Annotated in this window: 109 protein-coding genes, 1 tRNA gene and 1 riboswitch (1 of these 111 only partly in view); of the genes, 40 read left to right on the top strand and 70 right to left on the bottom strand. The window is 66.8% G+C overall.

Features of this window, described 5'->3' with window-relative positions:
- Window positions 1–16 carry the final stretch of a glutamyl-tRNA reductase gene (locus tag NFU08_RS04840; RefSeq protein WP_251421100.1) on the top strand. 1,301 nt of this gene lie to the left of the window's left edge, so 16 of the gene's 1,317 nt are visible here — the last part of the coding sequence; its start codon lies beyond the left edge, outside the window; it ends in the stop codon at window positions 14–16.
- 184 nt (window positions 17–200) lie between these two features.
- Here NFU08_RS04840 and moeB read toward each other — a convergent pair whose 3' ends face one another.
- Entirely contained in the window at window positions 201–1,400 is a 1,200-nt protein-coding gene (moeB, locus tag NFU08_RS04835) for a molybdopterin-synthase adenylyltransferase MoeB (protein ID WP_251421098.1), read from the bottom strand.
- Between the two features lie 83 nt (window positions 1,401–1,483).
- Between moeB and NFU08_RS04830 the strand changes: the two genes are divergently transcribed.
- From NFU08_RS04830 to NFU08_RS04820, 3 genes are read left to right on the top strand one after another with little or no spacing between them, the layout of a single operon-like run.
- Window positions 1,484–2,149: a TetR/AcrR family transcriptional regulator gene (locus NFU08_RS04830; RefSeq protein WP_174176438.1), complete on the top strand. Its 666-nt coding sequence runs from the start codon at window positions 1,484–1,486 to the stop codon at window positions 2,147–2,149.
- Between the two features lie 48 nt (window positions 2,150–2,197).
- Complete coding sequence (locus tag NFU08_RS04825) at window positions 2,198–2,422, top strand: DUF3107 domain-containing protein (protein ID WP_174176440.1); 225 nt, start codon at window positions 2,198–2,200, stop codon at window positions 2,420–2,422.
- Between the two features lie 37 nt (window positions 2,423–2,459).
- On the top strand, window positions 2,460–2,762 hold the full coding sequence (locus NFU08_RS04820) for a hypothetical protein (RefSeq protein WP_104185045.1): 303 nt from the start codon (window positions 2,460–2,462) through the stop codon (window positions 2,760–2,762).
- Window positions 2,763–2,924: 162 nt separating this feature from the next.
- Here the strand turns inward: NFU08_RS04820 and NFU08_RS04815 are convergent, their stop codons facing one another.
- From NFU08_RS04815 to NFU08_RS04800, 4 genes are all read right to left on the bottom strand, one after another.
- Complete coding sequence (locus NFU08_RS04815) at window positions 2,925–3,263, bottom strand: 4a-hydroxytetrahydrobiopterin dehydratase (protein ID WP_174176444.1); 339 nt, start codon at window positions 3,261–3,263, stop codon at window positions 2,925–2,927.
- 42 nt (window positions 3,264–3,305) lie between these two features.
- On the bottom strand, window positions 3,306–4,118 hold the full coding sequence (locus tag NFU08_RS04810) for a thiazole synthase (protein WP_174176446.1): 813 nt from the start codon (window positions 4,116–4,118) through the stop codon (window positions 3,306–3,308).
- A 5-nt stretch (window positions 4,119–4,123) separates the two neighbouring features.
- Window positions 4,124–4,360, bottom strand: a complete 237-nt coding sequence (gene thiS / locus NFU08_RS04805) for a sulfur carrier protein ThiS (RefSeq protein WP_174176448.1) — start codon at window positions 4,358–4,360, stop codon at window positions 4,124–4,126.
- Window positions 4,357–5,736, bottom strand: a complete 1,380-nt coding sequence (locus NFU08_RS04800; RefSeq protein WP_251421096.1) for an FAD-dependent oxidoreductase — start codon at window positions 5,734–5,736, stop codon at window positions 4,357–4,359. Before NFU08_RS04800 ends, thiS begins: the two co-directional genes overlap by 4 nt.
- Window positions 5,732–5,849, bottom strand: a riboswitch (TPP riboswitch). (Overlaps the previous gene by 5 nt.)
- A 27-nt stretch (window positions 5,850–5,876) precedes the next feature.
- Here NFU08_RS04800 and thiE point away from each other — a divergent pair.
- The 4 genes from thiE (at window position 5,877) to NFU08_RS04780 (ending at window position 11,087) form a co-directional block, all read left to right on the top strand.
- Window positions 5,877–6,626 carry a thiamine phosphate synthase gene (gene thiE, locus NFU08_RS04795; RefSeq protein ID WP_251421094.1) on the top strand — a complete coding sequence of 250 codons (750 nt, stop codon included), beginning with the start codon at window positions 5,877–5,879 and terminating at the stop codon, window positions 6,624–6,626.
- Between the two features lie 76 nt (window positions 6,627–6,702).
- Window positions 6,703–8,214 (top strand): RNB domain-containing ribonuclease, encoded by a 1,512-nt coding sequence (locus NFU08_RS04790; RefSeq protein ID WP_251421092.1) that lies wholly within the window; start codon window positions 6,703–6,705, stop codon window positions 8,212–8,214.
- 303 nt (window positions 8,215–8,517) lie between these two features.
- Entirely contained in the window at window positions 8,518–10,206 is a 1,689-nt protein-coding gene (locus tag NFU08_RS04785) for a DEAD/DEAH box helicase (protein WP_251421090.1), read from the top strand.
- 8 nt (window positions 10,207–10,214) lie between these two features.
- Window positions 10,215–11,087, top strand: a complete 873-nt coding sequence (locus tag NFU08_RS04780; RefSeq protein WP_174176456.1) for a site-specific DNA-methyltransferase — start codon at window positions 10,215–10,217, stop codon at window positions 11,085–11,087.
- A 61-nt stretch (window positions 11,088–11,148) separates the two neighbouring features.
- Here NFU08_RS04780 and NFU08_RS04775 read toward each other — a convergent pair whose 3' ends face one another.
- Complete coding sequence (locus NFU08_RS04775; RefSeq protein ID WP_251421088.1) at window positions 11,149–11,997, bottom strand: PHP domain-containing protein; 849 nt, start codon at window positions 11,995–11,997, stop codon at window positions 11,149–11,151.
- 124 nt (window positions 11,998–12,121) lie between these two features.
- On the opposite strand from NFU08_RS04775, the gene NFU08_RS04770 reads away from it, so the two are divergent.
- Window positions 12,122–13,708, top strand: a complete 1,587-nt coding sequence (locus tag NFU08_RS04770; RefSeq protein ID WP_174176460.1) for an aminopeptidase P family protein — start codon at window positions 12,122–12,124, stop codon at window positions 13,706–13,708.
- 133 nt (window positions 13,709–13,841) lie between these two features.
- Here NFU08_RS04770 and NFU08_RS04765 read toward each other — a convergent pair whose 3' ends face one another.
- Window positions 13,842–14,753 carry a general stress protein gene (locus NFU08_RS04765; RefSeq protein WP_174176462.1) on the bottom strand — a complete coding sequence of 304 codons (912 nt, stop codon included), beginning with the start codon at window positions 14,751–14,753 and terminating at the stop codon, window positions 13,842–13,844.
- Between the two features lie 77 nt (window positions 14,754–14,830).
- Here NFU08_RS04765 and NFU08_RS04760 point away from each other — a divergent pair, with 77 nt between their 5' ends.
- The 3 genes from NFU08_RS04760 to NFU08_RS04750 are packed head-to-tail and all read left to right on the top strand — an operon-like array spanning window position 14,831 to window position 17,941.
- On the top strand, window positions 14,831–16,114 hold the full coding sequence (locus NFU08_RS04760) for a magnesium transporter MgtE N-terminal domain-containing protein (RefSeq protein WP_251421086.1): 1,284 nt from the start codon (window positions 14,831–14,833) through the stop codon (window positions 16,112–16,114).
- On the top strand, window positions 16,098–16,799 hold the full coding sequence (locus NFU08_RS04755; RefSeq protein ID WP_174176464.1) for a DUF1003 domain-containing protein: 702 nt from the start codon (window positions 16,098–16,100) through the stop codon (window positions 16,797–16,799). Before NFU08_RS04760 ends, NFU08_RS04755 begins: the two co-directional genes overlap by 17 nt.
- Complete coding sequence (locus tag NFU08_RS04750) at window positions 16,799–17,941, top strand: Mrp/NBP35 family ATP-binding protein (protein WP_251421078.1); 1,143 nt, start codon at window positions 16,799–16,801, stop codon at window positions 17,939–17,941. The genes NFU08_RS04755 and NFU08_RS04750 overlap by 1 nt, the downstream gene beginning before the upstream one ends.
- Window positions 17,942–18,004: 63 nt before the next feature.
- On the opposite strand, the gene NFU08_RS04745 is transcribed toward NFU08_RS04750, so the two are convergent.
- From NFU08_RS04745 to sigE, 3 genes are all read right to left on the bottom strand, one after another.
- The gene (locus tag NFU08_RS04745) at window positions 18,005–18,412 is read right to left on the bottom strand and encodes a Sec-independent protein translocase TatB (RefSeq protein WP_251421076.1); all 408 of its coding nucleotides are present in this window, start codon (window positions 18,410–18,412) and stop codon (window positions 18,005–18,007) included.
- A gap of 69 nt (window positions 18,413–18,481) precedes the next feature.
- Window positions 18,482–19,378, bottom strand: a complete 897-nt coding sequence (locus NFU08_RS04740) for an anti-sigma factor (protein ID WP_251421074.1) — start codon at window positions 19,376–19,378, stop codon at window positions 18,482–18,484.
- Window positions 19,379–19,385: 7 nt separating this feature from the next.
- Window positions 19,386–20,000, bottom strand: a complete 615-nt coding sequence (gene sigE, locus NFU08_RS04735) for an RNA polymerase sigma factor SigE (protein ID WP_066277510.1) — start codon at window positions 19,998–20,000, stop codon at window positions 19,386–19,388.
- Window positions 20,001–20,225: 225 nt separating this feature from the next.
- On the opposite strand from sigE, the gene NFU08_RS04730 reads away from it, so the two are divergent.
- A complete protein-coding gene (locus NFU08_RS04730; protein WP_251421072.1) occupies window positions 20,226–20,858 on the top strand; it encodes an O-methyltransferase in 633 nt (210 codons plus the stop codon).
- A 55-nt stretch (window positions 20,859–20,913) separates the two neighbouring features.
- Here NFU08_RS04730 and NFU08_RS04725 read toward each other — a convergent pair whose 3' ends face one another.
- From NFU08_RS04725 to NFU08_RS04710, 4 genes are all read right to left on the bottom strand, one after another.
- Window positions 20,914–21,081, bottom strand: a complete 168-nt coding sequence (locus NFU08_RS04725; RefSeq protein ID WP_009357720.1) for a DUF3117 domain-containing protein — start codon at window positions 21,079–21,081, stop codon at window positions 20,914–20,916.
- A gap of 233 nt (window positions 21,082–21,314) precedes the next feature.
- The gene (locus tag NFU08_RS04720; RefSeq protein WP_397425192.1) at window positions 21,315–22,580 is read right to left on the bottom strand and encodes a hypothetical protein; all 1,266 of its coding nucleotides are present in this window, start codon (window positions 22,578–22,580) and stop codon (window positions 21,315–21,317) included.
- The gene (locus NFU08_RS04715; RefSeq protein ID WP_251421070.1) at window positions 22,577–22,957 is read right to left on the bottom strand and encodes a DivIVA domain-containing protein; all 381 of its coding nucleotides are present in this window, start codon (window positions 22,955–22,957) and stop codon (window positions 22,577–22,579) included. The genes NFU08_RS04720 and NFU08_RS04715 overlap by 4 nt, the downstream gene beginning before the upstream one ends.
- Window positions 22,958–23,016: 59 nt before the next feature.
- Window positions 23,017–23,799 carry a TIGR00730 family Rossman fold protein gene (locus tag NFU08_RS04710; RefSeq protein ID WP_104185063.1) on the bottom strand — a complete coding sequence of 261 codons (783 nt, stop codon included), beginning with the start codon at window positions 23,797–23,799 and terminating at the stop codon, window positions 23,017–23,019.
- Between the two features lie 104 nt (window positions 23,800–23,903).
- On the opposite strand from NFU08_RS04710, the gene NFU08_RS04705 reads away from it, so the two are divergent.
- From NFU08_RS04705 to NFU08_RS04690, 4 genes are all read left to right on the top strand, one after another.
- The gene (locus NFU08_RS04705) at window positions 23,904–24,659 is read left to right on the top strand and encodes an amino acid ABC transporter ATP-binding protein (RefSeq protein ID WP_174176472.1); all 756 of its coding nucleotides are present in this window, start codon (window positions 23,904–23,906) and stop codon (window positions 24,657–24,659) included.
- Window positions 24,660–24,726: 67 nt separating this feature from the next.
- Complete coding sequence (locus tag NFU08_RS04700) at window positions 24,727–25,614, top strand: glutamate ABC transporter substrate-binding protein (RefSeq protein ID WP_174176474.1); 888 nt, start codon at window positions 24,727–24,729, stop codon at window positions 25,612–25,614.
- An 85-nt stretch (window positions 25,615–25,699) separates the two neighbouring features.
- Window positions 25,700–26,350, top strand: coding sequence for an amino acid ABC transporter permease (locus NFU08_RS04695; RefSeq protein WP_066277535.1), 651 nt, complete (start codon window positions 25,700–25,702; stop codon window positions 26,348–26,350).
- Window positions 26,347–27,186: an amino acid ABC transporter permease gene (locus NFU08_RS04690; RefSeq protein WP_174176475.1), complete on the top strand. Its 840-nt coding sequence runs from the start codon at window positions 26,347–26,349 to the stop codon at window positions 27,184–27,186. The genes NFU08_RS04695 and NFU08_RS04690 overlap by 4 nt, the downstream gene beginning before the upstream one ends.
- Before the next feature lie 59 nt (window positions 27,187–27,245).
- Here NFU08_RS04690 and dapE read toward each other — a convergent pair whose 3' ends face one another.
- A complete protein-coding gene (gene dapE, locus NFU08_RS04685; RefSeq protein WP_251421068.1) occupies window positions 27,246–28,382 on the bottom strand; it encodes a succinyl-diaminopimelate desuccinylase in 1,137 nt (378 codons plus the stop codon).
- Between the two features lie 50 nt (window positions 28,383–28,432).
- Between dapE and dapD the strand changes: the two genes are divergently transcribed.
- Window positions 28,433–29,455: a 2,3,4,5-tetrahydropyridine-2,6-dicarboxylate N-succinyltransferase gene (gene dapD / locus NFU08_RS04680; protein WP_251421066.1), complete on the top strand. Its 1,023-nt coding sequence runs from the start codon at window positions 28,433–28,435 to the stop codon at window positions 29,453–29,455.
- A 7-nt stretch (window positions 29,456–29,462) separates the two neighbouring features.
- Window positions 29,463–30,320, top strand: coding sequence for a hypothetical protein (locus NFU08_RS04675; protein ID WP_251421064.1), 858 nt, complete (start codon window positions 29,463–29,465; stop codon window positions 30,318–30,320).
- Between the two features lie 28 nt (window positions 30,321–30,348).
- Here NFU08_RS04675 and NFU08_RS04670 read toward each other — a convergent pair whose 3' ends face one another.
- Together NFU08_RS04670 and NFU08_RS04665 are read right to left on the bottom strand one after the other, a co-directional pair.
- Window positions 30,349–30,960: a hypothetical protein gene (locus NFU08_RS04670; protein ID WP_174176483.1), complete on the bottom strand. Its 612-nt coding sequence runs from the start codon at window positions 30,958–30,960 to the stop codon at window positions 30,349–30,351.
- Between the two features lie 98 nt (window positions 30,961–31,058).
- Window positions 31,059–31,661, bottom strand: coding sequence for a TetR/AcrR family transcriptional regulator (locus NFU08_RS04665; RefSeq protein WP_251421062.1), 603 nt, complete (start codon window positions 31,659–31,661; stop codon window positions 31,059–31,061).
- A gap of 155 nt (window positions 31,662–31,816) precedes the next feature.
- Here NFU08_RS04665 and galE point away from each other — a divergent pair, with 155 nt between their 5' ends.
- Window positions 31,817–32,830 carry a UDP-glucose 4-epimerase GalE gene (gene galE, locus NFU08_RS04660; protein WP_251421060.1) on the top strand — a complete coding sequence of 338 codons (1,014 nt, stop codon included), beginning with the start codon at window positions 31,817–31,819 and terminating at the stop codon, window positions 32,828–32,830.
- An 81-nt stretch (window positions 32,831–32,911) separates the two neighbouring features.
- On the opposite strand, the gene NFU08_RS04655 is transcribed toward galE, so the two are convergent.
- From NFU08_RS04655 to fdxA, 3 genes are all read right to left on the bottom strand, one after another.
- Window positions 32,912–34,198 carry a citrate synthase gene (locus NFU08_RS04655; RefSeq protein ID WP_174176489.1) on the bottom strand — a complete coding sequence of 429 codons (1,287 nt, stop codon included), beginning with the start codon at window positions 34,196–34,198 and terminating at the stop codon, window positions 32,912–32,914.
- A 227-nt stretch (window positions 34,199–34,425) separates the two neighbouring features.
- The gene (gene dapC, locus NFU08_RS04650) at window positions 34,426–35,574 is read right to left on the bottom strand and encodes a succinyldiaminopimelate transaminase (protein WP_285835572.1); all 1,149 of its coding nucleotides are present in this window, start codon (window positions 35,572–35,574) and stop codon (window positions 34,426–34,428) included.
- Window positions 35,575–35,588: 14 nt separating this feature from the next.
- Window positions 35,589–35,915 carry a ferredoxin gene (gene fdxA, locus NFU08_RS04645; RefSeq protein ID WP_026265673.1) on the bottom strand — a complete coding sequence of 109 codons (327 nt, stop codon included), beginning with the start codon at window positions 35,913–35,915 and terminating at the stop codon, window positions 35,589–35,591.
- A 136-nt stretch (window positions 35,916–36,051) separates the two neighbouring features.
- Between fdxA and NFU08_RS04640 the strand changes: the two genes are divergently transcribed.
- Window positions 36,052–36,291: a hypothetical protein gene (locus NFU08_RS04640; RefSeq protein ID WP_251421058.1), complete on the top strand. Its 240-nt coding sequence runs from the start codon at window positions 36,052–36,054 to the stop codon at window positions 36,289–36,291.
- A gap of 121 nt (window positions 36,292–36,412) precedes the next feature.
- On the opposite strand, the gene typA is transcribed toward NFU08_RS04640, so the two are convergent.
- On the bottom strand, window positions 36,413–38,341 hold the full coding sequence (typA, locus tag NFU08_RS04635; protein ID WP_174176492.1) for a translational GTPase TypA: 1,929 nt from the start codon (window positions 38,339–38,341) through the stop codon (window positions 36,413–36,415).
- A gap of 270 nt (window positions 38,342–38,611) precedes the next feature.
- On the opposite strand from typA, the gene NFU08_RS04630 reads away from it, so the two are divergent.
- Entirely contained in the window at window positions 38,612–39,505 is an 894-nt protein-coding gene (locus NFU08_RS04630) for an SGNH/GDSL hydrolase family protein (protein WP_251421057.1), read from the top strand.
- 69 nt (window positions 39,506–39,574) lie between these two features.
- On the opposite strand, the gene NFU08_RS04625 is transcribed toward NFU08_RS04630, so the two are convergent.
- The 8 genes from NFU08_RS04625 to ychF all read right to left on the bottom strand — a co-directional run bounded on the left by NFU08_RS04625 (window position 39,575) and on the right by ychF (window position 50,496).
- Window positions 39,575–41,281, bottom strand: coding sequence for an ABC transporter ATP-binding protein (locus tag NFU08_RS04625; protein WP_251421055.1), 1,707 nt, complete (start codon window positions 41,279–41,281; stop codon window positions 39,575–39,577).
- An 11-nt stretch (window positions 41,282–41,292) separates the two neighbouring features.
- Window positions 41,293–42,243: an ABC transporter permease gene (locus tag NFU08_RS04620; RefSeq protein ID WP_174176495.1), complete on the bottom strand. Its 951-nt coding sequence runs from the start codon at window positions 42,241–42,243 to the stop codon at window positions 41,293–41,295.
- Window positions 42,233–43,162, bottom strand: a complete 930-nt coding sequence (locus tag NFU08_RS04615) for an ABC transporter permease (RefSeq protein ID WP_066277571.1) — start codon at window positions 43,160–43,162, stop codon at window positions 42,233–42,235. The genes NFU08_RS04620 and NFU08_RS04615 overlap by 11 nt, the downstream gene beginning before the upstream one ends.
- A 129-nt stretch (window positions 43,163–43,291) precedes the next feature.
- Window positions 43,292–44,962 carry an ABC transporter substrate-binding protein gene (locus NFU08_RS04610; protein ID WP_174176496.1) on the bottom strand — a complete coding sequence of 557 codons (1,671 nt, stop codon included), beginning with the start codon at window positions 44,960–44,962 and terminating at the stop codon, window positions 43,292–43,294.
- Window positions 44,963–45,223: 261 nt separating this feature from the next.
- Window positions 45,224–47,002: an ABC transporter family substrate-binding protein gene (locus NFU08_RS04605; protein WP_251421053.1), complete on the bottom strand. Its 1,779-nt coding sequence runs from the start codon at window positions 47,000–47,002 to the stop codon at window positions 45,224–45,226.
- Between the two features lie 63 nt (window positions 47,003–47,065).
- Window positions 47,066–48,688, bottom strand: coding sequence for a cryptochrome/photolyase family protein (locus tag NFU08_RS04600; protein ID WP_251421051.1), 1,623 nt, complete (start codon window positions 48,686–48,688; stop codon window positions 47,066–47,068).
- A gap of 11 nt (window positions 48,689–48,699) precedes the next feature.
- Window positions 48,700–49,371 carry an SDR family oxidoreductase gene (locus NFU08_RS04595; RefSeq protein ID WP_251421049.1) on the bottom strand — a complete coding sequence of 224 codons (672 nt, stop codon included), beginning with the start codon at window positions 49,369–49,371 and terminating at the stop codon, window positions 48,700–48,702.
- Window positions 49,372–49,410: 39 nt separating this feature from the next.
- Window positions 49,411–50,496: a redox-regulated ATPase YchF gene (gene ychF, locus NFU08_RS04590; protein WP_174176500.1), complete on the bottom strand. Its 1,086-nt coding sequence runs from the start codon at window positions 50,494–50,496 to the stop codon at window positions 49,411–49,413.
- A gap of 99 nt (window positions 50,497–50,595) precedes the next feature.
- On the opposite strand from ychF, the gene NFU08_RS04585 reads away from it, so the two are divergent.
- A complete protein-coding gene (locus NFU08_RS04585) occupies window positions 50,596–51,837 on the top strand; it encodes a DNA recombination protein RmuC (protein WP_174176501.1) in 1,242 nt (413 codons plus the stop codon).
- A 97-nt stretch (window positions 51,838–51,934) separates the two neighbouring features.
- Here NFU08_RS04585 and NFU08_RS04580 read toward each other — a convergent pair whose 3' ends face one another.
- Both NFU08_RS04580 and NFU08_RS04575 read right to left on the bottom strand, forming a co-directional pair.
- A complete protein-coding gene (locus tag NFU08_RS04580) occupies window positions 51,935–53,014 on the bottom strand; it encodes a 4-hydroxy-3-methylbut-2-enyl diphosphate reductase (protein ID WP_251421047.1) in 1,080 nt (359 codons plus the stop codon).
- 9 nt (window positions 53,015–53,023) lie between these two features.
- Window positions 53,024–53,875: a hypothetical protein gene (locus tag NFU08_RS04575; RefSeq protein WP_174176503.1), complete on the bottom strand. Its 852-nt coding sequence runs from the start codon at window positions 53,873–53,875 to the stop codon at window positions 53,024–53,026.
- 177 nt (window positions 53,876–54,052) lie between these two features.
- Between NFU08_RS04575 and xseA the strand changes: the two genes are divergently transcribed.
- Together xseA and NFU08_RS04565 are read left to right on the top strand one after the other, a co-directional pair.
- Window positions 54,053–55,387 carry an exodeoxyribonuclease VII large subunit gene (gene xseA, locus NFU08_RS04570; RefSeq protein ID WP_251421045.1) on the top strand — a complete coding sequence of 445 codons (1,335 nt, stop codon included), beginning with the start codon at window positions 54,053–54,055 and terminating at the stop codon, window positions 55,385–55,387.
- Window positions 55,384–55,602 carry an exodeoxyribonuclease VII small subunit gene (locus NFU08_RS04565; RefSeq protein WP_066277590.1) on the top strand — a complete coding sequence of 73 codons (219 nt, stop codon included), beginning with the start codon at window positions 55,384–55,386 and terminating at the stop codon, window positions 55,600–55,602. Before xseA ends, NFU08_RS04565 begins: the two co-directional genes overlap by 4 nt.
- A gap of 28 nt (window positions 55,603–55,630) precedes the next feature.
- Here NFU08_RS04565 and NFU08_RS04560 read toward each other — a convergent pair whose 3' ends face one another.
- The 6 genes from NFU08_RS04560 to NFU08_RS04535 form a co-directional block, all read right to left on the bottom strand.
- Entirely contained in the window at window positions 55,631–56,485 is an 855-nt protein-coding gene (locus NFU08_RS04560; RefSeq protein WP_251421043.1) for a polyphosphate kinase 2 family protein, read from the bottom strand.
- A 51-nt stretch (window positions 56,486–56,536) separates the two neighbouring features.
- Window positions 56,537–57,757, bottom strand: coding sequence for a pyridoxal phosphate-dependent aminotransferase (locus NFU08_RS04555; protein WP_174176508.1), 1,221 nt, complete (start codon window positions 57,755–57,757; stop codon window positions 56,537–56,539).
- A 99-nt stretch (window positions 57,758–57,856) separates the two neighbouring features.
- Window positions 57,857–58,819 (bottom strand): ABC transporter substrate-binding protein, encoded by a 963-nt coding sequence (locus NFU08_RS04550; RefSeq protein WP_174176510.1) that lies wholly within the window; start codon window positions 58,817–58,819, stop codon window positions 57,857–57,859.
- On the bottom strand, window positions 58,816–59,562 hold the full coding sequence (locus NFU08_RS04545; RefSeq protein ID WP_251421040.1) for an ABC transporter permease: 747 nt from the start codon (window positions 59,560–59,562) through the stop codon (window positions 58,816–58,818). Before NFU08_RS04545 ends, NFU08_RS04550 begins: the two co-directional genes overlap by 4 nt.
- Window positions 59,559–60,239 carry an ABC transporter permease gene (locus tag NFU08_RS04540; protein ID WP_251421038.1) on the bottom strand — a complete coding sequence of 227 codons (681 nt, stop codon included), beginning with the start codon at window positions 60,237–60,239 and terminating at the stop codon, window positions 59,559–59,561. The genes NFU08_RS04545 and NFU08_RS04540 overlap by 4 nt, the downstream gene beginning before the upstream one ends.
- On the bottom strand, window positions 60,239–61,339 hold the full coding sequence (locus NFU08_RS04535; protein ID WP_285835571.1) for an ABC transporter ATP-binding protein: 1,101 nt from the start codon (window positions 61,337–61,339) through the stop codon (window positions 60,239–60,241). The genes NFU08_RS04540 and NFU08_RS04535 overlap by 1 nt, the downstream gene beginning before the upstream one ends.
- A gap of 250 nt (window positions 61,340–61,589) precedes the next feature.
- Here NFU08_RS04535 and NFU08_RS04530 point away from each other — a divergent pair, with 250 nt between their 5' ends.
- Complete coding sequence (locus NFU08_RS04530; protein WP_251421034.1) at window positions 61,590–62,603, top strand: pirin family protein; 1,014 nt, start codon at window positions 61,590–61,592, stop codon at window positions 62,601–62,603.
- A 14-nt stretch (window positions 62,604–62,617) separates the two neighbouring features.
- Here the strand turns inward: NFU08_RS04530 and NFU08_RS04525 are convergent, their stop codons facing one another.
- Window positions 62,618–63,565: an N-acetylglucosamine kinase gene (locus NFU08_RS04525; protein WP_251421032.1), complete on the bottom strand. Its 948-nt coding sequence runs from the start codon at window positions 63,563–63,565 to the stop codon at window positions 62,618–62,620.
- Between the two features lie 60 nt (window positions 63,566–63,625).
- A complete protein-coding gene (locus NFU08_RS04520; RefSeq protein WP_174176521.1) occupies window positions 63,626–64,600 on the bottom strand; it encodes a LysR family transcriptional regulator in 975 nt (324 codons plus the stop codon).
- Window positions 64,601–64,705: 105 nt separating this feature from the next.
- Here NFU08_RS04520 and NFU08_RS04515 point away from each other — a divergent pair, with 105 nt between their 5' ends.
- Both NFU08_RS04515 and NFU08_RS04510 read left to right on the top strand, forming a co-directional pair.
- The gene (locus NFU08_RS04515; RefSeq protein WP_251421030.1) at window positions 64,706–65,944 is read left to right on the top strand and encodes an MFS transporter; all 1,239 of its coding nucleotides are present in this window, start codon (window positions 64,706–64,708) and stop codon (window positions 65,942–65,944) included.
- A gap of 164 nt (window positions 65,945–66,108) precedes the next feature.
- Window positions 66,109–66,612: an Lrp/AsnC family transcriptional regulator gene (locus NFU08_RS04510; RefSeq protein ID WP_066277621.1), complete on the top strand. Its 504-nt coding sequence runs from the start codon at window positions 66,109–66,111 to the stop codon at window positions 66,610–66,612.
- Window positions 66,613–66,653: 41 nt separating this feature from the next.
- Here the strand turns inward: NFU08_RS04510 and NFU08_RS04505 are convergent, their stop codons facing one another.
- Window positions 66,654–67,901, bottom strand: a complete 1,248-nt coding sequence (locus NFU08_RS04505) for an MFS transporter (protein ID WP_174176525.1) — start codon at window positions 67,899–67,901, stop codon at window positions 66,654–66,656.
- 172 nt (window positions 67,902–68,073) lie between these two features.
- Here NFU08_RS04505 and NFU08_RS04500 point away from each other — a divergent pair, with 172 nt between their 5' ends.
- The 4 genes from NFU08_RS04500 to NFU08_RS04485 are packed head-to-tail and all read left to right on the top strand — an operon-like array spanning window position 68,074 to window position 70,567.
- On the top strand, window positions 68,074–68,553 hold the full coding sequence (locus tag NFU08_RS04500; RefSeq protein ID WP_174176527.1) for an Lrp/AsnC family transcriptional regulator: 480 nt from the start codon (window positions 68,074–68,076) through the stop codon (window positions 68,551–68,553).
- A 30-nt stretch (window positions 68,554–68,583) separates the two neighbouring features.
- Window positions 68,584–69,009 (top strand): DUF1761 domain-containing protein, encoded by a 426-nt coding sequence (locus NFU08_RS04495; RefSeq protein ID WP_174176529.1) that lies wholly within the window; start codon window positions 68,584–68,586, stop codon window positions 69,007–69,009.
- Between the two features lie 34 nt (window positions 69,010–69,043).
- Window positions 69,044–70,039 (top strand): magnesium/cobalt transporter CorA, encoded by a 996-nt coding sequence (gene corA, locus NFU08_RS04490; protein WP_174176531.1) that lies wholly within the window; start codon window positions 69,044–69,046, stop codon window positions 70,037–70,039.
- A gap of 3 nt (window positions 70,040–70,042) precedes the next feature.
- Window positions 70,043–70,567 carry a cell division protein ZapE gene (locus NFU08_RS04485; protein WP_251421029.1) on the top strand — a complete coding sequence of 175 codons (525 nt, stop codon included), beginning with the start codon at window positions 70,043–70,045 and terminating at the stop codon, window positions 70,565–70,567.
- On the opposite strand, the gene NFU08_RS04480 is transcribed toward NFU08_RS04485, so the two are convergent.
- The 5 genes from NFU08_RS04480 to galU all read right to left on the bottom strand — a co-directional run bounded on the left by NFU08_RS04480 (window position 70,564) and on the right by galU (window position 74,072).
- Window positions 70,564–71,196 carry a CPBP family intramembrane glutamic endopeptidase gene (locus tag NFU08_RS04480; RefSeq protein ID WP_251421027.1) on the bottom strand — a complete coding sequence of 211 codons (633 nt, stop codon included), beginning with the start codon at window positions 71,194–71,196 and terminating at the stop codon, window positions 70,564–70,566. The two genes, NFU08_RS04485 and NFU08_RS04480, sit on opposite strands and share 4 nt — an antisense overlap.
- A gap of 114 nt (window positions 71,197–71,310) precedes the next feature.
- Window positions 71,311–71,383: transfer RNA gene (locus tag NFU08_RS04475), tRNA-Ala, on the bottom strand.
- Between the two features lie 138 nt (window positions 71,384–71,521).
- Window positions 71,522–72,460, bottom strand: a complete 939-nt coding sequence (locus NFU08_RS04470; RefSeq protein ID WP_397425174.1) for a hypothetical protein — start codon at window positions 72,458–72,460, stop codon at window positions 71,522–71,524.
- Window positions 72,461–72,541: 81 nt separating this feature from the next.
- Window positions 72,542–73,162, bottom strand: coding sequence for a GNAT family N-acetyltransferase (locus NFU08_RS04465; protein WP_251421025.1), 621 nt, complete (start codon window positions 73,160–73,162; stop codon window positions 72,542–72,544).
- Between the two features lie 4 nt (window positions 73,163–73,166).
- Complete coding sequence (gene galU / locus NFU08_RS04460; protein ID WP_174176539.1) at window positions 73,167–74,072, bottom strand: UTP--glucose-1-phosphate uridylyltransferase GalU; 906 nt, start codon at window positions 74,070–74,072, stop codon at window positions 73,167–73,169.
- Window positions 74,073–74,189: 117 nt separating this feature from the next.
- Between galU and NFU08_RS04455 the strand changes: the two genes are divergently transcribed.
- The 3 genes from NFU08_RS04455 (at window position 74,190) to NFU08_RS04445 (ending at window position 76,069) form a co-directional block, all read left to right on the top strand.
- The gene (locus NFU08_RS04455) at window positions 74,190–74,813 is read left to right on the top strand and encodes a 5-formyltetrahydrofolate cyclo-ligase (protein WP_251421023.1); all 624 of its coding nucleotides are present in this window, start codon (window positions 74,190–74,192) and stop codon (window positions 74,811–74,813) included.
- Between the two features lie 127 nt (window positions 74,814–74,940).
- Window positions 74,941–75,201: an FmdB family zinc ribbon protein gene (locus tag NFU08_RS04450; protein ID WP_251421021.1), complete on the top strand. Its 261-nt coding sequence runs from the start codon at window positions 74,941–74,943 to the stop codon at window positions 75,199–75,201.
- 103 nt (window positions 75,202–75,304) lie between these two features.
- Window positions 75,305–76,069: a Flp pilus assembly protein CpaB gene (locus NFU08_RS04445; RefSeq protein ID WP_251421019.1), complete on the top strand. Its 765-nt coding sequence runs from the start codon at window positions 75,305–75,307 to the stop codon at window positions 76,067–76,069.
- 4 nt (window positions 76,070–76,073) lie between these two features.
- Here the strand turns inward: NFU08_RS04445 and NFU08_RS04440 are convergent, their stop codons facing one another.
- The 7 genes from NFU08_RS04440 to NFU08_RS04410 form a co-directional block, all read right to left on the bottom strand.
- Window positions 76,074–80,282, bottom strand: coding sequence for a DUF4011 domain-containing protein (locus tag NFU08_RS04440; RefSeq protein ID WP_251421017.1), 4,209 nt, complete (start codon window positions 80,280–80,282; stop codon window positions 76,074–76,076).
- 129 nt (window positions 80,283–80,411) lie between these two features.
- Window positions 80,412–82,001: a glutamine-hydrolyzing GMP synthase gene (gene guaA / locus NFU08_RS04435; RefSeq protein ID WP_251421014.1), complete on the bottom strand. Its 1,590-nt coding sequence runs from the start codon at window positions 81,999–82,001 to the stop codon at window positions 80,412–80,414.
- 98 nt (window positions 82,002–82,099) lie between these two features.
- The gene (locus NFU08_RS04430) at window positions 82,100–82,600 is read right to left on the bottom strand and encodes a DUF3817 domain-containing protein (RefSeq protein WP_174176589.1); all 501 of its coding nucleotides are present in this window, start codon (window positions 82,598–82,600) and stop codon (window positions 82,100–82,102) included.
- Between the two features lie 38 nt (window positions 82,601–82,638).
- Window positions 82,639–83,475, bottom strand: a complete 837-nt coding sequence (locus tag NFU08_RS04425; protein WP_174176546.1) for an SURF1 family protein — start codon at window positions 83,473–83,475, stop codon at window positions 82,639–82,641.
- A gap of 92 nt (window positions 83,476–83,567) precedes the next feature.
- The gene (locus NFU08_RS04420; protein ID WP_251421011.1) at window positions 83,568–84,056 is read right to left on the bottom strand and encodes a PTS sugar transporter subunit IIA; all 489 of its coding nucleotides are present in this window, start codon (window positions 84,054–84,056) and stop codon (window positions 83,568–83,570) included.
- Window positions 84,057–84,096: 40 nt separating this feature from the next.
- Entirely contained in the window at window positions 84,097–85,836 is a 1,740-nt protein-coding gene (locus NFU08_RS04415) for a glycerol-3-phosphate dehydrogenase/oxidase (protein WP_174176547.1), read from the bottom strand.
- A gap of 118 nt (window positions 85,837–85,954) precedes the next feature.
- On the bottom strand, window positions 85,955–87,091 hold the full coding sequence (locus NFU08_RS04410; protein ID WP_251421009.1) for a GuaB3 family IMP dehydrogenase-related protein: 1,137 nt from the start codon (window positions 87,089–87,091) through the stop codon (window positions 85,955–85,957).
- A gap of 110 nt (window positions 87,092–87,201) precedes the next feature.
- On the opposite strand from NFU08_RS04410, the gene NFU08_RS04405 reads away from it, so the two are divergent.
- Window positions 87,202–87,807, top strand: a complete 606-nt coding sequence (locus tag NFU08_RS04405) for a hypothetical protein (protein WP_174176548.1) — start codon at window positions 87,202–87,204, stop codon at window positions 87,805–87,807.
- Here the strand turns inward: NFU08_RS04405 and NFU08_RS04400 are convergent.
- From NFU08_RS04400 to NFU08_RS04370, 7 genes are all read right to left on the bottom strand, one after another.
- On the bottom strand, window positions 87,804–89,651 hold the full coding sequence (locus tag NFU08_RS04400; RefSeq protein WP_251421006.1) for an ABC transporter ATP-binding protein: 1,848 nt from the start codon (window positions 89,649–89,651) through the stop codon (window positions 87,804–87,806). The genes NFU08_RS04405 and NFU08_RS04400 overlap by 4 nt on opposite strands.
- A 17-nt stretch (window positions 89,652–89,668) precedes the next feature.
- Window positions 89,669–91,180 (bottom strand): IMP dehydrogenase, encoded by a 1,512-nt coding sequence (guaB, locus tag NFU08_RS04395; protein ID WP_251421005.1) that lies wholly within the window; start codon window positions 91,178–91,180, stop codon window positions 89,669–89,671.
- Window positions 91,181–91,419: 239 nt separating this feature from the next.
- Complete coding sequence (locus tag NFU08_RS04390) at window positions 91,420–93,498, bottom strand: acyltransferase family protein (RefSeq protein WP_397425167.1); 2,079 nt, start codon at window positions 93,496–93,498, stop codon at window positions 91,420–91,422.
- A gap of 110 nt (window positions 93,499–93,608) precedes the next feature.
- A complete protein-coding gene (locus NFU08_RS04385; protein WP_251421003.1) occupies window positions 93,609–94,715 on the bottom strand; it encodes an NAD(P)/FAD-dependent oxidoreductase in 1,107 nt (368 codons plus the stop codon).
- Window positions 94,712–95,092, bottom strand: a complete 381-nt coding sequence (locus NFU08_RS04380) for a hypothetical protein (protein ID WP_251421001.1) — start codon at window positions 95,090–95,092, stop codon at window positions 94,712–94,714. The genes NFU08_RS04385 and NFU08_RS04380 overlap by 4 nt, the downstream gene beginning before the upstream one ends.
- A gap of 92 nt (window positions 95,093–95,184) precedes the next feature.
- Window positions 95,185–96,828 carry a response regulator transcription factor gene (locus NFU08_RS04375; protein ID WP_251420999.1) on the bottom strand — a complete coding sequence of 548 codons (1,644 nt, stop codon included), beginning with the start codon at window positions 96,826–96,828 and terminating at the stop codon, window positions 95,185–95,187.
- 106 nt (window positions 96,829–96,934) lie between these two features.
- Window positions 96,935–98,455, bottom strand: a complete 1,521-nt coding sequence (locus tag NFU08_RS04370; protein WP_251420997.1) for an ATP-dependent DNA ligase — start codon at window positions 98,453–98,455, stop codon at window positions 96,935–96,937.
- A gap of 80 nt (window positions 98,456–98,535) precedes the next feature.
- On the opposite strand from NFU08_RS04370, the gene NFU08_RS04365 reads away from it, so the two are divergent.
- On the top strand, window positions 98,536–99,138 hold the full coding sequence (locus NFU08_RS04365) for a dihydrofolate reductase family protein (RefSeq protein WP_174176555.1): 603 nt from the start codon (window positions 98,536–98,538) through the stop codon (window positions 99,136–99,138).
- Between the two features lie 85 nt (window positions 99,139–99,223).
- Here NFU08_RS04365 and groL read toward each other — a convergent pair whose 3' ends face one another.
- Both groL and groES read right to left on the bottom strand, forming a co-directional pair.
- Entirely contained in the window at window positions 99,224–100,834 is a 1,611-nt protein-coding gene (groL, locus tag NFU08_RS04360) for a chaperonin GroEL (RefSeq protein WP_251420995.1), read from the bottom strand.
- Window positions 100,835–100,911: 77 nt separating this feature from the next.
- Window positions 100,912–101,205: a co-chaperone GroES gene (gene groES, locus NFU08_RS04355; RefSeq protein WP_003805290.1), complete on the bottom strand. Its 294-nt coding sequence runs from the start codon at window positions 101,203–101,205 to the stop codon at window positions 100,912–100,914.
- 228 nt (window positions 101,206–101,433) lie between these two features.
- Between groES and NFU08_RS04350 the strand changes: the two genes are divergently transcribed.
- Window positions 101,434–102,366 carry a DMT family transporter gene (locus NFU08_RS04350; RefSeq protein ID WP_251420992.1) on the top strand — a complete coding sequence of 311 codons (933 nt, stop codon included), beginning with the start codon at window positions 101,434–101,436 and terminating at the stop codon, window positions 102,364–102,366.
- On the opposite strand, the gene NFU08_RS04345 is transcribed toward NFU08_RS04350, so the two are convergent.
- On the bottom strand, window positions 102,294–102,665 hold the full coding sequence (locus NFU08_RS04345; RefSeq protein ID WP_251420990.1) for a hypothetical protein: 372 nt from the start codon (window positions 102,663–102,665) through the stop codon (window positions 102,294–102,296). The genes NFU08_RS04350 and NFU08_RS04345 overlap by 73 nt on opposite strands.
- A gap of 54 nt (window positions 102,666–102,719) precedes the next feature.
- On the opposite strand from NFU08_RS04345, the gene NFU08_RS04340 reads away from it, so the two are divergent.
- The gene (locus NFU08_RS04340; protein ID WP_251420989.1) at window positions 102,720–103,970 is read left to right on the top strand and encodes a class I SAM-dependent methyltransferase; all 1,251 of its coding nucleotides are present in this window, start codon (window positions 102,720–102,722) and stop codon (window positions 103,968–103,970) included.
- Window positions 103,971–103,973: 3 nt separating this feature from the next.
- On the opposite strand, the gene NFU08_RS04335 is transcribed toward NFU08_RS04340, so the two are convergent.
- The gene (locus NFU08_RS04335) at window positions 103,974–104,792 is read right to left on the bottom strand and encodes a shikimate 5-dehydrogenase (protein ID WP_285835570.1); all 819 of its coding nucleotides are present in this window, start codon (window positions 104,790–104,792) and stop codon (window positions 103,974–103,976) included.
- 85 nt (window positions 104,793–104,877) lie between these two features.
- On the bottom strand, window positions 104,878–106,305 hold the full coding sequence (locus NFU08_RS04330) for a glycoside hydrolase family 3 N-terminal domain-containing protein (protein ID WP_251421221.1): 1,428 nt from the start codon (window positions 106,303–106,305) through the stop codon (window positions 104,878–104,880).
- A gap of 377 nt (window positions 106,306–106,682) precedes the next feature.
- Between NFU08_RS04330 and NFU08_RS04325 the strand changes: the two genes are divergently transcribed.
- Window positions 106,683–107,834, top strand: coding sequence for a glutamate--cysteine ligase (locus NFU08_RS04325; protein WP_104185129.1), 1,152 nt, complete (start codon window positions 106,683–106,685; stop codon window positions 107,832–107,834).
- Window positions 107,835–107,945: 111 nt separating this feature from the next.
- Here the strand turns inward: NFU08_RS04325 and tsaD are convergent, their stop codons facing one another.
- The 6 genes from tsaD to NFU08_RS04295 all read right to left on the bottom strand — a co-directional run.
- Window positions 107,946–109,049 (bottom strand): tRNA (adenosine(37)-N6)-threonylcarbamoyltransferase complex transferase subunit TsaD, encoded by a 1,104-nt coding sequence (gene tsaD / locus NFU08_RS04320; protein WP_251420987.1) that lies wholly within the window; start codon window positions 109,047–109,049, stop codon window positions 107,946–107,948.
- The gene (rimI, locus tag NFU08_RS04315) at window positions 109,046–109,552 is read right to left on the bottom strand and encodes a ribosomal protein S18-alanine N-acetyltransferase (RefSeq protein WP_246256048.1); all 507 of its coding nucleotides are present in this window, start codon (window positions 109,550–109,552) and stop codon (window positions 109,046–109,048) included. The genes tsaD and rimI overlap by 4 nt, the downstream gene beginning before the upstream one ends.
- A gap of 44 nt (window positions 109,553–109,596) precedes the next feature.
- Entirely contained in the window at window positions 109,597–110,268 is a 672-nt protein-coding gene (gene tsaB / locus NFU08_RS04310; RefSeq protein ID WP_174176567.1) for a tRNA (adenosine(37)-N6)-threonylcarbamoyltransferase complex dimerization subunit type 1 TsaB, read from the bottom strand.
- Window positions 110,268–110,810 (bottom strand): tRNA (adenosine(37)-N6)-threonylcarbamoyltransferase complex ATPase subunit type 1 TsaE, encoded by a 543-nt coding sequence (gene tsaE / locus NFU08_RS04305; protein WP_251421219.1) that lies wholly within the window; start codon window positions 110,808–110,810, stop codon window positions 110,268–110,270. The genes tsaB and tsaE overlap by 1 nt, the downstream gene beginning before the upstream one ends.
- A 35-nt stretch (window positions 110,811–110,845) precedes the next feature.
- A complete protein-coding gene (gene alr, locus NFU08_RS04300; protein ID WP_174176569.1) occupies window positions 110,846–112,066 on the bottom strand; it encodes an alanine racemase in 1,221 nt (406 codons plus the stop codon).
- Between the two features lie 40 nt (window positions 112,067–112,106).
- Window positions 112,107–113,178, bottom strand: a 1,072-nt coding sequence (locus NFU08_RS04295) for a carbohydrate kinase family protein (protein WP_251420984.1), incomplete at its 5' end; no start/stop codon positions are given.

Raw genomic sequence — 113,178 nt, 5'->3', positions numbered from 1 at the left:
CCTCGAAACCGCCTGACCGGCCGTTCCCGCAGCAACGCCCCCTCACATTCTGAGCCCTTTTTAAAGGCCTTCTCTCACTTGACGCGCTTTTCCCGGCAACCCTCCCTCACCCCCTGCTGGGAGGTGAAGGAGGGTTTCAGGTTTTCCTGCAGTAAGAGATAGAGCGTTTCTGTTTAACCGACATCAAGTGGGAGAGCGTCCTAGTAGACGGGTTTGTTGGGTTCCACCTCACGCACCCAGGCGAGGATGCCGCCGTCGAGATGGCTGACCCGCTGGTAGCCCGCTTTCCTGGCCGCGGCCAGGACGTTGGCCGACCGTGTGCCTGCCTTGCAGTGGAACACGATGTCGCGGTCCTGCGGGAGTTCCGCCCAGGCCTCCCCCGCGAGGATCCTGCCCTGCGGGATCAGCACGGCACCGTCGATGCGGACAATGTCGTGCTCGCCCGGTTCCCGCACGTCCACTAGGTCAAAGTCCTTGAGGCCCGCCTTCCGGGAGGCCAGCATGGTGGCGAGCTGCGCGGCCGTGACGGAATGCTCGGTGTCCGCCGGTCCTGCCGGCGCAATCCCGCAGAAGGCCTCATAATCCGTCAGCTCCGTGATCGGTTCCGCCGCCGGGTCCTTGGAAACGCGGATCTCCCGCCAGCTTCCGCCCAGCGCATCAAACAGCGCCACCCGCCCCAGCAGGGAACGGCCGACGCCGGTAATCAGTTTGACCGCTTCGGTCACCATCAGCGACCCCACGGCCGCGCACAGCATGCCGAACACGCCGCCCTCGCCGCAGGAGGGCACAGAGCCAGCAGGCGGAGCCTCAGGGTAGAGGTCCCGGTAGGTGGGCCCGTGCTTTTCCCAGAACACGCTGACTTGTCCGTCAAAGCGGAAAATGGAGCCCCAGACGTAGGGTTTTCCCAGGATGGCGGCAGCATCATTAACCAGGTAGCGGGTGGCGAAATTGTCCGCGCCGTCGAGGATCAGGTCGTAGCCGGCGAACAGTTCCAGGGCGTTGGAGGCATCCAGGCGGACATTGTGCAGCCGGACGTCCACCAGCGGGTTCAGCGCGGCGATGGCATCGCGTGCCGACTCGATCTTGGGGCGGCCAACGTCCGCCACCCCGTGGATGACCTGGCGCTGGAGGTTGCTGAGGTCAACGTCGTCGTCGTCGATGATTCCCAGCGTGCCCACGCCGGCGGCCGCAAGGTACAGGAGGGCAGGGGATCCGAGTCCCCCGGCGCCGATCACCAGCACCTTTGCGTTCTTGAGCCGCCGCTGCCCGAGGGCGCCGATCTCGGGAATGATGAGATGCCTCGAGTAGCGTTCCACCTCTGCGGCGGTGAGGTCGGCTGCCGGTTCCACCAGCGGATCCAGGGACACAGGTGAAACATTTGCGCTGATTGTCGAAGCCATACTTCAATGTATGCCCCGGGATACCGCCCGGTCATATTACCCCGCAGTAAAGTGGAGTTAACTGCAACGAAAGAAGGACAACCGTGGTCCATGAAGCACGGGCTAGCCGCCCGCCGGCCGCCGAACCGCAAACGCCCTCGCGTCCTGCAGGCCAACGGTCAGCCAGGCTTCCCCGGGACGAGCGGCGCGCCCAGCTCCTCATGGCAGCCCAGGAAGTCTTTGTGGCCAACGGTTACCACGGTGCAGCCATGGATGAAATCGCGGAGACGGCCCATGTCAGCAAGCCGGTGCTCTACCAGCACTTTCCCTCAAAACGGGAGCTGTACCTGGCCCTGCTGGAAAGCCACCTTGCGTCCCTGACGGACCTCATGCTGGGGGCCCTGAACTCCACCACGGACAATGACGAGCGCGTCCAGGCCGTCATGCGGGCCTACTTCCAGTTCATCGCCAACGATGACCAGGCCCACCGGCTGGTTTTTGAGTCGGACCTGATCAATGACCCGGACGTCAGCGCACGGCTGGAAACCTTCAACAGGACGTTTGCCGACGCCATCGCGCGCGTCATCGCCGAGGACACCAAGCTCCCCCATCTGGAGGCGCAACTCCTGGGCCGGGGACTCGCTGGAATGGCGCAGGTCAGTGCCCGCTACTGGCTTGAAACGGACGGCAACCTGGACCTCGACGTTGCCAGCGACCTCATCTACCGTTTAGCTTGGCGCGGAATCTCTCGCTTCCCCAAAGAGTCCTAGACTACAAATAAGACATAACCAACGAATGTGAATGGCTGGGAGGCCCCTGTGGAAATTAAGATCGGCGTTCAGAATATCGGCCGCGAAATTGTCCTGGAATCAAATGAGGACGCGGATTCGGTAGCCAAGATCGTGGAGGCCGCCATCACCAAGGGCAGCGAACTCCGCCTGAAGGATGACAAGGGACGCCTGATCATTGTTCCCGGAAACGCCCTGGGCTACGTGGAAATCGGGGCCGAAGAAGCACGGCGCGTAGGTTTCGGCCAGTTCTAGGGCCTGCTGACGAACCACCCATAGCCCAAGGAGGACCATGCTTTCGCTGACCATCGTTGTGCTGGCCGCCGCCGCCGCAGGCTTTATTGTCTGGGCAAACGACAAGCGGCATGCCAAGTACGGGGCCGGCGTGCCCGCCGGGGTTTCCGTGGCCGTGGCAGCCCTGGCATGGATCATCCTGATGGCCGCCGGATTCGGATACCTGCCGGGACGCACCTGGATTCCATGGGTCCTGCCGATCGTGCTCGGAGCCGCGTCCGCAACGGCGGCCGCCATCTACCTGGGCCGTTCACGTGCGCGCCAGGATACCGAACGGCTCACGGCAATCCTTCGGGCCTGAGGCCTGCGCAGCACCTTGTGCTGCACGCACTAATCAACCGGCAGTGGCCGCCACCCCTGAGGGGATGGCGCCCCCTGCCGGTTAAGAGCACAGGGCTTGGAGACGTGGGCGCTCAGCGGCCCTTTTGTTCTGCCGGGCGGGCAATGAGCGGCCCGCAGCCGGCTACTGCCCCTGCACGTACTTTGCCGGCTCTGCCTTGGCGCCCGCCGCTGCCGCAGCTTCACTTGCTGCCGCGGCTGCCGCGAGGTCCCGGCCGGTCACCTGTCCCCCGGCGTCGTGTGACGTGTAGCGGATAAAGACGCGGTTGTAACGCCAGTCAAGGTCAGGATGGTGGTTCTGTTCCTCGGCCAGGCGTCCGACGGCCGCAATCAGCTCGAGTGCGGCAGCCGCCGTCGGCATTTTGAAGACGGTGACCAACCCGCCGTTGCCGGCCCGCCAATCAGGCAGTTCCGCCAGGGCTTCGTCGATCCGTTCCGGGGAAAGTGCATCTTTGCCGGCCACTGCTGCTCCTGGGATCCGGGCGCCGGCCGGCAGAAGGTGGGCCTACAGGAACTCGGCCCGGCCCTCCATTGCCGACGACGCCAGCGCATGTTCACGGCGGGGTATGCGACCAGCCGCTTTCGCCAGCCTACCGGCGATGACGGCGTGCTTGAAGGCCTTCCCCATCAAGGCGGGGTTCTGCGCCCGGGTCACTGCCGTGGCCAGGAGCACGGCGTCGCAGCCCAGTTCCATGGCGAGGGCGGCGTCGGAGGCCGTACCGATGCCCGCGTCCAGCACTACCGGCACCGAGGCCCGGGACACGATGAGCTCAATGTTGTGCGGATTGAGGATGCCCAGGCCCGTCCCGATGGGCGAGCCGAGCGGCATCACAGCAGTGGCTCCGAGGTTCTCCAGCCGCAGGGCCAGCACGGGGTCGTCATTGGTGTACGCAAACACCTTGAATCCCCTGTTGACCAGCTGCTCGGTGGCGTCCACGAGCTCAACGGCATCCGGCAGGAGGGTGTGTTCGTCGGCGATGACCTCGAGCTTCACCCAGTCGGTTTCCAGGGCCTCCCGTGCCAGTTCAGCAGTGAGCACAGCGTCACGCGCCGTGAAACACCCCGCCGTGTTGGGCAGGACCCGGATGCCGTGGTCCACCAGCAGCTGGAACAGCGAACCCGCCTCGTCCGGCGAATAGCGGCGCATGGCAACGGTGGTCAGCGAGGTGCCGGAGGCCAGGAGCGCGGCGCCCAGGCCGTCCAGGCTGGGGGCGCCGCCGGTGCCCATGATGAGCCGGGATGCCAGGGGGACGCCGTCGATCACCAGGGGGTCCTGGAGCCCGGACAGCTGGCTGTTGGTGACGGTGGTTCCGGTCATGGTGGTCAGCCTCCCTGTACTGCCGTGACAAGTTCGACGTCGTCGCCCTCGGCGAGCGCCGTGGCGGACCACAGGCTCCGGGGCACCACCTGGGCGTTGCGTGCTACGGCCACTCCCAGCTTCCGCCCGTCCGTGGCCCGGCCGTCCGCGGCCAGCGGACGGCCGGTGACCTCGCTGACGAGCGCGGTGAGGGAAGCGTCGTCGGCCACGGTGTGGCCGGTTCCGTTCAGGGTGATGTTCATGCTGTCTCCTGGGTGTTGGATGGCGTGGCAGCCGCTTCAGCCATGCGAAAGGGAGCCGGGGAAAACCGACCGGGGTTGAACGGGGCCCAGCGGGGGTCTTCCGTGCCGTCCATGAGTTCCCGGCAGATTGCGGCCGCAGCCGGGGTGAGCAGGATGCCGTGGCGGAAGAATCCGGTGGCAATGATGAGCCCCTGCACGTGGCGGGACCCTTGGAGGCCGGACCTTCCAGGCGCGGGCTGCCGGCCCACGGGGCCTCCGGGCAGCGATACCCTTCCGAGCAGCGGGGCGTTGTCCGGCGTGCCGGGCCGGGCGCGGGCCGTGCACTCAAGCAGCTCAAGCTCAGCGACGGCGGGCACCAGCACCTGGGCATCGCGGAGAAGCTGGTACACACCCCCTGCCGACACCGCACCGGCACTGGAGCCCGCGCCCCCGCCACTGCCACTGCCACTGCCACTGCCCAGTGCGTCCTCACGCTGGGTTGCCCCGATCACCACGGTTCCGTCCCGCCGCGGAACGATATAGACGGGGACCCCGCGCACCAGTCCGCGGACTGTTGAGGTCACCAGCGGCCTGAGGTGCGCCGGTACCGCGAGCCGCAGGATGTCCCCCTGGACCGGCCGCAGCGGCAGGTGCAGGTCGATCGGCAGTCCCGTGAGTTCCGGGGCGTGCAGTCCGTTGGCCACCACGGTCTCCCCGGCCAGTACGGTCCCTCCACCTTCCAGGGCTACTCCGGCTACGGCCCCGTCCTGCCAGAGCAGGCCGGCTGCCTTGTCCGGCACGGCGAATCCGTCAGCGGCGCCGGCCACGCCGCTTCCGGTGGAGCGGGCATCCCCGGCCAGGACCCGGCGGAGGCAGGCCACCAGCAGCCGGGGGTCCACCTGGTGGTCCGCCGGCGTATCCAGCGCACAGGCAATGCCCGGGCTTAACAAGGGCTCGCGGCGCCGGGCTTCGCGGATGGTGAGCGGTTCAACCGTGAGGCCGTTGGCCCGCTGGACGGCACGCAGGTCCAGCAAGGCCTGCCGGTCTGCGGCGTCGGCACCCACGGCGAGGGTCGGCGTCGTAAGATATCCGGGATCCGAGCCCGCGGCCGCAGCGAGGTCCGCAGCGAAACCGGGCCAGCGGGCGGAGGCCTCGAGCATGAGTTCCAGGAGGTCCTCCTCCTGGTAGTGCAGTTCGCTCACCGGCGCCAGCATCCCCGCGGCAGCCCAGCTGGCTCCGGAGCCGGGGGCGTCATCGATCACCACCACGGAACGGCCCGAACGCCTCGCCTCCCAGGCGATCCCGTGGCCGATGGCTCCTCCGCCGATCACCGCCACGTCGGCCGTGATGGTGGAGCCGGAAGGACAGGGGCCGGTTGCGGCGTGCACGTCAGGCATCGGTTGTCTCCTTCCCTACGCCGGTATTAACCGGATCAGGTCAAGCGGTCGGCTCTGACGCCCTCTCAGCCCGGCGCTTTGTGACAGCTGCCGCGGCTCCCGCAGTACGAGCCCAGTGTAGAGGAACTAGGCTGGCTCCCATGAATGTGTCCCACCCCCCTGCCGCCGCTGCCCGTCCGTCCGGTTCCGACGCCTTTATCAACGCGGAGGGCACCGCCGGGCTGCACGATGCGCGCCTCTACCTCTGCACGGATGCGCGCCGCAGCCAGGGCGACTTTGAACAGTTCGTGGATGCCGCGTTCGCCGGCGGCGTGGACATCATCCAGCTCCGGGACAAGTCCATCGAAGCCGCCGAGGAGCTGGAACTCCTCGCCGTCCTGAAGGAGGCAGCGGTCCGGCACGGCAGGCTGTGGGCAGTGAACGACCGCGCCGACATTGCTGTGCTGTCCGGAGCGCCGGTCTTCCACATCGGGCAGAAGGACCTTCCCCTCCAGGCAGCCCGGACGCTGCTGAACGGGAACGCCGCCATCGGCCTGTCCAGCCACAGCCCTGGACAGGTGGATGCCGCCCTGGCAGCGGCCGCCGGCCCGGCGGCGCTCGACTACTTCTGCGTGGGCCCGCTGTGGGCAACACCCACCAAGCCCGGCCGCGCCGCCGTCGGGCTGGACCTGGTGACGTATGCGGCGGCGGCCTCAGCGGCGCAAGGGCAGGGACAGTCCGACGGCGGTGTGCCCTGGTTCGCGATCGGCGGGATTGACCACGGCAACGTGGAACAGGTGGTGGAGGCCGGGGCCAGCAGGATCGTTGTGGTCCGGGCCATTACGGAGGCCGACGATCCGTCAGCCGCGGCCGCATCGCTGCTCGACGCGCTGGACGCCGCCCGCCCGTGACGCGGCGCCGGATCCGCACCGCATCCCGCGGGCGGCTCCCTGCACTATTCGCGGAATTCGGGCTACGCTGATTTTCGTGTCACATCATCGGCTGGCCCCCAGTGTCCACGAGCACACCAACGCCCTCGAGGCTGCACTCAGCGCCCTGCGGACGGAGCTCGAGCTGCCTGGTGAGTACCCGGCCGAAGCCGTGAAGGACGCCGAGGCCGCCGTGTCGGCACTGAAGCTGCCGTCCCATGACCTGACGGGCATAGACTTCATCACCATCGACCCGGCGTCGTCCACGGACCTTGACCAGGCGCTCTTTATTGAACGGGACGGCAGCAGCTACCGCGTGCTCTACGCCATTGCCGACGTTCCCGCCTTCGTGGCTCCCGGCGGCCCGCTGGATGCCGAGACCAGGCGCCGCGGCCAGACTTTCTACACCCCGGACGGCCGCATTCCGCTGCACCCTGAAGTCATCAGCGAGGGCGCCGGAAGCCTCCTGCCGGGACAGGACTGTTCCGCGTTCGTCTGGGACTTCCGCCTCGATGTCCGCGCCGAAGTCACCGCGGTGACGGTGGGACGGGCCCGGATGCGCAGCCGCGCCAAGCTCAGCTACAAGGGCGCCCAGGCGGAACTGGACGGCGGCAGCCCTTCAGAAGTCCTGGTCCTCCTCAAGGAGGTGGGGCTCAAGCGCGTGGAGCTGGAGCGCGCCCGTGAGGGTGCCAGCCTGAACATGCCGGACCAGGAAATTGTCCAGCTTCCCGACGGCGGCTACCGGATTGCCGCGGCCCCGCAGCTGCCCGTGGAGGACTGGAACGCCCAGATCTCGCTCATGACGGGAATGGCCGCTGCGCAGCTCATGCTGGCCGGCAAAGTGGGCATCCTCCGCACCATGCCCTCACCGGATGAGCGGTCCCTGCACCACTTCCGGCTCCAGACAGAGGCCCTCGGGAAGCCCTGGGACGGTGAGGTCAGCTACGGCGAGTACCTGCGCAGCCTGGACCCCACGGATCCCCGCCAGCTGGCCATTATGCACTCAGCCGGCATGCTCTTCCGCGGTGCGGCGTATACGGCGTTTGACGGCGCGGTCCCCGAGGACGCCGTGCAGTCCGCCATCGGCGCCGCCTACGCCCACACCACCGCGCCGCTGCGCCGCCTGGTGGACCGCTTTGTCCTGGTGACCTGCGAAGCACTGTGCAACGGCGGCGACGTGCCCGGCTGGGTCCGTGAGGCGCTGCCGTCGCTTCCCGAGATCATGGCCGGCTCGGACCAGCTGGCGTCCCGGATGGAGCGCATGGCCCTGGACACCGTGGAGGCGGCGCTCCTGGTCAACCATATCGGGCAGGAGTTCGACGCGATCGTGATCTCCGGATCCAAGCCCCAGAAGGACAACGGCAACGGCGGCAACGGAAAGAACGGCAACGGCCGCAACGGCAACGGCAACGGCAACGGCGGCTCAGGCATCATCCAGATTGCCGAGCCTGCCGTCACGGCCCGCTGCGCCGGTGAGCTGGAGGCCGGAACCAAGGTCCGGGTGCGCCTCGTGTCCTCCGACATTGCCACCCGGGAAGTACATTTCGAGCTGGTCCCGCCCCTGTCCTGAGCGGGGCCGTTTTTCCTGCCGGCGTGCAGGCACACCGGGCCAAAGCCGGGTTTCCGTGCCCGTGCGGCTAGACTGAAGAGGTAGAAATGGATGCCCGGTCGTTGATTTCCTTGATTTGAAACCAACAAGCCCGCCCCTACGCGATCTTGAGATACACCCGCTGGTCACCAGTGCCAGCATTTTAGATAGCCCGCGATCGGCTTCCACTGGAATTGCTTGCGCGCCCGAGCGTGCTCCGGAACGGCCTTGGGCCGGCCCGTTGAGCAGGCAGCGCCATTGCCCAAATGAATAAGGAAACTCCACGTGAGTGAATTGCATACCCACCAGCTTCTGACGGACGACTCCGGCACCGAAACGATCGAGCCGGAAGAAACCATCATCTCCGACGAGAAGCCGCACGAGATTGAGGAGAAGTCCTTCGCGGACTTCAACGTCCGCGCCGACATTGTGGAATCCCTGGCGGACGCCGGGATCACCCACCCCTTCCCCATCCAGGCGATGACCCTGCCGGTGGCCCTCTCCGGCCACGACATCATCGGCCAGGCCAAGACCGGCACCGGCAAGACCCTGGGCTTCGGCATCCCCGCCCTGCAGCGCGTGGTGGGCCGTGACGACGCCGGCTACGAGAAACTCGCAGTACCCGGCGCACCGCAGGCCCTGGTCATCGTCCCCACCCGTGAACTCGCGGTGCAGGTGGCCAACGACCTGCAGACGGCCTCCCGCAAGAGGAACGCACGCATCGCCACCATCTATGGCGGCCGGGCCTACGAGCCCCAGGTGGAAGCCCTGAAGAACGGCGTGGAGGTTGTGGTGGGAACCCCCGGGCGCCTCATCGACCTCTACAAGCAGAAGCACCTGAGCCTGAAGAACGTCAAGGTCGTCATCCTGGACGAGGCCGACGAAATGCTTGACCTCGGCTTCCTGCCGGACGTCGAGACCCTGATCGCGGCCACGCCGGCGGTCCGCCAGACCCTGCTGTTCTCCGCCACCATGCCCGGCCCCGTCATTGCCATGGCCCGCCGCTACATGACCCAGCCCACCCACATCCGTGCTGCTGATCCGGATGACGAAGGCCTCACCAAGCGGGACATCCGCCAGCTGATCTACCGCGCGCACAGCATGGACAAGATCGAGGTGGTGGCCCGCATCCTCCAGGCCAAGGGCCGCGGCCGGACCATCATCTTCACCAAGACCAAGCGCACCGCAGCCAAGGTTGCCGAGGAACTGGTGGACCGCGGGTTCGCGGCCGCCGCGATCCACGGCGACCTCGGGCAGGGCGCACGCGAGCAGGCGCTCCGGGCCTTCCGCAACAACAAGGTGGATGTCCTGGTGGCAACCGATGTGGCCGCCCGCGGCATCGACGTGGACGACGTCACCCATGTCATCAACTACCAGTGCGTGGAAGACGAAAAGATCTACCTGCACCGGGTGGGCCGCACCGGCCGCGCCGGCAACAAAGGCACCGCCGTGACCTTCGTGGACTGGGACGACATGCCGCGCTGGGGACTGATCAACAAGGCACTGGGCCTGAGCGTTCCGGAGCCCATCGAGACCTACTCGTCCTCCCCGCACCTTTATGAGGACCTGGACATCCCCGAAGGCACCAAGGGCAGGCTGCCGCGCGACAAGCGCACCCTGGCCGGTGTTGACGCCGAGGTGCTGGAGGACCTGGGCGAAACGGGCAAGAAGAACGCCCGCGGTGGCCGCGACGCCGGCAGTTCCCGCGACCGCGACGGCCGTGGCCGGGACAGCCGTGACCGCGGCGCCAAGCGCGAAGGCGGCCGCAGCGGCGACTCCGCTGCCCGCTCCGGCGAGCGCCGCCGTCGTACTCCCGATGCCGCCGCAGCCCCCGCTGGCGCCGGTGACGCTCCGGCAGCGACCGAGGCCGAGCAGCCCTCACGCACCCGGCGCCCCCGCACCCGCACCCGGCGCCGCAACGGTGAAGTGGTGGGCGGCGGAAACGCCGCACAGTCCGGCAGCACCGAGGCCTAACCCCCTTCATGACTGACACTGTCTGGGCGCCGGACGGCAGCAGCCTGGTGGTCCACGCGGACAACGCGGACTTCCTCCCCTCGCTGCCGGACGGCGCCTTCACACTTATCTACGTGGACCCCCCGTTCAACACGGGCCGGGCCCAGCGGCGCCAGCAGACCACCATGGTGGTCAACGCGGACGGCACCGGCGACCGCGTCGGCTTCAAGGGGCGCTCCTACGACACCATCAAGGGCGCGCTTCACCGCTACGACGACGCCTTCAGCGACTACTGGTCCTTCCTGGAGCCGCGGCTCGTGGAGGCGTGGCGGCTGCTGGCGGAGGACGGCACCCTGTACCTGCACCTCGACTACCGCGAGGTGCACTACGCCAAGGTGATGCTGGATGCGATCTTCGGCCGTGAATGCTTCCTGAACGAGATCATCTGGGCCTATGACTACGGCGCCCGGGCCAAGAACCGCTGGCCCACCAAGCACGACAACATCCTGGTGTACGTGAAGAATCCCTCGAAGTACCACTTCGACAGCGCCGAGGTGGACCGCGAACCCTACATGGCACCGGGCCTTGTCACGCCAGCCAAACGCGAATTGGGCAAACTGCCCACCGACGTCTGGTGGCACACCATCGTCTCGCCCACCGGCAAGGAAAAGACCGGGTATCCCACCCAAAAGCCGGAGGGCCTCATCCGCCGCGTGGTGGCGGCGTCCAGCCGGCCCGGTGACTGGTGCCTGGACTTCTTCGCCGGTTCCGGAACCCTGGGTGCGGTGGCCGCGAAGATGGACCGCAGGTTTGTGTGTGTGGACCAGAACCAGCCGGCCATCGACATCATGGCCCGACGCCTGGGTGCCCACGCGGAGTTCACCGCGTTCCCGCCCAACTAGGTAGCAGCACATGTCGGTTTGGGACTCCAAAACGACATGTGCTGCTACCTGGTTGCCGTGATCAGGGACGGACGACAGCGGTCCCTGTCCCCATTTCCTCGATCCGCGCCAGGACGTCCGGCTCGGTGAGGTTCTCCCCCAGCAGGTTCGGTTTGCCGGTGCCGTGGTAGTCCGATGATCCGGTAATCAGGAGGTCGTGCCTGCCGGCGAGCCGCCGCAGGAACCGGCGTCCCTCCTCCGGATTGTCACGGTGGTTGATTTCCAGGCCCGCCAGGCCGGCGTCGATCATCTCCTGGTACACCCGCTCGCCTACGATCCTGCCGCGGGAGGACGCCACGGGGTGGGCGAAGACGGGGACCCCGCCGGCGGCACGGACCAGTTCGACGGCGATGGCCGGCGCGGGTGCGTAGTGCTGGATGAAGTAGCGCGAGCGTGAGGTGAGGATGGAGGCAAAGGCCTCGGAGCGGTCCTCCACCACCCCGGCCGCCACGAGGGCGTCCGCGATGTGGGGGCGGCCGAGGGTTGCGCCGGGGGCGACATGGTGGATGACGTCGTCCCAGGTGAGGGGGTAGTCCTCAGCAAGCAGGGTGACCATCCGCTCGGCACGGGTATGCCGCGCGTCCTTGGCTTTGGTGATTTCTTCCAGCAGTCCCGGATGCTTCGGGTCGTGCAGATAGCTCAGGAGGTGGACGCTGATGCCCTCCTCTGTCCGGCAGGAAACCTCCATCCCGGGGACCAGGGCCACTCCGTGTTCAACGGCTGCAGCAGAAGCCTCGTCCCAGCCGGCCGTGGAATCGTGGTCCGTCAGCGCTATGACGTCCAGGCCGGCGCGGGCCGCGGAAGCCATGACGTCTGCGGGATTCTCGGTGCCGTCCGAGACATTGGAGTGGGCATGCAGGTCGATCCTCACCTGTCCAGACTAGTTGACCCGGCGTTCACCCTGTGTATGGCCGGCCGCAACTCCCGCGTTCCCGTCCCGCCGGCACCGGCTCCGCCTGTTCGCGCAGCCGGGGAGCTGGTGAGACGATGGTGCGGTGAAAGATGCCGAAAACACCCCTACCTCTGCTTCCCAGCCGTTGGAGGAGCGCGTCAACAACCGCTCGCAGCGGCCCAGTTCCGACGCGTTCAAGGCCTTCATGGCCGGCAACTGGGCGCCCGCCAGCCAGGAGCTCCCGGCACGTGACGCCGTAGCCGGCTACGCCTCGGCCCGGCGCAAGGCAATCTCCGGACAGTTCAAGGGCGAACGCCTGGTGATCCCCGCCGGCCCGCTGAAAGTCCGCTCCAACGACTGCGACTACCGCTTCCGCCCCCACTCCGGATTCGCGCACCTCACCGGGCTCGGCCTCGACCACGAGCCTGACGCCGTCCTGATCCTTGAACCCGTCGGGGAAGGAAAGGGCGACGACGGCGGCCACCACCGGGCAACGCTCTACTTCCGGCCGCTGGCCGGGCGGGACACGGAGCAGTTCTACGCAGACTCCCGGGCCGGCGAGTTCTGGATCGGCGCCCGTCCCACCCTCGCGGAGTTCGAGTCACGCCTTGGCCTGGCAACGGCACATATCGACCAGCTGGAGACAGCCATCACCAAGGACGTGGGCGCCCCCGAAATCGGCGGCATCTCCATCCGCCTGGTCCGCAAGGTGGACGAGAACATCGACGCGCTGGTGGACACCGCCCGCTACAACACGGCGAAGGACCCGGACAACCTGGACCTCGCCGTCCTCGATGCCCTGGACGAAAAGCTGAGCGAAGCCCTCTCCGAACTGCGCCTCCTCAAGGACGACTGGGAGATCGGGCAAATGAAGCTCGCGGTGGCTGCCACCGTTGAAGGGTTCGAGGAAGTCGTAAAAGTCCTGCCTCGCGCCCTCACGCACGCCCGCGGTGAGCGCGTGGTGGAAGGAGCCTTCTTCGCCCGGGCACGCGAGGTGGGCAACGAACTGGGATACGACACCATCGCGGCCTCCGGCAACAACGCCACAGTGCTGCACTGGACCCGCAATACGGGGAAGATCCACGCCGGAGAACTCCTCCTGCTGGACGCCGGCGTGGAAGCCGATTCCCTGTACACGGCGGACATCACCCGCACCCTCCCCGCCAGCGGCGTGTTCACCGACATCCAGCGCAAAGTGTACGAAGCCGTGCTCGATGCGGCCGACGCCGGGTTTGCCGCAGCACAGCCCGGGGCGAAGTTCCGCGACATCCACACCGCGGCCACCACAGTGCTTGCCGAGCGGCTTGCGGAGTGGGGGCTCCTGCCGGTGACGGTGGAGGAGGCCATCAGTCCCGAGGGCCAGCAGCACCGCCGGTGGATGCCGCACGGCACCAGCCACCACCTGGGGCTGGACGTCCATGACTGCGCCCAGGCCAAACGGGAACTCTACCTGGACGGCATCCTCACCGAAGGGATGGTCTTCACCATCGAACCCGGCCTGTACTTCAAGGCCGAGGACCTGGCGATCCCGGAGGAGTACCGGGGAATCGGCGTCAGGATTGAGGATGACGTCCTGATGACCGCCGACGGCCCGGTCAACCTGAGCGCCGCCCTGCCGCGCAAGGCCGAGGACGTGCAGGACTGGATGGCGGGCATTTACCGTGAAGCGGACGGGGCCCAGGAAGCCTAGCCAGCAGCCCGCGGTTGTGGGGGCTGTTATTGACGCCGCCGCCTGCCAACCTGCTGAATAAACAAAAAAGCGGGGCTGCCGGAACAAGTGTTCCGGCAGCCCCGCTGTTGTTTGCCTGCCAGGCCGCTGCGGGCTATTGCCGCGGCTCGCCCGGGTGCTGCTCAGGAGCGTGCCCGGGCGCGTCCTGCTGGCCGTCAACCCGCTCCCCCTGCGTGGGCTGCTGCTGGCCGCCCTCGGGGTGCCCGGTGCCGGCGGCGGGGGCCTGCGGCAGCCGGACGCCATACTGCGGCCGGCCATCCGGCAGGTCCGGGTACCGTACGGTCCGGGCCGGGGCTGGCTGCTCTTGCGGCGCGGCAGCAGGCTGGCCCTGGTCCTCCTGGACAGGATGTGCCTGGGCCGACGACCCGGACGACTGCTGCCCGTAAGGATCGCTCCAGCCTGAGGGACGGACCGGACCCTGGCCGGGCTGGTTCTGCTGGTAGGGCTGGCTGTGGTAGTCGCGCTGGGTGTAGGGGCCACCGCCGGCGGCCGCATCCGAGCGGGTCATCGGCAGCTGCTGGAGCAGCCGCCGTGCCTCGTGGGCAGCCTCCGGCGACACCACGACGTCGTAGCTGGTGGCCACCACCTGGTTGGTGGAGGTGAAGTCGCGCTTGCCGCGCTGCATGGCATAGGTGACGATGCCGAAGAGCATAAAGAACGCTGCACCCATCAGTACCGAGGTAAGAATGGAGAAGTACCCCGGTGACGGTGCGAAGAAGGACAGCATGACACCCACGAACAGGCCGAACCACATGCCGCTCAGTGCTCCGGAAAGCGCCACCCTGGGGTAGCTCAGGCGGCCGGTTACCCGCTCCACCATCTTCAGCTCGTTGCCCACGATGGACACCATGTGGACGGGGAACTGCTGGTCCGCAAGGTAGTCCACAGCCTTCTGGGCATCCAGGTAGGACGTGTAGGAACCCACGGTATCGCCGGTGGGAACGGCCCGGGCTTCATCCATTCCGCCGGGCCCGCCGGCCTTGGGAGCACCAAATATGTTTGCCATACCCCCATTCTTGCCCATGAGCATGTGTGCTGCCTGTAAATTCAGCTAAAAGAGAGCAGACTCGGTAGCCTGTAGGAGTGAGCACAACTCCTACCCGCGTCTTCGTGGCGCGCCTTTTGGGCCTCGACGTCTTCGACCCGCTGGGCGACCGGCTGGGCCGGCTGCGCGATGTTGTTGTGCTGTCCCGGGGAACGCAGGGCGCACCGCACGTGGTGGGCATCGTCGTCGAAGTTCCCGGCAAGAAGCGCGTCTTCGTGCCCATGACGCGCATTACCTCCATCGACCAGACCCAGATCATCTGCACCGGGCTGGTGAACCTGCGCCGCTTCGAGCAGCGCGGCGCCGAGACGCTGGTGGTGGCCGAGATGTTCGACCGCCGCGTCACCCTGCGGGACGGCAGCGGCGACGCCACCATCGAGGACATCGCCATGGACCAGCACCGCTCGCGGGACTGGTTCGTCAGCAAGCTCTTTGTCCGGCGGGGCCATTCCCTTTCCCCGCTCAGCCGGCTCCGCCGCAACGAAACCCTGATCATCGACTGGGCCGACGCCCTCCAGGGTCCGCGCACGGAGCCGCAGGCGGCCACCCAGTTCGTGGCCAACCATGAGGACCTCAAGCCGGCAGACTTCGCAGAAGCACTGCAGGAAATGAGCGACAAACGCCGTTTCGAGGTGGCCAGCGAGCTGCAGGACCAACGGCTGGCCGACGTCCTCCAGGAGCTCCCGGAAGATGACCAGGTGGAGATCCTCTCCGCCCTTGACGTGCAGCGCGCAGCCGACGTGCTGGAGGAAATGGATCCCGACGACGCCGCCGACCTCCTTGGCGAGCTCCCCTCTGCCCAGGCGGAGGAGCTGCTCCAGCTGATGGAGCCGGAGGGCGCCGAGGACGTCCGGCGCCTGCTGGAGTACGACGAGGACACCGCCGGCGGGCTCATGACCCCCGTCCCGGTGATCCTTCCTCCCGAGGCCACGGTTGCCGAGGCGCTGGCCCACGTGCGCCGGGAGGAACTCTCCCCGGCGCTTGCCTCCTCCATCTTCATCGCCAGGCCGCCGCTGGAAACGCCGACCGGCCGCTTCCTGGGTGTGGTCCACATCCAGCAGCTGCTCCGGTTCCCGCCGTTCGAACCGCTCGGCAACCTGGTGGACAAGAACCTCGAACCGCTGTCGGACCAGGCACACATCAGCGAAGTGGCACGCACGCTGGCGACCTACAATTTGAACTCCCTCCCCGTGGTCAACGACGCCGGCCGGCTTGTGGGGGCGGTGACTGTTGATGACGTTTTGGATCATCTGTTGCCGGATGACTGGCGCGCCCATGACGGCGAAGCCCCGATAAGAAGGCTGGGTGGCCGTATTGGCTGAGAGCAGCGCACCAAAAAATCCGAACCAGCGGACGCCCGCCAGGAAGACGGCCGACAAAGGCAGCCTGGACACACCCCTGAGCGGCCGCCAGCGGATCCTGCCCAAGTTTTCCCCGGATCCCGATGCCTTCGGCCACGCCACGGAGGGCTTTGCCCGCTTCATGGGCACCCCGCAGTTCCTGGTCTACATGACGGTCTTCGTGGTCATCTGGCTGGCGTGGAACACCTGGGCGCCGCTCGAGTGGCAGTTCGATTCCCGCGCGCTTGGTTTCACCCTGCTGACGCTGATGCTGTCCCTGCAGGCCTCCTACGCCGCACCCCTTCTGCTGCTCGCCCAGAACCGGCAGGACGACCGCGACCGCGTCTCGCTCCAGCAGGACCGCCAGCGCGCCGAGCGCAACCTGTCCGACACCGAGTACCTCACCCGGGAACTCGCATCCCTGCGGATTGCGCTGCGCGAGGTTGCCACGCGTGACTACGTCCGTGCCGAGCTCCGTTCGCTGCTTGAGGACATGCTGGAGGCCCAGGAGGAGCTCCGGACCCACGATCCCTCCGGGCAGGGGCAGCACGAATCCCCCCGCGACAAGGTCAAGGAAAAACTCAAGGAACAGCGCGACCGGCAACGGAACCCCCGCACCCAGCAGATCCCCCGGGTCAAGCCCGGCCATTCCACCCAGGACCGTTAATGAGCGAACCCATTGCCAACACGGCGTTGGCTGAGGCAGTCAACGCTGCCCTGGCCACGGTCATCGACCCCGAGCTCCGCCGCCCCATCACCGAACTGGGCATGGTGGAGTCTGTCGCCGTGGACGACGCCGGCAGGGCCAGCCTGGCAGTCCTGCTCACCATCGCCGGCTGCCCCCTGCGGGACACCATCACCACGGATGCCACGAACGCGCTGCTGGCAGTTCCGGGAGTGGCCGCCGTCGACGTTGAACTCAAGGTGATGACCCAGGAACAGCGCGATGCCCTCAAGGAACTGCTCCGCGGCAAGGGGGGCCAGCGCGGCATCCCCTTCAACGAGCCAGGTTCCCTGACCCGGGTCTACGCCGTCGCCAGCGGCAAGGGCGGGGTCGGGAAGTCCTCGGTGACCGTCAATTTGGCCTGTGCCCTTGCAGCCCAGGGCCTGCGCGTCGGCATCGTGGACGCGGATGTCTATGGCTTCTCCGTCCCGGGCCTGATGGGCATCACGCAGCAGCCCACCCGGGTGGACGACATGATCCTTCCCCCGGTCGCCTACGGGGTGAAGGTGATCTCCATCGGGATGTTCGTCAGCGGCAACCAGCCTGTGGCCTGGCGCGGACCCATGCTGCACCGCGCGCTGGAACAGTTCCTCACCGACGTCTATTTTGGCGACCTCGACGCCCTGTTCCTCGACCTGCCGCCCGGCACCGGTGACATCGCGATCTCCGTGGCCCAGCTGCTGCCCAAGGCGGAAATCCTGGTGGTCACCACGCCGCAGGCTGCCGCCGCCGACGTCGCCGAGCGCGCCGGGGCCATCGCCACGCAAACGGGCCAGAAGGTGGCGGGGGTCATCGAGAACATGTCCTACCTGGAAATGCCCGACGGCGGCAGGATGGAATTGTTCGGCAGCGGCGGCGGGCAGGTCCTCGCCGAGCGGCTGACGGCAACGGTGGGGGCAGAAGTGCCGCTCCTAGGCCAGATTCCGCTGGACATCCAGCTGCGTGAAGGCGGGGACACCGGCGTGCCGATCGTCCTCGGCCAGGCCGGCACACCGGCGGCGGCCGCACTGTCAGGTATCGCCGGACAACTGGCGGCAAAACCCCGTGGACTGGCCGGGATGAAACTGGGGCTTCAGCCGCGCTGAGCCGCCAGCCTGGCAGGATGCAGCCAGGAGCACCTGTCCGGAAACTGCTGCGGGCAGGCGCTGCTACGTGGCCTCGGTGTCGAAGGGTGCGGCCTCGCCCGGCGGCAGCGACTGGAGCACCCGTTCCGGCCGCCTGGGCGCGGCGTCGGCTGCCACGGCGGCGGCCCCGGAAACTGCGGCCACGGCGGCCGGACCGCCGGCGCTGACGGGTTTGGAGTCGTCGTCGAGGAGCGCCTCTTTGATGATGCGCCGGGGGTCGTACTGCCGGGGATCGTATTTCTTCCAGTCGACATCATCGATGTCGATGCCCACTTCTTCCTTGATCTGCTCGCGGGCACCGGACGCCATGCGCCGGACTTCCTTGACCAGGTTCGCCAGCTTCTGGGTGTATTCGGGCAGCCGCTGGGGGCCGATCACCAGAACGCCAATGATCAGCAGAAGAAAGAACTCCGGGCCGTTGATTCCAAACACTTTAGGAAGATTACCCTCTCCGGGCTGCCAGTGACGATTTCAACCCGGGGCCCGGGAGAACTGCCTGCGCTACGGGACGAAAAAGGCCACGATGCGGTTGGCCCCGCGCTGCAGCCGCGTCGTGAGCGGTTCCCCTCCCGCTTCCGCGGAAGGAGGGGTACCGGCGGCAACACCTTCTTCGGCCCTGCTGCCAAGGCGCTGCAGGATGGGGACGGCATCGTCGGCCCGCTCCGCCGGCAAGTTGGACTCGTAGGTAAAGCTGTGGCCCTGCGTCCGGTACGTGACCGACCATGGTGAAGACTGCCACACACTCAGGTTGTTGCCGGCTGCTGCGGCTTCCCGGTCCACAGCGCCCGCCTGTCCGCCAGGATTTTGGCCGTCACCCTCCTGTGCGGGGAGCCGCTGTTCAGTGACTGTGGCGTAGTGTGCCCCGTCGGTTAGCCTCAGCTCAACCGCCGGCTGCCCGTTGAACACCGTGGCTTTTGCCGATTCAAGGTGGAAGCCCATTGCTTCCAGTTCCGGACAGGCCCAGCCTTCGGAGCGCAGCCGCGTGAGCTGTTCAGCGTTGAGCTGCCTGCCGTCCGCCGGCGTCCGGGACGAGACCTGCGAGAAATTGGCAGCGTTTCCTGTGGCCTCCCCGGGCAGGGGGTCCCCTGCAGCCGCGAAGGCACCCGCAGCCAGGACCGCCACCGCAGCCGTGCTGCCACCGGCAGCCATGGCCAGGACCCGGACAGCCGTCCCCGGTGATGCGGGCCGCCGGGTGGGACCCGGAGGCGCGGCGGCGAGTTCCTGCGTCCGTGCCAGCAGGCGGGCCGTCAGGTCATCGCTGGCGGGCGGGATGGGGGCATCGCGGAGCCGCTCCAGGTACTGGCGTTCCCGCCGCAACGCTGCAGAGCATTCGTGGCAGGACTGGAGGTGGCTGCGGGTGCGCTGGTGCCTGCGTCCGAATGGGGTCCGGGACCTCATGCGCCGTTCAGAGGATGCCGGCGATACGCGGCATGGACAGTTTGCGGCGCGCCTGCTGGGGACGAGGGTCCCGGTGCGCCAGCTTCTCCCTCAGCATGGTCCGTCCGCGGTGGATCCGTGAGCGGACAGTACCCAGCTTGACGCCCAGCGCTTCCGCCACTTCGTCGTAGGACAGGCCTTCGAGGTCGCAGAGGACGACGGCGGCGCGGAAGTCCGGCGGAAGTTCCTCCAGCGCAGCCTGCACGTCCACGTCCAGGTTGTTGAGCTCAAAGCTCTGTTCCGGACCCGGTTCGCGGCCGGGAAGCCTCGACTCGGCATCCTCGGCGAGGGCATCGAACCTGATCCGGGTTTTGCGCCGCGCCTGGTCCAGGAAGAGGTTCGTGGTAATCCGGTGCAGCCAGCCGTCCAGCGTGCCCGGCTTGAAGTTCTCCAGCGAGCGGAAGACGCGGACAAACACCTCCTGGGTGAGGTCCTCGGCGTCGTACTTGTTGCCCGTCAGGCGGTAGGCAAGCCGGTAGACCTTCGCCGAGTGGTTGGTGACCACTTCTTCCCAGGTGGGACGTACCCACTCAGCCTCAGGATGGTTTGTTGCAGGGACAGGTGCCACAACTGAAGATGACATCGTCCACTCCCCTCGTGGAATACTAACGCCCGGATAGTGTTGACATCTCTGATTCGGCGCCGGTCACCTTTTGGATGAGCGGATATTAATCATTTCAAACTTGTCTGGGAATTTCCTGATTGTGGAAAAGTTCAGCCATAGGCGCAACCGCCTGCCTCCCCTGCCGTTGCCACGGGACACAGTAGGCTGTAGAGGACATTCCCTGCCGCCCAGAAAGCGAAACCCATGAGCGCCGACAAGTCCACCAGCTGGTCCTATGCAGAAGATCTTCCTGCTGAGGATGAGGTCATGCTTCGGGCCAGGGAGCGCTCCTTCGAGCTCGGTGTGACGCCCATTGGCCCGGGAGTGGGAGCAGTCCTCACCGTGCTGGCTGCCGCATCCAAAGCCCAGACCGCCGTCGAGATCGGGACCGGAGCGGGAGTTTCAGGTGTGTGCCTGCTCCGCGGCCTCGGCCCCCAGTCCGTCCTCACCACCATCGACGTCGACGTCGAACACCTCCGCGCCGCGCGCGAGGCATTCTCCGAGGCCGGCAGCCCCGCCAACCGCACCCGGACCATTTCCGGAAGGGCGGGCGACGTCCTCCCGCGGCTGACGGACCGCGCCTACGACCTGGTGTTCATTGACGCCGACAAGCCCGGGCTGCCCGGATATGTGGAACAGGCCATCCGTCTGCTGAAGCCCGCAGGGCTGCTGATCGTGAACGACGCACTCGACAAGGACAAGGTGGCCAACCCCGCCAGCCGCGAGACCACCACCGTAGTCCTGCGCCAGGTGGGCAAAGCCATACGCGACGACGACAGGCTGGCTTCGGCCATGCTTCCCACCGGCGACGGCCTGCTGGTGGCAGTCAAGAAGTAGGCCGCCGAAAAAGGCAGGGCCCGCAGCTGCTGCTGCGGGCCCTGCCTTTTCACGATTATTCGGTAACGCCGACCAGGCATTCCTTGAGGTTGGCTGCCTCAGCAGCGTTCAGCTCGACCACCAGTCGCCCGCCGCCTTCGAGCGGGACGCGCATGATCAGGCTGCGGCCCTCCTTGGTGACTTCCATTGGGCCGTCGCCGGTGCGTGGTTTCATAGCCGCCATGAGGAATTCCCCTCCATTTAGTCCCAGGACTGATCAGCCCGGGCGGGCTGTGTCCGCATGTAGATCAAGCTGCCACGGCGGAGTGGTTGGACACCGCCCGGGCTGCGCGTATTCTGAATGCTTTTTGTCCTTGCTTACTTACTATTATCGCGGAATTACCCGCACGTAGCTAATCGATGGACATTTACCGCGTGGTGGTATTTCAGCCCTGACCTGCACGAAGGCCCCAAAGACTAGGGCGGATAATCCCCGCCGCCGGGCAATTGCGCCCAGGCCCACAGCCACACAATCCAGACAATCTGCAGCAGCAGGAACATGAGGACAACCGTCCCCCGGTAAGCACGCGACCTGGAGGCCAGTGCAGCTGCCAGCGCCAGCGGAAACAGCGGCAGCAGCATGCGGAACGTACTGGTCTGCGGGTGCAGGAACGCCACCAGGTACGCCATGTAGCAAGCACACCACAGGCGGAGTTCGACGCCGATCTGCCGGACGGGGGGAAGGAAGAGCATGGCGGCGAAGAGGGCCACGAAAATGAAGGGCGCCAGCACTCCCAGCACCGGCCCGAAAAGGTTGATGCCGGTGTCGAACCAGGGCTTGAACGGCACCAGGTCATGGCCGCGCCATACTGTTTCGGTTTTTGTGTAAGCCTGGATGTCCCCGGTTGCCGCCCACGCCGCCGCGGGCCAGGCAAGCGCCATCGCGCCTCCGACGCCGGTGAGGACGGCAAGGGCCGCAAGGTCACGGTTGGAATGGGGTCCTTCCCGCGTCCCGGCGCCGGAGGCCGCGTTGCGGAACCGCGCCCACAGGCGGTGCAGGAGGAGCAGCCCCAGCATGGCCGCAAAGGGAACACCTACCGGCCGGGACAGGCACAGGAGCACCACCACGGGTATTGCCCAGAGGTACTGCCTGCGGACCACCAGCAGCAACGCTGCCGCGAGGAGCAGCAGGGACAGCGGTTCGGCGTACGGCACCTGCAGGACAGCAGCCACGGGGAAGGTGGCGAAGAACGTTACGCCCCACAGCGCCGGGGCGTGGGAGGCCTTGTGCCGGAACAGAACGTAGACAACCAGCGCCGCTCCCCAGCCCGCAAGCATGGCGATGAGCGTCAGGGCCGCCGCGGGAGCCATGCCGGTGAGTCCGCTGAGCCCCCCGGCCAACGCGGGAAACAACGGATAGAAGGCCCACGTGTTTTCCTGCACGTTGCCCGCGGCGTCAGTCGGCAGCACGGAGGGGTAGCCCCCGGCAATCACCTGGGCGTACCAGCGCGCGTCCCAGATGTTGATGAAATTCCAGTAGTCAGGCTTCGCCGGAAACCAGGGATTGGGGCCCTGGTGGAGCGCAGCGGCCATGAAGATTCCGGCGCTGACAAGGCGGGCGGCCAGGTAGATGGCGGTGACCTGAAGCCACCACGGCCAGCCCCGGAGTGCTGTTCCCGCCTGCCCCGCCAGCCCTTGGAGCGACGGGAGCAGGCCTGCGCGGCGCCGCGCCTCTGTACTCACGGCGTGTTCTTTGCAGGCGGCGCGGTCCCGCCGGGTTCCGTGGCGCGGGCTTCCTGCAGGGCCAGCAGCTCAGCCCGCAAGCCGTCAATCTCGTCCTGTTTGGAGGCGAGCTGGTCCCGCAAGTCATCCAGGACCTGGTCCACCTGGTCCATCCTGTAGCCGCGGAGGCCAAGGGAGAACCGCACACGGTCCACATCCTCCGGTGCGGCCTGGGCCGGCAGCAGGACAGGGGGAAGGTTGGCAGGCGGCTGCTCGAAGCCGCCGTCGAGCAGGACAGGCAACGGACCGTTGCCTGTCCTGCCGGCACGCCGCCCGAGGCCGACCCAGAACACCGCCCCGACCAACCCGATGGCCAGGAAAACCAGAAAGAAACTCACCGTTCCATCGTGCCAGACCGGGCGGCTGCTGCCAGTCCGGACACCCGGGGCGGGACCGGCTACTCCGGCCGCTGCTCTCCCTTGAAGGAGGGCGTAACGGCCCCGTGGAGCACTCGGTCCACGGCTTCGGCGGGATCGTCAACCACCTGGATCAGGTCCAGGTCCTTCTCGGACACCATGCCTTCGGCAACCAGCGTGCCCCTGATCCACTCGATCATCGGGCCCCAGAAATCGACGCCGAGGAGGACGATCGGGAACGATGTGACCTTGCGCGTCTGGACCAGCACCATGGCCTCGAACAGCTCGTCGAGTGTTCCCAGCCCGCCGGGCAGGACGATGAACCCCTGGGCGTACTTGACGAACATGGTCTTGCGGGCGAAGAAGTACCGGAAGTTGATGCCCAGGTCCACCCACTGGTTCAGGCCCTGTTCGAACGGCAGCTCGATCCCCAGGCCCACGGATACACCGTTGCCTTCCACGGTGCCGCGGTTGGCAGCCTCCATGGAGCCGGGACCGCCGCCGGTGATGACGGCGACGCCGGCCTCCGCCAGTTTCCGCCCCACTTCCACGCCCATCTCGTAGTAGGGGCTGCCGGGCTTGGTGCGTGCTGAACCGAAGACGCTCACGGCTTTCCCGATATCCGCCAGGGCACCGAACCCTTCCACGAACTCGCTCTGGATGCGCAGGACCCGCCAGGGATCCGTGTGGACGAACTGCCCGGGGCCCTTGGTGTCGAGCAGATGCTGGTCCGACATCTCCACGGCCGCCTGTTTGCGGCGCAGCTCAAGGGGCCCCTTGCGGCGTGGCTGGGAATTTCTTGCCGGATCTGCACTGATGCTCATTCCCCTAGGCTAACCTGCCCGCGGGAGGTATCTCTTGAATCACGATCCGCAGGAACATGGGGTGATTAGCGTCATAAGCCGGTGTTGTTCGCTAGATTCTTCCTATGACTACTCATGTGCCCGGCGATGCCCTCGTCTCCCTGAACGCCGTAAACAAGCATTACGGCCAGCTGCACGTTCTGAAGGACATCAACCTCCAGGTCCGCAAGGGCGAGGTTGTTGTGGTCATCGGGCCTTCGGGCTCCGGTAAGTCCACCCTTTGCCGCGCCATCAACCGCCTGGAAACCATCGAAGGCGGGACCATCAGCATCGATGGCAAGGTCCTCCCCGAGGAAGGCAAGGAGCTGGCGCAGCTGCGTGCCGACGTCGGAATGGTCTTCCAGTCGTTCAACCTCTTCGCCCACAAAACCATCCTCGAAAACGTGACCCTTGGGCCCATCAAGGTCAAGGGCGTCCCCAAAGCAACAGCGGACAAGGACGCAATGGCGCTCCTTGAACGCGTTGGCGTGGGGCATCAGGCCCCGAAGCTCCCGGCACAGCTGTCCGGCGGCCAGCAGCAGCGCGTCGCGATCGCCCGCGCGCTGGCCATGAAGCCCAAGGTCATGCTTTTCGACGAGCCCACCTCGGCGCTCGACCCGGAAATGATCAACGAGGTCCTGGACGTCATGATCCAGCTGGCCAAGGAGGGCATGACCATGATCGTGGTCACCCACGAGATGGGCTTCGCCCGCAAGGCCGCGGACCGCGTCGTCTTCATGGCGGACGGCCAGATCGTCGAGGACGCCACCCCGGAGGAGTTCTTCACCAACCCGAAGAGCGACCGCGCCAAGGACTTCCTCTCCAAGCTCCTCACCCACTGATCCACCCGAACCAATACTCCAAGTTCGCACCCAGGCCGTGACCCACGGCCTCAATGAAAGGAATGTCATGAAGGCATTTATGACCCGGCGGAAGTCATTCTTCGTGGCGGCTACAGCCGCCCTCGCCCTGTCCCTGAGCGCCTGCGGCGGTGGCGGCACCGACGCCGGGGGCGATCCCTCGGTTGCTGCAGAGCCCACGTTCGCTGCCGGCACCACCATGGAAAAGCTCGCCTCGGCCGGCACCATCAAGATCGGCACCAAGTACGACCAGCCGCTCTTCGGACAGGTGGGCCTCGACGGCAAGCCGGTTGGATTCGATGTCGAAATCGGCAAGCTGATCGCCGCGAAGCTGGGCATCCCTGCTGACAAGATCGAGTGGTCCGAGACCGTGTCTGCCAACCGCGAGCCGTTCATCGAACAGGGCAAGGTTGACCTGGTCATCGCCACCTACACCATCAATGACAAGCGCAAGCAGGTTGTCAGCTTCGCGGGCCCGTACTACGAGGCCGGCCAGGCGCTGATGGTCAACAAGGACAACGACACCATCAAGACCCCCGAGGACGTCAAGGGCAAGAAGGTCTGCTCCGTGACGGGTTCCACCCCCGCAGCCACCATCGTGGACCAGTACGGCGCGGAACTCGTTCCGGCCGCAACCTACTCGGCCTGCCTTGAGCCGCTGCGCAACAAGCAGGTGGAAGCCGTCACCACGGACAACGTGATCCTGGCCGGCTTCGTGGACAAGGAACCGGACGCCTTCAAGCTCGCCTCCGACGAGACGTTCACCAAGGAGCCCTACGGCATCGGCCTGAAGAAGGACGACACCGAGTTCCGCAACTGGATCAACGACCAGCTGGAATCCTTCGAAGAAGACGGGTCCTACAAGAAGGCCTGGGAAGCCACTGCGGGCTCAGTCATCAAGACTGCCCCGGAGCTGCCCGAGATTGACCGTTACTAAGTAACCTCAGTGGTTGCCGGGGCTGCTCCGTGGCCCCGGCAACCGGCCTCTCCGCTCCCGTCCACGCCCACATCCGAAGGATCCTATGGACGTCATTCTTGAAAACCTTCCCCTGTACTGGAACGGTTTTCTCCGCACACTTTTCCTCTCCGCCGTTTCCGGCGTCATCGCGCTGGTACTCGGCACACTGCTCGCGGCAGCCAGGGTCTCCCCGGTGGCAGCGCTCCGCGGCTTCAGCACGGTCTACGTGGAGGTCCTCCGGAACACTCCCCTGACCATCGCCTTCTTCTTCGCGGCTATTGTCCTTCCCCGGCTCGGCGTCAAATTCGAGCAGTTCGAAGTCGCCGCCATCATTGCCTTGAGTACCTACACCGCAGCGTTCATCGCCGAAGCTGTCCGCTCAGGTGTCAACAGCGTCCCGGTGGGCCAGGCTGAAGCTGCCCGCAGCATCGGCATGAACTTCGGGCAGGTCCTGAACCTCATCATCCTGCCCCAGGCCCTGCGGACGGTGGTCCCGCCGCTCATCAATATTCTGATCGCCCTGGTCAAGAACTCCTCGGTTGCCGGCGCGTTCTTTGTCCTCGAACTGTTCGGTTACGGCCGCCAGCTGGCAAACGCCAACGGTGACGCCGTCATCCCCGTGCTGCTCGGCGTTGCGTTCTTCTATCTGCTCCTCACCGTTCCGCTGGGCATCCTGGCCAGTACGGTGGAACGAAAGGTGGCGATTGCCCGATGAGCTCAGTCCTCTACGACGTTCCAGGCCCCAAGGCCCGGCGCATCTCCCTGATCGGATCCATCGTGGGTTCGCTGCTGATCCTGGGCCTGCTGGCCTGGATCATCATGACGTTCGCGCAGCAGGGCATCTTCGAAGGGCGCCGCTGGCAGATCTTCACCCGGGCCGATGTGTGGACGCTCCTGGGCAACGGCCTGGGCGCAACCCTCAGCGCGGCAGCCCTCGCGGCTGTCATCGCGTTCCCCTTGGGCCTGCTGCTCTGCCTGCTCCGCATCTCCGATGCCGCCTTCATCCGGATCCCCACCCGCGTGGTGCTGGAGTTCCTCCGCGGCATGCCGGTAGTCCTCATGATGCTGTTCGTCCTGCTCGGCTTCGGCACCTCGCCCTTCATTGCTGTTGTCACCGGCCTGGTGCTGTACAACTCGGCAGTGTTTGCAGAGATCATCCGCGCCGGCATCCAGTCGCTGCCCAAGGGCCAGCGCGAGGCCGGGCTTGCGATCGGCCTCACCAGCTTCAAGTCGCGCATGCTGATCGAGCTGCCGCAGGCGATCCGGCGCATGATGCCGTCCCTGGTGGCGCAGATGGTGGTGCTCCTCAAGGACACCTCGCTCGGCTACATCGTGGCGTACGGCGAGCTACTGCGCGCCGTGCAGGTGATGGCTGACTTCCTGGGAACCCAGTTCCTGTTCCCGATCTTCTTCGTGGCGGCAGCCATCTACATCGCGATCAACATCCTCGTTTCGAGGATCGCGGTATGGATCGAGCGTCGCGGGTCCAAGAAGGCGGCCGGCGGCGTGGCCAAGGCCGAACCCGAAGCCGCCGAAGCAGCCGTTCCCTGATAGTTCTCGCTTAACGACGATGGCCCGGACCTTGTGGTCCGGGCCATCGTTTTTTAGGTTCAGGTTGCCAGCCACGTCCGCAGGGCCGCCAGGCAGGTGCGGATGGCGTCTGCGTGCACATGTTCGTTGTCCTTGTGTGCCAGCAGGGCATCACCCGGCCCGAAGTTCACCGCCGGTATGCCAAGTTCACTGAAGCGTGCGACGTCGGTCCAGCCGTATTTTGGCTTGGGCTCGGCGCCGACTGCGGCGACGAAGGAGGCGGCGGCCGGGTGGTGCAGGCCGGGCCTGGCACCGGCGGCAGCATCGGTGCGGACCACCTCGAAGCCCTCCAGCAGCTCCCGCACTACGGCCTCGGCCTGGTCGGGGTTTTTGTCCGGGGCGAAACGGTAGTTGATTTCCACCACGCACCGGTCCGGAATCACGTTGCCGGCGGTCCCGCCGTTGATCTTCACGGCATTGAGGCTCTCGCGGTACTCGAGTCCGTCCACAGTGATGGTCTGCGGTTGGTAGCCGGCCAGCCTGGCCAGGACCGGAGCTGCGGCGTGGATGGCGTTGCTGCCCATCCAGGCGCGGGCGGAGTGGGCTGCCTCCCCCACAGTGGTTACTTCGAACCTGCTGGTGCCGTTGCAGCCGCCCTCCACCGTGCCGTCCGTCGGTTCCAGCAGGATGGCGAAGTCACCGTGGAGCAGGTGGCCGTGGTTGCGGACCAGGCGGCCCAGGCCGCTTTTGACGGCTTCCACTTCCTCGTGGTCGTAGAACACAAAGGTGACGTCCCGCTTCGGCGAGGCGCCGTCGTCGAACAGGGTGGCCGCCAGGGCAAGCTGCACCGCAACGCCGCCCTTCATGTCCGTGGCGCCGCGGCCGTAAAGGATCCCCTCCCCCGGAACACCCGATTCCCAGCTGGAGGGAACGGTCCCCTTCGCATCCGCGGCCAGAGGCAGCGGCACCGTGTCGAGGTGCCCGGCCAGGATGACGCGTTCCGGATGGCCCAGCTCGGTGCGGGCGATGATTGAATCGCCGTCCCGGAGCACGCTCAGCTGGGGAACTGCCAGCAGGGACGCTTCAACCGCGTCCGCAAGTTCCTTTTCGTTTCCGGACACGCTGTTGATGTCCATGATGGCGGCGGTCAGGAGGGCAACATCCTGGCGAAGGTCGAGTTGCAGGGTGGAAGGCTGGGGTGTGGTTTCGGCAGTCACGAAGCCAGTCTAGTTCGGACCCTGTCCCCGCCCGTCGATAGACTGGGGCCATGACTGAGACTGCTTCTTCTGCCGTGCCCGAAACCTCGCAGGCATCCACAGACCACCGCTCCGCCTACGGCTTCGGCGTGGCCACCGTTTCCACCGCTGACGCCAGCGTCCTGGATGTCTGGTTTCCCGCTCCGGCGCTTGGTGTTGCCGCCGAGAACCTCCGTTCTGTCGAGAACGCGGACGAGTCGCTGAGAAGAATCGCCGAGAATGGGGCGGACCAGGACCGCGGGACCGAGCAGAAGGTGGTTTTTGTCCAGATCCACCTCGATGAAGCCCCGGCCGATACCGCCGATGCGTACCTGCGCCTGCACCTCCTTTCGCACCGCCTTGTCCGGCCCAACACCATCAACCTTGACGGCATCTTCGGCAAGCTGCCCAACGTTGTGTGGACCAACTTCGGCCCCGCCGCCGTGGAAGGCTTTGAGCTCACCCGTGCGCGGCTGCGGCGCCGCGGTGCCGTCACCGTCTACGGCATCGATAAGTTCCCGCGCATGGTGGACTATGTTGTGCCTTCCGGTGTAAGGATTGCCGACGCCGACCGGGTGCGGCTGGGTGCGCACCTGGCCGAAGGAACCACCGTGATGCACGAAGGGTTTGTGAACTTCAACGCCGGAACCCTGGGTACGTCGATGGTGGAGGGCCGCATTTCAGCGGGCGTCGTGACCGGCGACGGCAGTGACGTGGGCGGCGGCGCCTCCATCATGGGCACGCTGTCCGGCGGCGGCAAGGAAAAGATCACCATCGGCGAGCGGGTGCTGCTGGGGGCAAACTCCGGTGTTGGCATCAGCATCGGTGACGATTCCGTGGTGGAAGCCGGCCTGTACGTCACGGCCGGAACCCGGGTGCGGGTGCCCGGGCCCAAGGACGAGGTGGGCGAGGACACCACTAAGATCGTCAAGGCAGCCGAACTGTCCGGTGTGCCCAACCTGCTGTTCCGCCGCAACTCCACCACGGGCGCGGTGGAGGTCCTCCCCCGCCAGGGACAGACCGTGGAGCTGAACGACGCCCTCCACGCCAACTGATCATTCCATGGCACGAAGACGCGGACTGCGCCGCCTCGCAGTACTGGTGCTGGCCCTGGCACTGGTGGCAGGCGGCGTCTATTCGGCCGTGTTTTTCCTGCAGCGCTCCGAAACGCTCGTGTCGGAGCGCTGCAGGGCCGTTATTGGCGAGCGAACCTCGGAACTCGCCCCGGACCAGGCCGTCAACGCTTCACTGATCACTGCCGTGGCGGTGCAGCGCGGGCTTCCCCCGCGTGCTGCCAGCATTGCCCTGGCCACCGCCATGCAGGAGTCCAAGCTCCGGAACATCGACCACGGCGACAAGGCCGGCCCGGATTCGCGCGGACTGTTCCAGCAGCGCCCTTCCCAGGGATGGGGAACCGAGGCACAGATCATGGATCCCTACTACGCCGCGAACGCCTTCTACGACGCCCTGGTCAAGATCCCGGGCTATGAGTCACTGGAGATCACGGACGCCGCCCAGCGCGTCCAGCGCTCCGCCTACCCCACCGCCTATGCCCAGCACGAGGAAATGGGACGGACCTTCGCCTCCGGGCTGACCGGCCAGACGCCCGAGGCCGTCCGGTGCACCCTGCGGGCGGCCGGCGCGGGCGGGGATACCGCCGCGTTGTCCGCGGAACTCAACCAGGCCTACGGGCCGCTGGGGACGGCCGTTGAAGGTGAAACGCTGGTGGTGGAGGCCGCCGGCAGCCAGGCTTGGTCCGTGGCGCAATGGGCTGTTGCCAACGCCAAGGGCTTCGAGGTCCTGCAGGTGGACGTCGCCGGCCGGAGCTGGAACCGGGAGGCGCGGGACGGGTGGCAGGCTTCGGCGGCCACGGACGGACAGGTCCGGATCACGGTGGCGGCGGAAGGGGCCGGCAGCTGAACGGCTGCTGGAAGAGCACTGCAGGTCCCTACACGAGGATTTCGACCACCGGCTGGACGTAGCTGCGGAACAGCTCAGGCTCGGCCATCAGGCGGTTGCTCATGATGATCTTGTCCGGTTCCAGGTACCAGGCCCGCTGTTCATTCAGGGGAAGCTCAATGATGGTCAGCTTGAAGTCACGGGAATCGCGGCCAACCTCCATCAGCCTGTCGTCCACCATGTCCTCAAGAAGCTGGTCCGCTCCGCTGGCGGCACGCTCCGCCTCAATTTCCGCGTATTCGCTCCTGCGCTCCCGTGCCCAGGTAAGGGCGGAACCGAAGTGGGCCTGGAGCACGCGCTGCAGGGCGGGAGAGTTTCCAAAGGCTTCAAAGTCCGGCGGCGACAACTCGGGAGACGTCTGGGGATGGGCCTTGAGCAGCTGCTCCCACCATGCCTCCCACTCTGTCTTGAGGGCACTCAGGCCACCAACGTCCGCGGTCAAGTGTGAATGATCGGCACGGCGTACCTTGGGCGCTGCGTGGGACAGCGCGGGGTGACCTGCGCCGTCGAGCCCCGCAGTATCCCGGACGAACAGGGCTATCATCATTGGCCCCGACGTGTCCGCGGTGATTTGCCACCTGGTTCCGCTTGTCTGATACATCCGACGTCCTTCCGTCGCGCGCCCTTGCCAAGAGGGTAGTCCGGTAGCTCCCCCGGCTCCCAGTCTATTCCTCCTGATGCCCACGTTAGTGGCAGTCATCACATCCCGTCGAGGTGCTGCTCCAGGACGTCCACGCACATTTCCCGGGTCATCCATCCGGGCTGCAGCAGGGCGTGCATGCACAGACCGTCCAGGGTGGCGAGAAGCCGCTCGGCTTCAACCACCAGGCTTTCCGTCGGCTGGTCCTCCGGCCGCAGGGCACGGATGACGCTGCCCACGATGACAGCTACCTCCCGGTGGCTCCGGTCCGCTTCGGCGGCGAGGAACGGGCGGACCCTCGCGGCGTTACGGAACGCCATCCAGGCACACACCTCAAGCGCCCGTGGCCCGTCAAGGGGCAGGAGTCCGCACAGGAGGGTTAATATCGCCGCGCGGTGCTCAGGGGTGCCGGGAACCGCCGCGTGCACGCCAGGCAGGGATGCTTCCAAGCGGCGCACGATGCGGTCCACCACCGAGGCAAAGACGAATGCCAGCAATTCCTCACTGCCCGCGAAATAGTGGCGGACAGAACCCACAGCCAGCCCGGCTTCATCTGCCGTTTCCCTGAGGGAGGCCCGTTCCAGCCCGTCTCCGGCGATGATGCGGAGAACTGCTTCAACAACGTCCTGGCGCCGGGCTTCGGCATCTACGATTTTTGGCACTCCTCCTATTTAGCACGGATGTGCTCCCTTGGGACGGTCGCCGTGCCGTGCCGTGGCCGCGGCCTCCTGTCGCCCCTCAGCGGTACGTGCGCGGCACTGCCCGGCATCCGGAACGCGGCGGCGGCAGCAGGTGTCCGTGGGATAGCGTTAGAGGCATGAAAATTCTGGTCACCGGGGGCACCGGCTACATTGGTTCCCACACTGTTTTATCCCTGCAGGAAGCCGGCCATGATGTGGTGGTCATCGACAACCTGGTCAACTCCAGCGAGGAATCCCTCCGGCGGGTTGCCGAGCTCAGCGGCAGGACCGCGGAGTTCCACCACGTCGATCTGGTGGATGAGGCCGCCGTCGAGCGTGTGTTCGTCGCCAGCCCCATTGACGCGGTGATCCACTTTGCCGGGCTGAAGGCCGTTGGCGAATCCGTCCGGGAGCCGCTCAAGTACTACCACAACAACCTGGTGGGGACCCTGAACCTCATCCGGGTCATGGACCGCCACGACGTCCGGTCCATTGTCTTCAGTTCCTCGGCCACCGTCTACGGCGAGCACAACCCCATCCCCTATGTGGAGAAGATGGAAATCGGGGCCAACAACCCCTACGGCCGCACCAAAGAGCAGATCGAGGACATCCTCTCTGACCTGGGCGCCGCGGACACCCGCTGGCACATAGCCCTGCTGCGCTACTTCAACCCCGTGGGGGCCCATCCGTCCGGCCGGATCGGCGAGGACCCCCAGGGCATCCCGAACAACCTTGTGCCTTTCATCGCCCAGGTGGCCGTCGGCCGCCGCGAGAAGCTGATGGTTTTCGGCGGGGACTACGACACCCCGGACGGCACCTGCCTGCGGGACTACATCCACGTTGTGGACCTCGCCGAAGGCCACGTGGCCGCGCTGAACTATGTTGCGGACCGCACCGGCGTCTTCCGCTGGAACCTGGGCTCCGGCAAGGGCTCCTCCGTCCTGGAGGTGCTCCGCTCCTTCGAAAAGGCAGTCGGGCAGCCGATCCCCTACGAGATCACCGGCCGCCGCGCGGGTGACCTCCCCGCCTTCTGGGCCGACGCCACCTCTGCGCTGGCGGACCTCAGCTGGTCCACCACCAAAACCGTGGACCAGATGTGCGAGGACCACTGGCGCTGGCAGAAGAACAACCCGCAGGGCTACAGCAACTAGCCTTCTCTGCAACAACAAAGCGGCCGCCCACCTTTGGAAGGTGGGCGGCCGCCGTCGTCATTGCAGGTATTGGTCCAGAGGTTAGCGGACCGGGTAGTCCCGCTCCGGCTCGCCGATGTACAGCTGGCGCGGGCGTCCGATCTTGGTGTTCGGGTCGCTGATCATTTCCCGCCACTGGGCGATCCAGCCGGGGAGGCGGCCGATGGCGAACAGTACCGTGAACATCTTCTCCGGGAAGCCCATGGCCTTGTAGATCAGGCCGGTGTAGAAGTCCACGTTCGGGTAGAGCTTGCGCTGGATGAAGTAGTCATCGTTGAGCGCCTTCTCTTCCAGGCGCAGGGCGATCTCCAGCAGTTCGTCGTTGCCGCCGAGCTTGCTGAGGATTTCGTGGGCCGTGGCCTTGACGATCTTCGCGCGCGGATCGTAGTTCTTGTAGACGCGGTGCCCGAAGCCCATGAGGCGGACGCCGTCTTCCTTGTTCTTGACCTTCTCCATGTAGTCCTCGGGCTTCGTGCCGTCGGCCTGGATCTGGCGGAGCATCTTGAGGACTGCCTCGTTGGCACCGCCGTGGGCGGGACCGAAGAGCGCGTTGATGCCGGCGGACACCGAAGCGAACAGGTTGGCGTTGGACGAGCCCACCAGGCGCACGGTGGACGTTGAACAGTTCTGCTCGTGGTCCGCGTGCAGGATCAGCAGCAGGTCCAGCGCCTTGGCAATGACCGGGTCCACCTCGTACTGCTCAGCCGGCAGGCCGAAGCTCAGGCGCATGAAGTTTTCCACGAGGTTGTGGGAGTTGTCCGGGTACAGCATGGGCTGGCCGATGGACTTCTTGTGCGCGTACGCCGCGATCACCGGCATCTTGGCCATCAGGCGGATGGTGGAAACTTCCACCTGTTCGGCGTTGAACGGGTCCAGCGAGTCCTGGTAGAACGTGGACAGCGCGGACACTGCCGAGGACAGCACGGGCATGGGGTGCGCGTCCCGCGGGAAACCGCTGAAGAAGCCCTTGAGCTCTTCATGCAGCAGAGTGTGCCGGCGGATCTTCTGGTCGAACTCCTCCAGCTCCGTGGGGCTGGGCAGGTTGCCGTAGATCAGAAGGTAGGACACCTCGAGGAAGCTGGAGTGCTGGGCCAGCTGTTCGATGGGGTACCCGCGGTAGCGCAGGATGCCAGCATCGCCGTCGATGTAGGTGATCGCCGAGGTGGTTGCTGCCGTGTTCATGAAGCCGGGGTCAAAGGTGACTGCGCCCGTCTGCTTCAGCAGCTTGGAAACGTCGTAGCCTTCGTTCCCTTCAATAACCTGGATGCGCGGGAGCTTGAGCTCGCCCCCTGCGTGAAGCAGGGTGGCCGCGTTGTTGGTCTCAGTCATGGAGTCCCCTTCATGAGGCTTCTGGGCCTCTGTCGAAAGCTTGATCCAACATCAGGTGAGCCGCGCACTGACCCTGAGAACACAGGTTCCAACACCCGGGCTGCCTTCTTGTAGAAAGCCACCATTGATAGTCACTTAAAAAGTACCGCCCCTTGGCGGGTGCCACTAATCCGAGACGGTCCGGAAGCCCCCAAAACCGGGCCGTTGTGGCGCGAGTCACAGTATTGTTACGGCGCCGAAACGAGCCGGGACACTGCGGCGTCGATGCGCTCGTCCGTTCCGGTCAGCGCCACGCGGATGTATCCGTTGCCGGCCTCGCCGTAGAAAACCCCGGGGCCCACCACGATGCCGCGTTCCGCCAGCCGCCCCACCGTGTCCCAGGTGCTTTCCCCGGCGGTGGACCACAGGTACAGCCCGGCGTCGGAATCCTTGATCTCGAGGCCGAAGTCCAGCAGCGCCGGGACGAGCCGCTCGCGCCGCCCCCGGTACAGGTCCTTCTGCGCCTCCACGTGGGCGTCGTCGCCGAGCGCCACGCGCATGGCCTCCTGCACCGGATAGGGCACGATCATGCCCGCGTGCTTGCGGCTGTTCACCAGGTTGGGCATGAGGCCGGGGTCGCCGGCCACGAACGCTGCCCGGTAGCCCGCCACGTTGGACTGCTTGCTCAGGGAATAGACAGCCAGCAGGCCCTGATGGGATCCGCCGGCTACACGCGGATCAAGGATGCTGGGAACAGCCTGTCCGCCGCGCTGGACATCCCAGTCACCCCAGCCAAGTTCTGCGTAGCACTCGTCGGAGGCCACCACGGCACCCAGTTCCCTTGCCTGCTGCACCACGGCCTTCAGGGAGTCGATTCCGCGTACGCTGCCGGTGGGGTTTCCCGGGGAATTAACCCAGATCAGCCGGACGCGCGCACGGGTGGCTTCATCCAGTTCGTCCAGGTTGTCCGTGGCCACGGACGTCACGCCGGCAAAGGTGGCGCCGATGTCGTAGGTGGGGTAGGCGACCTTGGGGCGGACGACGACGTCTCCCGGCTTGAGTCCCAGCAGGAGCGGCAGCCAGGCCACCAGTTCTTTGGAGCCCACGGTGGGCATGACGTTGCGGGGATCGAGCCCTGCCACGCCGCGGCGCCGTTCAAACCACCCGGCGATGGCTTCACGCAGGGCCGGTGTGCCGTGCACGGTGGGGTAGCCTGGGGCGTCCGCCGCGGCCTTGAGCGCGTCCTGGATCAGGGCCGGCGTAGGATCCACCGGGGTCCCGATGGAAAGATTGACGGCCCCGCCGGGGTGCTCCGCTGCCTTGGCGGCGTACGGCGCCATGGCTTCCCACGGGTAGTCAGGCAGGTCCAGGCCGAACGTCCTCGCTGCTGGGGTCACGGTATCTTCCCGCGTCAGTGGTCTTGGTTCTGCGGCGGCAGTGCGGCGATCATCGGGTGGTCCTTGCCCGTGTTGCCGACCTTCGCTGCTCCACCCGGCGAGCCGAGGTCGTCGAAGAACTCGACATTGGCCTTGTAATAGTCCGCCCATTCCTCCGGGGTGTCATCCTCGTAGTAAATGGCTTCAACAGGGCACACCGGTTCACAGGCACCGCAGTCCACACACTCGTCCGGATGGATGTACAGCGAACGCTCACCCTCATAGATGCAGTCGACCGGGCACTCCTCAATACATGCCTTGTCCTTGACATCTACACACGGCTGCGCGATTACGTACGTCACGTCCCTGGCCTCTCCACGTTGGTTCCGGCAACCCGCCGGCACTTGCATCCGGCGCTGCGGCCGGACCCTTGACATCTGAGCCTATTATCTCCCAGCCCGTTCCCGCGAACCTAGCCGGACACCCTAGTATGAACTGGTGAGTCAGCCTGTTCCTACCCCCGCCGGGTTCCTCTCGGGCGCAACACCCGGAATGCGGGTGGTGGTGCGCTACCGCATCGAGGGCGGCCTGACCGACGCATTGGGCCACCTGGTGGCGTGCAACGGCGGTGCGTGCACCATCAGGACCCGGAAGGCCGACGTCGTTATCCAGCTGTCAGAGGTAGTGGCCGCCAAGGAAGTCCCGCCGGCGCCCGAGAGGCGCCGGCCCGCACGGTAGGGGCGGGCCACCGCGGCGGGGTGGCTGCGCAGGCGGGGCCACCCCCAAGACAAAGAAAAGCCGGTACGGCGGCGGGAATCCCCACCGCCGTACCGGCTGTTTCAGTTTTGTGCCCCGGTGACTAGACCTTGGCGCGGGCGCGGTTGGCCTTGGCGCGCTCGTTGGTGTCCAGGATAACCTTGCGGATGCGGATGGCTTCCGGGGTCACTTCCACGCACTCGTCCTCGCGGGCGAATTCGAGGGACTCTTCAAGGGTCAGATCGCGCGGCGGCGTCAGGTTCTCGAAGGTGTCAGAGGAGGCTGCACGCATGTTGGTGAGCTTCTTTTCCTTGGTGATGTTGACGTCCATGTCGTCGGCGCGGGAGTTCTCGCCCACGATCATGCCTTCGTAAACCTCGGAGGTGGGCTTCACGAAGAACGAGCCGCGCTCCTGCAGGTTGATCATGGCGAACGGCGTGACAACACCGGCGCGGTCAGCGATCATCGAGCCGTTGGTGCGGTACTCGATGGGGCCGGCCCACGGCTCGTAGCCCTCGGAGATGGACGCTGCGATGCCGGCGCCGCGGGTGTCCGTGAGGAACTTGGTGCGGAAGCCGATCAGGCCACGGGCGGGGACGATGAATTCCATCCGGCACCAGCCGGTACCGTGGTTGGCCATGTTGGTCATGCGGCCCTTGCGGGCTGCCATCAGCTGGGTCACTGCACCGAGGTACTCCTCGGGGACGTCGATGGTCATGTGCTCCATCGGCTCGTGGATCTTGCCGTCGATGGTCTTGGTGACAACCTGCGGCTTGCCGACGGTCAGTTCGAAGCCTTCACGGCGCATCTGCTCCACCAGGATGGCCAGTGCCAGCTCGCCACGGCCCTGGACTTCCCAGGCGTCGGGACGCTCGGTGGGGAGAACCTTGATGGAGACGTTACCGATCAGTTCCTTGTCCAGGCGGTCCTTCACCTGGCGTGCCGTGACCTTGGCACCCTTGACCTTGCCGGCCAGCGGCGAGGTGTTGATACCGATGGTCATGGAGATGGCGGGATCGTCCACGGTGATCAGCGGCAGCGGCTGCGGGTTCTCGGCGTCGGTGAGGGTCTCACCGATGGTGATGTCCTCGATGCCGGCGACGGCGACGATCTCACCCGGGCCTGCAGACTCCGCGGGAACGCGGTCCAGGGCCTTGGTGGCCAGGAGTTCGGTGATCTTCACGTTCTTGAGCTCACCGTTGGCGCGTGCCCAGGCAACGGTCTGGCCCTTGCGCAGGGTGCCGTTGTAGATGCGCAGCAGGGCAAGGCGGCCCAGGAACGGGGAAGCGTCCAGGTTGGTGACGTGTGCCTGCAGCACACCCTCCGGGTTGTAGGTGGGTGCCGGGATGTGCTCGATGATGGTCTTGAACAGCGGCTCCAGGTCTTCGTTCTCCGGGGCGGTGCCGTCAGCGGGCTGGTCGAGGGAAGCGCGGCCAACCTTGGCGGCCGCGTAGACAACGGGAACCTCAAGGATCTTGTCCAGGTCCAGGTCCGGAACCTCGTCAGCCAGGTCCGAGGCAAGGCCCAGGAGGAGGTCCATGGACTCGTGGACGACTTCCTCGATGCGGGCGTCGGGACGGTCGGTCTTGTTTACCAGCAGGATGACTGGCAGGTGCGCGGCAAGGGCCTTGCGCAGCACGAAGCGGGTCTGGGGCAGCGGGCCTTCGGAAGCGTCAACGAGGAGGACGACGCCGTCAACCATGGACAGGCCGCGCTCCACCTCGCCGCCGAAGTCGGCGTGGCCGGGGGTGTCGATGACGTTGATGGTGATGGTCTCGCCGTTGGAGGACGGTCCGTTGTAGGCCACGGTGGTGTTCTTGGCCAGAATGGTGATGCCCTTTTCGCGCTCCAGGTCACCGGAGTCCATCACGCGGTCTTCAAGGTGGTTGTGCTCGGCAAAGGAGTTGGTCTGCTTGAGCATGGCGTCGACCAGGGTGGTCTTGCCGTGGTCAACGTGGGCCACAATCGCGACGTTGCGGAGGTCACTGCGTGATGCAGTGGCGACCGCGGTGTTGGTGGTGGTTTCAGACATGCGTAATGGCTCGATTCAGTGGTGAAAGTCAGCTGTTGTATCGCGACATTTCCAACCGGAACGCACGACGGATCAGGCCCTTAGCACAGGGCGCCTTCCTCCATTCTAGCGCCAGTGCCATTTATTGGCCTAAATTCTCCGGCGGCGTGCGGGCACTGCGTGGCCCCGGCCCTGCCCCGCCACGGAAAATTGTGGGCAAAATCACTGGCCATCCAGGACGGCATGCAACATGATTGCTCTGACAGACCGTGCAAGCCCGAAAGACACCAGATGCGAAAATCCCCGGCCGCCAAGGCCTGGACCCGTTGTGCCGTGTCCGGCGTCGCTGCGGCTGTTGCCTTGTCCGCAAGCCTCTCCGGCTGCGGCCTGCCCGCCGCGGACCCGGGGAATCCTGGCCGTCCAGTTGCGGCAGCGGCTGCGGCGGGGGCTGCGGCGGGATCCCAAGGGGCAGCCGGAAATCCTGCAGCCGCAACTGCCGGTTCACGCGTCCTGAACCCGGCCAACGGGCGGCTCGAGGCCGTTGTCCCGGAGGTCAGCAGGACGGTCCTGCTGATCGGTGATTCACAGTCGGAACCCGTTGACGGCTGGCCGCGGCTGGGCCTGGCTGCTGCGGGCTACAACGTGTACTTCTGCGGCCGGGGCGGGACCGGCTTTGTCTCCTCGAACGGTGCAACAGGCAACTACATTGATGCCCTGCTGCGCGGCGACTGGCTGCTGCCGTCGGGAACGCCGGCGCTCATTGTCATCCAGGGCGGCGGCAATGACGCCGCCGGTGCAGCGAGTGACAGGCAGATAACCGCCAATGCCGAACGCCTGATCGCGGAGCTGCGGGAGCGGTACCCCGGCACGCCCATGGCGATGATCGGAACGCTTGCCCGCGGGGAAGCCCACGGCGGCGGCCGGCGGACCGAAGTCGATGCCCTGTTGGGGTCGGTGGCAGCGTCCCATGCCCTCCCCTTCGTATCCGTGGGTGACTGGTTGACCCGGTACGGCCTGGCCAAGGACCTCGCGGATACAGTGCACATGAACCCTGCGGGACGCCAAAAATTGGGAGTCCTCCTCGAGGGCCGCCTTCGGGACCTGGGCCTGGACCGGAAGCCGACGGCGGACCAGCAGCCGCTGCGGGCCTCCGGCACCCGGGACGACGGCCCGGGCCAGGACTGAAGCGCAGACGGCTGGAGCCGGGGCCCGAAGGCCCCGGCTCCAGCCGTACTTAGTGTGCGGGCAGTCCGCTTATGCAACTTCCGGCGGAAGCATCAGCTTGGCCCCCGGGATGGCGTTGAGCAGCGCCTGTGTGTACTCCTGCTGCGGCGCGTCGAAGACGTCGTCCGTGGAGCCGGTCTCCACCAGGCGCCCCTTCTCCATCACGCAGACGTGGTCGGCGATCTGGCGGACCACAGCGAGGTCGTGGGTGATGAAGAGGTAGGTCAGGCCGAGGTTGGACTGCAGGTCGGCCAGCAGGTTCAGCACCTGTGCCTGGACCAGTACGTCCAGGGCGGACACCGCCTCGTCACAGATGATGACTTCAGGGTCCAACGCCAGCGCACGGGCAATGGCAACGCGCTGCCGCTGGCCGCCGGAGAGCTCGTTCGGGTACCGCTGCATGGTGGATTGCGGCAGCGCCACCTGGTCCAGCAGCTCGCGGACCTTCTTCTCGCGGCTGGCTTTGTTCCCGATTTTGTGGACCCGCAGCGGCTCCTCAATGGTCCGGTAGATGTTGTACATCGGGTCCAGGGAGCCGTAGGGATCCTGGAAGATGGGCTGCACCCGGCGCCGGAACTTGAACAGTTCCGAAGGCTTCAGCAGTGAGGTGTCCACGCCGTCGAACAGGATTTTTCCGTCCGTCGGCTTCTCCAGCTGGAGCACCATCTTGGCCACTGTGGACTTGCCGGAGCCCGACTCCCCCACGATCGCCGTCGTGGTTCCGCGAAGGACGTCGAAGGTGACGCCGTCCACGGCCGCAAAGTCCGACGATTTTCCCAGGCCCTGCCGAAGCTTGTACACCTTCCGCAGGTCCTGGATCTGAAGGACGTTGTCGGCGGTGAGCGCCTCGGCGGCCGGAGCCAGGAGGTCGGCCGCTTCCACGCCCTGTTCCTTGGCAACCTGGATCCGCCGGCTGGCGAGGGACGGTGCCGATTCCACGAGCCGCTTGGTGTAGGGATGCTGCGGGTTCTGCAACAGCTCGAGCGACGGCCCTGATTCGACCACCTGGCCGCGGTACATGACCACAACCTTGTCCGCGCGTTCGGCGGCAAGGCCAAGGTCGTGGGTGATCAGCAGGACAGCCGTACCGAGCTCGGACGTCATGCCTTCAAGGTGGTCCAGGATCTGCCGCTGCACCGTGACATCCAGCGCTGACGTGGGCTCATCCGCGATCAGCAGCCGGGGCTGGCAGGACAGGCCGATGGCAATCAGGGCCCGCTGGCGCATGCCGCCGGAGAACTCGTGCGGGTACTGCCTGGCGCGCCGGTGGGCGTCCGGCAGGCCTGCCTCGGACAGCACCTTCGCGATGTCCTCCGGTCCGCTGGGCCTGCCGTTCGCGCGCAGGGTCTCCTTGACCTGGTAGCCGATCTTCCACACTGGGTTGAGGTTGGACATGGGGTCCTGGGGCACCATGCCGATGGTGTTGCCGCGCAGCTCGATCATCCGCTTTTCCGGCGCATGCGAGATGTCTTCGCCGTCCAGCAGGATCTGTCCGCCGGAGACCCGGCCGTTGGCCGGCAGCAACCCAATGGCTGCGAGGGCGGTTGTTGATTTGCCCGAGCCGGACTCGCCCACGATTGCCACGGTCTCCCCCGGCATGATGGTGAGGTGGGCATTCCGGACAGCGTTCACCTCGCCGTTGCTGGTGTTGAACGTGATGGCCAGGTCCCGGATTTCCAGGAGCGGCCGGTTCGCGGGTGTTCCGGCTTCGGTAATGGTGACATCTGATGCAGTCACGTGTGCCTCCTTCATCGCTGGCGGCTCTTCGGGTCAAGAGCATCGCGCAGGGCGTCGCCCAGCATGATGAAGCTCAGGACGGTGATGGACAGGGCGGCAGCCGGGTAGAGGAGCACTGCGGGGTTGGTGCGGATGGACGACTGCGCCGCGGAAATGTCATTGCCCCAGGACATGATGCTTCCTGGAAGGCCGATGCCAAGGAACGACAACGTCGCCTCCAGCACGATGAACACACCGAGCTCCATGGTGGCCAGCACGATGATGGGGGCGAGGGCGTTGGGCAGCACATGCTTGATGAGGCTCTGGATCCTGGACACGCCCAGCGACCGCGCCGCCGTGATGAAGTCGGCGTTGCGGACTTCGATCACCGCGCCCCGGGTCAGCCTTGCCATCTGCGGCCACGCAAGCAGCACGATGATCATGATGACCGTCCACACACTCTTGTTTTCACGGAAGAACGGCAGCTGGGTGACCACCAGTGCACCGAGCACCAGCGGCAGTGCAAAGAAGATGTCGCCGAGGCGGGCGATCACGGCGTCGATCCAGCCGCCGTAGAAGCCGGCCAGCGCGCCCAGGGTAACCCCAATGATGAGCACGCCGATGACGGCGAAGACGCCAACCATGACGGAGGCCTGCGTGCCGTAAATGACGCGGGCGTACACGTCGCAGCCCTGGAAGGTGAACCCGAACGGATGCCCGGCCGAGGGTGCGCCGTCCGAATTTGCCAGCTGGCAGTTGTCGTTCGGTGCAGTCTGGGTGAACAGGCCCGGGAAGAACGCCACAACCAGTATGACCAGGATCATCACTGCCGAGACGATGAACAGCGGACGACGGCGGAGCTTCCGCCAGGCGTCAGCCCAAAGGCTCAGCGGGGCCTGGTCAGTCTTCACCGCATCCGTTGCCAGCAGAGGGGTCTCCTCAAGGGGGGCAACGAAGTGCGTGGTGTCTTGGTTACTTTTCATAGCGAATCCTCGGATCAAGCCAGGCGTACAGCAGATCAACCAGCAGGTTGGCGATAACGAAGACCAGCACCAGCACGCTCACGATCGCGACGACGGTGGGTCCCTCGCTGCGGAGAATCGCCTGGTAGAGCTTCTGCCCCACACCGGGGACGTTGAAGATGCCTTCGGTGACGATGGCGCCGCCCATCAGGCCGCCCAGGCTGGCGCCCAGGTAGGTGACAACGGGAATCATCGAGTTGCGGAGGATGTGCGCCATGACCACGCGGGGCCGGGACAGTCCCTTCGCAGTAGCGGTGCGGACGTAATCGGCGGTTGAGTTTTCAATGACCGACGCCCGGGTGAGGCGGAGCACGTAGGCGAAGGAGACCAGCGCCAGCGCGAACGCCGGAAGCAGCAGCGTGCTCCAGCTGACGTCCGTACCCACGGTGGGTTTGGCCCACCCCAGGTACACACCGAAGACCAGCTGCAGGACGAAGCCGAGGACAAAGATGGGGATGGCAATGACGACGAGCGAGGCGAGCAGGACCGTCGAGTCGAAGATCTTTCCCTTGCGGAGGCCGGCGATGAGTCCAAAGCCGATGCCAAACACTGCCTGGATGACGAGCGCTTCGACGGCCAGCATCACGGTGACGGGGAAGACGCGGCCGAGGGTGGCGGCGATGGGCTGGCCGGTGAAATCGACGCCCAGGTTGAACGTAAAGAGATTCTTGAGGAACAGGCCGTACTGGACCCAGAACGGCTGGTCCAGGTTGTACTGCTGGCGGAGCGCCGCGATGACGGCTTCGCTCGGCGGACGGTCTCCGAAGAGCGCCCTGATGGGGTCACCGGGGAGGGCAAACACCATGAAATAGACCAGCAGGGTGGTGCCCAGGAACACGGGGATGACTTGGAGCAGGCGCCGGAGAATGAACTGGATCACAGCAGACCCTCCGGGGTTTGTGGAGATGGGGGGAATTTCATGTAGGACAGCTTCCTGCCGGTATCAAGGCTATGGGGGCCCGGCTGGCGCCGGACCCCCACTAGCTATTTGAGTTGGACGGTCTCAGGACTACTTCGCGGTGATGTTGTAGTACTGGATGACACCGTTCCAGCCGCTGTCCACGTTGGTGACGTTCTGGCTCCACACGACCTGGCGTGCTGAGTACCACAGCGGGAGGTTGGGCAGGTCCTGGAACAGGATTTCCTGGGCCTCGGTGAACTTCGCGTTGGCATCGTCCGTGGACTTGGAACCCAGGCCTTCGTCGAGGAGCTTGTCGAACTCGGGGTTCGAGTAGCCCTCGTAGTTGGCGCTGGCACCGGTCCGCAGCAGCGGGCCGAGGAAGTTGTAGAGCGACGGGTAGTCAGCCTGCCAGCCGGCCCGGGCGAAGCCGGGGAGCGTCTGGGACTTGCGCAGGTCCAGAAGTTCAGCAAACTTGGCGAAGGGCTGGCCTTCAGCCTGGATGCCGAGGTTGTTCTTCAGGTTGTTGGCAACAGCGTCGATCCATTCCTTGTTGCCGCCATCGGTGTTGTAGCCGAGCTGAAGGGTCTTGTCTGCCGGCCACGGGCTGATGGCATTGGCCTTTTCCCAGGTTTCCTTTGCCTTGGCGGCATCGAACTTCAGGACCTCGGATCCCTCGACGTTCTCGTTGTAGCCGTCCACGGCCGGGGAGGTGAAGTCCTTCGCCGGGATGCGGGTGCCGCTGAAGATGACCTTGGTGATCTCGTCACGGTTGATGGCCATGGAGATGGCCTGGCGGCGCAGCTTGCCCGCTTCACCCTGGAACTCGGGCAGGTAGCCCGGGATGTTCAGGGTGGAGTTGCCTGCGTACGGCTTGTTCAGGTGGTTGTCCGGGAAGTCCGTGGTGTAGGTCTTCAGGGCGTTGGTGGGAAGGACATCCGTGACGTCCAGGTTGTTGGCCTGGATATCGGTGTAGGCGGGGGCCGGGTCCGTGTAGAACTTGAAGGTCACGCCGCCGTTCTTGGCTTCGCGGGTACCGGCGTAGTCCTCGTTCTTGACGAGTTCAATCTGGCTGTCGTGCTGCCAGGCGCCTTCCTTGGCCATCTTGTACGGGCCGTTGCCAACAGGGTTCTCGCCGTAAGCCTTGGGATCAGCGATGGCCTCGGAGGGCAGCGGCATGAAGGCGGTGTAGCCAAGGCGCAGCGGCCAGTCGGCCTCGGGCTGCGTCAGCTTGACCTCGATGGTGGAGTCATCCTTGAGGACCAGGCCGGAGAGGGTCTCTGCCGTGGGGGCGGGGACTTCCGTTTCGCCTTCCTTCTTGGTGGCGCTGACGGCGTCGTAGCCCTCGATGGATTCGAAGAAGCTGCTGTTTGCCTGGGCGTTGGTGCTCAGCGCGGCGAAGTTCCATGCGTCAACAAAGCTCTTGGCGGTGACTTCCTCGCCGTTGGTGAACTTGGTGCCGCCCTTGACCTTGATGGTGTAGTTCTGGCCATCCGGGGATTCGATGGACTCAGCCAGCGCGTTGACCGACTCACCACTGGGGCTGTAGCTGGTCAAGCCTTCAAAGAGAAGCTCAACAACGCGGCCGCCATAGACCTCGTTGGTGTTTGCCGGCAGCAGCGGGTTCTGGGGTTCGTTGCTGTAAGCCGTAATGATCTTGGCCGGATCGCCTGCGGCGTCGCTTGCCCCTTCATTGCTGCCGCCTCCAGCGCCGCAGCCGGTCAGGGCGAGGGCGGCGATTGCCACCATGCCCAGTGCTTTGGAAGTGCGCGTAAAACGCATTCCGCCTCCTATGAGTTGTGGGAGATAACGAGGGGGAATCTGGTGGTTCCCCGCAGGCGAGACGCAGCTTTCGACTGTGACGCAACCTACATATACGAGTAGCCTAACCGCACGAAGTCCAGATACTGGTACTCCGTTGCCAAACCGTGACCGGCTTGAACTGAACGCCTAGTCGGTCAACGGAAGTTGTGCAAGTCACATGCTACTCGCCGGTAGCCGCTACGGCGAATCGTGCAGAAGGGAAGGTTTTCGTCCCTGGAATCAGGACGACGCCGGCTGCGCCAGGCGCCACTCCCACACGTTCCACCAGACGCCCAGGGGGCCCGCGCTCGTCTTGACCCCCGCCACCCGGGCGCTGAAAGCTGTGGCGCCAATCGTCTGGTAGAGCGGGAGGCCATAGGCGTTTTCCCAGATCTGTTTGTCGATCTCGGCCAGGAGCTCATCCTGTTTGCCCAGGTCTGTGGTGCCGGCCAGCTGTTCCATCAGCCTGTCGGCGTCGCCGTCGGAAAAGCCGTTGAAGTTGCTGCCGGCGCCGGTACGGAAGATCTGGGGAACCCGGCTGACCCCCGCCGCGGTGCCAATCCAGCCCAGAAGCGCAGCATCGTAGCCTCCACCGCCGAGCGCCCGGGCCCAGTCAGCACTCCCCTGCCCCGCATCGACCACCTGGAATCCGGCCTGCGCGGCAGAGTCCCGAATCAGGGAAAATGCCGTGGCGCGGTTGGGGTTGTCCCGGTTGTAGAGGATCCGGATGGTGGGGGTATCACCATCCAGGAGCGCCTTTGCCCCGTCGATGTCCACCTCTGCATAGTCCGACGAGCCGTTGTTCTTGACGGTGTCGCCGTATTTGGGCTGGGCGGGCAGGAACACGTGCGAATCCAGGGGCGCGGCATCTGTCTGCCGGTCCCCCACCACGGCGTCGATAATGGCCTGGCGGGGTACCGCCTTCAGGAAGGCCTGCCGGACATCCTTGTCGGCGAACGGCCCGGAGAAGGTGAGGTCCAGGTGGTCGTAGCCTGACTGGTTGTACCACTCAACAGTGTTGCCCTGGTCCGCCAGTCCGGCCAGGAGTTCCCCGGTTTCCGCCGAAGGCTGGGGGGAGATGATGTCGGCCTGGCCGTTGCGGAGCGCTTCGACTGCCGTGGGCACGGAACCTGTGAAGCGGACGGTTATTTCATCCAGCCAGGGCTCCTGGCCCCACACGTAGTCGCGGTTCCGGACGAGGGTCATGGAGACTTCGGGGACGATATCGCGGACGATGTACGGGCCGCTGGAGAGATACAGGGACGGATCGTCGGGCAGGCTCTTGGAGTCGAACCCCGAGTTCCAGAAGTCGCTGACCCGCTTGAGGGGTTCGTTGACCGCGGGCTCTTCCTCATTGCCGCGCGGCGAGTCCCGGATCAGGTCGATCAGGTCTTCTTCGTCATTCAGGCCGCTTTTCGCTGCCACCACGTGTGCCGGCAGGCCGACGTCGAATGCCACTTCCCAGTCAGCGTAGGGCACGGCGTATTCCAGGGTGATGGAGCGGCCGTCCGCCCCGATTTCCGGCAGCACGGTGCCGGCAAGGCCGCTGGTATCGGAGGCTACCGAAAAGTAGGTGCTGCCTGTCCCCGCCAGGGGATCGGCGTCGTCAAAATATCCTGACCCGGCCGCCCAGCTCAGGAGGAGGTCCCCGGCGTCGACCGCCTCGCCGTCGGACCATTTGACGCCCTCATTGACGGTGTACCTGACCTTCAACGGCTGGTCCGAGACCTTCTCGTAGCGACCGAATTTTTCGTTCCGCACCACTTTTGCGGCGTCATCCAGATAGTAGAAACCCGAGTGGGTGATGTAGCCGATCTTGGAGTTGATATCGGTGTTGCCGTCCGCACTGTAGGGGTTGAAGGAGGAGAACGCGTTGACCTCCGCAACACTCACGCTGCCGCCGCGCTTGGCCTCACCCACCACCACGGGGGTGGTGCCGCCGTTGCCCGAGCACCCCGACAGGACCAGGGCTCCCGCCACTGCCGCGGTGATGTAGTGCACCAGACGCCTGAACGGCATGCCGCCTCCTTGTTTTCCTTCTGCGGGAGGGGCTCCTGGAATCGCCAGGATCACGCCCTGTACTCAGGATAAGGCGTGCGGGCCCTCGATTGACGGTGCCGTCCGCAGCAGCCGTGTTGCTCCCTGTCCTGCGCCGAGCAGTGCTTGGGCACGACGGCGGTGCTCCCGCCGCTTGTCCGGATCCATGGCGTCCAGGAGGGAGACCACCATCCGGGAGCGGGGATTCCTTTCGAAGACCTCCCGGTGGTCATCGATGAAGGTCCAGTACAGCCCGTCCCAGTCATGCATCCATTCCCCAGCCGGCAGGTCCGACATCCTGCGGAGGTAGTTGCTGCCCGAAACGTAGGGCTTCGTGGTGATCGCCTCCCCCGCCGCGAACTGGCTCATGGCGTACACGTTGGGGACCATCACCCAGTCGTACGCGTCGATGAACAGTTCCATGAACCTCTCGTAGACGTCGTCGGGATGGATCCTCAGCAGGGACATGGCGTTGCCCAGGACCATCAGCCGCTCGATGTGGTGGGCGTACCCCGTGGCAAGGACCCGCGAGACCACCATGTCCACGGGTGCGAGCCCCGTGTCTGCCTCCCACCACCCTTCCCCCAGGCCGTTTCGGTGGTTCAGCCGGTTGGCCGTGCGCATCTGCCGGCCGCGGGTCCGGTAGGTGGCGCGCATGTACTCCCGCCAGCCGATCACCTGCCGGACGAAACCCTCCAGGGAGGCGAGAGGAGTATTGGGACCTGCACCCGCGAGCACGGCCTCCAGGACTTCCCTCGGGTCCAGCAGTCCGATGTTCAGCGCCGGCGTGAGCAGGCCATGGGCGATGAACGGATGCGTGGTGGAAATAGCGTCCTCGTAGGGGCCGAAGTCGTCCAGCCGTTCGCGGACGAACTCGTGGAGGTGCTTGCGTGCCTCGTCCGCGCTCGTGGGCCAGGCAAACAGGGCGGGATCGCCCGGGGCATCCGGGAACTCCTCCGCCACCCAGGCAACCGCCCGTTCGACGTCGTCGGACGCCTCGTCCGCGGCAACGGCGGGCGGTTCGGTGAGGGCTTCAAAGTCGAAGGTCCCCTCCAGCTGATGGATGGGGTGGCGCGCAAACCGCCCCACCGTGCGGGGAGTGTATCCCCGGGGAAGCTTTTTCCGGTTGTCCGCGTCAAAGGACCATTTCCCGCCTGCCGGCTGCCCGCTGCCGTCGACCAGGACGCCGAGGCGGCGGCGCTGCCATACGTAGAAGTCGTGCATGCGGGCAGCGTTGGCGGCAAACCAGTCGTCAATCTGCCCGCGGTCCGTGAGGAAGTTCGGCGTCTCCAGCACGTCCTCACCGCGCATCCGGTAGCCGCCGTCGGCCAGGCCGGAGTACAGGTCCTGTTCAAGCCAGTCGTCCACCACGTCGAACCAGGTCACCTGTGCCGGGCGGCGGTGGCGCACCAGGTCTGCGAGCTGCTGGTGGGAGCTGCGGCCGGCCTCGCTGCGGAGGACGACAACGTCGTGGCCCTTCGCGCCGAGGCGGCGCGCAAACCTGCTCATGGATGCCCGGTGCAGGACCAGCTTGTGGGAGTGGAACGAGTACTGGCGAAAGAGCAGGTCGTGCTCGATCAGCACAAACACGGTGCCGTCTGCCGCATCGAGTTGCTCGCGGAACAACTGATGCGGCAGAACAAGGCGGAGGTGTGGTCCGGACGTCATTGGCGCTGGGTTCAAGGACTTGGATCAGCCTGGAAGGCGGTGCTCGGCAGATCCTTCTCGCCGTCGACGATCGCGGTGATAATCCGCGCTGCCACCAGGTCCGGATCCAGCCCCGCGCCGAACCGCGGCGCCGACCCGGCGATCGGATGATCGGACAGCGTGGTGCCCGTGTGGCCTGGGCGGGCGTCCAGGATCCGGATGCCTGCGCGGCGATACTCGCGCGCCGCAGCGACAACGAAGGCAGCAAGCCCTGCTTTCGACGCCGAGTATGCCGCCAGGCCGGCGACGGGCGACTCGGCCACAACGCCGCTCAGCGTGACAACGAAGGGCTCCCGTCCCTCACGTGCCGAGGCCGCGAGGTAGGGCTGGCTCTGCGTAATGAGGTGGATGGGACTGGTCGTGTTCACCGCGAAGAGTTCGTCCACCGTGGCGGGTTCGAGGTCTGATGCGGCGCCGAAAGCGACGACCCCGGACGCCACCACCAGCCCGTCGAGGCGTCCGTGCTGCGCAGTCGTGCCTTCCAGGACCTCCCGGATCACGGAGGGTGCGCGCAGATCATGCCCGGCAGACCTTGACGACCGGGCGACGATGGCGCCGCTACTTTCCAGCTGGGCGGCGATGCGCGAACCTAGTCCGCCGGTGGCGCCGACTACCAGAACAACCGCACCCTGAAGAGTCGTCATGGGTAGATCCTAGGCCACGTGCCCGAAAATCCTGTGGGCTTAGACGTTGAAGCGGAACTCCACCACGTCGCCGTCGGCCATCACGTATTCCTTGCCCTCAATACGGACCTTGCCGCGGGACTTGGCCTCGGCCATGGACCCGGCTTCCACCAGGTCGTTGAAGGACACCACCTCGGCCTTGATAAAGCCGCGCTGGAAGTCGGAGTGGATCACCCCTGCTGCCTGCGGTGCAGTATCACCTTGGCGGATGGTCCAGGCACGGGTTTCCTTGGGGCCGGCGGTCAGGTAGGTCTGCAGGCCCAGGGTGTGGAAGCCGACGCGCGCCAACTGGTCCAGCCCGGATTCGTCCTGGCCATTCATTTCCAGCATCTCGCGGGCTTCTTCCTCGTCCAGTTCCACGAGGTCCGCTTCGAGCTTGGCGTCAAGGAAAACGGCGTCCGCCGGGGCAACCATGGCCCGCAGTTCCTCCTGCTTTTCGGGATTGCCCAAGATGCCTTCATCGGCGTTGAAGACGTAGATGAACGGCTTGGCCGTCAGGAGGCCGAGCTCCTTGAGGTGTTCCATTTCGAGCTTGTCGCTCTTGATGGAGGAGAAGACTGTGTCGCCGCGCTCCAGGACCGCCTGGGCTGCCTTGATGGCGGCAAGCTCCGCAGCTTCCCGCTTCTTGATCTTGACTTCCTTTTCGATCCGCGGGATGGCGTTCTCGATGGTCTGCAGGTCTGCCAGGATGAGCTCGGTGTTGATGGTTTCCATGTCCGAGCGGGGGTCCACCTTGCCGTCGACGTGGATGACATCGGGGTCATCAAAGACTCGCACCACCTGCGCAATGGCTTCGGCTTCGCGGATGTTGGCCAGGAACTTGTTGCCCAGGCCTTCCCCTTCCGAGGCGCCCTTGACGATGCCGGCGATGTCCACGAAGGACACCGGGGCGGGCAGGAGGCGCTGCGATCCGAAGATCTCGGCCAGCTTCTGAAGCCGGGGGTCGGGCAGGTTCACGACGCCGACGTTGGGTTCGATGGTGGCGAACGGGTAGTTCGCGGCCAGGACCTGGTTGCGGGTGAGTGCGTTGAAGAGAGTTGATTTGCCGACGTTGGGCAGTCCGACGATGCCAATAGTAAGAGCCACGAGGATTTATTCTACCTGCAGCGGGCGGCCCGGGTCCGGCGCAGGCCAGGGAAAATGTCGCTTCGGCAAAATGTCACAGCCCCGTGCGACAGTGAGGGCATGGATGGTTTCGCCTTGATTCTTGCTTTGTTCATGCTGCTGCTGGGTGCCTTTGCGGGTGCTGCCGCCGTGTTCTTCGTGCTGCGGAAAAACACCCGCGGCCTGGAAGAGGACTTCGATGCCGTGTCGTCACGGCTTTCGGAGGTCAGCGCGCAGTTTGCCGCGGCCGACGCCGAGCGAAGGCTTTTGGCGGCACAGAACCGCGAGCTGGGTGAGGCCCGGACGCAGGACGGCAGCGTTCTGCGCGCACTTGCCCCGGTGGCGGAGAAACTGACGGCTGTCCAGCAGCAGGTGGCGCTGCTGGAACGGGACCGGGTGGAGCAGTACGGCCAGCTCGCCCAGCAACTGCAGGAGGCGCGGCTCTCCGATGAACAGCTCATCCGTTCCACCCACGCCCTGGAGTCTGCCCTGAGGTCGAACAGTGCCCGGGGCCAGTGGGGCGAAGTCCAGCTCCGCAGGGTGGTGGAGGCATCGGGAATGCTGCGGCACGTCGATTTCGTGGAGCAGGTCCACAGTGCCGGGCATGATGCGGGCGTAAGGCCGGACCTGGTGGTACAGCTGCCGGGCGAAAAGCAGCTGGTGGTGGACGCAAAAGTACCGCTCTCCTCCTACCTGGAAGCCCAGGAACTTGGTGCCGCGCAGGACCTCCGCCCTGATTCCGGCGCCCGGCAGGCCGGACCGCTGTCCGGGAGCGACCGCCGGAACCAGCAGGCGCTGCTGGCCGCCCATGCCAAGGCACTGCGGGCACACGTTGATTCCCTGAGCAGCAAAAAGTACTGGGACATCCCGGGCAACTCCCCCGAGCTGGTGATTTGTTTCATTCCTGCCGAGTCCATCCTGGCCGCGGCGCTCATGGCCGACGCCGGGCTCCTCGACCACGCGCTGTCGAAGAACGTGGTCCTGGCGTCCCCCAGCACCCTGCTGGCGGTGCTCAAGTCCGTTGCCTTCACCTGGCGGCAGGACGTCCTCACGGACAGCGCCCGGGAGTTGTTCGAACTGGCACGGCAGCTGTACGACCGGATGGGGACCCTGGGCGAGAACGTCACCAAACTGGGCTCGTCCCTGAAATCTTCAGTGGACCGCTACAACGCCATGGTGGGGACCCTGGAAGCCCGCGTCCTTCCCACGGCCCGGAAGCTGAATTCGCTGGAGGAGTCCGGACTTGCCGCCCCTCCGGTTGTTGAGGTCACCCCGCGGGCCCTGGCGGCGCCTGAGCTGCAAAGCGACCACGAGGCAGCCTGACGGCAACGCCAGGAGGCATAAAAAAGTGGGCCCGGCAGTTGCCGGGCACACGTCCACGAAGATCAGATGCGCAGCGGCTCCGACTTGCGTGTGCCGGTCAGTACCGCGAGCGGCGTCCGCCCAGGGCGCGGCTCACGTCGCCGGCCTGCTTGAGTGTTGCCCGGAGTTCCTTGGGCAGCGAGAAGAGCAGATCTTCCTCGGCGGTGACGACTTCCTCCACGGCGCCGTAGCCGTACTCGGCCAGCAGGCGCAGGACGTCCTGGACCAGGACCTCCGGGACCGATGCTCCGGATGTCACGCCGACAGTGGCGACGCCTTCAAACCAGGCTTCATCGACCTCGTTCGCGAAATCCACGCGGTAGGAAGCCTTCGCCCCGTACTCCAGTGCCACTTCCACCAGCCGGACAGAGTTGGAGGAGTTCGCTGAGCCCACCACGATCACCAGGTCTGCCTGCGGCGAGATCTTCTTGATGGCCACCTGGCGGTTGGTGGTGGCGTAGCAGATGTCGTCGCTGGGCGGATCCTGCAGGGTGGGGAACCGCTGCTTGAGCAGGCGGACCGTTTCCATGGTTTCGTCGACGCTGAGGGTGGTCTGGGAAAGCCAGATCACCTTCTCCGGGTCCCGGACAGTAACCTTGTCCACCTCGTGCGGGCCGTTGATGATCTGGATGTGTTCCGGAGCCTCTCCCGCCGTTCCCTCGACTTCCTCATGGCCGTCGTGGCCGATCAGCAGGATGTCGAAATCGTCCTTGGCAAACCGGACGGCCTCCTTGTGGACCTTGGTCACGAGGGGGCACGTGGCGTCAATGGTGCGCAGGCCGCGGTCCTCGGCGGACTGCACCACGGCAGGCGAGACGCCGTGGGCCGAGAAGATCACCAGGGCGCCCTCGGGCACTTCGTCCGTTTCGTCGACGAAGATGGCACCCTGCTCCTCCAGGGAGCTGACCACGTGCACGTTGTGGACGATCTGCTTTCGCACGTACACCGGAGGACCGTAGTGTTCCAGGGCCTTCTCGACGGCGATGACGGCACGGTCAACGCCGGCACAGTAACCGCGGGGAGCAGCGAGCAGCACCTTCTTGGTTCCGGAGACGGGGGCTGCGGCAGCTACTTCCTCAGGTGAGCGGCGCCTACGCGGGATGGTGGGCATCGAAAGGGAAACAGCTGAGGGGGTCATTACTCCATGCTACCGGCTTGCCCGGCCCCGCCTTCGCGTGGCGAACCCGGCCACCAGGGCCAGGAGCAACAGCGCACCGCCGCCAGCGGCCGCTGCCATGGTCCAGGCCCGGAAATCTGCTGCGGACGCCGCCACCAGCTCATCCCTGAACATGTTGGCAACCTCATTTCCGCTGTCCGCGGACACAGCGGCAGCGGAGGCAATCCCTGAAGCGAGGGTCCACGCAGCCGCCAGCAGCAACGCGCCTGCTCCCGCGCCGGCAACCACTGTCCAGCGCCGGTTCGCCGCCACCAGGGCCAGGAGCAGCGCGATCGCCGAGCCTCCGGCCAGAAGATATCCGGCGGGGGCATACGTGGTGAGCCTCTCGGTCCATTCCCTGTGTTCAGGCTGGCCCACATTGATGAGGGTCTGGTCCGGCGGGTCCAGGGGCAACCCCGTGGTCCGTGCGATCTCCCCGGCGCCCAGCGACACCAAGGGAGCGACGTCAAGGGTGAGGGACGACGCAGGGGCTGATCCGCCGTCGTCCGCCGCCGGGCTGGCGAAGCTGAGCCGGTGGCTCCTGCGCAGCGTTTCCTCCCATGCATCGGGATACTCCGGCAGGGCGGTCAGTGCCGACGCGGCGTCCTCCAGCACCGGCTGGATAAGGTCCGAAAGGACACCGGGTACGGCACTGGTGTCGATGGTTGCCACCGCTGCCGCAGCCAGCTGCTGCTGGAACCCCGGGTCCCTTCCGAGCGGAGCTGCCAGCTCAACGAAGCCCTGCTCCTGCACGATGTTGCGGTCCAGCCAGACGGCGGGGACTGCGACGGCGGCCAGCAGCACTGCCAGCACGGTTGCGGCAGCGGAAACAAAACTTCGCACGGAGGATCCTTCATGTTGGGCGGGGGTCACCCCATCCTAGGCGGGGCCCGGGCGGCACCCTTGTCAGTCCTTGGTGGTAGAGCTTATGGATAAGGTTGAATGACCGCCGGACACAACCAGCCGCCCAACGGACGAAGGACCCCATGCCCGCAGCTACAGCCCGCCACGAGCGCCCGCATGTCTGAACAGGCGTCGCTTCCGGTCCCCGGCCAGCAGCTCGCGGCGCCCACCACCCTGCCTGCCACTGCTGCCGAAACCAGCCCGGACAACCCATGGCCGCTCCAGGTGCTGTCACAGAAGCTCAAAGCCCATATAGACCGGACGCCGTCTGCGTGGGTTGAAGGGCAGGTTATTGAGCTGAACCGCCGGGGCACCAACGCCTACCTCACCCTGAGGGATGTCGACGCCGAGGTCTCGCTGCCTGCCTCCGTGTGGACCAAGGTGCTGGAACGCCAGAACCTGCCGCTGGAGCGGGGCTCGCGCGTGGTTGCCCTGCTGAAGCCGGAGTTCTGGCTCAAGACCGGCCGGCTGAACATGCTGGTCAGGGACATCAGGCCGGTGGGCCTGGGCGATCTCCTGGCCCGGATAGAGAGGCTGCGCCAGGCGCTCTCCGCCGAAGGGCTCTTCGCGGACTCCCGCAAGAAGCCCCTGCCCCTGCTGCCGCACCGCATCGGCCTCATCACCGGCCGTGATTCCGACGCCAAGAAGGACATCCTGCGCAACGCGGCCCTGCGCTGGCCGGCAGTCGAGTTTGAAATCCGGGAGGTGGCCGTGCAGGGGAACACCGCGGTGGCCCAGGTGGTCCGGGCCCTCCGCGACCTGGACGCCCTGCCCGAGGTGGACGTCATCGTCATCGCCCGCGGCGGCGGCGCCCTGGAAGACCTCCTGCCCTTCAACAGCGAGGAACTGATCCGTGCCGTGGCCGCCGCCGCCACCCCGGTGGTCAGCGCCATCGGCCACGAGGCTGACCGGCCGCTGCTGGACGACGTCGCGGACCTGCGGGCTTCCACACCCACGGACGCCGCCAAGCGGATTGTCCCGGAGGTGTCCGAGGAACTGGCAGGGGTGCGCCAGGCACGGGTGCAGCTGCGCCGGTGCATGGAACGGCTGGTGGACAGGGAAACGGACCGCCTGGCGTCCCTCCATTCACGGCCCGTGCTGGCAGCGCCGGAAGGCCTCGTGACCATCCGCTCCGAGGAAATTGAGAGGCTGCTCCGGAGGTCCTCCGCCGCCGTTAGCTCCTCCGTGGTCCGCGCGGCCGACCAGCTGGAGCACTTGAAAGCCCAGGTGCGTGCGCTGTCACCGCAGAAGACGCTGGACCGGGGGTACGCCGTCGTCGAACTCGCCGGAAAGCGGGCGGAAGCCGGCACCGCCGGCCACGCCGTGGTGCGCCGCCCGGCCGAGGCTCCGGCCGGCTCGCCCCTGTCCATCCGCGTGGCCGAAGGCCGCTTCGGCGCAACCTCCACCGGGTTACTCGAACAGCCCCTTACCGAAACCGGAGAATCTGAATGACTGAGCAGAAACCAGCGGCCGACATCCAGGCACTGAGCTATGAGGAAGCCCGTGAACAGCTCATCGCTGTGGTGGGAAAGCTTGAGGCCGGCGGCGCCAGCCTTGAAGAATCCCTGGCCCTGTGGGAACGCGGCGAGGCCCTGGCCGCACGGTGCGAGGAATGGCTGGAGGGCGCCCGGAAGCGGCTGGCAGCTGCCCGCGACCAGCCGCTCTAGGCCCGCAGCCGCAGGCTGAAGGGAAGCGTCAGGACCGCACTACCAGCTCGCGTTCCAGGGCGACATCGAACTCCGCCTTGGGCCACTGAAGGTCCATTCCGTTCAGCGCACCCAGCAGCAGCTGCTGCACGGCGATCCGGGCAAACCACTTCTTGTTGGCCGGGACCACATGCCAGGGCGCGTTCGCGGTGTTGGTTTCATCAATGGCTGCCTGGTAGGCACTCATGTAGTCCACCCAGAAAGCCCGCTCGTCGAGGTCGCCGCGGCTGTATTTCCAGTGCTTGGCCGGGTTGTCCAGCCGTGCCAGCAGCCGCTCCTTCTGCTCGTCTCCACTGATGTGGAGCATCACCTTGACCACCGTGGTTCCGGAGCCGCTGAGCCTGGCCTCGAACTCGTTGATGGCCACGTACCGCCGCTTGATCTCCTCCGGGCTGGCCCAGCGGTGGACGCGGTGGATCAGGACATCCTCATAGTGCGAACGGTCGAACACCCCCACCATCCCGGCGGCGGGTACTTCCTTTTCGATCCGCCACAGGAAGTCGTAGGATTTCTCCTCATCCGTGGGAGCCTTGAAGGCCTTGAACTGCACACCTTGGGGATCCATGGCGGCCATTACATGGTTGACGATGCCGCCCTTGCCCGCGGTGTCCATGGCCTGGAGGATCAGCAGGATGCGCTTGCGCCCGCCGAACCGGGACTCGGCGAACAGCTTTTCCTGCAGTTCCGCCAGCCCGTCGTCGAGTTCCGCCAGCAGGGCCTGGCCGTCCTCCTTGGTGCCCTTGAAGCCCGGCGTGGAATCGGGGTCCACGTCGGCCAGGGAAAAACCCTTTCCTGCCCGCAGGGTCTCAGAGGGGTGCTGGTCAAAGCCTGGGGCGCCGGACATGGGAAATCCTTTCGCGAAGTTCCACGGGACCGAAGCGCCCGTGAACACAGGCTAGTTGCCCTGATACCTGCTGAGGAAGTCCCCCATCCGCCCCACCGCTTCTTCGATGTCCTTGACGTTGGGCAGGGTGACCATGCGGAAGTGGTCCGGACGGACCCAGTTGAACGCCCTGCCATGGGACACCAGGATTTTTTGTTCCCGGAGCAGGTCCAGGACAAACTTCTCGTCGTCGCGGATGTGGTAGACCTCGGGGTCCAGTTTGGGGAAAAGGTAGAGCGCACCGCGGGCCTGCTGGGTGCTCACGCCGGGGATGGCGTTGAGCATGTCGTAGGCCTTGTTGCGCTGCTCCAGCAGCCGCCCGCCGGGCAGGATCAGGTCGTTGATGCTCTGGTACCCGCCCAGCGCCGTCTGGATGGCATGCTGGGCCGGAACGTTGGCACACAGGCGCATGTTGGCCAGCAGGCTGATGCCTTCAAGGTAGTCCGCCGCGTCCTTCTTGGGGCCGGAGATGGCCATCCAGCCGGCCCGGTAGCCGCATACCCGGTACGCCTTGGACAGGCCACTGAACGTCAGGCAGAGGACGTCGTCGCCTGTCAGTTTGGCCAGGTTGATGTGGACGGCGTCCTCGTACAGGATCTTTTCGTAGATCTCGTCGGCAAAGACCACCAGGCCGTGCTTCTCAGCGAGGGCGACGATCTTCTTCAGCGTCTCTTCCGGGTAGACCGCGCCGGTGGGGTTGTTTGGATTGATGACCACGATTCCCTTGGTGCGGGGCGTGATCTTGGCTTCCATGTCTTCCAAGTCCGGCTGCCAGCCCGTTTCCTCGTCGCAGAGGTAGTGGACGGGCCTGCCGCCGGCCAGCGCCACGGAAGCGGTCCACAGCGGGTAGTCCGGGGTGGGGATCAGGACCTCGTCACCGTCGTTGAGCAGGGCCATCAGGGACATGGTGATGAGTTCGCTCACGCCATTGCCCAGGTAGATGTCATCCACGTGGATGTTCTGGATGTCCCGGGTCTGGTAGTACTGCGAGACAGCGGTCCGTGCGGAGAAGATGCCCCGGGAATCGCTGTAGCCCTGGGCGTGCGGCAGGTGGCGGATCATGTCCACGAGGATGGCGTCCGGCGCTTCAAAGCCAAACGGCGCGGGATTTCCGATGTTCAGCTTGAGGATACGGTGCCCCTCCGCTTCCATCTGCTGGGCAGCCTGGAGGATCGGTCCACGGATGTCGTAAAGGACGTTGTTGAGCTTGGTGGACTGCCTGAATTCTGCCATCCCTCAAATATGCCACAGGAAGGATGGACGGCCGTTGAGACGTCAGCCACAGGGTGCGCGCGCCGCCGTCGTACTGCTTAGGCGGTCAGGAAGGAAGACCTACTTGACGATGCCCTTTTCCTTGAGCCACGCGTCCGCCGCTTCCTTGGCCCCCTGCTTCTGGCTGCCGCTGACGGCACGGTTCAGGTTGATGAGGTCCTCGGTGGTCAGGATGCGGGACACCGAGTTGAGGGCCTCCTTGGCCGTGTCGGTCATCTTCGCCTCGTTGTACAGCGGAACCACCTGCTGGGCGATGAAGTTGTTCTTGGGGTCCTCAAGGACCACAAGATCGTTGTCGGCGATGGACGGGGTTGTGGTGTAGATGTCGGCCACCTGCACCTGGTCCTCCAGGAGCGCCTTGAGCGTCACGGGACCGCCGCCGTCACTGAACGGTTCCAGTTTCTTCGGCTCGCAGTTGTAGTTTTCCTTCAGGCCGGGCAGCCCGTAGGCGCGCTCGGCGAAGGTGGCGGGTGCGCCCACCACGATCTCGCTGCACACCTTGGCCAGGTCCTCGAGGGACTTCAGCTGGTACTTTTCGGCCGTGGCCTTGGTGACCACCATGGCGTCCTTGTTCTCGGCCTTGGAGGGTTCCAGGACCGCGAGTCCGTCCGGCAGCTTGTCCGGCAGGGCCGCGGCGATGTCGTCCGCTGACTCCTCGGACGCTTCCTTGTCCACGTGCAGCAGGAGGTTGCCCGTGTAGTCCGGAACCACGTCCACCGATCCGTCCTGCACGGCCTTGATGTATACCTCGCGGGAGCCGATGTTCGGCTTGGTGGTGGCGGTGATGCCGGCGGCGGTCAGGGCTCCTGCGTAGAGTTCCGCCACGATCTGGCTTTCCGGGAAGTCAGCCGAGCCGACAACGAGGGATGTTGCTTCCCCGGACGCTGCCCCGCTGGTGGCCGGCGCGTTGCTCAGCGGATCGGAGGATCCTCCGCACGCGGACAGTGCCATGGCCAGGCCGAGCCCGGCGGCGAGGCCGCTGAAGGCCCGCCTGCCGAGGTGGTGTGGACGGCTTTCTTTCATGATTTACCTCCTTGTACCACAGCCTCCGTCAGGACGGGGTCTGTGAGATCGGCCGCAGCCTGCTGGCTGCGGCGGGACTGGCCAGAGGCGCCTGTTGCCAGGAACAGCTTCTGGAAAAGGGACAGGACGAGGTCGACGGCGATGGCGAGCGCTGCGATGAGCAGGGACCCACCGAGCATCTGCGGGAAGTCGCTGAGGACCAGGCCGTCGAAAAGGTAGCGGCCCAGGCCGCCCAGATTGATGTAGGCCACCACGGAGACGGTGGCGATGACCTGCAGCACGCCGGTCCGGAAGCCGCCAAACATGACGGTCAGGGCGTTGGGCAGCTCTGCCCGGAACAGGACCTGCAGTTCGGTCATGCCCATGGCGCGGGCGGCATCCACCACGTTGCGGTCCACGCTGGAGATCCCGGCATAGGTGCCGGCCAGCAGCGGGGGGACCGTGAGGATGACGAGCGCCCAGATGGGCGGCATCAGCCCGATTCCGGCGAGCAGTACGAAGAGGGTCAGCAACCCCAAGGTGGGCAGGGCGCGCAGCGCACCGGCCAGCGCCACCACGGCAACCCTTCCCCTGCCCGTGTGGCCGACGTACATGCCAACGGGAACGGCAATGGCAACTGCAATCAGCATGACCAGGCCGGTGTACTGGAGATGCTCACCCAGCCGGGCGGGAATGCCTGCCGCGCCGGTCCAGTGCAGCGGATCGGCCAGCCAGGCGAAGGTGTCGGAGAAAACATTGCTCATGCCCGGTCCCCCTCAGCCGCCGGCACCAGTCCCGGGCGGATCTTTCCGGCCCGCTCCCACGGCGTGAGGAGCCGTTCCAGCAGGACAAGCAAAGCGTCCATCAGCAGGGCGAGGACAAGGATGGCGATGATCCCCACCACAATTTCCGTTATGAAGCCCCGCTGCAGCCCTGATGTGAACAGCATGCCCAGGTTTCCGATGCCAAGCAGCGCTGCCACGCTGACCAGGGAGATGTTGCTGACGGACACCACCCGGAGCCCGGCGAACATGACCGGCAGGGACAGCGGCAGGTCCACCCGGAGGAACCGCGCCAGCGGCTTGTACCCCATGGCCACCGCGGCCTGTCCCACGTCCTCGCTCACCGAGTCGAAGGCGTCCAGGGCGGCACGGACCAGGAGCGCAACAGCGTAGATGGTCAGGGCCACCACCACGTTGAGCGGGTCCAGGATCCTGGTGCCCAGGATCGTGGGAAGGATGATGAACAGCGCCAGCGAGGGAATGGTGTACAGCAGCGAGGAGGCCGTCAGCACCGCCGAGCGGAGCGCCCGGCTCTGCCGGGCCAGCTGCGCCAGGGGAAGGGAGATGGCCAGGCCCAGGACCATGGGGACGAGGGCAAGCACCAGGTGCTGGCCGGACCGTTCCAGGACCATGCCGATGTTGGCCAGGAACCACTCCATCAGAGTGCAGCCTGCCGGAGCTGGCGCGCTTCTTCAATGAGGGCCAGCACTTCTCCGCCCCGGATGACACCCTGCACCCGGCCCTCCGCATCCACGGCGACGCCGAGGCCCGACGGCGAGGACAGCGCAGCGTCCAGCGCGCGGCGCAGGCTTTCCCCGGGGCGGAACAGCGAACCTCCCGGGATGAGTCCGGCGGCAGTGCCGGGAGTGGACCAGCCCAGCGGCCGCATGTCTTCGTCCACCACCAGTTGCCAGCCGCTTGTTGCGTCCTGATCGGTTCCGGAGCCCCTGCGTCCGCGGACGATGGTCGGCACCGAATGGAGGGTGACGCCGTCGGACGAGGTGAAGCCAAGGTGCCGGAATCCCCGGTCCCGTCCCACGAAGGATGCCACGAAGTCATTTGCCGGGGCACGGAGGATTTCCTCCGGCGTCGCGTACTGCGCAAGCTTTCCGCCCACGGCAAAGACGGCCACCTTGTCGCCCAGCACGGTGGCTTCATCGATGTCGTGCGTGACGAACACGATGGTCTTGGCCAGGTCCTTCTGGAGCCGCAGCAGCTCCTGTTGGAGCTCGTCGCGGACCACGGGATCCACGGCGCTGAACGGCTCATCCATGAGCAAAATGGGTGGATCGGCGGCGAGCGCACGGGCCACGCCCACGCGCTGCTGCTGGCCGCCGGACAGCTGCGACGGGTAACGCTTGGCGAGTGACCGGGCCAGGCCCACGACGTCCAGGAGTTCCTCGGCGCGCCGGCGGGCGTCGGCCTTGGACACGCCGTTCAGCCGGGGCACGGTGGCAATGTTGTCCAGGACCGAGCGGTGGGGCAGCAGCCCGGCGGACTGCATGACGTACCCCATTGAACGGCGCAGTTCGGGCGCCGGCACGGAGGTGACATCCTTGCCGTCCACCGTGATGGCCCCGGAGGTGGGTTCCACCATCCTGTTGATCATGCGGAGCGAGGTGGTTTTGCCGCAGCCTGACGGGCCCACGAAGACGGTGATTGAACCCTTGCCGATGGACATGGAGAGGTTGTCCACGGCGGGCTGCCCGCCCTGGAACTGCTTGGTAACGCTCTGAAACTCGATCATCGCCTGGTCCATGGTGCGGACTCACCTGTTCTCTGGGACGGGCTTCTGGAAGCACCGCGACATTGTCATCAGCACGCTGATAGTTACGGTAACCCAAACCCGGCCCGGCAACACCTGCAGCGCCCCGAATCCGGGCAAAGGAATCCCTACTGTAACCATTCGGAGCCGGGACCGGCGCGGATGGGAAGTGCCGTTCCGGCCCGCAACCGCCGTGGCCCGGGCCGCTGTTCCGCCGTGGGCCGACCAGCCATAAAGTGGTGGGGTGACCAACTTGGAAATAGCGCCGCAGCAGGAAGTCTGTCCGCCGGCAGCCCCTGAGGGCAGTTCCGGCCCCTGCCTTCAGCTGTGGCCGGAACGCGAGGTACCGCTCGGCGGAGTCCGCGCCATGAACGTCCAGCGGACGCTGCCGCAGCGCGGCCTGCCCACCATCGGGGCATGGTGCTTCCTGGACAGCTTTGGCCCGGACCGGACTGCGATGTCCGTACTCCCCCACCCCCACATTGGCCTGCAAACCGTGACCTGGCCCCTGGCCGGCCACATCCGCCACCGGGACAGCGTGGGCAGCGACGTTGTGGTCCGGCCGGGTGAACTGAACATCATGACGGCGGGCCACGGCGTCTCCCATTCCGAGTTCGCCGTGCTTCCCCCTGCCGGCGAAGCCCTGCCGGTGCAGCGCGGGCTGCAGCTCTGGGTGGCCCTGCCCGGCGGTGAACGGCACCGGGAGCCGGCATTCGAGCAGCACCGTGAACTTCCCCGCGCCAGCGGGCACGGCTTCACCGCCACGGTGATGGTGGGTGAATTTGCCGGCATCGCGTCGCCGGCAACCATGTATTCACCGATCGTGGGTGCGGACGTCTCGTGCAGCGGGACCGCCGTGCTGCCGCTCAATGCCGCGTTTGAGCACGGCATCCTTGTGCTCGACGGCGGCCTGGCGGTGGACGGCCAGGAGATTCCACCGGGCCCGCTGGGCTACCTGGGCACGGGCCGCACGGAGCTGCAGGTGCAGGCACTCCCCGGCACGCGTTTCCTCCTCATCGGCGGCGAGCCCTTCCAGGAAGAGCTGCTGATGTGGTGGAACTTTGTGGGCCGCACGCACGAGGAAGTGGAGCAGGCCAGGAGCGACTGGGAAGCCCAGGCCGGCCTGCCGGAAACGGAGACGGCGGCGGCCCGGTACGGCCTGGTCCCCGGCCACGGTCCGGACGCGGGGCCCGAGGCGGGACGCATTCCCGCCCCTCCCCTCCCGGGCGTACGGCTGACGCCCCGGAAACGGCTTTAAAGGACCGGGCCGGATCAGGCCTGCTCTGCCACCAGCTGAAGCACACCGAAGACTGGTTCCTGGTCCAGCACGCGGATGTCTGTCACCCCGGCATCCATCAGGTGGCGGCGGAAGGAGTGCTGCAGCGGTGCCACGTTCATTCCCAGTCCGCCGCCCAGGATCACGGGGCCGGTGATACCCAGCTGCTGCAGCACCTGCAGGGCCAGGGCGGCAAGGTCCTTCCCGGCCTTGTCCAGCAGCGCCTGGCTTTCCCGGTGGCCTCCTGCCGCAGCCTCCACCACATACCGGGCCTGCTGGGCCCAGAAGCGCCGGCCGGTCTTCGGTGAATGGAACAGCGCGATGAGGCGGTTGGGGTCGCCCACCCCGCAGGACTGCAGCAGGGCCGTGGTGAGTTCGTCGGCGGGCAGGCCCCGGTTCATCCGGCCCAGGCTGTGCCGCACCGCTTCGCGGCCAAGCCAGTAACCGCTGCCTTCGTCGCCCAGGAGGTAGCCCCAGCCGCCTGCCCTGGCCTCGCCGCCGTCGGCATTCCTGCCCCAGGCGGCCGAGCCGGTGCCCGCAATCACCGCGACTCCCGTGCTTGCGTGCCCGGCGGCCAGCAGCAGCCGTGAATCGTGCACCACGGTCACCCGGGCACCGGGCACGTGCGGCTGGATCAGTGACGCCAGGGCTGCGGCGTCGTCTTCGGTGTCGATGCCGCCCGAGCCCGCGTAGACCTGGGACACCTGCCCTCCGCCGATGCGCGCGAAGAGGTCGGCAAGGTTGGCGGCCGCCTCGTCGCGGGTGACGTTCTGCACGTTGGAGCTGCCGGCGGACTCATCCGCCACCGGCACCCCGTCCTCGAAGCGGACCCCGTGGGTCTTGGTGCCACCAATGTCCAGCCCGATGATGACACCGCGGAGCGGAGTTGAGGCGGGATTCTGGGCGGCGGCGGGAAGCGCGGAGGAATTTTCGGTGTTGGTCACGTCACAAGGGTAATGGTGCGGGGGCGGCGGACGGCCCATCCCCGCCGTTCCCGGCCGCAGCTAGCGGGACCGCTGCCGCACCAGTCCCGCCAGCAGTCCTGGCCCCTCCGTCACCACCAGGTCCCGGAACAGCCGTACCGGCACCGGCTCCGAACCAGGCTTCCGCCGCCGCCAGGACAGGCCCACCTCGCGGAACGCCAGGGCGGAGTCGAGGGGAACTTCGACCCAGCCCAGGTTCCCGGTTTCGGGGCTGACGGTACGGCCCGGGGCATCACCTCCCGGCGGCAGGATGCTGACGCCCAGGCCGGCGGAGACCAGTCCCCGGACCGTGTGCGAGTCCTGGCTTTCGAAGGCGATGCGCGGCCGGTAGCCGGCCTCGCGGAACAGCGCATCGGTGAGCGAACGCATGCCGTACCCGGGCCCGAGCGCCACAAAGGGGTCTGCCCTGATGTCGGCGAGCCGGGCGGAGGGCTGCGCGGCGAGGGGATGGCTGTGGTGTACCACCAGGCGCAGCGGTTCACGGTACAGCGGCGCCGAGGACAGGTTCCGGCCGGGCGGCGCCACGGGAGCCGTCAGTGCCAGGTCCGACTCACCCGAGGCCAGCTCGTCAAGGCAGGCATTCCGGGCCCCCTGGCTCAGCGTGAAGGCAGCGCCGGGATGACGGGTCCGGAAGGCACTGATCAGGAGCGGCAGGGCGGCCTCGCCGAACGTGTGCTGGAAGGAGAGGGAAATCCTCCCCCGCACCACGTCCGACTCGTCGCGGACGAGGTCCAGCCCCGCCTGGAACGCCGTGAGGGCCTGCTCGATGTACGGCAGCAGGGTGCGGGCGGCGGGTGTCAGGCGGACTCCCCTGCCGTCCCGGACCAGGAGTTCGGTCCCGACGACGGCGCTCGCCCGGGCAAGGGCGCGGCTCACCGTGGACTGGGGTACTCCCAGCAGTTCCGCGGTTTCCGTGACGTGCTCGGTCCGCCCCAGCTCAGCGAGCACGGGCAGGAGCGGCAGCAGCTGCACGAGCTGCTTCTGGTCTTGCTCCATGTGTTCGTCCTCCGTGAGCTGCCCGCGGACTCATCCGTTGATGCTATGAGTTTTGCACGAGCCATGCATTGGATGCATCCATTGCCCGAAAGCTACGCTGGCCGCATGGCACACATCGTCCGGCCGGACAGCACTCCCACCCCGCGCTGGAATGGACATGCAAAGGGCTCGACGGCGTATGCCAGGATCCTCGCCGGCCTGTCCTTCGCCGGCGTGGCCACCTTCGCCCAGCTTTATTCCACCCAGGCCGTGCTGCCGATCCTGGCCTCAGACCTGCGGGTCAGTGCGGCGGAGGCCGCCCTGACCATCTCCTTGGCCACCGTGGGCCTCGCGGTGACAGTGATTCCCTGGTCCTTCCTGGCGGACCGGATCGGCCGGGTCCGGGCCATGGCGTGGGGCATTTCGATAGCCACCATCCTTGGGCTGCTGGTTCCGCTGTCCACCAGCTTTGGCATGCTGCTTGCCCTGCGGCTCCTTGAGGGGATGGCGCTTGGCGGCATCCCGGCCATCGCCATTGCCTACCTCAACGAGGAAGTTACCAAAGTCCACGCGGCACTGGCGGCCGGAAGCTATGTTGCCGGCACCACCCTGGGCGGGCTCGCCGGCCGGCTGGTGGCCGGTCCGGCCGGCGAACTGTGGGGCTGGCGCGCGGCGGCACTGGCGGTGTCCATCCTTGCCACCCTCGCCGCCGTCGCCTTCCTCATCCTGGTGCCGAAGGCCCAGGGATTTGTCACCGCCCCCGCGGCCGGGCTGCGCGGGGCGTTCCGGACCCTCGGCGGCCACCTGCGGAACGTCCGGCTGCTCGTCCTTTATGGCCAGGCCTTCCTGATGATGGGCGGGTTCGTGGCGGTGTACAACTACCTGGGGTTCCGGCTGTCCGGCGAACCCTTCGGCCTTCCGGGGACACTGATCAGCCTGATCTTCCTCGCCTACCTGTCAGGGACCGTCACGTCGCGCTGGTCCGCGGGGCTGACCCTTCGCTTTGGCCGCCGGGCTGTCCTGCTCGCAGGCCTGGCGTTGTCCACGGCGGGCCTTGCCCTGACGCTGACGCAATCCCTTGCCCTGATCCTGGCGGGCCTGGTGGTGTTCACCGGCGGTTTCTTCGCCGCCCACAGCATTGGGGCCGGGTGGACCGGCGCCCTTGCCAGCACCGGCCGGGCCCAGGCCGCCTCGCTGTACAACCTGGCCTACTACCTCGGGTCCAGCATCATCGGCTGGGCCGGCGGACTGGTGTTCCAGTCCGTTGGCTGGAATGCCCTGGCCGCGGCAGTCATGGTCCTTGCCTGCCTCACTGCGGCGGCTGTCGCCGTCGTCCACCCCGGGAAGGAACGCGCCGCGGCGTAGAAGCCGGCGGCACTGTGGTTCCGTCATCCAGGGCGCTCCCGTGAAGATTCTGCTTTCCGCGCCGGGATGCGGCAGCGCGAAATTCGGCGACCGGCACGCAAAGTACCTGGTACCGCAGCCTGGCGCGGCTAGGATGAAACCCAGGATCGTCACGAGGAGCAGCAGTGAGCACGAATGCCAGGAACGCCAGGCCGGGAGCGCACCTGGAACCGCTGGACGCGATCGACGAGCGGCTCCTGGCGGCCCTGGTGGCCGATGCCCGGATCTCCAACAAGCAGCTCGCGGAACTGGTGGGAATTGCCCCTTCCACCGCCCTGATGCGCACCCGCGCCCTGTCAGAGCGGGGCATCGTCCAGGGGTACGAGGCCAAGCTCAACCTGTCAGCGATCGGCCGGTCCGTACAGGCCTTGGTTGCCGTGCGGCTCCGCGCGCACGACCGCGACCAGATCGACCGTTTCACAGGCAGGGTGCCGCATCTGCCAGCAGTGCTGTCCACCTTCCACACCTCAGGGTCGGTGGACTACCTGCTGCATATCGCCGTCGCAACCACCGAGGACCTGCGGGACTGGGTGCTGGACAACCTGGCTACGGACCCCGTGGTGGGGCACACCGAGACAACGCTGGTGTTCGAACACATCCAGGGCAACCACGGTCCGTTGCCGGATTAGCAGGGCTGCCGAAACCTGCCGGGTGAAGCCTGCCTCGCAGGCTACTTGCGCCGCCCGATGAGCGCGAGCCGGAGCGTCACGGCCGACAGGATCAGTGCCGCACCGCCGCACAGCCCCACGAACCCGGCCACGGCAGCGGGCAGGCCGAAGACACCGGCGGCCCAGCCAAGGCCGAGGACCGGCACCGCGCTGCCGAGGTAGGTGATGACGTAGACGGTGCTGACAATCTGTGCGTGGCGCGACGCCTCCACCCTGGCAGCAACATCGTTGAAGACGGTGCGGAACGCGATCCCCTGGCCCACACCGGCGGCAAGGGCTGCGGCCACCAGCAGGACGGGACTGTTCCATGCTCCCGCCGCCCCCAGCAGCGCGACGGACACGCCCAGGACCGCCAGTCCGGCTGGAACCGTGTAGCGGCCGCGGAGGGTCAGCAGCTGGCTCAGTGCGGAGGATGCCAGGGCGAGGCCGGCCAGGACGCCCACCAGGGGGCGCGAGTCCGTGTGCAGCACCTGCGCGAAGTAGCCGGGGGCAAGCGACAGGCAGAACCCGAAGACCGCGAAGCTGAGGAATCCGACGCCCGAGGCAAGCCAGAAGGCGCCCCTCGCCTCGCGGGACACGGAAGGGCGGCGCGGCGCGAGGGCCTTCAGCGGCTGGGAAGGTGCGGGGAGGCTGATCGCGGGCCGGGCACGCAGCAGGAACAGCGGCACCAGCAGCCCGGCCAGGATCAGGGAATGGATGTAGTACGGGGCTGTGGTGGCGCCCGGGAGGAGTGACAGCAGTCCCCCAATGACCGGCCCCGCCGCCACTCCCCCGGATGATGCCAGCAAGGTGAAGCGTGACGCCCATTCCGGGCGGGACGGAAGGAGTTCGCGCAGGGCTGCGGCGCTGGCACCCGTGGCCAGCGCAACCGCTGTCCCCTGCAGGGCCCTGCCCGCACAGAGCGCGGTGAGCGTCTCTGCTTCAGAGAAGAGCCACCCGCCGGCCAGTCCTGCAAGGACAGCCAGGATGAGCGCAGCCCGCCGGCCGATGTGGTCAGACCAGTGCCCGGCCAGCATCAGCGTGGCGACCAGGGACAGGACGTAGCTGGCGAACGCGGCAGTAACTCCCAGCGTGGAAAGCCCAAGTTCGGCCTGCAGGAGAGGGTACAACGGCGTGGCCAGGTTGGCACCCACCAGGAGGGTGAAAATCACGGTTCCCGCCATCACCAGCCGGGTTGTGGTGGACGCATCCCACCCGGCGGACGCAGCGGCCGGGGCGGGGCGCATGCGGAGTTCGCTGAAGACCGTCATGGTGTGCCGCCTCTGGTTCATACCGCGGCGGGGGGTCTTTGTGGGAGTCCGGCGCGGGGTGGATATCCGATGCCTCAAGAGTGCGCTACGGCTGCTCCTTTGATCGGATTTTCATGGAAGAATTGCGCAGGATCATCAAAATGTCCGCCTGTGTGTGATGGAGAGTGACTAAATGAACCAGTTGGACCCCACCGATCTCAAGATTCTCCTGGCGATGATCCGTGATCCCCGGATCCAAATCGGCGAACTGAGCGAATCTCTGGGCATTGCCCGGAACACGGCCCAGACCCGGGTCCGGCGCCTCCTCCGCGCGGGAGTGCTGCGGCCCGGCGGCCGGGAGGTGGACCTGGAAGCGGTGGGCTATGACGTGGTGGCTTTTGTGACCATCGAGGTGTCCCACCGCGAACTGGACGGCGTGGTCGCTGCGCTCCGGTTGATTCCCCAAGTCCTTGAGGTCCATGAGATCTCGGGCCGTGGGGATGTCTGGTGCCGTGTGGTGGCCACGGACACCCACAACCTCCAGTCCTCCCTCCGGCAGGTCCTGAGAATCAAGGGCGTGATCCGGACCGAAACGGTCCTGGCATTGCACACCCACATCCCGTACCGCACTGAGCCCCTGATCAGCGGGCTCGCCAAGGCATCAAACACCTGACGCCATGGCCGGGCGGCTAGGATTTCCAGAATGGATTGGCTCTCATACGTCTCACAGATCAACTGGCTTGCCGTGCTGCTGGCCTTCGTCGCAAGCATGGCCATCGGCTTTGTCTGGTACATGCCTGCTGTGCTCGGCAACCGCTGGATGGCCGCGATCGGCAAGACGGAGGACGACCTGAAGAACATGAGCGGCGGCGCCGGCATCTGGCTGCCGATGATGGCTGCTGCGGCACTGACCGCCATCCTGCTGGCCGTCCTGATCGCCAGGCTTGGGCTGGACAACGCCCTGGCCGGCGGCATGTTCGCACTGGTTATGGGCCTGGTCTTCCGCGCAGGCGGCCACGTCATCCACAACGGCTTTGCAGGACGCCCGGCAGCCGTCACCCTCATTGATTCCGGCCACGACCTGGTGGCCATGGCGGTCTCCGGCGCGATCATCGGAGGAATGTCCTGATGGCCGCAATCCCTTCGCACGGGGCCCGGCGGCCATGACCATCATCGACAATGCCGTCTACGTGGACGGCGTGCGCCATGTGGAGCCCGAGACCCTTGAGCAAACTTTTGACATGCTTGCGCACCACGGTGGGATGGCCTGGATTGGCCTGTACCGGCCCACGCCGGAGGAAATGGCCGCGGTGGCAAGCGAGTTTGGCCTCCACGACCTTGCGGTGGAAGACGCCATCTCCGCGCACCAGCGCCCCAAACTGGAACGCTACGACGACAGCCTGTTTACCGTCCTCCGGCCCGCCCGCTACATTGACGACTCCGAAAGCGTGGAATTCGGCGAACTCCACATCTTCACCGGCAAAAACTATGTGGTCACGGTCCGGCATGCAGAAATGGCCGGCGTGGCCCGGGTGCGGCGCCGCATGGAGGCCCGGCCCGACCTCCTGCGCCACGGGCCCGAAGCCGTCCTCTACGCCCTGCTGGACCGCGTGGTGGACGACTACGCACCTGTGGTGGCCGGACTCGAGAACGACATCGACGAAATCGAGGACCAGCTTTTCAGCGGCGACACCACGGTGTCCCGCCGGATCTACGAACTGGCCCGGGAAGTCATCCAGTTCCAGCGGGCAATCCATCCTCTGCCGGACATGATGCACCAGCTGGAACAGGGATTCGAGAAGTACGGCGTGGAAACGGACCTGCGGCACAGCCTCCGTGACGTGGAGGACCACGTTGAACGCGTGATCTCCCGGGCAGATTCCTTCCGGGACCTGCTGCAGAACGCACTGACCCTGGACGGCACCCTCACCGCAAACCGCCAGAACGAGGCCAGCGCCGAACAGAACGAGCAAGTGAAGAAGATCTCCTCCTGGGCGGCGATCTTCTTCGCGCCGTCCTTCGTTGCCGGCGTGTACGGAATGAACTTTGACCACATGCCCGAGCTCCACTGGGAACTGGGCTACCCGTTGTCCATTGGCATCATGATCGCGATGGCGGCCCTCATGTACGGCATCTTCAAGAAGAAGGGCTGGCTGTAGGGCATGGCCGCCGAGCCGGAGCCGCCGGTCCTCCCCGAGGGCCGCATCCTGGTGCCCGGCAGCAGCCGGCAGCTGGCGGTGTACGGCCTCTTCCCGCCGCCACCGGGGCGGCACAGGACGGTCACTGCCGGGTCCCGCGTCTTTGCCGCCAAGGCCTGCGAGCCGGAACTGCTGTGGATCAGCTTCGACGAACTGTGCGCACCGGGTACGTCCAGGGAGGACTATTCCCTCCTCCCAGCGGGGGCGGAGCTGTGGGTCATCGATGGTGTTCCAGTACCGGAGCCATCGGATGCCGGTCCACGGGCGGAAGCATGGGACCTCTTTGCGGCCGCACTTGCGGCAGCGGCGGCCCGCGGAACAACCCTGTTCGTGGTTGGTGCCGCCCCGATGGACTGGGCTGCCGCGTCCACGTCTGCGGATGACGCGGGGCTTCGGTCCGCCCTGGCGGAAACGTCCCGGCTCCTTGCCGGGCTGAAGCGGGTCGAATCCGATGAAACAGTTGCCATGGAAGGCGTGTCCGGGAGTTAGTGCGCCGGCCTGGGCGCACCCTTCACCAGGTCGCGGCTGCCGGCGTAAGCGACCGCTGCCACGGCGAGGACGGCGACCGCTCCGGCCACAACCCACCACGCCACGAGGTAGGGGTAGGGACTGCCCTGGAGATCGGCCAGGAAGAACTTCGTGAAGGTGTTGAAGGCGGCATGGAACAGGACCACAACCGGCAGGCTCGCCTGCGTGCTGTTGTACAGCCAGGCGAGCAGCACCGACTGCGAAAAGATATAGACCGCAAAGGGTGTCAGGGGCCGCTGACCCGGGTCCGACACCAGTTCCGGAAGGTGCCAGGGAAACCAGGCCAGCCCAATGATCAGCGCGGCCGGCAGCGCGCGGTAATCCCGTTGCAGCCGCGGCAACAGGAACCCGCGCCAGCCGAGCTCCTCGAAGATGCCGACGATAACGATCGTGACGACGATCGAACCGGCGACCTGCAGCAGGTCGGCCGGCTCCCAGCCCGGGACCGGCGCCCCTGCGGCCACCGCAGCCCACAGGGCGAGGCCGGGGACGACCAGCGGCACACCCAGTGCCACGCCGTACCATGCAGGGTTGGCCCGCCAGCGTCCCAACTGGCGCAGAAGGCCCAGCAACTCAGCGCGGCCCCCCACGAGGAAGGTGGACCACGTGGGTTCCCTGGAGCGCGTGTCAGGGAGTCAGTGCCCCCGACGGCGGGGCTGCGCCTACGGAAACTGGCTGATGCCACCTGCTGGGGCAATATTTTGTGGAGCTAAGGAGATTCGAACTCCTGACCTCTTCGATGCGAACGAAGCGCTCTACCAACTGAGCTATAGCCCCGGATGGATCCGCCCCTTGAGGAGCGGCACCGGTGACCCTAGGCTACAAATTTTCCCGGCTTAATGCCAAACTGCAGCCGCAAACCCCCAGCAGCGTGCCGGCGGGATGCGCAGGGCATCGCCTGACGGCACTGACCTGTCAGGCGCGGCGGCGCTGCAGGACGTCGTCGAGGTTGCTGAGGGCACTCTGCGCCTTGGACTGTTCCTGGCCCTCGGCCGGAGCCGCGGGCGGCGCGGCGGCAACGCCCTGCTTGAGGGACGGCTTGCCCGTCGCTTTCGGTGCCTCCGGAAGCTCCAGGGGCTCAGGCGCCGGACGCTCGGCCTTGGCTGCCTCAACATAGACAGGTTTGGGAACCTCCACCGGTTCCCACGTGGACGGAGCAGCCGTCCGGGCTGCGGAGCCGGCAGCTGCAGCGCTTGAATCGCCAGCGGCAACCGCCACGGCAAGGGCGGCCTCCCGCAGTTCCATGGCAGTCAGCGGCCTGATCTTAGGCTCGTGTGCCTCGGCGTCGAAAAGGGGGTTGTCCTGCTTCGCCGGAGCCGCTTCCGGCCTTGGCCGGACGCCGGCAGCGGGTTGGGGCTGCCGGGACGGCGCGGTCATGGCGGCCCGGAAAGCCGCATTGACCTTTGCCCTCCGGTCACGGACGGCCAGCCAGCGCAGGAGTACGACCGACCCGGCAGTGAGCGCCAAGCATGCCAAGGGAAGGACAGGAGCGCCCAGCCCGAAGATCAAGAGCACACCGGAAACGAACGCGGTGACCAGCGACAGCAGCCCAACCAGGGCGATGCCGGTGCGGCCGTAGCGGATCCGGAACGTACCCCCGGGTGGGGAGCCGGCAGTGGCGGTCGCGGGTCCGGCACTCTTCCTGGTGTCCATGGCTTTCTCCTGCTGGGCGGCGACGTTCAATACCAAAGCGGCTGGCGGTTCCGGTGCTTCATCTGCTGCGGGCTCCGCAAGGAAATCGCCGGCGGGCTGGAACTGGTGCCTGCGGTTCCGGAGGACGTAGGGCGCAACCCACACAATCCAGAGCACGACGGCAACCACAAGGATCACTGAGCTGCTAAGGGGGAAGTCCACACTCAAAACCGTATGAGCATCCTGTCCGCTGCGGCAGCATTAGCTGCGGTGTGTCGTGGCGCAGCCGGCAAATCAATGGATTTATGACGGCCGTGAGGCCAGCCATGGCCGGAGCAGCCCGTCGGGGACCTCTTCCGCGGTCAACGCGAACGACCGGTGGTCAGCCCACTCCCCGTTGATGTGCAGGTAGCGGGGCCGGTATCCCTCGTCCCGGAAGCCCAGCTTTTGCACCACGCGGAGGCTTGGTCCGTTCTCCGGCCTGATGTTGATTTCCATCCGGTGCAGCCCAAGTGTCCGGAAGCAGTGGTCCGTCACCATGGCCACGGCAGTGGGTGCAATGCCGTGGCCCGCACGGCCCCGGTCCACCCAGTAGCCAAGCGTCGCCATCATCGCGGATCCCCACACGATCGATGACACGGTCAACTGGCCAACAATGGCAGGGCTTGCGGCTGTGGGAAGCCGCTCGGTGATGACAAACGGCAAGGCAGTAGCCTGAGTTGCCTGCGACTTCAAGGACCGGACCATTTGCCGGTAGTCCGGGAGGCCTCCGGCAGGATCCGGGTTGGAAGCTTCCCACGGAGCAAGCCACTCACTGTTGCGGGACCTGACCTCGGTCCATTCCTTCTTGTCCCGGTACCGGATGGGCCGCAGGACCAGGTCCCCGCACTCCAGGGTTACGGGCCAAATGGGACCAGCGCGCATGGCGCTACTTGGACAGGCCGGCGGCGAACCCCGGCAGCCACTCCCGCAAGCCCGGGCCCAGGTCTTCGCTGTCGATGGCCAGCTGGACGCAGGCCTTGAGGTAGCTGAGCTTGTCCCCGGTGTCGTAGCGCCGGCCGCGGAACACAACGCCGTACACCCCGTACCCCTCGCCTTCGCCGGTCGCCAGCTCCTGCAGCGCGTCGGTCAGCTGGATTTCGTCTCCGCGTCCGGGGGCGGTGCGTTCGAGGACCTCAAAGACGGCGGGGTGGAGGACGTAGCGGCCGATCAGTGCAAGGTTGGAGGGCGCCTCGTCAACGCTCGGCTTCTCCACCAGCCGGTTGACGCGAACGTAGGATTCGCCCTCGATCGGCTGGACGTCAGCGCAGCCGTAGGCGCTGATCTCGGACGGTTCCACTTCGATGAGCGCGATGACGGAGCCTCCCGTTTCCGCCTGCACGTCGATCATGGTGCCCAGCAGTTCGTCCCGGGCATCGATGAGGTCATCGCCCAGCAGCACGGCAAAGGCTTCCTCGCCAACGTGCTGCTTTGCGCGCAGCACGGCATGGCCCAGTCCGTGCGGGTCTCCCTGCCGGACATAGTGGATGTCGCCCAGCTTGCTGGCCGCCTGGACGGATGCGAGCTTTTCCGTGTCGCCCTTGCCCTCAAGGGTGGATTCAAGTGACGGCACCCGGTCAAAGTGGTCTTCAAGTGCCCGTTTGTTGCGCCCGGTGATCATGAGGAGGTCGTGGAGGCCAACGTTCACGGCTTCCTCAACCACGTACTGGATGGCAGGCTTGTCCACGACGGGGAGCATTTCCTTGGGCATCGCCTTGGTTGCCGGCAGGAACCTGGTACCGAGTCCGGCGGCAGGAATGACGGCTTTGCGAACTCTCGGGTTACTGGTAGTCACCGGACTAATCTAACGTCAGCGTCAAGCATTCAGTAACAACGGAGCCAGCGACACCTGCGGGTATCGGATGGATGGACCAGATAACGGCCGCCAGCGCGGCAGTAGTGGAGAAAATACATGGCGCTTGAGGAAACGAAAGCAGCAAAGGACCTGATCCGTGCTGCCCACCGCCGCCGAAGGGCTGCGATGACTTCCCTGGAACGGGAGGATGCCGGCACCGCCCTGGCCAAACACGGCGCGGCGTGGGCGGCTTCAGTGATCCCGGGAGGCGATGCCACGGTATGCGTCTACCTGGGCGTCGGCGCGGAACCGCCCACGCTGCCGCTGATCGCGGCCCTGCACGACGACGGGCACAGGGTTCTGCTTCCCGTCTGCGAACCAGGGCGTGAACTGCTATGGGTCGTCTGGGCGCCGGGCATTGAGCTGGCACGCAGCAGGTTCGCCCCCATCCTGGAGCCGGTCGGGACCCGGCACGGGATTGACGCTGCCGGGGAAGCCGCTGCGCTGTTCATCCCTGCCACGGCCGTGGACCTCGCAGGCAGCAGGATCGGCCAGGGCGGCGGCTACTATGACAAATTCCTCGGCCACCTTGCGTCCGCCGGGAAGCACATTCCCCTTGCCGCGGTTCTTTATGACGGGGAACTACTGCCCGCCGGCGCGATTCCGGTGGAGGAATTCGACCGCCCGGTGCCTGGCGTCGTGCTTCCCTCCGGCTTCAGGGACCTGGCGAACGCCGCCTGACCGCAAAATCCGGGCGCAGGGGAATGCTAGAATTGGCACTCAGGCCCTGTGACTGCTAAAGGGACATCCAGCTGGATCACCCTGCGGCAGTCCGGGACCTCTCGTTTGCCCAAGAGGAGGAGCACCAGTGCCAACGTATGCGTACGCCTGCAAGGATTGCGGCCATGCCTTTGACATCGTCCAGTCGTTCTCGGACAGCTCTCTGACGTCCTGCCCCGAGTGCCAGGGTGCCCTGCGCAAGAAGTTCAACAGCGTGGGCGTCGTCTTCAAGGGTTCGGGCTTCTACCGCACGGACTCCAGGGACGCCAAGGGCAGCACGGTTTCGGCTGCTCCCGGCGCTCCTGCAGCAGCGCCGGCCGCTTCGGCCCCCGCCGCTGCTGCCAGCTGACAGACGGTCCTCGACTGTAGCCCGCCTGGCGGCTGGGCAAGGTTGTCCACATACCGGCGAAGGTTACTGCCGTAATTCTTGGCGCCGCCCCTAGCGTAGGCACATGCCTGCATACCGTCAGTCCAGCCGGGACACCTTAAGCGCCCCACATCCCGGACTCTTCCGGAAACCGCGGCTGCGTCGCCGCCCCGGCAGTGTCCGCGGCTCCGGCCGCGTCGCAGCCAGGCGTCCTCCCGCGCGCTTCGCGGGCTGGCTGAGCCGCAACAGGCGCCTCATTGTCGCGCTGCTGCTCTGCGCCGCAGCCGCCATCACGGTACACCAGCTCACCCCTGCTCCGGTCTACACGGTGCCGGCGCTGGCCGCCGCCAGGGATATCCCCGCCGGCGCCGCATTATCGGAGGCGGACCTCGCCGCTGCGCAGGTTCCGCCCGGCATGGTGGCCGGCGGGTTCCTTAAGGAACCCGGTGAGGCGGCAGGCAAACAGCTCGCAGCGCCCCTGCGCAAGGGGCAGCTGCTCACGGATGCCCAGCTTGTCGGTCCGGGACTCCTGGCCGGGACTCCTCCGGGATCAGCTGCCGTCCCCCTTCGCATGGCAGATCCGTCGTCCATCCAGCTTGTCTCCCCGGGGCAGCTGGTGAACGTTGTCCTTACCTCAGCCAACGGGTTCGACCAGCAGGACCCGCCCCGGATCCTGGCCTCCAGCGTGCCCGTACTGTGGACCTCAGGCCAGGGCGGCCAGCCTGGACAATGGCTGGGCACTGCCGAGACAGACGGCCTGATCGTCGTGGCAGCCACCGCGGAACAGGCCGCCAGGCTGGCGGGCGCATCCACCCAGGGCAAACTGTTCTTCGTTCTGGTGGGGCCTTGAAACCTCAGCCCCAGTGCGGCGGTGTCTGCTCCTTCAGCCAGGCGTCATGGTCGTCGTCTTCCCGGTCGCCCCAGGCGCGCGGATCGTCCTCGGAGGCCTTGTTGGGCACAACCGGCCCCGCGGGCAGCGCAGAACTGTTGGGCCCGGTGCCGGGTGTTCCGTCCTGGTCCTGCCCGGATTCAGTTTCGGCGGGCTGCCCGGCGTCCGGAGCGTTGTCTTCTTTGTGGTCCTGGGCCATGGTGCCCGCCTCCTTGCTGTCCTGGTCTTCGGCCGGTGCGGGATCGGTACTGGGTGCAGCGGGGTTGCCCTCGCGGGCGGGCCCGGAATCGCCCTGGCCGGCGCCGGCCATGGCCAGCCGTTCGCGCCCGCCCTGGCTTTCGGCGTCGATCCCGTTGAGCGCCTGGTCCACGTCGTCGTCAAGGAAGGCAACGGCGGCGGAGGCCCTGCCCGAAAGGGCCATCTTCTCGAGTCCCAGGTATCCGGCAATCCTGTCGGCACAGGCGGAGGGATCGGTGAACACCTCGATGGTCCACAGCGGCATGTAGCGCCATCCCAGGCGTTCCAGCAGCTGCGGGCGCAGCCGGCTCCGCTCCCGCACGCTCATGGTGCGGTACTGCTCCGTGCCGTCCGATTCAATCGCAACCGGCCACGGCAGGTCCGCGTGCTCCTGACCCATGGTGCTGAGGGGATCAGCGGCGGCCACCACGTCGATGGCACCGTCATACTGGTGCCACACCCGTGCGCCGCGGGCACGCAAGCGGTCCCCGAGGTCGGCAACCAGGGGATCCGCCCCCAGCGCCTGCTCGCTGGCCGCAGCCCGTGATGCAGGAGTTCCGAGATCTGTGTTTCCAGCAATTTCACGGTCCAGCAGGGAATACAGGTCCACGGCACCGTGGCTCAGCCTGGTGTGGTCCAGGTCCTCGGGCCGGAAACAGGTGAGGACGTGCATGGACCGGCGCGCCCGCGTCATGGCCAGCGCAAACTTCTCCCGGCCGCCATCGGCGGAAAGCGGGCCGAAGTTGTGCAGGGCGCGGCCGTGCGGGGTGCGGCCAAAACCGGGCGAGAAGATGACGTGATCGCGCACCAGTCCCTGCGCCCGTTCCAGGTCGACCACCCGGAAGGACTCGGGGCCGGCGCCGAAGAACCCGGCCAGGCCGGGGTAGTTGGGCAACTGCAGCCGGATGGACTCCCCGATCCGGGCCGCATGGCGGAGGCTGGCCGTGACCACGGCCAGGGACGTACGCGGGCGGAGCCGTGCGTGCTCGAAGACCAGCTGGACAACGCGGTTGACTTCCGCCACCACGGATTCGACGCCTTCGTGGTCGGCGCTCGGCAACCCGGTGCCGTCCGGGAGGTATTCAACCAGGAGGGAACGGTCCAGCCCGGTGGCGGACTGGCCTTCCGGCAGCCGCCGCAGGCCGCCGTCATAGAAATTCTTGCTGAGCTGCAGCACAAGGTCCTCGTCCACCGCACGGTAGACAAAGTTGAGCCGCCACACGGGAAGCACCTGCGACAGTGCGCTGAAAGCACTTTCCACGCGGTGGTGCGCTGACTCTCCGGGCGCGAGCCTTTCCACTCCCACTGTGAAAGTCCGGGGGCTGGCGATCCGCGCGTCACCGAACGCGATAACCTGTTTGGCCCGGGCAACGGACGGCAGCACAGCCTGGAGGGACGTCGCTTCCGCGTCCAGGATGACCACCGCGTCGAAGTGCTGCTCCGCCGGCAGCAGGCCGGTCATCAGGTAGGGGCTGACGGACCAGACCGGGACCAGCGTGCCTATCAGTTCCGGGGCCTGGGCCGTGAGCGACGGCAGGGAAACCCGGCCATCCTTGAGCAGGCTCCGAAGGAGATCCGCCTGGCGGGGATGGGTGGCGAGGGCACTGCGCCAGCGCTCTGCGAGGTCCCAGCGAAGGCGCGCGGCACCGCTGGCGATGTGGGCGTTGTCAGCGAGGCGGTACTCGGCCTCCAGCCTGCGGAGGGCATCGCCGTCGGACATTGCCAGGTAGTCGTCGCCGCTGATCATTGCCTCGAGCGCCGACTGCCACCACGCGAGTTCAAGCTCGGCGGCAACCGAGCCGGCCGGCACTTCACGCTCCGCGAGGTCGGCCAGGAGCTCGCCCAGGCCGTGCTCACGCATGTTCTCCACCAGCAGCGTGCGCTCCGGCAGCGTCTTCAGGGTGTCGGTGTCCGCCACCAGCCGCTCAAGGCGCTCCATCAGCTCCTCGTACGGGACCGTGGCCAGCGAGCCGCCGGCCGCCGTGTGCCGGAGGGCCTCCCCCAGGCGGGCAAGGTCGCCGTCCAGTGACCTGTACATGGCATTCATTTCGGCGAGCCCCGACGGAACGGCGGGATGCCGCTGGGTGGTGGCATAGCCTGCCCACAGCGCCCGCTGCTCCTGGACCAGGAGCAGCGACGTGTGAAGGTCGGCGATGTGGACCCCGGGCCGGACGTACTCCTTCGCCACCCTGCGCAGCCTTGAGCGCTGCATGGACGTCATGTCGATGCCGCGTTCCTTGCGCCAGGATGAGGGCGCGGTGGCGGAAATCAGGTCGGTGACGGGACGGTCGAAGATGTCCGGGGTGAACTTGTCCAGGCTTCCGCGTACCGCCACCAGGAGCTCAAGCTGCTCGCCCCACTCGGCGAAGGAGGCGCCGAGCCGGATTTCGGCATGTTCGGCAACTGCCGCCATGCGGTCGCGGAGGGCGGGCAGGCTCTTTTCCACGGAGCGGACCAGATCCTGGGCTTCCTCGGTCTCTTTCCGCGTCAGCAGCCGGGCGCCATGCCAAGGGCTGGTGGTAGAGGCCTTGCTGAAGCTGCCCAGCTCCGCCGCACGCTTGAGCCTGCCTGCGAGCTCCTCGCGGTCCCGGATGTTGTCCAGGACGCTCCGCTTCAGCCGCACCGTGGTGGCCGGCGCAGGGTGGATTGACGTCAGCTCCGCCAGTGACTGCATGGCCTGGTACGGCGAGCATCCCCACCGCTGGCGGACGTTGTGGAGCGAGGCCACATGGTCCATCAGGGCGTGGCGGTGCTCGGTCAACGTGGTGTGGAGGTTTCCGAGCTGGGGTTCCAGCGACTTTTCGTTGCGGACAATCGCACGGACCAGCTGGGCCTTCAGCTGCTGGGCTGTGACATTTCCGGACAGCTGGAACAGGATGGACTCCAGGCCCAGGCCCTCCAGCTGGCCGGATACTTCATTGAGGCTGGCGCGGCGGTCCCCAACCACCAGGACAGTTTTTCCGGCATCCACCAGCGCACCGATGGTGTTGATGGCAGTCTGCGTCTGTCCGGTACCCGGCGGGCTGCTGACAACCAGCGAGTCGCCGGCACGGGCAGCATCAATGACGTACTGCTGGTCGGTGTCCGCGTCCAGCAGGAGCAGCTCGTCCTTGGGGTGCCTGCTGTCCAGGGCAGGGAAACGGGAGGGGTCCGGCTGTTCCACGTCCACCATCTCGCCGCCGCCCGCAGTGGCCAGGGCGGAGATGATCGGGTTGGAGTCGTTGATCCAGGGGTCGTCCAGGTTGCCGGAGAGGTCGGCGAAGGTCGATACCAGCAGGTTGTGCTGCGCCTCGGCGCCATGGATGGGCCTGATCAGGGTGCCCAGCCGGTCCAGGACGGGCTGCGGATCGAAGCGGGCGGTGCTGTAGGCCAGCCGGGTGACGGCGTTGACGTCGAAGACGATGCCGTGGATGTTTTTCAGGTGCCGTACCAGTGCGGGGTTGATGTGCGCCTGCTCCGTCAGCTGGAGTTCGTAGTCGTCCTCCCCGGGCCGGACGGTCAGCGAGATGGCGGTAAGCATGACGGGCGCCGAAATGCGCTGCGGTTTGCCGCCCACGGCGGACGTCCACACAACGGTGCCGGCAGAGAGGTAGCCGGCGTCGATGCCGCGGTCGTTGGCAAGCTCGAAGATCTTCGAGCGGATGTTCCGGGAGGCCCGGGCTGCCACCACGTACTGCTGCCGGTCCCGGATCAGGGTGGAGAGGCGCGTCTTGCGGCCGGCCATCAGCTGGGCCAGGCCGGACGGGTGGGCGTGCGTCAGGTCGATGGAGCCTTCAGGCGTTTTGGTGAAGCGCAGCATCGTGTCTGCCCCGGTAACGGGTTTGAGCCCGGACAGCCATTTGCGGAGCTCCTCGGAGCCCTCCGGGTGGCCTTGACCAACTGACACTTCTGCCTTCTTTTCTGCGTTTGCACGTGACGTCCTGGACCATACCGGCATAGGTTCGAGCGTAGCCGCTAAGACGGCGGGACTGAGAGACCGCAACACGTGATGGGCTGAATTTGCGGAGGTTTTTGCCCCGGGAACACCAGTGGCCGGCTCCCTTGACGGAGCCGGCCACTCAGGATGCTATTCCCACTCGATGGTTCCCGGCGGCTTGCTGGTGACGTCCAGCACAACCCGGTTCACGCCCTCCACCTCATTGGTGATGCGGTTGGAGATCCGGGCCAGCAGTTCGTACGGGAGCCGTGACCAGTCCGCCGTCATGGCGTCCTCGGAGGAGACCGGACGGAGCACGATCGGGTGGCCGTAGGTCCGGCCGTCGCCCATGACGCCCACGCTGCGGACATCCGCCAGCAGGACGACGGGCATCTGCCAGACTTCGTTGTCCAGGCCGGCTGCGGTGAGCTCGGCGCGGGCGATTGCGTCGGCCTTGCGCAGCAGGTCCAGCCGTTCCTTGGTGACCTCGCCGACGATGCGGATGCCGAGGCCGGGACCGGGGAAGGGCTGGCGGCCAACGATCTCCTGCGGCAATCCGAGCTGGGCTCCGACGGCGCGGACCTCATCCTTGAAGAGTGCACGCAGCGGTTCGACGAGCTCGAACTGCAGGTCCTCGGGGAGGCCGCCCACGTTGTGGTGGCTCTTGATGTTTGCCGCACCTTCGCCGCCGCCCGATTCGACGACGTCCGGGTAGAGGGTGCCCTGGACCAGGAACTTGATCTTCTCGCCGTGGGCTGCAGCCTCGGCGATGATGGCCAGTTCGGCTTCTTCGAAGGCGCGGATGAATTCGCGGCCGATGATCTTGCGCTTGGTTTCGGGATCGGTCACCCCGGCCAGGGCGGACAGGAAGCGTTCCTGTTCGTTGGCGACATACAGCTTCACGCCGGTGGCTGCCACGAAGTCGCGCTCCACCTGTTCGGCTTCGCCCTCGCGCAGCAGGCCGTGGTCCACGAACACACAGGTGAGCTGGTCCCCGACGGCGCGCTGGACAAGCGCGGCAGCAACGGCCGAGTCCACGCCCCCGGAAAGGCCGCAAATGACCCGGGCGTCGCCGACCTGCTTACGGATCCGCTCCACCTGCTCATCAAGGATGTTGCCCGTGGTCCAGTTGGGTTCCAGCTTGGCGCCCTTGAAGAGGAAGTTCTCCAGGACCTGCTGGCCGTAGGCGGAATGCTTCACCTCGGGGTGCCACTGCACCCCGAACAGGCCTTTTTCCTCGTTGGCGAAGGCAGCCACTTCAGCGCCCGCCGTCGTCGCAAGGACCTCGAAGCCCTCCGGCGCCTCGTGGACGGAGTCGCCGTGGCTCATCCAGGTGTTCTGGTGCTGGGGCATGCCCTCCAGCACCGAACGGCCCTCGCCAAGAATGGTGGTTTCCGTGGAGCCGTACTCCCGCAGCCCGGTCTTGTCCACCTTGCCGCCGAGGGCGTTGGCCATCGCCTGGAAGCCGTAGCAGATGCCGAAGACGGGGACGCCGGCTTCGAAGAGGTCGGCACCGACGCGGGGGGCGCCGTCGGCGTAGACACTCGAGGGGCCGCCAGAAAGGATGATGGCGGCGGGGTTCTTGGCCAGGAGCTGCTCGGTTGTGTAGGTATGCGGAACCACTTCCGAATACACATTCGCTTCCCGGACGCGGCGGGCAATAAGCTGCGCGTACTGGGCACCGTAGTCAACAACCAGCACCGGCTTCTGGGAAGTCTGGGATGCAGTGGGAGTAGTCACCGTACTAGCCTACTGGGCGCCGTTGCACCGGCGCATCTTGAGAAGCCGGGCTGTGACGGAGCGAACTGTCAGCGCCCGCATTGCCGCCCGGCTGTCCGTCAGTAGCGCTGGGGCGCCTGGGGGTTCGCCGCGAGCTCGGCCTCCACCTCGGCGTGGAACTTCTTTTCGACGATGAAGGAGAGGAACGGGACCACACCGCCGAGGGCCAGCAGGATCAGCTTGAGGAACGGCCAGCGCATCAGCGCCCAGAGCCGGAAGTTGGACATCAGATACACCACGTACATCCAGCCGTGAACAATGAGGACAGTCACGGACAGGTTGACGCCGTCCAGCACTCCCGGAGGCTCGGCATCTGCGAAGCCGAACCCGAAGGGCTGGCCCGTGACGGCATTGGTTCCCCCTGCGAAGAGGTACTGCCCGAAGCCGTAGCGGGCAACCAGTTCGGCGCACAGCAGCAGCAGCATGCCGCCCGTGAGGTACGCCAGCACCTTGTAAAACTTCAGGGCCGAGCGGATCTGGGCTTCGGTTCCGCCAAAACGGCGCTTCTTGCCGCCCGCGCGAGTGCCTGCGTTTGCGCCTGCGTTTGCGCCTGAATCCATGCCTCGGGCAGAGGCCGGGTTGGCCGGTTTCGGGTCAATCATGGCTGTACCTTTTGCTGGTTGTGTTCTGGATGCTGGTTGTCTTCATCGCCGTCCTCGAGGCTTTCCTCAAGGTCGCGGTGGTAGTCGTCCTTCACGAGCCGCCACCAGATGAACAGGGCGAAGCCGGCGAAAACCACCCACTCGAGCGAGTAGAAGAGGTTGAGCCAGTTGATCTGCTGGGCGGGCGGCTGCGGACCGATATCCAAGGGAAGAAGTTCGCCCTGGACCGCGGCGGCGCTGACGTCCACGCCGTTGGCTACTTCGGCGGTGGCGGCCACAAACCCGGGATAGCTGCTGACCTCCCAGTAGTTGATCAGCTCTGCCACGGACACAGCCGTCGCCTCGCCTGGTTTGGGCGCCGTCCCCGGGACGGGCGCCTCGGACGGCAGCAGCCGCCCGGTCAGTTCAAGGGTGCCCGACGGCGGCGCGGGGGCATCGCCGGGCTCCGCCACCCAGCCGCGGGCCACCGGGATCCAGGTCTGCGGTGAGGCTGCGGCGCCGGTCAGGGCGGGTGCCCCGTCGACGGCGAACGCGGACACCACCCAGTAGCCTGTCTTGCCGTCATGCAGCCGCCCCGGGACCAGCAACTGTTTGGCGGGGTCGTAGGATCCCTCCGCCGAGACCATCTGGTCCGCGTCGGTTCCGTGGAAGAACTCGCCCGGCTGGAGGGTGTCGGTCAGCGGCCGGACCTGCTCGGTGGCCGGGTTCGTGGGCACCTCAGGCTGGGTGGAGCGCCCGAACTGCCACTGGCTCAGCAGAACGAAGACCCCGGAAACAGCGATCGCGAAGACAAAACCGGCGATCCATCGGGGCTTAAGGGCTGTTTTCCACACGTCTTAACCGTACTTCGTAGCGCTGTAGAACAACTAAACGCGAGGCCAGGCCCGGGATCCTGCCTGTTCGCCGGACGGGTCCCGCGGTCCGGTCAGTGATCGAAGAACACCAGGCTGGAGTTGATGAGTTCGGCGATCATGTCGGGATCGTAGGCCCGGCGCAGCGACTCCCGGAACGATTCCTTGGACAGGGACCGGGCCAGCGTGGCCAGGACCTCGAGGTGGTCGGAGAAGGAACTCGCCGGGGTGGCAATCAGCAGGATCACCGTGGCGGGACCGTCGGCTGCACCGAAATCGAGGGCGTGCCCGTATTTGGTGATTCCGACCGCGATGGAGGTGCGGGAGACGAACTCGCTGCGGGCGTGCGGCAGGCCGATGCCGCCCGGCAGTCCCGTGGCCAGCTGGTGTTCCCGGGCGTTCACATGCTTGAGGAACCCGTCCAGGTCCGAGATGCGCCCGGCGGCGTGCAGCCGCTTGGCAAGCTGCGTGGCAGCGTCGGCCTTGTCCTTAGCCTCCAACTCCAAAATCACCATGTCGGGCGTGGTGAGCACGGCGTCGTACCGGTCAAGTGGTTCCGCCAAGGCGTATCCCTTCAGTCAGCGTTGCTGGTGCGTGAATCCCTCAGCGCAGGGGCACGATGTCTTCCACGCCCAGGCGGGCGGCGTCTGCGGATTCGTCGTCCGGCTGTTGCTGGCTGAGGCGTTCAGCCTCCACCCGCGCAATGTAGTGCCGCACTTCGTTTTCACGCTGGGCGTCACTCCAGCCAAGGACGTCACCCATTAGTTTAGCGACAACAGGCACGGCGGACACTCCGCGGTCCCAGGCCTCGATGGAAATCCGTGTCCTTCGGGTCAGCACATCATGGACGTGGCGGGCGCCCTCATGGGTAGCTGCATAGACGGCCTCGGCCTGGAGGTAGTCGTCGGCACCCGGAAGGGGCTCCGCGAGGGCCGGATTCTCCTCGATGATGGACAGCACCTCTGAGGTCATGGATCCGTAGCGGTTCAGCAGGTGCTCAATCCGGGCAACATGCACGCCGGATTCCTCGGCAGTCCGGTTCCGGCGGTTCCAGGCTGCCCTGAATCCGCTGGCGCCCAGCAGCGGAATGGTTTCCGTGCAGCTGGGCGGAACCCGCTCGTCCATGGTGCGGGTGGCCTCGTCCACGGCGTCCTTGGCCATGACCCGGTAGGTGGTCCACTTCCCGCCAGCCACCACCACCAGGCCGGGAACGGGATGGGCCACCACATGTTCACGGGACAGCTTGGCGGTGGAGTCGTTTTCCCCGGCGAGCAGCGGACGGAGGCCGGCGTACACGCCCTCTACGTCCTCGCGGGTCAGCGGACGCTTGAGGACCTTGTTGACGTGTTCCAGGATGTAGTCGATGTCCTTGCTGGAGGCGGCCGGGTGGGCCTTGTCCAGGTTCCAGTCGGTGTCCGTGGTGCCGATGATCCAGTGGCGACCCCACGGGATGACGAACAGCACGGACTTTTCGGTGCGCAGGATCAGGCCGACGGTGGACTGGAACCGGTCGCGCGGTACCACCAGGTGGATGCCCTTGGAGGCACGGACCTTCAGCTGGCCGCGATCGGTCACCATGGCCTGGGTTTCGTCCGTCCACACCCCGGTGGCGTTGATCACCTGCTTGGCGCGGATGTTGAACTGCGTCCCGTCCTCGTGGTTGACCACCTTGGCCCCCACCACCCGCTCACCTTCGCGGAGGAAGTCCACCACCTTCATCTGGTTGACGGCGTGGGCACCGTAGTAGGCGGCGGTCCGCACCAGGTTGGCGCAGTACTTCGCGTCATCCACCTGGCCGTCGTAGTACCGGATGGAGCCCACGAACGCGTCATTCTTGAGGCTGGGGGCAGCGCGCAGGGTGCCCCGGCGGCTGAGGTGCTTGTGGAACGGGACTCCCCTGCTGTGCCCGCTGGAGACGGACATGGCGTCATACAGCGCGATGCCGGCACCCACATAGGGCCGCTCGATGAAGGGCTTGGTCAGCGGATACAGGAACGGGACCGGCCGGGCCAGGTGCGGCGCCAGTTCCGAGAGCAGCAGCCCCCGCTCCTGCAGCGCTTCCTTCACGAGGCCGAAATCGAGCATCTCCAGGTACCGGAGGCCGCCGTGGATGAGCTTCGAGGACCGGGAGGACGTACCGGCAGCCCAGTCGTTCGCTTCAACGATGCCGACGCTGAGGCCGCGCGTGACGGCGTCCAGGGCTGCCCCGGTGCCAACGATGCCGCCGCCGACGATGAGGATGTCCAGTTCCTGGCCGGGGTCCGCCGTGGCGCGCAGCCGTTGGATGGATGCTTCCCTGGCTTCCGGGCCAAGGGCCCCGCCGTTAACAGGAAATTTCTTCATTGAACGCCTCCAGTGCCTCAAGTGCCGGTAGTAAAACCACCCTACTTGCTTGCGGCACGCTTGGGCAGGAGGGCAGTGGCAGGATGCTGCCGCTGCCCTCCGGTTCCCAGGGGGAGCGTCAGTTTCCGGAGTACGGGGAAACCACGACGTCGACCCGCTGGAATTCCTTCAGGTCCGAGTATCCGGTGGTCGCCATGGAGCGGCGCAGCGCGCCAATGAGGTTGGAGGTTCCGTTGGTGTGGTGGCCCGGTCCGAACAGCACTTCCTCCAGCGGCCCCACGGTGCCCACGTTGGCGCGGTCGCCGCGGGGAAGTTCGAGGTGGTGGGCTTCCTGGCCCCAGTGCCATCCCTTGCCCGGTGCCTCTTCGGCCCGCGCCAGGGCGCTGCCCAGCATCACGGCGTCGGCTCCCATGGCAATGGCCTTGACGATGTCGCCCGAGGTGCCCATGCCGCCGTCGGCAATGACATGGACGTACCGGCCGCCGGACTCGTCCATGTAGTCGCGGCGGGCGGCAGCGACGTCGGAGATGGCGGATGCCATGGGCGAATGGATGCCCAGGGCCCGGCGGGTGGTGGTGGTGGCGCCGCCGCCGAAGCCCACCAGCACGCCGGCGGCACCGGTGCGCATGAGGTGCAGCGCGGGCGTGTAGCCGGCCGCGCCGCCCACGATCACGGGAACATCCAGCTCGTAGATGAACTGCTTGAGGTTCAGGGGCTCGTGGTCCTTGGAGACATGCTCGGCGGAGACGGTGGTGCCGCGGATGACGAAGATGTCGACGCCGGCCGCCACCACGGTCTTGTAGTGCTCCTGGGTGCGCTGCGGCGTCAGGGATCCCGCCACCGTCACGCCGGCCTCGCGGATCTCCGCCAGGCGGGACGTAATCAGTTCAGGCTGGATGGGCGCCTTGTACAGCTCCTGCATGCGGCCTGTCACGGCCGGGCTGTTGGTTTCATCCTCCAGCGCGCCGATCTCGTCCAGGATGGGCTCCGGGTCCTCGTACCGGGTCCACAGGCCCTCGAGGTCCAGCACGCCGAGGCCGCCGAGCCGGCCCAGGGCAATGGCAGTCTGCGGGGACATGGCAGAGTCCATGGGCGCCGCAATGACGGGCATGTCGAACTTGTAGGCGTCAATCTGCCAGGAGACGGAGACGTCCTTGGGGTCGCGGGTGCGACGGTTAGGGACGATTGCAATGTCATCCAGGGAGTAGGCACGACGCCCACGCTTGCCACGGCCGATCTCGATCTCGTAAGTCACTGCTCTAGGGTATCCCAGCGGCCGTGATGTCCTTGTCTGTGCGGACGGGCCGGGAACGCAGGCTACGGACCGCACGCACCAACCGGAGCCCGGGTGGCTACAGTTGCCCTATGGGTTCACGGTGGGTATTCGACGGCCACATTGCCGGCATAGGCACGGCTTCCGGCCTTCGCGCCGTGGTGGGCATCTGGCAGGAGTCGCCCTTCGGGCCCTTTGCGGACGTGATGGTCCAGCAGCCCTCCGGCCACCGGCAGCTCCTGGCCCCCAGCCGTGAGGTGGCGGAGTTCATCGCCGCCACCTACACGTTCGACGACGTCACGGAGGTGGACCTGTCGGCGCGGCTGGGCCACGGAACGCTGGAGGTCGACGCCGGTCCCCTGGCCATCAGCGCCCGGCTCGGCGGGCGGGCCCTCCTGGGCAGGATGCTGCGGGCAGTCCCCCGACGCCTTGCTGTCCACCCCGGCTGGCTGCGGGCCATCAGTCCGGTCGCCGGGATCCTGAGCAGCGGCTCCCGGACCTCCGGCACCGCAGGCAGCGGCCGGAGGGAGTATTACGGGGTGAGCGACCTGCACACCATCACCTCCGCCGTCGTGAGCTGGAACGGGGTTGATGCCGGAGCCCTGGCGGCGGTCCGCCCCGCTGTGTCGTTCGGGTTCAGCAGCGTCCCGCCGCGGCCGGGCATTGCGCGGGTGCGTACGACGGTAGCGGAGTCCTAGGCTCCTCCTCCTGCCTCCGGGCTTGCTCCCGTGAGCTGGGATTCGAACATCCTGAAGTAGCGCCCGCGAAGCGCGACGAGTTCCTTGTGCGTCCCCTGCTCCACGATCCTGCCGTCCTCCAGCATGAACACGGTGTCCGCCTTCTCGATGGTGGCGAGCCGGTGGCTGATGGCGATGATGGTGCTGCTGCGGTCAGCGAAGAGGCGGGTGAAGATCCGGTGCTCGGCCAGGGCGTCGATAGCCGAGGTTGGCTCGTCCATCACCATGAACGAGGCGTCCCGGTAGAAGTTCCGGGCCATGGCCAGACGCTGCCACTGCCCGCCCGAGAGCCCGCTGCCCTTCCGCCCGCGCGGGTCCTCCATCCAGTTGCTGACATGGTTATCCAGGCCGTTGGGGAGTTTGTTGATAAAGTCCAGCGCCTCCGCGTCCGCGGCAGCCTTGCGGATGCGGGCGTCGTCGCGGGGCGCGTCGACGTCCCCGAAGTAGATGTTCTCCGCGGCCGTGGCGAACTCGTACTTGAGGAATTCCTGGCTCAGCACCGCGAGGTGCCGGTGCCAGGAGGTGACGTCGACGGCGGCAAGGTCGACGCCGTCGAGCAGTACCTGTCCCGAGTCCGGCCGGTACAGCCCCGCCAGGATCCTGATCAGCGTGGACTTGCCGGCGCCGTTCTCCCCCACGATGGCGATGTGCTGGCCCTCGCGGATGGTCAGGCTGATCCCGCGGATCACCTCGATGTCGCTGCCCGTGTAGGTGAAGCGGATGTCCTTCAGCTCAACGGTCTTCGGTGCCTGCAGCAGCGGCGGGGCGTGCTCCGAATGCACGGGCATGGCCATGAACAGCTCGTAGTCCTTGAGGTTGGCCAGGTCCTCGTCGATGGAACTGAGGGAGGACACCAGGTTGTTCGCCGTGGACAGCGCCCTGCTGACAATCTGCTGCACGTAGAGGAACTGGCCCACGGGCTGCGCGCGGGCGATGATCTGCCCCACCACCCAGACCAGGGACACCACTTCAGCGCCGTACTGGAGCGCATCGGCGGCGAGCTGCTTGGGGATGTACCGCTTCTGAAAGTCCAGCCGCCGGCGCTCGTCCGCGTCCCGCAGCCGGGACCTGAAATCCATCAGGTAGCCCACAATCCCGTAAAGCCGCATCTCGGCGATGTGCTGCGGCCGAAGGAGGTTGGTCTCGATCATGCGGCGCTGGCGGCGTGAGTCCACCTGGGTGTTCCAGTGGGCGATCTGCTCCCGCGAAAGTTTGAACTGCAGGTAGACGCTGGGGACGATGGCGACAAGGACGATCACGGCGATCCACCAGCTCACCAGCAGCAAGGCGCCGACGGCGAGAATTACCGAGACGAGCTGGGTGAAGATGGCGGCGATCCGGTCAAGCACCCGGGCGTAGGAGTCGGAGAACCGCTTTGCGCGGTCGTAGAGGTCAACGGTTTCTTTGTCGTCGTACCGCCAGAATTCCAGTGCCAGGAACCGCTCGTACATCTGGTCCCCCACGATGGCCCCCACCTTGAAGCTCATCAGCTGCTGGATGTAGCGGTCAACGCTGCTGAACGCGCCCCAGAAAAGCCCCAGGGCGGCGGTGATGATGACGTAGGCGATCGCCCGCCGGCCGGCCTCGGCGTCACCGGCATAGGCGGCGGCCAGCGCCGTGGTGGTCAGGGCGGCGAAGTAGGTGGTGACCAGCGGAAGCACGGCTGAGATCAGCGACCCGAGCACCTTCATGACCACGGCGCCCGGCGAAGCCCGGAAACTGACCCGCAGCACCTGGGCTACCGCCCGGGCATACGGACGAAGGGCCAGCCGCCGTGGCGGCTGGCCCTTCGCAGGGGTGTTCACCCGTTCAGGAGGCGTTGTCAGCGGGAACCGTAGTTCGGCGCTTCGACGGTCATCTGGATATCGTGCGGGTGCGATTCCTTCAGGCCGGCCGGGGTGATCCGGACGAACTTGCCCCGGGCCTTCAGCTCGGCCACGGTCGGCGCGCCGGTGTAGAACATGGTCTGGCGCAGGCCGCCCACCAGCTGGTAGGCCACCGACGACAGCGGACCGCGGTAGGCCACACGGCCCTCGATGCCCTCGGGGATGAGCTTGTCATCGCCGGAGACGTCGGCCTGGAAGTAGCGGTCCTTCGAGTAGGACGTGTTCTTGCCGCGGGACTGCATGGCGCCGAGGGAGCCCATGCCGCGGTAGGACTTGAACTGCTTGCCGTTGACGAAGATCAGTTCGCCCGGCGATTCGTCGCAGCCGGCCAGCAGGGAGCCGAGCATCACGGTGTCGGCACCGGCCACGAGGGCCTTGCCGATGTCGCCTGAGTACTGCAGCCCGCCGTCGGCGATCAGCGGCACGCCGGCAGGAATGGCAGCCTTGGCGGACTCGTAGATGGCGGTGATCTGCGGGACGCCCACACCGGCCACCACACGGGTGGTGCAGATGGATCCGGGTCCCACGCCCACCTTGATGCCGTCAGCGCCGGCGTCGATCAGGGCCTGGGCGCCTTCACGGGTGGCGGCCTGGCCGCCGATGACGTCCAAGTGTGCCGCCACGGGATCGGACTTAAGGCGGCGGATCATGTCCAGCACACCCTGGGAGTGGCCGTTGGCGGTGTCCACGAAGAGGGCATCGACGCCGGCGTCCACCAGTGCCATGGCGCGCTCCCAGCCGTCCCCGAAGAAGCCGATGGCGGCGCCCACGCGGAGGCGGCCTTCGTCGTCCTTGGTGGCCAGCGGGTACTGCTCGGCCTTGGTGAAGTCCTTGGTGGTGATCAGGCCCTTGAGCCGGCCCTGCTCATCCACCAGGGGAAGCTTCTCGATCTTGTTGGTGGCCAGCTTGTGCGAGGCTTCCTCGCGGCTGATCCCCACGTGTCCGGTGACCAGGGGCATCTTGGTCATCACGTCGCTGACCAGCCGCAGCGGGAAGTCGGACTCGGGGACGAAGCGGGTGTCACGGTTGGTGACGATGCCGAGCAGGCGCATGTCCTCGTCCACCACGGGCAGGCCGGAGACGCGGTACTGCGAGCAGATCTCATCCAGCTCAGCAAGCGTGGCCTGCGGGCCGATGGTCAGCGGGTTGGTGATCATCCCTGACTCGCTGCGCTTTACCCGGTCCACCTGGTCCGCCTGGTCCTGGATGGACAGGTTGCGGTGGATGACTCCCAGGCCGCCCTGGCGTGCCATGGCGATGGCCATCCGGGACTCCGTGACGGTGTCCATGGCGGCGGACAGCAGCGGCGTGTGAACCGAAATCCGCTTGGAAATCCGCGACGACGTGTCAGCCTCGGACGGGATGACCTCGGTGTGCCCGGGCAGGAGCAGGACGTCGTCGTAGGTCAGGCCAATAAAGCCAAAGGGGTTGTGTTCGGGCTCGGTCATGAGTGCGCCTCTTACCTTGGTTGCTGGACGGGTAGGGGTTGCAGCCGATGACCAGCCCGTCATTACGGGACTGGCCTGTGCAGGAAATGTTCCAGGACCGCCGCGGCAGGCGGGGCCCCGGAGGCCGGAAAGTATTGAGTAAATATTAGAACCTCAGCGCCGATCCCCCTATTCCACGCGTGCAATGTGAGCAACTGCACGCTCCCCGTCCGCACCCCCGCTGCTGCTCGTGACTGCGTTCAGTTCCAGCCCGTGGCGGCCAGCAGCCGCTGCTCGAACATGGGGATCATGCTTTCCACGTAGGTCCGCGTGAGGTGGTTGTCGTCCTTGTAGACGTAGACGTTCCCCACCACCCCGGGACAGATGCCCCGCGCGCAGATGAAGTCGCTGAGATCCATGAGGTGCAGTCCGTCCAGTTTGCCCCGGTAGCTTTCCAGCGGGGACGGTTCCACCAGGGACTCCGCCAGGGACACACTGCACTCCGGCGCGTCCGGGCCGTTGCGCTGGATGCATTCCGGCATGTTGAACGTAAAGCGCGGGTTGTCCCGGATTCCGATGACCTCGATCCCGGCCTCCGCGAACGGCCGGACCCCTTCCAGGTAACCCGGCACTTCGGTCTCGAACGGGGCCTCCTCATGCGTCAGCGACGCCACCGTGAACACTGCGTCCGGCTGGTGTTCCAGGACGTAGGCGGCGCTCGCCTGGTTGTAGGCGTTGCACTCCGCATTCCGTTCTGCGGACTCCGCCCCGAAGCGGCACGCAGGCATCAGCAGCGTCACCAGTTCCCAGCCCCGCGCGGCGGCAATCGGCGCCAGCGCCCCCAGGTACTGCTGGGAGTGCGAGTCGCCCAGGACCACGATGCGCTTGGTTACCTCGCCATCAGGAACCTCCTGCCGGCACCCTTCGAGGATGGGATTGCTGGTGGCGTTGGCACCGGTGCAGGGCGCGTGGATTCCGGCCCAGTCGTTGTCCAGCGCGGACGGGCCGGGGATGAACCTGGCCTCCGGGGCGGGCACGGCGGCGTTTTCCGGGTTGAGCGCGGCGGCCCCTGGCGTGAGCTCCCGCGGCTGGGCCGCCGTCGCGCTTTCCTCTGCGGTGAGCGTGGTCTGCCAGATGGCGACGGGTCCGGCCAACAGCGCGCCACAAGCAGCAATAACGACGGCGGTGCGCCAGGCCCGGCGCTGCGGCCAGTGCCACTCGCGCAGCGGCTTTTCAACGAAGCGCGTGGTGAGGACGGCGAGCACGATGGAGGCGCCCACGATGCCCAGGCCCTGGGCCAGGTTGGGTGCCTCCACGCCGGTGGCGGCAAGCGCCAGCACCAGGACCGGCCAGTGCCAGAGGTACAGGGCATAGGAATTGTCTCCCAGCGCCACCAAAGGCTTGCTGCTGAGGACCCTGTCCATGCCGAAACGGCTGCCGGATTGTCCCGCGACGATGATGGCGGCGGCCGCCAGGGTGGGCCAGAGCGCCACGAAGCCGGGGAACGAGCGGTCCACCGTGAGCAGCAGGCCGCAGGAGACCATGGCCGCCAGGCCTGCCCAGCCCAGGACCACCCGGAGCGCCCGGGCCGGTTTGAGGTAGGGCAGGGCCAGCGCCAGGAGCGAGCCCAGCGCGAACTCCCAGAGCCGGGTCCGGGTGTCGAAGTAGGCGTACGCCTGGTTGCCGGCGGTCTGCTCCACGGAGTAGGCGAGGGACACGGCGAAGACTGTGCCGAAGACCAGGGCCAGCAGCCCGCGGTAGGTGACCCGGGTGAGCGCGCGGATCCGGTGCAGCAGCACCAGCAGTCCGGCGGTGCCGGCGAAGATGAGGGGCCAGAGGATGAACACCTGTCCCTGGATGGACAGCGACCAGAAGTGCTGGAGCGGGCTGGCCCCGGCGTGGTCCTGGGCATAGTAGTCAACGGCGGTGTCCGCGAGCAGCCAGTTCTGGCTGTAGAGCAGGGACGCCCAGGCCTGGTCCAGCACCTGCGGCCAGCGGCTCTGGGGCAGGATCAGCCACGTTCCGGCGAGGACTCCCAGGATGACCACGACGGCGGCGGGCAGCAGCCGCTTGAACAGGTGCAGCCAGTGCCCAAGCAGCCCGAACGGCCGCCCTGCCTCGGCTTTCCGGACGAAGGACAGGGTCAGCAGGAACGCGGAGATGAGCAGGAAGATGTCCACTCCCCCGGACACCCGGCCCAGCCAGACGTGGTAGGCCACCACCATCAGCACGGCGAGCGCACGGAGCCCCTGGACCTCCGGCCGGAAGGTTGGCTTCCGGCTTTTGGCGGCTGCTTCGGGCACCGGGCGGGAAGCAGCCGCGGTTCTCGCTATCGACACAAAAGACCTTCCTGCGGCGGACAAAACATCAATTCTACCGAGGCATGGCGGATTTTCCGGGAAAGGTAACAGGCATCACGGCCCGGCACGGGCAGCGAAGCCGGCGCGGCTCAGGCGGCAGCCACCCCGGATCCGTGAGCGGCGGGGGCCGGAATCCTGGCCGCCAGGTACCGTGCGTCGCGGCCGAGGCCCGGAAGGGTGTCCGATACCTCCGCGTACAGGAACCGCTGCCCCAGGAAGAACAGCCCTGGCGAATCCAGAGCCACACCGCGCCACTGCCGGGGCATTGCGCCGCCGTCGAGCAACGCCGGATCGATCCAGCTGAAGTCCTCCCGGAATCCGGTGCACCAGACCACATTGGCGACTTCAAGGCGCGTTCCGTCGGCCAGTACGGGCATCCCGTCGGCCACCCCGGTGACCCTCGGCACGACGTGCACGCCGGCGGCCGCGAGGTCCCTCGTCTTCGTCCTGATCAGCGGTTCGGCGTGCGCCTTCATCGCCGGCGCCACTTTGCGGCCAATCGGTGAACCAAGCGTCAACACGTGCAGCCCAAGGAAGCGCACCACCGGGAACGCATAACGTGCCGCCGCCTTGCCGTGCTTCACCGGGATCTCGCCCGTGGGCTTGCCGGCCACCAGCGCCGGCCGGGTCCTGGAAACTTCGAGGCCGATCTCCGCCCCCGAGTTCCCCAGCCCCACAACCAGGACCGGACCTTCCCGGAGCTGCTGCGGGTTCCGGTACTGGCTGGAATGCACTTGCTTGATGGAAGGGGCCAGTTCAGCCGCAAAGCCGGGCACCTCGGGTGTCTGTGTGGAGCCTGTGGCCACCACCACGTTGCGTGCTTCCCACCGGCCGCCCCCGGCGGTGGCCGCGTAGTGGTCCCCCTCCCGCCAAAGGCGCTCCACGCGGATGCCGTGGACCACCGGAAGGTCAAATTCCGCGGCATACCCTTCGAGATAGTCCGCTACCTCATCCTTAGTAGGGAAGGACAGCCGGTCCGCCGGGAACGGTGCGCCGGGCAGTCCGTCGTACTTGGCGGGAGTGAACACCCGGAGGGAATCCCACCGCTGCCGCCAGGAATCGCCGGACCTTTGGCTGGCGTCGAGAATCAGGAACTTCCGTTTCTGGCCCTTCATGAAATAGCCCAGGGCAAGTCCGGCCTGCCCGCCGCCGATGATGACGGTGTCCAGCATGCCGGCCGGATTGTTGTTGTTCATGGCCGCGCTCCTTTTGTAGCAAGTGGATTCTTCAGGCTGACCCCGCCCGCCGGGCTGCCGGCTGACGCACCTTCTGCTGTGGTTCCCGCCGCCGTGGTGCCGGCTGCGGCTTCGTGCCCCGTTTCCCTGTAGCGCAGCCACCCTGCCAGCATCAGGGCGGATGCCAGGGCGTAGGCCAGGTGGAGGACCCAGATGGGACCGGCAGGAAGATTGAAAACGTAGATCGAGTGCACCGCATTGGCCAGGTTGCTCAGCACCAGGTTGCCCAGGCTGTACGACGCAAGGTCCTTGGTGCGTGCAGCCTTCACAAGCATCGGGAACATACCGGCGGCGAAGAGCACTGTCGACACGGTTCCGGCGAGCACTGGAAGGTTCATGGTGTGAGGCTACGGGTGCAGCATTCCCCTCCGCGTCGGCCAAATTACGTAACCCGTTGCGGACGGGTCGTGGGTATTTATCTGCAGGCGGCCTATCCGGCCAGCCCGTGCTCATAGGCGTAGCTGGTGGCGGCCGCCCTGGAGGACAGGCCCAGCTTGAGGAAGATGTTGCTGATGTGGCGGGCCACGGTCTTTTCACTGAGGTAGAGTTCTGCCGCTATGGCGCGGTTTCCTCTTCCTGACGCCACCAGCCGGAGCACTTCATTTTCCCTCGGGGTTAACGGTCCGGCGGTGCCCGCCCCTTCGCCGACGCCAGCCCGCATCAGGGAGGCCGCCCAGGCGGCGGCGGGTGCTGCCCCCAGTTCCAGGAATCCCGCGTGGGCCGCTTCGAAGTCCATCAGCGCCGAAGCCTCATCTCCGAGGTCCCGGCACGCACTCCCGATCAGCGCCCGGCAGCGGGCTGCCTCGTACGGAACTCCCAGCTTCTGCCACAGCCTCCACGCCTGCCGCAGGGACTGCGAGGCTCCGGCGGCATCACCGTCGGCCAGCCGGACCGCCCCGTCAGCCTGGCCGGCGACGGCTTGGAGCATGGGTTTGGGGTACTCCCCGGCAATGGTTTCCAATTCGTCAGCACCCCGCCGCGCGGCCCCGGGATCACCCGCGGCCAGTTCGATTTCGACCAGCGCCGGCAGCAAATGGCAGCGGGTAGCCGCATCCGCAACTTCCGCCGCCCTGCGGATCATCGACTGCGCCTGCCGCGCCTCTCCTCGGGCCAGCAGGAGGAGTGCCAGGCCTGGCTGCGGTTCCCACCCGCTCCGGGCAGCCTGCCGGTAGCATTCCTCCGCAGCGTCCAGTTTCCCGGCGAGGCGCTCCACTTCGCCCTGCTGGTAGAAGCCACCAAAAAGTGCCTGGGGATCACCCCGTGCGGCAAGTCCCTGGGCCGCGGCAGCTGCCGTGAGCGCTTCTGCCCAGGCCCCGTGCAGCCGGAAGAGCTCGGCCCGGTGGGACTGGCACTGGCCGCTGAACGCCACCATATCGGGCCGGTCCCTGCACCAGCGGTCCAGCGCCACCGTCCACTGAAGTGCCCTCTCCAGGTCAAAGGCCAGATGGCAATTGCCGATCACCGCACAATAGATGATTCCCGAAGGGACCGGGGACAGCTCCCCCGCGGTGACGGCCACCATGGCTTCATCGAACATCCCCAGGCCCTCCTCCGCGCGTCCCAGCATCAGCGTTGCCTGTCCGGTTCCCAGAAGGGCCAGCGCCGCCAGGTCCCTGTCCTGGAACTTCCGCGCGACGGAGCCCGCTTCGGTGAACAGCTGCAGCGCACCTGCGGCGTCACCGCCGTAGAGTTTGCCCAGCGCGGCGGGAAACAGCAGCAGACCCGCCACCGGACCCGGTTCATCAAGCTCATCCACCAACGTCCTACCCCGGGCAAACCAGCCCGCGCTGCGGGCGGTTTCGCCAAGGTTCAGCAGGTGCATGCCCAGCCACACCGCGCACCGCATCGCACCCGTGATGTCGCCCACCATCAGGTATTCCTCGTGCGCGCGGGTGAGGGTTTCCAGTCCTGCAGCGGTGTTGCCGGTCAGGATTTCGGCCGTTGCCAGCCGCTCAAGGTCGGCCGCGGGGAGTCCGCCGCGCCTGTCCGCGTCGGCGTAACTCCTGGACGCGTCAGTCCAGCGATGTTCCCGGAACGCGGACCGCCCTTCGTCAATGCCCGTTTCAGTTGACACTCCGGCCTCCTCGGACACCCCCGTCCAGGCGTCCTGATAAGGCCGCGCGCTGGACGCTGAAGTACTTAAGCGTCACGGTACGCCCGCAGCCGAACCGGCACAACTGCTAGCGAAGCAGCCCGCGCAGCGTCTGTATAGTGTCCGCTTCCGCGGCCGTCTTGTCCTCGCGGTACCGCTTGACGCGGGCGAACCGGAGCGCAATTCCGCCGGGATAGCGCGTGGACTGCTGCACACCGTCGATGGCGATCTCCACCACGGTGACGGGCTCCATCCAGACCGTGCCGGCCGTACGCCGGACCTCAAGTTCCTGGAACCTCTCCGTCTGCCAGCGCAGCAGCGCATCGGTGAGGCCCTTGAAGGTTTTGCCCACCATGACATAGCCGCCGGGTTTACCGAACTCGCCGGACGGGTCGAGGGCGCCGAGATGCAGGTTGGAAAGCAGCCCTGTGCGGCGGCCCGACCCCCACTCGCAGGCAAGGACCACGAGATCGTAGGTAAGCACCGGCTTGACCTTGATCCAGTTGGAACCGCGCCTGCCGGCGGCGTAGGCCGATCCCACCGCTTTCACCACGACGCCCTCGTGGCCTGCGGCGAGCGCATCGTGTGAGACCCTTTCGGCAACATCCGGGTCCGCAGTGATCTCCCCCGGGATCCGGTGCTCCGGGGCGATGCGCTCCAGCACGCCGATGCGTGTGGACAGCGGTTCGTCGAGGAGGTCGCGCCCGTCGATGTGGAGCACGTCGAAGAACCAGGGATGCAGCACCGTGGTCCGTGCCGCGTCCGCCCCGAACCGGGACATGGTCTCCTGGAACGGCCGGGGGCCGCCGTCCTCGCCGAGGGCAAGGGTCTCGCCGTCCAGGATCACGTCGCGCACCGGCAGCGCGCGCACCACCTCGACCACCTCGGGCAGCCGGTGGGTCACGTCGGCCAGGGTGCGTGTGTAGATGCCCACGTCGTCGCCAGAGCGGTGCACCTGGATGCGGGCGCCGTCGAGCTTGTATTCCACGGATGCCTCGCCCGTCGCCTCAAGCGCGGCGCCGGCGCTGGCCGCGGTGGAGGCAAGCATCGGCTGGACCGGCCGGCCCACGACGAGGCCGACGGCGTCGAGCTGGGCTGCCGTGCCCGTGAGGGCCAGCAGGGCGGTTTCGCCGAGGTCGCCGGAGAGCATCGCTGCGCGGCGTACGGAGTCGACAGTCCGGTCCGAGGCCCGGGCGACGGCATCCGTCAGAATCCCCTCAAGCGCACCGGTGCGCAGTTCCCCGAGCATGACGCCGGCGATGAAGGCCTGCTCGCGTTCGGTGGCTGCAGCCGTGAGCGTCCGGAGGGTCGCGGCGCGCTCCGCCGCAGACCCGGCGCCGCCGGTGGCAAGGAGCCGGTCCAAAGCCGCGTCCAGGTCGGCCACGCTAAGGCGGGGGTCCGCGGCGGGCTCCCCCATGGCCGCGGACATGCCGCGCCAGCCCACCCCCACCCGGCCCTGGCGCGGCTTGGCGGTGAGCAGGCCGACGGCGGTGGCGACCTCCCCGGGCTCCAGCCGGCGCAACAGGTCCGCCAGGGCTTCCACCTTCGCGAGCCGGGAGCGTGTGGATGCGACCTTGTCCGTAGTTTTCACAAGCTCGTCGAGCAGCATGGCATCAGTCTGCCACGCCCGCCTGCCCGGGCAGCGCCGGAGTGCTGGACAGCGTGGGAGCGCTGTCCCAGACTGGACGGGTGGGAATCATCGTCGCGAACCTGTTCCTGACCCTCGACGGCGTCTACCAGGGGCCCGGCGGCCGCGAGGAGGACACCGAAGGCGGTTTTACCTTGGGCGGCTGGCAGTTACCGGTGTCCGATGCCGAAGCCGAGGCAGCCATCGAGGCAGGGATCGGCCACATCGATGCCCTGCTTCTCGGCCGGAAGACCTACGACATCTTCGCGGCCTACTGGCCGAACCAGTCCGATGACATTGGCGGCACGCTCAACCGGGTGCCCAAGTTCGTCGTCTCCAGCACCCTGACTGATCCGACGTGGGAGGGAACGACGGTCCTCCCGGACGCCGCCGCCGCGGGCCGGCTCCGCGACGAGTACAACCAGGTGCACATGTTCGGCAGCGGCGTCCTCATCCGGTCACTCCTTCAGGCAGACGTCCTGGACCGCCTCCACCTGTGGCTCTATCCGGTCACGCTCGGGCAGGGCAAGCGGCTTTTCGACGCCGGGACCGTTCCCGCCACGTTCCGCCTCGCCGAGCCGGCCCGCACCTTTCCAAAGGGCTCGGTGTCCCTGGTCTACGAGCGCGCCGGCGGGGTCCGGACGCAGGACATGCCGGGAGCGTAGTCTCCAAGGCACAAAAAACCGGCCCAGCCGAAGCTGGACCGGTTTTTTGTGCGACGGCTCTGGGCGCGTCGCCGAAGAGCGGACGCTAGTGGCTGTGGCCTGCGTGCTCGTCCTCTTCGGCCGGCTTCTCCACCACCAGGGTCTCGGTGGTGAGAACCAGGGCAGCGATGGAGGCCGCGTTGCGGAGGGCCGCACGGGTGACCTTGACGGGGTCGATGACACCGGCAGCGATCAGGTCCTCATACTCGCCCGACTTGGCGTTGAAACCGCTGTTGGTTTCCAGGTCGGCGACCTTGGAGGTCACAACGTAGCCGTCGAAGCCCGCGTTCTGGGCGATCCAGCGCAGCGGCTGCACCAGTGCGCGGCGGACGATGCCCACGGCAGCGGCGGCGTCGCCTTCGAGTGCCTTGACGGCGGGGTCCTCATCCAGTGCCTTCAGGGCGTGGATCAGGGCGGAACCGCCGCCGGCAACGATGCCCTCTTCAAGGGCAGCGCGGGTGGAGGACACAGCGTCCTCGATGCGGTGCTTCTTTTCCTTCAGCTCAACCTCGGTGGCGGCGCCAACCTTGATGACACCGATGCCGCCGGCCAGCTTGGCCAGGCGCTCCTGGAGCTTTTCACGGTCCCAGTCGGAGTCGGTGCGGGTCAGCTCGGCGCGGAGCTGGGCTACGCGTGCTGCCACGTCTTCGGCCGAACCGGCGCCGTCAACGATGGTGGTGTTGTCCTTGGTGACCGTGATGCGGCGGGCGGTACCCAGCACCTCAAGGCCAACGGTGTCCAGGCTCAGGCCCAGTTCCGGGGAAACAACCTGTGCACCGGTGAGGGTGGCGATGTCCTGCAGCATGGCCTTGCGGCGGTCGCCGAAGCCCGGAGCCTTGACGGCAACAACGTTCAGGGTGCCGCGGATGCGGTTGACGATCAGCGTGGACAGGGCCTCGCCGTCAACGTCTTCGGCGATGATGAAGAGCGGCTTGGAGCTCTGCAGCGCCTTCTCCAGCAGCGGCAGGAAGTCCTGGATGCTGGAGATCTTGCCCTGGTTGATCAGGATAAGGGCGTCCTCAAGGACTGCTTCCTGGCGTTCCGCGTCGGTGACGAAGTACGGGGACAGGTAGCCCTTGTCGAACTGCATGCCCTCGGTCAGGACCAGTTCGGTCTGCGTGGTGGAGGATTCCTCGATGGTGATCACACCATCCTTGCCAACCTTGCCGAAGGCCTCGGCCAGGAGTTCGCCAACCTCGTCGCTCTGGGCGGAGATCGCTGCAACGTTGGCCACCTGGGTGCCTTCAACGGGGCGGGCGTTCTCGAGCAGGCGGGCGGCGACGGCTTCAACGGAAACCTCGATGCCGCGCTTGATCTGGCCGGGGGCGGCGCCTGCCGCTACGTTGCGCAGGCCTTCCTTGACCAGTGCCTGTGCCAGGACGGTTGCCGTGGTGGTGCCGTCACCGGCAACATCGTTGGTCTTGGTGGCCACTTCCTTGGCCAGCTGCGCGCCAAGGTTCTCGTAGGGGTCGTCCAGTTCCACTTCGCGGGCGATGGTGACGCCGTCGTTCGTGATGGTGGGAGCGCCCCACTTCTTGTCCAGGACGACGTTGCGGCCGCGGGGGCCGAGCGTCACCTTGACGGTGTTGGCGAGCTTATCGATGCCGGCTTCAAGAGACCGGCGGGCAGCGTCGTTAAACGCAAGCTGCTTTGCCATGGTTTTGTCCTTTCAAGACAGAACCCCGCACAGCTGACCAGCAGAACGCATGACCAGCGGCACGGGGATCCGGAGAGTTACTTTACGACGATCGCCAGGACGTCGCGGGCGGAGAGCACGAGGTACTCGGTGCCGCCGGTCTTGACTTCGGTTCCGCCGTACTTGGAGTAGATGACGACGTCGCCAACGGCTACGTCGACGGGAACGCGGTTGCCGTCTTCGAAGCGGCCGGGGCCTACTGCAACAACTTCGCCTTCCTGCGGCTTCTCCTGCGCGGAGTCCGGGATCACCAGGCCGGAAGCCGTGGTCTGCTCGGCTTCGAGCGGGCGGACAACAATACGATCCTCAAGAGGCTTAATAGAGACCGACACTCGGACCTCTCCTTCTTCGTCAGCAAATTCGTGGACTGGAAAGCTTCCCACCGTGGCTGGCAAACCGTCGTCGCGGGTGCCGGCAGCAGCCTGGCTGGCAGCTCTTCATGTATTAGCACCCTCCTAGGGAGAGTGCTAATACAGACTGTATGCAAGGGTTAGCACTCGGTCAAGGCGAGTGCCAGAGTTTCGTCATGGGCGGAACACGGGGACGTGTAGATTTGCCGGGTGCGAGCCGCTGTTTACCTGACTCTTGCCACCCTCTTCTGGGCGGGCAACTTTGTTGTGGGCCAGGCTGCCATGCAGACCATGCAGCCGCTCCAGCTGACATTCTGGCGCTGGGCCCTGGCCGCTGTGCCGCTGCTGGTCCTGGCGCAGCTGGTGGAAAAACCGGACTGGCGCGCCGTCCTGCGCCACTGGCCGGTGCTCCTGCTCCTGAGCTGCCTGGGCATGAGCGCCTACACCCTGCTGCTGTACAGCGCGCTGGGGCACACCTCGGCCCTGAACGCTTCCCTGGTGACTGCCGCGAACCCTGCCCTGATCATGGTCCTGGCAGTGCTCCTCCTCCGGGACAGGCCGCGCCCGCTGGGCTGGGCAGGGATCGCGCTGGGCCTCTGCGGAGTGCTGCTGGTGCTCACCGGAGGCGATCTGCAGCGGCTGCTGACCTTCTCGATCAATGCCGGCGAGCTGCTGATCGTCGCGGCCATCACCGTGTGGGGCTTCTACACGATCACAGCCCGCAGGCTCTCCGTTCCGGCGATCACGTCCACCGCGGTGCAGGTGGCCATGGCGGCTGTCGTCCTGGTTCCCTTTGCGGTGGGCACAGGGGCCGGGCTGCCGGCTACAGCCTCCGAGGGCTGGTCGCTGGCCTACATTGTCCTCTTCCCGTCGCTGGGTTCCTACCTGCTGTGGAACCTGGCGCTCAAACGCACCACCGCCGCGAATGCCGGGAACTACCTCAACCTCATCGCCGTGTTTACCGCCATCATCACGGTTGTCCTGGGCCAGCCCGTCACGGTCCCCCAGGTCTTTGGCGGCATCCTGGTTATCTCAGGGGTCCTGCTGACCAGTACCGGCGGCACAGCACCTCAGCGGCCCAGGTCCTCGAAATCGACGTCCTCCCCGCCGTCGCCCTCTTCGGCCGAGTTCCGCCCGCGGTAAAGCGCCACCGCGGCAGCCGCGGCCGTCATGAGCGATACAACCAGGATGAAGATGCTGCCCGCGCGGGCTCCGGCGTACAGCCCGCGGATGTCCTGGGCCTCCTGGGTGTCATCCTGGATGCTGTTGCCACCTACCGAATAGACGGTGGCGTTGAAGGCATCCAGGAAGAAGATGATGACCAGCAGCGCGATGCACACCACGGCAACCACGGCGCTGGCGATCAGTGCCGGGCGGGCGAACCGCGCCAGGCCCCCGGGGTGGTGCTGGCGGGACTGCGGGGAACCTGCACTGTCTTTCATGGCTTCAACACTATCGGCCCGCCGGCATGCTGCTCCTCCACTAGGCTGGAACCCATGGCTCAAGCTCCCCAGGACCAGATTGCACCACTGCTCACCCCGGAAGGCTGGGAGCTTTTGGCGTCCCTGGGCCCTTACCAGGAGGAGAAGTCCTTCGAGCTGAACTCGGCCCTCCGCAAGGCCGGCCACTCCCCCGAACTGGTCTCCGCCGTCCTGACCCAGTCCAGGCTCCGCACCAGGGCGGCCGCGAAGTTTGGCGAGTTTGCCCGGAGCATGCTGTTCACCCAGGCCGGCCTGGAACAGGCAACCCGGCTCAACGTTGCCGCACGCCACGCCCAGCGGTTCGCGGAGGCCGGGATCCGCCACGTTGCAGACCTGGGCTGCGGGCTGGCCGCGGATTCCCTGGCGCTGGCTTCCATGGACATCAACGTCACCGCCGTGGAGATGGATGAGACCACGGCAGCCTGCGCCACCGTCAACCTGATCCCGTTCCCCAACGCCACCGTGGTCCATGCGGACGCCACGGCAGTGCCGCTGGACGGGATCGACGGCGTCTGGCTGGATCCGGCGCGCCGTGTCACTTCCACATCGGGCACCAAGCGGATCTGGGATCCGGAGGCTTTTTCGCCGCCACTGTCCTTCGTTGAGAACCTGGCGGCCTCCGGCCTGGCCGTGGGGGTCAAGATGGGTCCGGGCATGCCGCACGATTCCGTTCCGGCCAACTGCGAAGCGCAGTGGGTCTCCGTGGCCGGGGATGTGACGGAGGTGGCCCTGTGGTTCAACGCAGTGCGCCGGCCGGGAGTCCGCCGGGCCGCACTGGTGCTTGGCGCCCAGGGTGCGGCCGAGCTGACCAGCGGAGAAGACTTCGGCGCCGGTCCTGCCGCTCCGGTGGGCCCGGTGGAGGGCTACCTCTACGAACCCGACGGCGCGGTGATCCGCGCCGGGCTGGTGGCGGACATCGCGCTGCAGCTGGGCGGACACCTGGTGGATGAGCACATCGCCTATGTGTGCGCGCCCGGGCTGGTGGACACACCGTTTGCCCGGGCCTACAAGGTGCTGGAGGTGATGCCCTACAACGTCAAGGCGCTCAAGGCCTGGGTGAAGGAGAACGGCATCGGCGTGCTGGACATCAAGAAGCGCGGCACCGCCGTCACGCCCGAGGAACTCCGCAAGCAGCTGCTCCCCGGGGGAAAGAGCGCAGCCGGCAAGAAAGCCGGAACCAAAACAGCCACCCTGGTCCTGACCCGCATCGGGGAGGACCGGGTGGCCATCGTGGTGGAGCCGGCGCAGGGCACTGCCCGCGAATAACCGCTACTGGGCCCGCATGAACTCCTCAGCGGCACGCACCTGCCCAGCGGTGGGCCGCACGCCGGTGTAAAGCACAAACTGTTCCAGGGCCTGGATGGTGGCAACCTCCGCCCCGGTGATGACCGGCTTTCCCGCGGCCCGCGCGGCCTTGATCAGCGGGGTTTCGGCCGGCAGCGCCACGACGTCGAAAACCACCTGGGCGGCGTCGATGGCCTCCTGCGGGAAGGCGAGCGCGTCAGCTTCCGCCCCTCCTGCCATACCGATAGGGGTCACGTTAATGATCAAGTCCGCCGTCCCGCCGTCGAGCGCTTCCTGCCACCTGAAGCCGTACTGGTCCGCGAGCGCACGCCCGGCAACCTCGTTCCGGGCGATGACCGTGACATCCGCGAAGCCGGCGTCGCGGAGCGCGGCAACGGTGGCCTTGGCCATGCCGCCCGCTCCCTGGACCAGGACCGAATAGCCGGTGGGCACCTTATTGGTGGCCAGGAGCTGCTCGATCGCGGTGTAGTCGGTGTTGTACGCCTTCAAGCGCCCGTCCGTGTTCACGATGGTGTTGACGGAGTCGATGGCCTTGGCCGAGGGGTCCATCTCGTCCACCAGCGCAATCACATCCTCCTTGTACGGCATGGAGATGGCGCAGCCGCGGATGCCCAGGCCGCGGACGCCCGCAATGGCCTGTTCCAGGTTCGTGGGGGCGAACGCCTTGTAGATCCAGTTGAGGTTCAGCTGCTCGTACAAGTGGTTGTGGAAACGGGTCCCGTTGTTGCTGGGCCGCGCCGAGAGTGAGATGCAGAGGGTCATGTCTTTATTGAGAATGGGCACCCGACCATTAAACGGGATTCCCAACCAGGTAGCAGCAGATGTCGGTATCGGGGTCCAAACGGACATCTGCTGCTACCTAGTTGGGTCAGGGGCAGCCGGTTCCCGCCGGGAAATTTCCGACGGCGGCCGGCAGCTTCCCCGGTGCGCCCGCTTTCCCCGCCAGGACAGCGGCGAGGGCATCGAAGGCTCCGTCGCTCCGCCCGTAAAGGGCCACCTTCACCGGCGCCGTCGAGTCCCGCAGCGGCCAGGGGGCATCCAGTGCCACGGCAATGTCTCCTCCCGCACCCCGGCCGCCGTAGCCGATGAGGCTGACCAGGGGTCCGGAGCCCAGGGCCAGGCCGGCCCTGGCCGCGGCCGCCTCGAAGCGTGCCCTGTCCGCCGGCGAGCCGCCGTCCACCTGTACCGCGCCGGGAACCAGCGGGCCGGTGCAGGGTCCGGAGAGCATGGTGACCGCTGACGCGGAAACGTGGGCTGACAGGGCTCCGCCGCTGCCTGCCGGGGCGCCGGCCGCCGCGGCTGTCCTGCCGTGCCAGGCCATCATGGTGGCCACCCGGCGGGCTGCCTCGTCCAGCCGCTCCGGGGGCAGGGCGCCGGAGGCCACAGCCTGGACGATCGCCGCGTGTGCCTGGCCTACGTCGGCGGGCATCAGCAGGAGGTCCGCGCCCGCGGCGAGGGCCATCACCGCGGCGGTGCCGCCGGGGTACTGCTTGGTCACGGCGCCCATGTTCAGGGCATCCGTCACCGCCACGCCCTTGAACCCGAGTCCCCGCAGCGCCGCATAGGCAGGGCCGGAGAGCGACGCCGGGACGCCGGGTTCCAGCGCCGGGACCGCAATGTGCCCGGTCATCACCATCGGAGCTCCGGCGTCGATGGCGGCCCGGAACGGCTTCCAGTCGCGGCCGCCGAGCTCCGCCACGGTGGACGGCTGTGCCGGGAGGTTGTGGTGGGAGTCGACCGTCACAGAGCCGTGCCCCGGAAAGTGCTTCACTGCCGGCAGCACCCCCGCAGCGAGCATTCCCTGCGAGAACGCCACGCCGAGCGAGCCCGCAGCGTCGGGGTCAGCGGACATGGACCTGGCGCCAATGGTGGGATCGCCGGGCCCGATGGTGACATCGGTGCCGGGCGCGAAATCCAGGTTGAACCCGAGGGGCACCAGTTCCGCGGCCAGGCCCTGCCCCGCTTCCCGGGCCAGTGGCACGCTGCCGGCGGCACCGTAGCTCATGGGTGTGGGCCATTCGGTCAGGGGCAGGCCCAGCCGCGCAACCTGGCCGCCTTCCTGGTCCACCGCGATGATCCCGGGCCACGGCCGTCCCCCGGCGGCGGCAGCCAACCGCTGGTTGATGGCAGCCATGCCCTGTACGTCCATCCTGCCCTGCGGATCAAGGGGAACGTTGTCGCCCATGATGATGGACCCGGCAAGGTGCAGCCGCTCGATGGCCGCTGCGTGGGACTCCACATCCTTGCCCTTGAAGAAGGGAAGGAGGACCTGCCCGGCCTTCTCCTCGGTGCTCATCGCCGCTACCGCTGCGGCGGCCACGTCCTGGTCGCGCTGTTCGGGCCCCCAGCCCAGTGGCCGGGTACCCGGATCAGGCGACGGGGAAGGTGTGGCGGACGCCGTCGTCGTACGTGGCGTGGGGGTGGCAAAGGGGGCAGACGGGGCCGACGACGACGGGGCAGGGCCCGGCGCTGCCGTGCAGGACGCCAGGGCTACTGCGGCGGAGGCTGCCGCGATGAAGGGGAGGGATGTGTGAAGACTGTCACGCAGGGGTCGGAACAAGGCCATCAATACGATGCTACCCCTGCACTAGACTTGAACCACCCGTTCGCCTGCCGGCAGGAGACTGTCAGTGACGGCGTGAGCCAGCGGCAAACAGGACAGTTAGGACATGCGTGAAGATCGATTTCGCTACATCAAGGCAGTCAACCCTTGGTGTTGAATGGGAACTCGCGCTGGTGGACGGCCGGACGGGCGAACTGGCATCCGTGGCCAATGAGGTACTCCGCGGCGTCGCGTCCCGCCACCCCGAGCTGAACGAAGACGACGAGCACCCGCACATCAAGCAGGAACTCCTGCTGAACACGGTGGAACTGGTCACGGGCATCTGCGAGACCGCGGCCGAAGCCAAGGAAGACCTCAGCCGTTCGCTGGCCGCCGTGCGCGAAATCACGGACCCCATGGGCGTGGAACTGTTCTGCGCCGGAAGCCACCCGTTCAGCCCGCCGCAGCTGCAGCCGGTCACGGACAAGGCGCGTTACGCAAAACTCATTGACCGCACGCAGTGGTGGGGCCGGCAGATGGTCATCTATGGCGTGCACGTCCATGTGGGGCTGGACCGCCGGGACAAGGTGCTGCCCGTGCTGGACGGCCTGGTCAACTACTTCCCGCACTTCCAGGCGCTCTCCGCGTCCAGCCCGTTCTGGGGCGGCGAGGACACCGGCTACGCGTCCCAGCGGGCCCTGATGTTCCAGCAGCTCCCCACCGCCGGACTGCCCTTCCAGTTCCACTCCTGGGAGGAATACGAGTCCTATGTGCAGGACATGTTCACCACCGGGGTGATCGACACGCTCTCGGAGATCCGCTGGGACATCCGGCCGGTTCCAAACCTGGGCACCATCGAGATGCGGATCTGCGACGGCCTGGCCACCCTGGAGGAGGTGGGCGCCATCGCAGCCCTCACCCAGTGCCTGGTGGACGAGTTCTCCACCACCCTGGACAACGGCGGGACCATTCCCACGATGCCGCCCTGGCATGTCCAGGAAAACAAGTGGCGCGCTGCCCGCTACGGCATGGACGCCATCATCATCCTCGACGCCGCGGGCAAGGAGCAGCTGGTCACCGAGCACCTGCTGGAAACCCTCAACCGGCTCGAGCCCGTGGCCGCGAAGCTTCGCTGCACGGACGAGCTTGCCGACGTCGAGAAGATCATCCGCCGCGGGGCCGGCTACCAGCGCCAGCGCCGCGTGGCAGCCGAACACGGCGGCGACCTCCAGGCCGTGGTGCTGGACCTGGTCAAGCAGATGCGCAACGGCCCCACCGCCTGACCCTGCCCGCCCGAAACGGGGCACATCGGCACGGACACGCCCGCCGCCGTCGTGAATTGCGACGGCGGCGCACCCAAAGTGCCCTGCGACGGTTCGCTGGGCCTCCTGTCCTCAGGCCGGCAGGGACACGGACGTGACCGGCATCGAGGAATCCGGGGCGAAGCGGATGCCGCTGGGTTCCACCCCGGCCATCACCAGCTGGGCACCCAGGGCCGCCACCATGGCGCCGTTGTCCGTGCACAGGTCCAGCGGCGGCACGTGCAGCCTGATCCCTGCCGAGGCGCACCGCTGCCCGGTCAGCTCGCGGAGCCGTGAGTTGGCTGCGACTCCCCCGCCCAGGAGCACGTCCTTGATGCCGTGTTCCCGGCAGGCCAGCACGGCCTTCGAGGAAATGACGTCCACCACGGCTTCCTGGAACGCGGCCGCAATGTCAGCCACCGGAATCTCCTCCCCGCGCGCCTCAAACTGTTCCACGCACCGGGCCACCGCGGTCTTGAGGCCGCTGAAGGACCAGTCGTACCGGTGCCTGCCCGGTTCCCCGGCTGTCCCCATGAACTTGGGCTGGCTCAGGCCACGGGGGAACCGGATGGACTTCGGGTTGCCGGTGCGGGCCACTTTGTCGATGGCCGGCCCGCCCGGGTAGCCGAGGCCCAGGATGCGGGCCACCTTGTCGTAGGCTTCGCCGGCGGCATCGTCGATGGTGGAACCCAGGAGCTGCACGTCCTCGGTGATGCTGTTGATCCTCAGGATTTCGGTGTGGCCGCCGGAAACCAGCAGCGCGCCGAGGTTCTCCGGGAGCTGCGGGGCCGTGCCGTTGTGCCGGCCGCCGCCTGCCCCGTCCAGCAGCCCCACGCCCACGTGGGCCACGAGGTGGTTGATGGCGTACAGCGGCTTGCCGGTGGCCACGGCCAGGGCCTTGGCGGCGCAGACGCCCACCATGAGGGCGCCGGCAAGGCCAGGTCCCGAGGTGACCGCGATGGCGTCCACGTCATCGAGGGCCACGCCGGCGTCGGACAATGCCTGCTCCAGCGTGGGGACGAAGGCGTCCAGGTGCGCGCGGGAGGCGATCTCGGGGATCACGCCGCCGAACCGGACGTGCTCGTCCATGGAGGATGACACGGTGTTGGTCAGCAGCGTGGTTCCGCGCACGATTCCCACGCCGGTCTCGTCGCAGGACGACTCGATGCCCAGCACCAGTGGCTGCGTGCGGTTCATGGCTGGGGTCCTTCCTGGGGATTCGCGGCTTCGGGATTCGCGTTGTGGGGGTTCGGGCCGCTTGCACTCCCGGGCGTGCCGGCCAGCTGGAGGCGCATGATGAGGGCGTCAACCCCGTCGCGGTAATACCGGGGGCGGACGTGGATCTGCTCAAAACCGAACCGGACATACAGCTGCTGCGCCCGCGGGTTGTCCGCCCGGACCTCCAGCAGGACGTCCGCAGCCCGCCTTCGCCGGGCCTCGTCGATGAGGGCGGTGAGCAGCGTGGTGCCGATGCCCCGGCCCTCATATTCGGGGACGACGGCGATGGTCTGGACGTCCGCGATGGGCTCGATGCACATCAGGCCGGCATAGCCCACGATGCCGTCGGTGCCCTGCGCCACAAGGTAGCGGCGGGTTTCCGGCTGGGAGAGTTCGTCGAGGAACATCTGGAGGGGCCAGGCATCCACGGGAAAGAGCCGCTGTTCCAGGGCGCTGACCGCGGGGACATCGTCCAGCGTCATATCGCGGACGGTCACGCCAGCGCCGGGGTGGCCGGGTGTGTGGTTCACAGGGCCCTCTTCCGCGGTCCGGGGACCTGGGCGTCGGACTCCCGGAGGTACAGCGGCGTGGAGTCGAGGAGGCCACTGCCCGCCTCGAGCCTTGCCAGCGCGAACTTTCCCAGGTACAGGGCATCCGGCTGTTCCTGCGCAAAGTCGGGGTGGGCCTTCAGTGCATCAGCGTAAAGACCGGCACCGGCACCGAAGGCGGGCAGGTCCGGGAGGTCGGCGGCGAAGCTGACGTGCGGGCCGTCCTCCAGGACCGGAAGCCGGCCGTCGGCGAGGCTGTAGCGCGCCCAGTAGACCTCTTTGCGGCGCGCGTCCGTCGCCACCAGGAACTCGGGGACGGCCGCGGCGGATTCCGCCACTTCCAGGGCCATGGCGTCCAGGCTGACCAGCCCGTGCAGGGGTTTGCCCCAAACAAAAGCGAGGGTCCGCGCGGTGGCGATTCCGGACCGCAATCCGGTGAACGGTCCGGGACCCACACCCACCACCAGGGCGTCGATGTCGTTTCCGGTCAAGCCGGCGCCTGCGAGCATCTCCTCGATTCCGGGGGCAAGCACCTCGGCGTGGCTCCGGGTGTCCTCGGTGGAGAAGCTGGCCACCACGGAACCCGGTGTTTCAGAGGACACCAGGGCGGCGCTGGCAACGGCGGAAGTGTCAATGGCCAGGATCAGCATCAGCGAGCACCTTCCATGGCGGCACCAAGTTCCGGGGCTTCGGGCCACCGCGGGCCGTAGCCGCGCATCACGATGGTGCGGGGCTCGTCTGCGTCCCCGGTGTCGAAGTCCAGCCCGTCGGAGGGCAGCCCGTCTTCAAGTCCCACCGCACGGTGCAGGTCGATCTCCAGCCTGCTCTCGCTGAGGTGCTCCACCCGGTCCCGGCCCCACTCCACCACCGTCACGGAGGAGTCCATGGTGTTTTCCAGGTCGATGTCGTCAATCTCCGCGGCTGAGTCCAGCCTGTAGGCGTCCACGTGCACCAGGTCCGGGCCGCCGGGCCGCGGCCCGTGCGGCAGGTTGGGGTGGATGCGGACCAGCACGAACGTGGGGGAAATAATGCCTTCCCGGACACCCAGCCCCTCCCCCAGGCCCTGCGTGAACGTGGTCTTCCCGGCACCCAGCTCGCCGCTGAGCACCAGCAGGTCCCCGGCCTGCAGGACCTCCGCGAGGCGGAGGGCCAGCGCATGGGTCTGCTCCGCCGTCGTCGCCGTTAATGTCATTTCCCAGTTAGGCAGGGGAGCCTGGCCGTTGGCGGTCACGAGAGCTTCTCCTGGCTGGATGCGGAGGTCCGGTCCTCTTCGTTGATGAAGCGCCGCGGCACCCGGGGGCTGATCCTGGTGACAATCTCGTAGTTGATGGTCCCGGCGGCGCGCGCCCAGTCATCGGCGGTGGGGCCGCCGTCGGCTCCGTCCCCGAACAGTTCCGCCTCGGCACCCAGCAGGTCCGCACCCGCCCCGCCGATGGCACCAAGGTCGATGACCATCTGGTCCATGGCGATCCGGCCCACCACCGGGTAGGTCCGGCCAGCAACCCGCACGGGCCCGCCGGTGGCGGACCGCGGCACCCCGTCCGCGTACCCCACCGGGATCAGGCCCAGCGTGCTGTCCCCCTGGGTGCGGTAGTGGAGGCCGTAGGAGACGCCCTGCCCGTCCGGTACCTCCTTGCACTGCGACACCAGGGTCCGCAGCGTCATGGCCGGGCGGAGCCCCAGCTCGGCGGAACTCTGGCCGGCGAACGGGGACAGCCCGTAGATGCCCAGGCCAACGCGGACCAGGTCGAAGTGGGTATCGGGCCGGGACAGCGTGGCGGGGGTGTTGGCCAGGTGGCGGACTTCAGGGTCCACGCCGGCGTCCTCCGCCACGGCCAGGACGTCGCGGAACGTGGCCAGCTGCTGGTCGGTCTCGGGACGCTCCGGCTCATCGGCCACGGCGAGGTGGGAGAAGATGCCCACCACGCGCAGCAGGCCCTGGTCCTGGTAGTCCATCGCCTCGCCCACCAGCTGGTCCCAGCTGTCCAGGGCCGCGCCGTTGCGTCCCAGTCCGGTGTCCACTTTCAGGTGGATGCGGGCCGGGCGCTCCTGTTCCCGAGCTGCGGCGACGATGCGGTCCAGTTCCCAGCCGGAGCAGCCAATGTCCACGCCGGCAGCCACGGCGGCGCCGAAGTTGCTTTCCGTGGTGTGCAGCCAGGCCAGCAGCGGCGCGTCAATGCCGGCAGCCCGGAGCGCCAGGGCCTCCGAAATGTGGGCCACCCCCAGCCAGGACGCTCCTGCCTCCAGGGCTGCCCGGGCCACGGGAACGGCGCCGTGCCCGTAGGCATCAGCTTTGACCACGGCCATGACTTTCGCCGGGGATGCGGCAGCGGCGAGGCGGCGCACGTTGTGCCGGATAGCGTCCAGGTCGATCACGGCGGACCGTTCATAGCGGGAGCCGTGTCCCGGGGCAGCACTGAATTCGCCGGTTGTTGCGGGGTAAGTCACCCTAGTGATTCTAGTGCTGGCGCTTCCGGCCGAATAATCGTCAGGCGTCCGAGAGGTGGGCGATGGTGGCTGTGGCCCTGCGCTGCGCGGCGAGCGGCACGTCCAGGATGATGTCGGCCAGGAAACCGAAGCGCCGCAGCCACTGGCTCATCTGCCGCTCCGGCCGTGCGTTGGCGCGCTTCCACCAGTCGGCAATGTCCCCCCATCCGGGGGCCGCCAGGGATCCGCCCACCTCCTGGACCGCCAGCGAGGCGCAGAGGTTCGCAAAGCGGAGCCTGTCCCCCAGCGGCCAGCCGGCCAGGCTGCCAACGATGAACGCGGCGTCGAAACAGTCACCTGCGCCCGTGGGGTCGTAGGCCTTCACCGGAAGCGACGGAACCCATTCCTCCTCCCCCGTCTCGGAGTCCACGGCCATGGCCCCCTGCGCGCCGAGCGTCACCACGGCCACCGGGACACGGTCCGCCAGCGCATACAGGGCAGTCCAGGGATCGTCCTTCCCCGTGAAGGCCATGGCCTCGCGCTGGTTAGGGAGGAAGGCATGGAAGTACTGCAGGTTGTCCAGCCGGGCGGGCGCCCATTCCCCGCTGGGGTCCCAGCCGACATCGCCGAACAGCTTGACCCCCGCGTGGTGCGCTGCCTTCGCCCACGGCTCGATCTCCCTGCCCACTTCCGCGATGCCTGCGAGCGCGGGCGGCGGGTCCCCGATCAGCTCGGAGGATGTGATGGGCGCTGCGTGACCGTGGGTCACCATGGACCGGTCCTTCTCCACGCAGAGGGAGACGGTGACGGGTGAGTGCCAGCCAGGCACTTTCTGCGACAACGAGAGGTCCACGTGCTCCTGGCCGGACAGGATCTTCCAGTTGAAGTCCCCGTAACCGTCGTCGCCGAACGCGGCGGCCAGTCCTGTCTTCAGCCCCAGCCGTGCCGCGGCGATGGCCTGGTTGGCAACCCCGCCGGGGCAGCTGCCCATGCCGTCGCTCCAGATTTCGGTGCCGGGCTCCGGCGCGTGCGGAAGCCCTGTGAAAATGATGTCCTGGAAAACCGTTCCGGCCAGCAGCACGTCGAATCCGGGAGCGGAGGGCGGGCGGACGGCTGCCAGGGGGTCGTAGGGG

Source organism: Pseudarthrobacter sp. NCCP-2145 (genome assembly GCF_023708005.1).
GTDB classification, from domain to species: domain Bacteria; phylum Actinomycetota; class Actinomycetes; order Actinomycetales; family Micrococcaceae; genus Arthrobacter; species Arthrobacter oxydans.
This window is presented reverse-complemented; position numbering and strand designations above follow the sequence as displayed.

Coding starts and splice junctions, on each gene's coding strand:
- moeB (WP_251421098.1), bottom strand. CDS start 1,400: ATGGCTTCGACAATCAGCGCAAATGTTTCACCTGTGTCCCTGGATCCG.
- NFU08_RS04820 (WP_104185045.1), top strand. CDS start 2,460: ATGCTTTCGCTGACCATCGTTGTGCTGGCCGCCGCCGCCGCAGGCTTT.
- NFU08_RS04810 (WP_174176446.1), bottom strand. CDS start 4,118: ATGACCGGAACCACCGTCACCAACAGCCAGCTGTCCGGGCTCCAGGAC.
- thiS (WP_174176448.1), bottom strand. CDS start 4,360: ATGAACATCACCCTGAACGGAACCGGCCACACCGTGGCCGACGACGCT.
- NFU08_RS04800 (WP_251421096.1), bottom strand. CDS start 5,736: ATGCCTGACGTGCACGCCGCAACCGGCCCCTGTCCTTCCGGCTCCACC.
- thiE (WP_251421094.1), top strand. CDS start 5,877: ATGAATGTGTCCCACCCCCCTGCCGCCGCTGCCCGTCCGTCCGGTTCC.
- NFU08_RS04780 (WP_174176456.1), top strand. CDS start 10,215: ATGACTGACACTGTCTGGGCGCCGGACGGCAGCAGCCTGGTGGTCCAC.
- NFU08_RS04765 (WP_174176462.1), bottom strand. CDS start 14,753: ATGGCAAACATATTTGGTGCTCCCAAGGCCGGCGGGCCCGGCGGAATG.
- NFU08_RS04750 (WP_251421078.1), top strand. CDS start 16,799: ATGAGCGAACCCATTGCCAACACGGCGTTGGCTGAGGCAGTCAACGCT.
- NFU08_RS04740 (WP_251421074.1), bottom strand. CDS start 19,378: ATGAGGTCCCGGACCCCATTCGGACGCAGGCACCAGCGCACCCGCAGC.
- sigE (WP_066277510.1), bottom strand. CDS start 20,000: ATGTCATCTTCAGTTGTGGCACCTGTCCCTGCAACAAACCATCCTGAG.
- NFU08_RS04730 (WP_251421072.1), top strand. CDS start 20,226: ATGAGCGCCGACAAGTCCACCAGCTGGTCCTATGCAGAAGATCTTCCT.
- NFU08_RS04725 (WP_009357720.1), bottom strand. CDS start 21,081: ATGGCGGCTATGAAACCACGCACCGGCGACGGCCCAATGGAAGTCACC.
- NFU08_RS04710 (WP_104185063.1), bottom strand. CDS start 23,799: ATGAGCATCAGTGCAGATCCGGCAAGAAATTCCCAGCCACGCCGCAAG.
- NFU08_RS04705 (WP_174176472.1), top strand. CDS start 23,904: ATGACTACTCATGTGCCCGGCGATGCCCTCGTCTCCCTGAACGCCGTA.
- NFU08_RS04700 (WP_174176474.1), top strand. CDS start 24,727: ATGAAGGCATTTATGACCCGGCGGAAGTCATTCTTCGTGGCGGCTACA.
- NFU08_RS04695 (WP_066277535.1), top strand. CDS start 25,700: ATGGACGTCATTCTTGAAAACCTTCCCCTGTACTGGAACGGTTTTCTC.
- NFU08_RS04690 (WP_174176475.1), top strand. CDS start 26,347: ATGAGCTCAGTCCTCTACGACGTTCCAGGCCCCAAGGCCCGGCGCATC.
- dapD (WP_251421066.1), top strand. CDS start 28,433: ATGACTGAGACTGCTTCTTCTGCCGTGCCCGAAACCTCGCAGGCATCC.
- NFU08_RS04675 (WP_251421064.1), top strand. CDS start 29,463: ATGGCACGAAGACGCGGACTGCGCCGCCTCGCAGTACTGGTGCTGGCC.
- NFU08_RS04670 (WP_174176483.1), bottom strand. CDS start 30,960: ATGTATCAGACAAGCGGAACCAGGTGGCAAATCACCGCGGACACGTCG.
- galE (WP_251421060.1), top strand. CDS start 31,817: ATGAAAATTCTGGTCACCGGGGGCACCGGCTACATTGGTTCCCACACT.
- NFU08_RS04655 (WP_174176489.1), bottom strand. CDS start 34,198: ATGACTGAGACCAACAACGCGGCCACCCTGCTTCACGCAGGGGGCGAG.
- typA (WP_174176492.1), bottom strand. CDS start 38,341: ATGTCTGAAACCACCACCAACACCGCGGTCGCCACTGCATCACGCAGT.
- NFU08_RS04630 (WP_251421057.1), top strand. CDS start 38,612: ATGCGAAAATCCCCGGCCGCCAAGGCCTGGACCCGTTGTGCCGTGTCC.
- NFU08_RS04620 (WP_174176495.1), bottom strand. CDS start 42,243: ATGAAAAGTAACCAAGACACCACGCACTTCGTTGCCCCCCTTGAGGAG.
- NFU08_RS04610 (WP_174176496.1), bottom strand. CDS start 44,962: ATGCGTTTTACGCGCACTTCCAAAGCACTGGGCATGGTGGCAATCGCC.
- NFU08_RS04605 (WP_251421053.1), bottom strand. CDS start 47,002: ATGCCGTTCAGGCGTCTGGTGCACTACATCACCGCGGCAGTGGCGGGA.
- NFU08_RS04600 (WP_251421051.1), bottom strand. CDS start 48,688: ATGACGTCCGGACCACACCTCCGCCTTGTTCTGCCGCATCAGTTGTTC.
- NFU08_RS04595 (WP_251421049.1), bottom strand. CDS start 49,371: ATGACGACTCTTCAGGGTGCGGTTGTTCTGGTAGTCGGCGCCACCGGC.
- NFU08_RS04585 (WP_174176501.1), top strand. CDS start 50,596: ATGGATGGTTTCGCCTTGATTCTTGCTTTGTTCATGCTGCTGCTGGGT.
- NFU08_RS04580 (WP_251421047.1), bottom strand. CDS start 53,014: ATGACCCCCTCAGCTGTTTCCCTTTCGATGCCCACCATCCCGCGTAGG.
- xseA (WP_251421045.1), top strand. CDS start 54,053: ATGTCTGAACAGGCGTCGCTTCCGGTCCCCGGCCAGCAGCTCGCGGCG.
- NFU08_RS04565 (WP_066277590.1), top strand. CDS start 55,384: ATGACTGAGCAGAAACCAGCGGCCGACATCCAGGCACTGAGCTATGAG.
- NFU08_RS04560 (WP_251421043.1), bottom strand. CDS start 56,485: ATGTCCGGCGCCCCAGGCTTTGACCAGCACCCCTCTGAGACCCTGCGG.
- NFU08_RS04555 (WP_174176508.1), bottom strand. CDS start 57,757: ATGGCAGAATTCAGGCAGTCCACCAAGCTCAACAACGTCCTTTACGAC.
- NFU08_RS04550 (WP_174176510.1), bottom strand. CDS start 58,819: ATGAAAGAAAGCCGTCCACACCACCTCGGCAGGCGGGCCTTCAGCGGC.
- NFU08_RS04545 (WP_251421040.1), bottom strand. CDS start 59,562: ATGAGCAATGTTTTCTCCGACACCTTCGCCTGGCTGGCCGATCCGCTG.
- NFU08_RS04540 (WP_251421038.1), bottom strand. CDS start 60,239: ATGGAGTGGTTCCTGGCCAACATCGGCATGGTCCTGGAACGGTCCGGC.
- NFU08_RS04535 (WP_285835571.1), bottom strand. CDS start 61,339: ATGGACCAGGCGATGATCGAGTTTCAGAGCGTTACCAAGCAGTTCCAG.
- NFU08_RS04520 (WP_174176521.1), bottom strand. CDS start 64,600: ATGGAGCAAGACCAGAAGCAGCTCGTGCAGCTGCTGCCGCTCCTGCCC.
- NFU08_RS04515 (WP_251421030.1), top strand. CDS start 64,706: ATGGCACACATCGTCCGGCCGGACAGCACTCCCACCCCGCGCTGGAAT.
- NFU08_RS04505 (WP_174176525.1), bottom strand. CDS start 67,901: ATGACGGTCTTCAGCGAACTCCGCATGCGCCCCGCCCCGGCCGCTGCG.
- NFU08_RS04500 (WP_174176527.1), top strand. CDS start 68,074: ATGAACCAGTTGGACCCCACCGATCTCAAGATTCTCCTGGCGATGATC.
- NFU08_RS04495 (WP_174176529.1), top strand. CDS start 68,584: ATGGATTGGCTCTCATACGTCTCACAGATCAACTGGCTTGCCGTGCTG.
- corA (WP_174176531.1), top strand. CDS start 69,044: ATGACCATCATCGACAATGCCGTCTACGTGGACGGCGTGCGCCATGTG.
- NFU08_RS04485 (WP_251421029.1), top strand. CDS start 70,043: ATGGCCGCCGAGCCGGAGCCGCCGGTCCTCCCCGAGGGCCGCATCCTG.
- NFU08_RS04465 (WP_251421025.1), bottom strand. CDS start 73,162: ATGCGCGCTGGTCCCATTTGGCCCGTAACCCTGGAGTGCGGGGACCTG.
- NFU08_RS04455 (WP_251421023.1), top strand. CDS start 74,190: ATGGCGCTTGAGGAAACGAAAGCAGCAAAGGACCTGATCCGTGCTGCC.
- NFU08_RS04445 (WP_251421019.1), top strand. CDS start 75,305: ATGCCTGCATACCGTCAGTCCAGCCGGGACACCTTAAGCGCCCCACAT.
- NFU08_RS04440 (WP_251421017.1), bottom strand. CDS start 80,282: ATGCCGGTATGGTCCAGGACGTCACGTGCAAACGCAGAAAAGAAGGCA.
- NFU08_RS04430 (WP_174176589.1), bottom strand. CDS start 82,600: ATGGATTCAGGCGCAAACGCAGGCGCAAACGCAGGCACTCGCGCGGGC.
- NFU08_RS04415 (WP_174176547.1), bottom strand. CDS start 85,836: ATGAAGAAATTTCCTGTTAACGGCGGGGCCCTTGGCCCGGAAGCCAGG.
- NFU08_RS04405 (WP_174176548.1), top strand. CDS start 87,202: ATGGGTTCACGGTGGGTATTCGACGGCCACATTGCCGGCATAGGCACG.
- guaB (WP_251421005.1), bottom strand. CDS start 91,180: ATGACCGAGCCCGAACACAACCCCTTTGGCTTTATTGGCCTGACCTAC.
- NFU08_RS04385 (WP_251421003.1), bottom strand. CDS start 94,715: ATGAACAACAACAATCCGGCCGGCATGCTGGACACCGTCATCATCGGC.
- NFU08_RS04380 (WP_251421001.1), bottom strand. CDS start 95,092: ATGAACCTTCCAGTGCTCGCCGGAACCGTGTCGACAGTGCTCTTCGCC.
- NFU08_RS04370 (WP_251420997.1), bottom strand. CDS start 98,455: ATGCTGCTCGACGAGCTTGTGAAAACTACGGACAAGGTCGCATCCACA.
- groL (WP_251420995.1), bottom strand. CDS start 100,834: ATGGCAAAGCAGCTTGCGTTTAACGACGCTGCCCGCCGGTCTCTTGAA.
- NFU08_RS04345 (WP_251420990.1), bottom strand. CDS start 102,665: ATGAAAGACAGTGCAGGTTCCCCGCAGTCCCGCCAGCACCACCCCGGG.
- NFU08_RS04340 (WP_251420989.1), top strand. CDS start 102,720: ATGGCTCAAGCTCCCCAGGACCAGATTGCACCACTGCTCACCCCGGAA.
- NFU08_RS04330 (WP_251421221.1), bottom strand. CDS start 106,305: ATGAGCACCGAGGAGAAGGCCGGGCAGGTCCTCCTTCCCTTCTTCAAG.
- tsaD (WP_251420987.1), bottom strand. CDS start 109,049: ATGAACCGCACGCAGCCACTGGTGCTGGGCATCGAGTCGTCCTGCGAC.
- rimI (WP_246256048.1), bottom strand. CDS start 109,552: ATGACGCTGGACGATGTCCCCGCGGTCAGCGCCCTGGAACAGCGGCTC.
- tsaB (WP_174176567.1), bottom strand. CDS start 110,268: ATGCTGATCCTGGCCATTGACACTTCCGCCGTTGCCAGCGCCGCCCTG.
- tsaE (WP_251421219.1), bottom strand. CDS start 110,810: ATGACATTAACGGCGACGACGGCGGAGCAGACCCATGCGCTGGCCCTC.